This is a genomic window from Pyruvatibacter sp. HU-CL02332 (assembly GCF_040362765.1).
Classification (GTDB): Bacteria; Pseudomonadota; Alphaproteobacteria; order CGMCC-115125; family CGMCC-115125; genus Pyruvatibacter.
Window position 1 is genome coordinate 1,023,622 of sequence record NZ_BAABWK010000002.1, and the last position, 112,894, is coordinate 1,136,515.

General features: G+C 59.3%; 114 protein-coding genes and 2 riboswitches (2 of these 116 running past the window's edge). Of the genes, 55 read left to right on the forward strand and 59 right to left on the reverse strand.

Features of this window, described 5'->3' with window-relative positions:
• Positions 1-1,576, reverse strand: the 5' portion of a protein-coding gene (locus tag ABXH05_RS15450; RefSeq protein WP_353562073.1) for an acyl-CoA dehydrogenase C-terminal domain-containing protein. It extends 221 nt beyond the left edge of the window; only the first 1,576 of its 1,797 coding nucleotides appear in the window; the start codon lies at positions 1,574-1,576; its stop codon lies beyond the left edge, outside the window.
• A gap of 137 nt (positions 1,577-1,713) precedes the next feature.
• On the opposite strand from ABXH05_RS15450, the gene ABXH05_RS15455 reads away from it, so the two are divergent.
• A complete protein-coding gene (locus ABXH05_RS15455; RefSeq protein ID WP_353562075.1) occupies positions 1,714-2,679 on the forward strand; it encodes an L-threonylcarbamoyladenylate synthase in 966 nt (321 codons plus the stop codon).
• 54 nt (positions 2,680-2,733) lie between these two features.
• Complete coding sequence (locus ABXH05_RS15460) at positions 2,734-4,158, forward strand: FAD-binding oxidoreductase (protein WP_502947743.1); 1,425 nt, start codon at positions 2,734-2,736, stop codon at positions 4,156-4,158.
• Here the strand turns inward: ABXH05_RS15460 and ABXH05_RS15465 are convergent.
• On the reverse strand, positions 4,155-5,495 hold the full coding sequence (locus ABXH05_RS15465) for a hemolysin family protein (protein ID WP_353562079.1): 1,341 nt from the start codon (positions 5,493-5,495) through the stop codon (positions 4,155-4,157). The two genes, ABXH05_RS15460 and ABXH05_RS15465, sit on opposite strands and share 4 nt — an antisense overlap.
• A 103-nt stretch (positions 5,496-5,598) precedes the next feature.
• Between ABXH05_RS15465 and ABXH05_RS15470 the strand changes: the two genes are divergently transcribed.
• Positions 5,599-6,042, forward strand: coding sequence for a GNAT family acetyltransferase (locus ABXH05_RS15470; RefSeq protein WP_353562081.1), 444 nt, complete (start codon positions 5,599-5,601; stop codon positions 6,040-6,042).
• A gap of 13 nt (positions 6,043-6,055) precedes the next feature.
• Here ABXH05_RS15470 and ABXH05_RS15475 read toward each other — a convergent pair whose 3' ends face one another.
• Positions 6,056-6,793: an SOS response-associated peptidase gene (locus tag ABXH05_RS15475; protein WP_353562083.1), complete on the reverse strand. Its 738-nt coding sequence runs from the start codon at positions 6,791-6,793 to the stop codon at positions 6,056-6,058.
• An 87-nt stretch (positions 6,794-6,880) separates the two neighbouring features.
• On the opposite strand from ABXH05_RS15475, the gene ABXH05_RS15480 reads away from it, so the two are divergent.
• The 4 genes from ABXH05_RS15480 (at position 6,881) to ABXH05_RS15495 (ending at position 9,113) form a co-directional block, all read left to right on the forward strand.
• Positions 6,881-7,204: a hypothetical protein gene (locus tag ABXH05_RS15480; protein ID WP_353562084.1), complete on the forward strand. Its 324-nt coding sequence runs from the start codon at positions 6,881-6,883 to the stop codon at positions 7,202-7,204.
• Between the two features lie 151 nt (positions 7,205-7,355).
• Positions 7,356-7,841, forward strand: a complete 486-nt coding sequence (locus tag ABXH05_RS15485) for a hypothetical protein (protein WP_353562086.1) — start codon at positions 7,356-7,358, stop codon at positions 7,839-7,841.
• Positions 7,838-8,272 carry an NUDIX hydrolase gene (locus ABXH05_RS15490; protein ID WP_353562088.1) on the forward strand — a complete coding sequence of 145 codons (435 nt, stop codon included), beginning with the start codon at positions 7,838-7,840 and terminating at the stop codon, positions 8,270-8,272. The genes ABXH05_RS15485 and ABXH05_RS15490 overlap by 4 nt, the downstream gene beginning before the upstream one ends.
• 55 nt (positions 8,273-8,327) lie before the next feature.
• On the forward strand, positions 8,328-9,113 hold the full coding sequence (locus ABXH05_RS15495; RefSeq protein WP_353562090.1) for an SDR family NAD(P)-dependent oxidoreductase: 786 nt from the start codon (positions 8,328-8,330) through the stop codon (positions 9,111-9,113).
• 66 nt (positions 9,114-9,179) lie between these two features.
• Here ABXH05_RS15495 and ABXH05_RS15500 read toward each other — a convergent pair whose 3' ends face one another.
• From ABXH05_RS15500 to ABXH05_RS15510, 3 genes are all read right to left on the reverse strand, one after another.
• Complete coding sequence (locus ABXH05_RS15500) at positions 9,180-9,776, reverse strand: hypothetical protein (RefSeq protein WP_353562092.1); 597 nt, start codon at positions 9,774-9,776, stop codon at positions 9,180-9,182.
• 46 nt (positions 9,777-9,822) lie between these two features.
• Positions 9,823-10,224 (reverse strand): hypothetical protein, encoded by a 402-nt coding sequence (locus ABXH05_RS15505; protein ID WP_353562094.1) that lies wholly within the window; start codon positions 10,222-10,224, stop codon positions 9,823-9,825.
• A gap of 86 nt (positions 10,225-10,310) precedes the next feature.
• A complete protein-coding gene (locus tag ABXH05_RS15510; RefSeq protein WP_353562096.1) occupies positions 10,311-10,730 on the reverse strand; it encodes a VOC family protein in 420 nt (139 codons plus the stop codon).
• A 77-nt stretch (positions 10,731-10,807) separates the two neighbouring features.
• Here ABXH05_RS15510 and ABXH05_RS15515 point away from each other — a divergent pair, with 77 nt between their 5' ends.
• On the forward strand, positions 10,808-11,200 hold the full coding sequence (locus ABXH05_RS15515; protein ID WP_353562097.1) for a TIGR02301 family protein: 393 nt from the start codon (positions 10,808-10,810) through the stop codon (positions 11,198-11,200).
• 2 nt (positions 11,201-11,202) lie between these two features.
• Here ABXH05_RS15515 and ABXH05_RS15520 read toward each other — a convergent pair whose 3' ends face one another.
• From ABXH05_RS15520 to ABXH05_RS15555, 8 genes are all read right to left on the reverse strand, one after another.
• Positions 11,203-13,281 (reverse strand): GspE/PulE family protein, encoded by a 2,079-nt coding sequence (locus ABXH05_RS15520; RefSeq protein ID WP_353562099.1) that lies wholly within the window; start codon positions 13,279-13,281, stop codon positions 11,203-11,205.
• 299 nt (positions 13,282-13,580) lie between these two features.
• Positions 13,581-15,125: an acetolactate synthase large subunit gene (locus tag ABXH05_RS15525; protein WP_353562101.1), complete on the reverse strand. Its 1,545-nt coding sequence runs from the start codon at positions 15,123-15,125 to the stop codon at positions 13,581-13,583.
• Between the two features lie 57 nt (positions 15,126-15,182).
• A complete protein-coding gene (locus ABXH05_RS15530; RefSeq protein ID WP_353562103.1) occupies positions 15,183-15,824 on the reverse strand; it encodes a LysE family translocator in 642 nt (213 codons plus the stop codon).
• Between the two features lie 60 nt (positions 15,825-15,884).
• Entirely contained in the window at positions 15,885-17,750 is a 1,866-nt protein-coding gene (locus ABXH05_RS15535; protein ID WP_353562105.1) for an AMP-binding protein, read from the reverse strand.
• Positions 17,751-17,818: 68 nt separating this feature from the next.
• Positions 17,819-18,811, reverse strand: coding sequence for an acrylyl-CoA reductase (NADPH) (acuI, locus tag ABXH05_RS15540; RefSeq protein ID WP_353562107.1), 993 nt, complete (start codon positions 18,809-18,811; stop codon positions 17,819-17,821).
• A gap of 104 nt (positions 18,812-18,915) precedes the next feature.
• On the reverse strand, positions 18,916-20,685 hold the full coding sequence (gene asnB / locus ABXH05_RS15545; protein WP_353562109.1) for an asparagine synthase (glutamine-hydrolyzing): 1,770 nt from the start codon (positions 20,683-20,685) through the stop codon (positions 18,916-18,918).
• Between the two features lie 33 nt (positions 20,686-20,718).
• Positions 20,719-21,750 carry a glycosyltransferase gene (locus tag ABXH05_RS15550; protein ID WP_353562111.1) on the reverse strand — a complete coding sequence of 344 codons (1,032 nt, stop codon included), beginning with the start codon at positions 21,748-21,750 and terminating at the stop codon, positions 20,719-20,721.
• Positions 21,747-23,504, reverse strand: coding sequence for a glycosyltransferase family 9 protein (locus ABXH05_RS15555; RefSeq protein ID WP_353562113.1), 1,758 nt, complete (start codon positions 23,502-23,504; stop codon positions 21,747-21,749). The genes ABXH05_RS15550 and ABXH05_RS15555 overlap by 4 nt, the downstream gene beginning before the upstream one ends.
• 209 nt (positions 23,505-23,713) lie before the next feature.
• Here ABXH05_RS15555 and ygfZ point away from each other — a divergent pair, with 209 nt between their 5' ends.
• Positions 23,714-24,598 carry a CAF17-like 4Fe-4S cluster assembly/insertion protein YgfZ gene (gene ygfZ, locus ABXH05_RS15560; RefSeq protein ID WP_353562115.1) on the forward strand — a complete coding sequence of 295 codons (885 nt, stop codon included), beginning with the start codon at positions 23,714-23,716 and terminating at the stop codon, positions 24,596-24,598.
• Positions 24,595-25,194, forward strand: coding sequence for a DNA-3-methyladenine glycosylase I (locus ABXH05_RS15565; protein WP_353562117.1), 600 nt, complete (start codon positions 24,595-24,597; stop codon positions 25,192-25,194). The genes ygfZ and ABXH05_RS15565 overlap by 4 nt, the downstream gene beginning before the upstream one ends.
• A 45-nt stretch (positions 25,195-25,239) precedes the next feature.
• Here the strand turns inward: ABXH05_RS15565 and ABXH05_RS15570 are convergent, their stop codons facing one another.
• Positions 25,240-25,902 (reverse strand): pyridoxamine 5'-phosphate oxidase family protein, encoded by a 663-nt coding sequence (locus ABXH05_RS15570; RefSeq protein WP_353562119.1) that lies wholly within the window; start codon positions 25,900-25,902, stop codon positions 25,240-25,242.
• Between the two features lie 222 nt (positions 25,903-26,124).
• Here ABXH05_RS15570 and ABXH05_RS15575 point away from each other — a divergent pair, with 222 nt between their 5' ends.
• Positions 26,125-27,246: a beta-ketoacyl-ACP synthase III gene (locus ABXH05_RS15575; protein WP_353562121.1), complete on the forward strand. Its 1,122-nt coding sequence runs from the start codon at positions 26,125-26,127 to the stop codon at positions 27,244-27,246.
• A 79-nt stretch (positions 27,247-27,325) separates the two neighbouring features.
• On the opposite strand, the gene ABXH05_RS15580 is transcribed toward ABXH05_RS15575, so the two are convergent.
• On the reverse strand, positions 27,326-27,694 hold the full coding sequence (locus ABXH05_RS15580) for a sortase family protein (RefSeq protein WP_353562123.1): 369 nt from the start codon (positions 27,692-27,694) through the stop codon (positions 27,326-27,328).
• Positions 27,695-27,720: 26 nt separating this feature from the next.
• A complete protein-coding gene (locus ABXH05_RS15585) occupies positions 27,721-28,587 on the reverse strand; it encodes a universal stress protein (RefSeq protein WP_353562125.1) in 867 nt (288 codons plus the stop codon).
• Positions 28,588-28,850: 263 nt separating this feature from the next.
• Here ABXH05_RS15585 and ABXH05_RS15590 point away from each other — a divergent pair, with 263 nt between their 5' ends.
• Both ABXH05_RS15590 and ABXH05_RS15595 read left to right on the forward strand, forming a co-directional pair.
• Complete coding sequence (locus ABXH05_RS15590) at positions 28,851-29,423, forward strand: YfbR-like 5'-deoxynucleotidase (protein WP_353562127.1); 573 nt, start codon at positions 28,851-28,853, stop codon at positions 29,421-29,423.
• A 130-nt stretch (positions 29,424-29,553) separates the two neighbouring features.
• Positions 29,554-30,624: an NUDIX hydrolase gene (locus ABXH05_RS15595; RefSeq protein WP_353562129.1), complete on the forward strand. Its 1,071-nt coding sequence runs from the start codon at positions 29,554-29,556 to the stop codon at positions 30,622-30,624.
• 103 nt (positions 30,625-30,727) lie between these two features.
• On the opposite strand, the gene ABXH05_RS15600 is transcribed toward ABXH05_RS15595, so the two are convergent.
• Positions 30,728-31,345 carry a hypothetical protein gene (locus tag ABXH05_RS15600; protein WP_353562131.1) on the reverse strand — a complete coding sequence of 206 codons (618 nt, stop codon included), beginning with the start codon at positions 31,343-31,345 and terminating at the stop codon, positions 30,728-30,730.
• 281 nt (positions 31,346-31,626) lie between these two features.
• On the opposite strand from ABXH05_RS15600, the gene nadA reads away from it, so the two are divergent.
• From nadA to ABXH05_RS15620, 4 genes are read left to right on the forward strand one after another with little or no spacing between them, the layout of a single operon-like run.
• Positions 31,627-32,730, forward strand: coding sequence for a quinolinate synthase NadA (gene nadA / locus ABXH05_RS15605; RefSeq protein WP_353562133.1), 1,104 nt, complete (start codon positions 31,627-31,629; stop codon positions 32,728-32,730).
• 31 nt (positions 32,731-32,761) lie between these two features.
• Positions 32,762-34,378: an L-aspartate oxidase gene (locus ABXH05_RS15610; protein ID WP_353562135.1), complete on the forward strand. Its 1,617-nt coding sequence runs from the start codon at positions 32,762-32,764 to the stop codon at positions 34,376-34,378.
• Between the two features lie 3 nt (positions 34,379-34,381).
• Positions 34,382-35,248: a carboxylating nicotinate-nucleotide diphosphorylase gene (gene nadC / locus ABXH05_RS15615; RefSeq protein WP_353562137.1), complete on the forward strand. Its 867-nt coding sequence runs from the start codon at positions 34,382-34,384 to the stop codon at positions 35,246-35,248.
• A 46-nt stretch (positions 35,249-35,294) separates the two neighbouring features.
• On the forward strand, positions 35,295-36,128 hold the full coding sequence (locus tag ABXH05_RS15620) for an SDR family oxidoreductase (protein ID WP_353562139.1): 834 nt from the start codon (positions 35,295-35,297) through the stop codon (positions 36,126-36,128).
• 72 nt (positions 36,129-36,200) lie between these two features.
• Here the strand turns inward: ABXH05_RS15620 and ABXH05_RS15625 are convergent, their stop codons facing one another.
• The 9 genes from ABXH05_RS15625 to ABXH05_RS15665 all read right to left on the reverse strand — a co-directional run bounded on the left by ABXH05_RS15625 (position 36,201) and on the right by ABXH05_RS15665 (position 45,822).
• Complete coding sequence (locus ABXH05_RS15625) at positions 36,201-37,007, reverse strand: cell wall hydrolase (protein WP_353562141.1); 807 nt, start codon at positions 37,005-37,007, stop codon at positions 36,201-36,203.
• A 568-nt stretch (positions 37,008-37,575) separates the two neighbouring features.
• A complete protein-coding gene (gene ppdK, locus ABXH05_RS15630; RefSeq protein ID WP_353562143.1) occupies positions 37,576-40,242 on the reverse strand; it encodes a pyruvate, phosphate dikinase in 2,667 nt (888 codons plus the stop codon).
• A gap of 2 nt (positions 40,243-40,244) precedes the next feature.
• Positions 40,245-40,466: a hypothetical protein gene (locus tag ABXH05_RS15635; RefSeq protein ID WP_353562145.1), complete on the reverse strand. Its 222-nt coding sequence runs from the start codon at positions 40,464-40,466 to the stop codon at positions 40,245-40,247.
• 3 nt (positions 40,467-40,469) lie between these two features.
• The gene (glyS, locus tag ABXH05_RS15640) at positions 40,470-42,542 is read right to left on the reverse strand and encodes a glycine--tRNA ligase subunit beta (protein ID WP_353562146.1); all 2,073 of its coding nucleotides are present in this window, start codon (positions 42,540-42,542) and stop codon (positions 40,470-40,472) included.
• Positions 42,535-43,440: a glycine--tRNA ligase subunit alpha gene (locus ABXH05_RS15645; protein WP_348139177.1), complete on the reverse strand. Its 906-nt coding sequence runs from the start codon at positions 43,438-43,440 to the stop codon at positions 42,535-42,537. The genes glyS and ABXH05_RS15645 overlap by 8 nt, the downstream gene beginning before the upstream one ends.
• Positions 43,441-43,609: 169 nt before the next feature.
• On the reverse strand, positions 43,610-43,816 hold the full coding sequence (locus ABXH05_RS15650) for a hypothetical protein (RefSeq protein WP_348139175.1): 207 nt from the start codon (positions 43,814-43,816) through the stop codon (positions 43,610-43,612).
• A gap of 35 nt (positions 43,817-43,851) precedes the next feature.
• Positions 43,852-44,763 (reverse strand): S49 family peptidase, encoded by a 912-nt coding sequence (locus ABXH05_RS15655; protein WP_348139173.1) that lies wholly within the window; start codon positions 44,761-44,763, stop codon positions 43,852-43,854.
• Between the two features lie 37 nt (positions 44,764-44,800).
• A complete protein-coding gene (locus tag ABXH05_RS15660; RefSeq protein WP_353562149.1) occupies positions 44,801-45,592 on the reverse strand; it encodes a tRNA1(Val) (adenine(37)-N6)-methyltransferase in 792 nt (263 codons plus the stop codon).
• Positions 45,589-45,822: a putative signal transducing protein gene (locus tag ABXH05_RS15665; RefSeq protein WP_043948512.1), complete on the reverse strand. Its 234-nt coding sequence runs from the start codon at positions 45,820-45,822 to the stop codon at positions 45,589-45,591. Before ABXH05_RS15665 ends, ABXH05_RS15660 begins: the two co-directional genes overlap by 4 nt.
• 176 nt (positions 45,823-45,998) lie before the next feature.
• On the opposite strand from ABXH05_RS15665, the gene ABXH05_RS15670 reads away from it, so the two are divergent.
• The gene (locus ABXH05_RS15670; protein WP_348139168.1) at positions 45,999-47,018 is read left to right on the forward strand and encodes a polyprenyl synthetase family protein; all 1,020 of its coding nucleotides are present in this window, start codon (positions 45,999-46,001) and stop codon (positions 47,016-47,018) included.
• An 80-nt stretch (positions 47,019-47,098) separates the two neighbouring features.
• Here ABXH05_RS15670 and ABXH05_RS15675 read toward each other — a convergent pair whose 3' ends face one another.
• A complete protein-coding gene (locus ABXH05_RS15675; RefSeq protein WP_353562151.1) occupies positions 47,099-47,485 on the reverse strand; it encodes a hypothetical protein in 387 nt (128 codons plus the stop codon).
• Between the two features lie 50 nt (positions 47,486-47,535).
• Between ABXH05_RS15675 and ABXH05_RS15680 the strand changes: the two genes are divergently transcribed.
• On the forward strand, positions 47,536-48,048 hold the full coding sequence (locus tag ABXH05_RS15680) for a winged helix-turn-helix transcriptional regulator (protein ID WP_353562153.1): 513 nt from the start codon (positions 47,536-47,538) through the stop codon (positions 48,046-48,048).
• 6 nt (positions 48,049-48,054) lie between these two features.
• Here ABXH05_RS15680 and ABXH05_RS15685 read toward each other — a convergent pair whose 3' ends face one another.
• The 4 genes from ABXH05_RS15685 to ABXH05_RS15700 form a co-directional block, all read right to left on the reverse strand.
• Positions 48,055-48,921: a 4-(cytidine 5'-diphospho)-2-C-methyl-D-erythritol kinase gene (locus ABXH05_RS15685; protein ID WP_353562155.1), complete on the reverse strand. Its 867-nt coding sequence runs from the start codon at positions 48,919-48,921 to the stop codon at positions 48,055-48,057.
• The gene (locus ABXH05_RS15690) at positions 48,918-49,277 is read right to left on the reverse strand and encodes an MmcQ/YjbR family DNA-binding protein (RefSeq protein ID WP_353562159.1); all 360 of its coding nucleotides are present in this window, start codon (positions 49,275-49,277) and stop codon (positions 48,918-48,920) included. Before ABXH05_RS15690 ends, ABXH05_RS15685 begins: the two co-directional genes overlap by 4 nt.
• Positions 49,278-49,295: 18 nt before the next feature.
• On the reverse strand, positions 49,296-51,104 hold the full coding sequence (locus tag ABXH05_RS15695; protein WP_353562161.1) for a tetratricopeptide repeat protein: 1,809 nt from the start codon (positions 51,102-51,104) through the stop codon (positions 49,296-49,298).
• 103 nt (positions 51,105-51,207) lie between these two features.
• Positions 51,208-52,851 carry an electron transfer flavoprotein-ubiquinone oxidoreductase gene (locus tag ABXH05_RS15700; protein WP_353562437.1) on the reverse strand — a complete coding sequence of 548 codons (1,644 nt, stop codon included), beginning with the start codon at positions 52,849-52,851 and terminating at the stop codon, positions 51,208-51,210.
• A 374-nt stretch (positions 52,852-53,225) separates the two neighbouring features.
• Between ABXH05_RS15700 and ABXH05_RS15705 the strand changes: the two genes are divergently transcribed.
• Together ABXH05_RS15705 and ABXH05_RS15710 are read left to right on the forward strand one after the other, a co-directional pair.
• Positions 53,226-54,077: a uracil-DNA glycosylase gene (locus ABXH05_RS15705; protein ID WP_353562163.1), complete on the forward strand. Its 852-nt coding sequence runs from the start codon at positions 53,226-53,228 to the stop codon at positions 54,075-54,077.
• A 132-nt stretch (positions 54,078-54,209) separates the two neighbouring features.
• On the forward strand, positions 54,210-56,015 hold the full coding sequence (locus ABXH05_RS15710; RefSeq protein WP_353562164.1) for a lytic transglycosylase domain-containing protein: 1,806 nt from the start codon (positions 54,210-54,212) through the stop codon (positions 56,013-56,015).
• Positions 56,016-56,110: 95 nt separating this feature from the next.
• On the opposite strand, the gene ABXH05_RS15715 is transcribed toward ABXH05_RS15710, so the two are convergent.
• Positions 56,111-56,701 carry a TIGR04282 family arsenosugar biosynthesis glycosyltransferase gene (locus tag ABXH05_RS15715; protein ID WP_353562166.1) on the reverse strand — a complete coding sequence of 197 codons (591 nt, stop codon included), beginning with the start codon at positions 56,699-56,701 and terminating at the stop codon, positions 56,111-56,113.
• 180 nt (positions 56,702-56,881) lie between these two features.
• On the opposite strand from ABXH05_RS15715, the gene ABXH05_RS15720 reads away from it, so the two are divergent.
• Complete coding sequence (locus ABXH05_RS15720) at positions 56,882-57,196, forward strand: hypothetical protein (RefSeq protein WP_353562168.1); 315 nt, start codon at positions 56,882-56,884, stop codon at positions 57,194-57,196.
• Positions 57,197-57,203: 7 nt separating this feature from the next.
• On the opposite strand, the gene ABXH05_RS15725 is transcribed toward ABXH05_RS15720, so the two are convergent.
• Positions 57,204-57,950, reverse strand: coding sequence for a TIGR04283 family arsenosugar biosynthesis glycosyltransferase (locus ABXH05_RS15725; protein WP_353562170.1), 747 nt, complete (start codon positions 57,948-57,950; stop codon positions 57,204-57,206).
• 232 nt (positions 57,951-58,182) lie between these two features.
• Between ABXH05_RS15725 and ABXH05_RS15730 the strand changes: the two genes are divergently transcribed.
• The 4 genes from ABXH05_RS15730 to ABXH05_RS15745 all read left to right on the forward strand — a co-directional run bounded on the left by ABXH05_RS15730 (position 58,183) and on the right by ABXH05_RS15745 (position 62,189).
• Positions 58,183-59,346 (forward strand): PA0069 family radical SAM protein, encoded by a 1,164-nt coding sequence (locus ABXH05_RS15730; protein ID WP_502947751.1) that lies wholly within the window; start codon positions 58,183-58,185, stop codon positions 59,344-59,346.
• 94 nt (positions 59,347-59,440) lie between these two features.
• Positions 59,441-60,274 (forward strand): formylglycine-generating enzyme family protein, encoded by an 834-nt coding sequence (locus tag ABXH05_RS15735; protein WP_353562174.1) that lies wholly within the window; start codon positions 59,441-59,443, stop codon positions 60,272-60,274.
• Entirely contained in the window at positions 60,267-60,896 is a 630-nt protein-coding gene (rnhB, locus tag ABXH05_RS15740) for a ribonuclease HII (RefSeq protein WP_353562176.1), read from the forward strand. Before ABXH05_RS15735 ends, rnhB begins: the two co-directional genes overlap by 8 nt.
• 120 nt (positions 60,897-61,016) lie before the next feature.
• Positions 61,017-62,189, forward strand: coding sequence for a site-specific DNA-methyltransferase (locus ABXH05_RS15745; RefSeq protein WP_353562178.1), 1,173 nt, complete (start codon positions 61,017-61,019; stop codon positions 62,187-62,189).
• On the opposite strand, the gene mutY is transcribed toward ABXH05_RS15745, so the two are convergent.
• Positions 62,186-63,298 (reverse strand): A/G-specific adenine glycosylase, encoded by a 1,113-nt coding sequence (mutY, locus tag ABXH05_RS15750; protein WP_353562180.1) that lies wholly within the window; start codon positions 63,296-63,298, stop codon positions 62,186-62,188. The two genes, ABXH05_RS15745 and mutY, sit on opposite strands and share 4 nt — an antisense overlap.
• Positions 63,299-63,452: 154 nt before the next feature.
• Here mutY and ABXH05_RS15755 point away from each other — a divergent pair, with 154 nt between their 5' ends.
• The 9 genes from ABXH05_RS15755 (at position 63,453) to atpF (ending at position 71,863) form a co-directional block, all read left to right on the forward strand.
• Entirely contained in the window at positions 63,453-63,980 is a 528-nt protein-coding gene (locus ABXH05_RS15755) for a DUF721 domain-containing protein (RefSeq protein ID WP_353562182.1), read from the forward strand.
• Positions 63,981-64,027: 47 nt separating this feature from the next.
• Positions 64,028-64,729, forward strand: a complete 702-nt coding sequence (locus ABXH05_RS15760) for a DsbA family protein (protein WP_353562184.1) — start codon at positions 64,028-64,030, stop codon at positions 64,727-64,729.
• Between the two features lie 112 nt (positions 64,730-64,841).
• Positions 64,842-68,300, forward strand: coding sequence for a chromosome segregation protein SMC (smc, locus tag ABXH05_RS15765; RefSeq protein ID WP_353562186.1), 3,459 nt, complete (start codon positions 64,842-64,844; stop codon positions 68,298-68,300).
• Positions 68,301-68,396: 96 nt separating this feature from the next.
• The gene (locus tag ABXH05_RS15770; protein ID WP_353562188.1) at positions 68,397-68,849 is read left to right on the forward strand and encodes an SRPBCC family protein; all 453 of its coding nucleotides are present in this window, start codon (positions 68,397-68,399) and stop codon (positions 68,847-68,849) included.
• A 418-nt stretch (positions 68,850-69,267) separates the two neighbouring features.
• Complete coding sequence (locus ABXH05_RS15775) at positions 69,268-69,564, forward strand: AtpZ/AtpI family protein (RefSeq protein WP_353562190.1); 297 nt, start codon at positions 69,268-69,270, stop codon at positions 69,562-69,564.
• 41 nt (positions 69,565-69,605) lie between these two features.
• A complete protein-coding gene (locus tag ABXH05_RS15780; RefSeq protein ID WP_348139125.1) occupies positions 69,606-70,364 on the forward strand; it encodes a F0F1 ATP synthase subunit A in 759 nt (252 codons plus the stop codon).
• Positions 70,365-70,445: 81 nt separating this feature from the next.
• Positions 70,446-70,673, forward strand: a complete 228-nt coding sequence (locus tag ABXH05_RS15785) for a F0F1 ATP synthase subunit C (RefSeq protein WP_043948497.1) — start codon at positions 70,446-70,448, stop codon at positions 70,671-70,673.
• 68 nt (positions 70,674-70,741) lie between these two features.
• Positions 70,742-71,356 carry a F0F1 ATP synthase subunit B gene (locus ABXH05_RS15790; protein ID WP_353562192.1) on the forward strand — a complete coding sequence of 205 codons (615 nt, stop codon included), beginning with the start codon at positions 70,742-70,744 and terminating at the stop codon, positions 71,354-71,356.
• 12 nt (positions 71,357-71,368) lie between these two features.
• The gene (atpF, locus tag ABXH05_RS15795) at positions 71,369-71,863 is read left to right on the forward strand and encodes a F0F1 ATP synthase subunit B (RefSeq protein WP_348139120.1); all 495 of its coding nucleotides are present in this window, start codon (positions 71,369-71,371) and stop codon (positions 71,861-71,863) included.
• Between the two features lie 59 nt (positions 71,864-71,922).
• On the opposite strand, the gene ABXH05_RS15800 is transcribed toward atpF, so the two are convergent.
• The 6 genes from ABXH05_RS15800 to ABXH05_RS15825 all read right to left on the reverse strand — a co-directional run bounded on the left by ABXH05_RS15800 (position 71,923) and on the right by ABXH05_RS15825 (position 78,023).
• A complete protein-coding gene (locus ABXH05_RS15800; RefSeq protein ID WP_353562194.1) occupies positions 71,923-72,495 on the reverse strand; it encodes a nucleotidyltransferase family protein in 573 nt (190 codons plus the stop codon).
• Positions 72,496-72,560: 65 nt separating this feature from the next.
• Positions 72,561-74,078 (reverse strand): aminomethyl-transferring glycine dehydrogenase subunit GcvPB, encoded by a 1,518-nt coding sequence (gene gcvPB / locus ABXH05_RS15805; RefSeq protein WP_353562196.1) that lies wholly within the window; start codon positions 74,076-74,078, stop codon positions 72,561-72,563.
• Positions 74,075-75,421 (reverse strand): aminomethyl-transferring glycine dehydrogenase subunit GcvPA, encoded by a 1,347-nt coding sequence (gcvPA, locus tag ABXH05_RS15810; protein ID WP_353562198.1) that lies wholly within the window; start codon positions 75,419-75,421, stop codon positions 74,075-74,077. The genes gcvPB and gcvPA overlap by 4 nt, the downstream gene beginning before the upstream one ends.
• Positions 75,421-75,798 (reverse strand): glycine cleavage system protein GcvH, encoded by a 378-nt coding sequence (gene gcvH, locus ABXH05_RS15815; protein ID WP_348139112.1) that lies wholly within the window; start codon positions 75,796-75,798, stop codon positions 75,421-75,423. Before gcvH ends, gcvPA begins: the two co-directional genes overlap by 1 nt.
• A 30-nt stretch (positions 75,799-75,828) precedes the next feature.
• Positions 75,829-76,962, reverse strand: a complete 1,134-nt coding sequence (gene gcvT / locus ABXH05_RS15820; RefSeq protein ID WP_353562200.1) for a glycine cleavage system aminomethyltransferase GcvT — start codon at positions 76,960-76,962, stop codon at positions 75,829-75,831.
• Between the two features lie 74 nt (positions 76,963-77,036).
• Positions 77,037-77,166, reverse strand: a riboswitch (glycine riboswitch).
• A gap of 1 nt (position 77,167) precedes the next feature.
• Positions 77,168-77,283: riboswitch (glycine riboswitch) on the reverse strand.
• A 137-nt stretch (positions 77,284-77,420) separates the two neighbouring features.
• Positions 77,421-78,023, reverse strand: coding sequence for a hypothetical protein (locus tag ABXH05_RS15825; RefSeq protein WP_353562202.1), 603 nt, complete (start codon positions 78,021-78,023; stop codon positions 77,421-77,423).
• A gap of 146 nt (positions 78,024-78,169) precedes the next feature.
• Here ABXH05_RS15825 and ispH point away from each other — a divergent pair, with 146 nt between their 5' ends.
• Genes ispH through rnhA form a run of 3 tightly spaced genes read left to right on the forward strand, consistent with a single transcriptional unit; the run spans position 78,170 to position 80,603 of the window.
• Entirely contained in the window at positions 78,170-79,153 is a 984-nt protein-coding gene (ispH, locus tag ABXH05_RS15830) for a 4-hydroxy-3-methylbut-2-enyl diphosphate reductase (RefSeq protein ID WP_353562204.1), read from the forward strand.
• Positions 79,154-79,203: 50 nt separating this feature from the next.
• Positions 79,204-80,169, forward strand: coding sequence for a homoserine kinase (locus ABXH05_RS15835; RefSeq protein ID WP_353562206.1), 966 nt, complete (start codon positions 79,204-79,206; stop codon positions 80,167-80,169).
• Positions 80,169-80,603: a ribonuclease HI gene (gene rnhA / locus ABXH05_RS15840; RefSeq protein WP_353562208.1), complete on the forward strand. Its 435-nt coding sequence runs from the start codon at positions 80,169-80,171 to the stop codon at positions 80,601-80,603. The genes ABXH05_RS15835 and rnhA overlap by 1 nt, the downstream gene beginning before the upstream one ends.
• A 60-nt stretch (positions 80,604-80,663) precedes the next feature.
• Here the strand turns inward: rnhA and ABXH05_RS15845 are convergent, their stop codons facing one another.
• Both ABXH05_RS15845 and ABXH05_RS15850 read right to left on the reverse strand, forming a co-directional pair.
• Positions 80,664-81,149, reverse strand: a complete 486-nt coding sequence (locus ABXH05_RS15845; protein WP_348139101.1) for a peroxiredoxin — start codon at positions 81,147-81,149, stop codon at positions 80,664-80,666.
• A 100-nt stretch (positions 81,150-81,249) separates the two neighbouring features.
• Entirely contained in the window at positions 81,250-82,236 is a 987-nt protein-coding gene (locus tag ABXH05_RS15850) for a protein-disulfide reductase DsbD domain-containing protein (RefSeq protein WP_353562210.1), read from the reverse strand.
• Between the two features lie 164 nt (positions 82,237-82,400).
• Here ABXH05_RS15850 and ABXH05_RS15855 point away from each other — a divergent pair, with 164 nt between their 5' ends.
• A complete protein-coding gene (locus ABXH05_RS15855; RefSeq protein ID WP_353562212.1) occupies positions 82,401-83,012 on the forward strand; it encodes a YqgE/AlgH family protein in 612 nt (203 codons plus the stop codon).
• Positions 83,013-83,042: 30 nt separating this feature from the next.
• Here ABXH05_RS15855 and ABXH05_RS15860 read toward each other — a convergent pair whose 3' ends face one another.
• The 12 genes from ABXH05_RS15860 to coxB all read right to left on the reverse strand — a co-directional run bounded on the left by ABXH05_RS15860 (position 83,043) and on the right by coxB (position 96,192).
• Positions 83,043-86,219 carry an EAL domain-containing protein gene (locus ABXH05_RS15860; RefSeq protein ID WP_353562214.1) on the reverse strand — a complete coding sequence of 1,059 codons (3,177 nt, stop codon included), beginning with the start codon at positions 86,217-86,219 and terminating at the stop codon, positions 83,043-83,045.
• A 202-nt stretch (positions 86,220-86,421) separates the two neighbouring features.
• Complete coding sequence (locus ABXH05_RS15865) at positions 86,422-87,009, reverse strand: GNAT family N-acetyltransferase (RefSeq protein ID WP_043948485.1); 588 nt, start codon at positions 87,007-87,009, stop codon at positions 86,422-86,424.
• 36 nt (positions 87,010-87,045) lie between these two features.
• Positions 87,046-88,311 carry a M16 family metallopeptidase gene (locus ABXH05_RS15870; RefSeq protein WP_353562216.1) on the reverse strand — a complete coding sequence of 422 codons (1,266 nt, stop codon included), beginning with the start codon at positions 88,309-88,311 and terminating at the stop codon, positions 87,046-87,048.
• Positions 88,308-89,702, reverse strand: a complete 1,395-nt coding sequence (gene thrC, locus ABXH05_RS15875) for a threonine synthase (RefSeq protein ID WP_353562218.1) — start codon at positions 89,700-89,702, stop codon at positions 88,308-88,310. Before thrC ends, ABXH05_RS15870 begins: the two co-directional genes overlap by 4 nt.
• Before the next feature lie 99 nt (positions 89,703-89,801).
• Positions 89,802-90,527, reverse strand: coding sequence for an SURF1 family protein (locus tag ABXH05_RS15880; protein WP_353562220.1), 726 nt, complete (start codon positions 90,525-90,527; stop codon positions 89,802-89,804).
• Positions 90,524-90,877 (reverse strand): DUF983 domain-containing protein, encoded by a 354-nt coding sequence (locus ABXH05_RS15885; protein WP_353562222.1) that lies wholly within the window; start codon positions 90,875-90,877, stop codon positions 90,524-90,526. Before ABXH05_RS15885 ends, ABXH05_RS15880 begins: the two co-directional genes overlap by 4 nt.
• Before the next feature lie 76 nt (positions 90,878-90,953).
• A complete protein-coding gene (locus ABXH05_RS15890; RefSeq protein WP_348139085.1) occupies positions 90,954-91,808 on the reverse strand; it encodes a cytochrome c oxidase subunit 3 in 855 nt (284 codons plus the stop codon).
• A 76-nt stretch (positions 91,809-91,884) separates the two neighbouring features.
• On the reverse strand, positions 91,885-92,466 hold the full coding sequence (locus tag ABXH05_RS15895; protein WP_348139083.1) for a cytochrome c oxidase assembly protein: 582 nt from the start codon (positions 92,464-92,466) through the stop codon (positions 91,885-91,887).
• 16 nt (positions 92,467-92,482) lie between these two features.
• Positions 92,483-92,662 (reverse strand): cytochrome c oxidase system small membrane protein, encoded by a 180-nt coding sequence (locus ABXH05_RS15900; protein ID WP_348139081.1) that lies wholly within the window; start codon positions 92,660-92,662, stop codon positions 92,483-92,485.
• A gap of 12 nt (positions 92,663-92,674) precedes the next feature.
• Positions 92,675-93,571 (reverse strand): heme o synthase, encoded by an 897-nt coding sequence (locus tag ABXH05_RS15905; RefSeq protein WP_461495720.1) that lies wholly within the window; start codon positions 93,569-93,571, stop codon positions 92,675-92,677.
• 106 nt (positions 93,572-93,677) lie between these two features.
• Positions 93,678-95,282: a cytochrome c oxidase subunit I gene (gene ctaD, locus ABXH05_RS15910; RefSeq protein ID WP_353562226.1), complete on the reverse strand. Its 1,605-nt coding sequence runs from the start codon at positions 95,280-95,282 to the stop codon at positions 93,678-93,680.
• Between the two features lie 55 nt (positions 95,283-95,337).
• Entirely contained in the window at positions 95,338-96,192 is an 855-nt protein-coding gene (coxB, locus tag ABXH05_RS15915; protein WP_348139075.1) for a cytochrome c oxidase subunit II, read from the reverse strand.
• 411 nt (positions 96,193-96,603) lie between these two features.
• On the opposite strand from coxB, the gene ABXH05_RS15920 reads away from it, so the two are divergent.
• Positions 96,604-97,128, forward strand: a complete 525-nt coding sequence (locus ABXH05_RS15920) for a hypothetical protein (protein WP_353562228.1) — start codon at positions 96,604-96,606, stop codon at positions 97,126-97,128.
• 65 nt (positions 97,129-97,193) lie between these two features.
• Positions 97,194-98,618 carry a metalloprotease TldD gene (gene tldD, locus ABXH05_RS15925; protein ID WP_353562230.1) on the forward strand — a complete coding sequence of 475 codons (1,425 nt, stop codon included), beginning with the start codon at positions 97,194-97,196 and terminating at the stop codon, positions 98,616-98,618.
• Between the two features lie 24 nt (positions 98,619-98,642).
• Here tldD and ABXH05_RS15930 read toward each other — a convergent pair whose 3' ends face one another.
• Positions 98,643-99,143, reverse strand: coding sequence for a P-loop NTPase family protein (locus ABXH05_RS15930; RefSeq protein ID WP_353562232.1), 501 nt, complete (start codon positions 99,141-99,143; stop codon positions 98,643-98,645).
• 565 nt (positions 99,144-99,708) lie between these two features.
• On the opposite strand from ABXH05_RS15930, the gene ABXH05_RS15935 reads away from it, so the two are divergent.
• Entirely contained in the window at positions 99,709-100,401 is a 693-nt protein-coding gene (locus tag ABXH05_RS15935; RefSeq protein ID WP_353562234.1) for a DUF6969 family protein, read from the forward strand.
• A gap of 15 nt (positions 100,402-100,416) precedes the next feature.
• Here ABXH05_RS15935 and ABXH05_RS15940 read toward each other — a convergent pair whose 3' ends face one another.
• Positions 100,417-101,814: a glutamate--cysteine ligase gene (locus ABXH05_RS15940; RefSeq protein ID WP_353562236.1), complete on the reverse strand. Its 1,398-nt coding sequence runs from the start codon at positions 101,812-101,814 to the stop codon at positions 100,417-100,419.
• A 301-nt stretch (positions 101,815-102,115) separates the two neighbouring features.
• Between ABXH05_RS15940 and ABXH05_RS15945 the strand changes: the two genes are divergently transcribed.
• Positions 102,116-102,505 (forward strand): RidA family protein, encoded by a 390-nt coding sequence (locus ABXH05_RS15945; RefSeq protein ID WP_353562238.1) that lies wholly within the window; start codon positions 102,116-102,118, stop codon positions 102,503-102,505.
• 28 nt (positions 102,506-102,533) lie between these two features.
• On the opposite strand, the gene ABXH05_RS15950 is transcribed toward ABXH05_RS15945, so the two are convergent.
• Positions 102,534-103,295 carry a 16S rRNA (uracil(1498)-N(3))-methyltransferase gene (locus ABXH05_RS15950; protein ID WP_353562240.1) on the reverse strand — a complete coding sequence of 254 codons (762 nt, stop codon included), beginning with the start codon at positions 103,293-103,295 and terminating at the stop codon, positions 102,534-102,536.
• A gap of 25 nt (positions 103,296-103,320) precedes the next feature.
• On the opposite strand from ABXH05_RS15950, the gene ubiA reads away from it, so the two are divergent.
• The 7 genes from ubiA to ABXH05_RS15985 all read left to right on the forward strand — a co-directional run bounded on the left by ubiA (position 103,321) and on the right by ABXH05_RS15985 (position 108,497).
• Positions 103,321-104,289, forward strand: coding sequence for a 4-hydroxybenzoate octaprenyltransferase (gene ubiA, locus ABXH05_RS15955; RefSeq protein ID WP_353562242.1), 969 nt, complete (start codon positions 103,321-103,323; stop codon positions 104,287-104,289).
• 126 nt (positions 104,290-104,415) lie between these two features.
• On the forward strand, positions 104,416-104,538 hold the full coding sequence (locus ABXH05_RS15960) for a hypothetical protein (RefSeq protein ID WP_353562244.1): 123 nt from the start codon (positions 104,416-104,418) through the stop codon (positions 104,536-104,538).
• 216 nt (positions 104,539-104,754) lie between these two features.
• Complete coding sequence (locus tag ABXH05_RS15965; protein ID WP_353562246.1) at positions 104,755-104,955, forward strand: hypothetical protein; 201 nt, start codon at positions 104,755-104,757, stop codon at positions 104,953-104,955.
• Between the two features lie 763 nt (positions 104,956-105,718).
• Positions 105,719-106,372 carry a TetR/AcrR family transcriptional regulator gene (locus ABXH05_RS15970; RefSeq protein ID WP_353562247.1) on the forward strand — a complete coding sequence of 218 codons (654 nt, stop codon included), beginning with the start codon at positions 105,719-105,721 and terminating at the stop codon, positions 106,370-106,372.
• Positions 106,356-107,390, forward strand: coding sequence for a fatty acid desaturase family protein (locus ABXH05_RS15975; RefSeq protein WP_353562249.1), 1,035 nt, complete (start codon positions 106,356-106,358; stop codon positions 107,388-107,390). The genes ABXH05_RS15970 and ABXH05_RS15975 overlap by 17 nt, the downstream gene beginning before the upstream one ends.
• Positions 107,380-108,060, forward strand: coding sequence for a class I SAM-dependent methyltransferase (locus ABXH05_RS15980; protein WP_353562251.1), 681 nt, complete (start codon positions 107,380-107,382; stop codon positions 108,058-108,060). The genes ABXH05_RS15975 and ABXH05_RS15980 overlap by 11 nt, the downstream gene beginning before the upstream one ends.
• Before the next feature lie 44 nt (positions 108,061-108,104).
• Positions 108,105-108,497, forward strand: a complete 393-nt coding sequence (locus ABXH05_RS15985; RefSeq protein ID WP_353562252.1) for an MAPEG family protein — start codon at positions 108,105-108,107, stop codon at positions 108,495-108,497.
• A 41-nt stretch (positions 108,498-108,538) separates the two neighbouring features.
• Here ABXH05_RS15985 and ABXH05_RS15990 read toward each other — a convergent pair whose 3' ends face one another.
• Complete coding sequence (locus tag ABXH05_RS15990) at positions 108,539-109,207, reverse strand: hypothetical protein (RefSeq protein ID WP_353562254.1); 669 nt, start codon at positions 109,205-109,207, stop codon at positions 108,539-108,541.
• 221 nt (positions 109,208-109,428) lie between these two features.
• Between ABXH05_RS15990 and ABXH05_RS15995 the strand changes: the two genes are divergently transcribed.
• From ABXH05_RS15995 to ABXH05_RS16015, 5 genes are all read left to right on the forward strand, one after another.
• The gene (locus ABXH05_RS15995; RefSeq protein WP_353562256.1) at positions 109,429-110,790 is read left to right on the forward strand and encodes a TldD/PmbA family protein; all 1,362 of its coding nucleotides are present in this window, start codon (positions 109,429-109,431) and stop codon (positions 110,788-110,790) included.
• On the forward strand, positions 110,777-111,577 hold the full coding sequence (locus tag ABXH05_RS16000) for a 3'(2'),5'-bisphosphate nucleotidase CysQ (RefSeq protein WP_353562258.1): 801 nt from the start codon (positions 110,777-110,779) through the stop codon (positions 111,575-111,577). The genes ABXH05_RS15995 and ABXH05_RS16000 overlap by 14 nt, the downstream gene beginning before the upstream one ends.
• Before the next feature lie 35 nt (positions 111,578-111,612).
• Positions 111,613-111,891, forward strand: a complete 279-nt coding sequence (locus tag ABXH05_RS16005; protein ID WP_353562260.1) for a DUF4170 domain-containing protein — start codon at positions 111,613-111,615, stop codon at positions 111,889-111,891.
• 90 nt (positions 111,892-111,981) lie between these two features.
• Complete coding sequence (locus ABXH05_RS16010; RefSeq protein ID WP_353562262.1) at positions 111,982-112,611, forward strand: lysophospholipid acyltransferase family protein; 630 nt, start codon at positions 111,982-111,984, stop codon at positions 112,609-112,611.
• On the forward strand, positions 112,608-112,894 hold the start of the coding sequence (locus tag ABXH05_RS16015; RefSeq protein ID WP_353562264.1) for a 3-deoxy-D-manno-octulosonic acid transferase. 1,009 nt of this gene lie beyond the right edge of the window; 287 of the gene's 1,296 nt are visible here — the first part of the coding sequence; its start codon is at positions 112,608-112,610; its stop codon lies beyond the right edge, outside the window. The genes ABXH05_RS16010 and ABXH05_RS16015 overlap by 4 nt, the downstream gene beginning before the upstream one ends.

The following is a 112,894-nucleotide window of genomic DNA, read 5'->3' on the forward strand; positions in this document are numbered from 1 at the left end:
ACGGCGTTGCACCGCCCAGAGCGTCGGTTGCTTCTGATTTTAGAGCTTCCAACAGCCAGTCCGTGGTTTCGCGCAATGTGGCATTCGCTTGCGACAATTCACGACCAATCGTGACCAGTTTCTCATCATTGGAGGCAGAGCAGGACTTGGCTGTCTCATCGATCTCTTCGAGGAAATCAGCAATGACTTTGCCACCGTCCATGGTCAGCTTACGGCTGACAAGATCGATGGCCTGAATGCCATTGGTGCCCTCATAGATGGGCGCAATGCGGCTGTCGCGCAGATGCTGAGCAGCACCCGTTTCTTCAATGAAGCCCATGCCACCGTGGATCTGGATGCCGATGGAGGCAACATCTACACCGACATCAGTTGAAAAGCCTTTTGAAATTGGCGTGAGAAGAGCAGCACGTCCCTGCCCCCATTTTTGCTTGTCTTCGTCTTCACCATTGTGCTCGAGATCAAGCGCTACCGCGTTTGCATAACAGATGCCCCGCGTTGCTTCAGTCATCGCTTTCATGGTGAGGAGCATGCGACGTACATCAGGATGATCAATGATGGGAGACATGCCGTCCGGCTTGTCCGTATACGGTGTGAATGCTTTGCCCTGCTTGCGCTCCATCGCGTAGTCAAGCGCCTGCTGGTAGGCCCGCTCAGCGATACCGACGCCCTGCATGCCTACATTGAGGCGCGCATTGTTCATCATGGTGAACATGCAACGCATGCCCTTGTTTTCTTCGCCAATGAGCCAGCCGATGGCGCCTTCTTCCTCGCCATAGGCCATGACGCAGGTCGGGCTGGCATGAATGCCCAGCTTCTTTTCAAGGCCGATGCACTTTACGTCGTTGCGGTCACCCAGAGATCCGTCATCATTGACGAAAAACTTCGGTACGAGGAAAAGTGAAACGCCCTTGGTACCTTCGGGTGCGTCCGGCAAGCGGGCAAGAACCAGATGAATGATGTTCTCCGCCATGTCGTGGTCGCCCCACGTGATGTAGATCTTCGTGCCCTTGATCTTGTAGCTACCATCACCCACGGGCTCGGCTTTTGCCTTGAGCGCACCAACGTCGGAGCCAGCCTGCGGCTCCGTCAGGTTCATGGAGCCTGTCCACTCGCCGGACAGGAGTTTGGGCAAGTATTTGTCGCGCAGCTCGTCTGAGCCGTGCTGCGTCAGGCTCTCTACGGCACCCTGACTGAGCATGGGGCACAGGCCGAAAGCCATGTTGGCCTGATTGATGTATTCCTGCACGGCAACGGCCAGGGACAGAGGCAGGCCCTGTCCGCCATAGTTGACGTCGCCGGGAATGGAGCACCAGCCCGCTTCAAACCACTGTTTGTAGGCGTCGGCAAATCCATCCGGCGCCTTCACGCCTTCGGCACCCAGCTGAGAGCCCTGCTGATCGCCGGTCCAGTTGAGAGGGGCTAGCAGATCGCCCGCCATGCGGCCGGATTCCTCAAGCACCTGCTCAATCAGATCAGGCTCCAGATCGGGAAAAGCCTTGGAGCCGCAAAGCTCCTTGAGGCCTGCAATCTCATTGAGGGCAAAGGACATGTCACGAACGGGTGGGCGGTAGGTCATGCGGTTTCTCTCATCTCGGCAGTCGAGGAAGGATCGTTAGGCAAACAGATAGCAGAAATGGCGGGCATATCCAGCCGCAGGGTATTTATGCCTCTTTTGCACTTTTGAAGACGGGTCGGTCGTGGCAGGTTGCCGCCATGACACCCCCTGCCACCCTTACCCCGACAATAGCTGACAACGACGCGATCGACCGCGCGTCCCAATGCCTGCTTGTGGGCGGACTTGTCGCCTTTCCGACCGAGACGGTTTATGGACTTGGCGCTGACGCAACCAGTGACCAGGCGGTGGCTCGGATTTTTGAGGCCAAGGGGCGACCCCAGTTCAACCCGCTTATCAGCCATGTATCGGGCGTGGAGATGGCTGGGCAGCTGGGTGAGTTGAGCGGCCTGGCGCTAAAGCTCGCTCATGCCTTCTGGCCAGGGCCTTTGACGCTTGTGGTGCTCCGAGCTCCCAATTGTCCCGTATCGCTTCTGGCGTCCGCAGGGTTGGATACCATCGCCATACGCATGCCGAACCATCCGGTGGCACAAGCCCTGATCGGACGTGTTCAACGACCATTGGCTGCTCCAAGCGCTAATCCGTCCGGCCGGGTAAGCCCTACCACGGCACAACATGTAACTGAGGGCCTCGATGGCAGGATCGACATGGTCCTTGACGGAGGCCCGTGCACGGTTGGGCTTGAATCAACGGTTGTGTCAGTCGTGTCCGATCAGGTGCGCCTCCTTCGACCCGGGACCATCACCCGTGAGCAGTTGGAAGCCGTGTGCAGCGTAGTCGAGGATACAAATGGTGCGGCGATTGAGGCACCGGGGATGCTGGCAAGTCACTATGCGCCGAACGCATCGGTACGCCTCAATGTTTCAGCCCCTGCCGACAACGAAGCTCTTTTGGGGTTTGGGCCGGATCTGCCTCAACACGATGGCCCGGTTGCGAATCTGAGCCCCACGGCTGATCTGGTAGAAGCCGCCGCCAATCTCTTCGCCAAGCTGCGGCAGCTTGATGCCACAAGCCCGCACGGTATTGCGGTGATGCCCATTCCAACTGATGGAATTGGTGAAGCGATAAACGATCGGCTCAAAAGAGCGGCAGCGCCCAAAACCTGATGACATGACCAGTGGGCTTTGACGGGTGCGCCAATCGGCTCTACGTCAGTGGGTATGAATATGAGTAAACCATCAGCAGACACGCTTTCGAGGCTGGCAGATGCTGCCGGACCCGGCGGCGCCCTGCGGGCGGGTTCTGATGATCTTGCACGATACCTGGTGGAGTGGCGCGGTCTGTTTCATGGGGACACTCCCCTTGTGCTGCGGCCGGCAGGTGTTGACGCTGTTGCTGCGATTGTCCGCATTGCTCACGAAACCAATACAGGTCTTGTGCCGCAGGGCGGCAACACCGGGCTTGTCGGCGGGCAGATACCCGACATGTCCGGCAACCAGGTGATTGTTTCGCTCGAGCGCATGAATTCTGTGCGGGCTGTGGATCCGCTTAACAACACGATGATTGTGGATGCCGGGTGTACGTTGCAGTCCATCCAGGAGGCAGCTGCCAGCAATAACCGGCTTTTTCCTTTGAGCCTTGCATCGGAGGGGTCGTGCCAGATTGGCGGCGTCATATCCACGAATGCCGGGGGCACAGCAGTATTGCGCTATGGCTCCACGCGTGACCTGGTTCTGGGGCTGGAGGCGGTCCTGCCAAATGGCGAAATCTGGAATGGGCTCTCCGGACTTCGAAAGGACAATACAGGCTATGACCTGACCCGCCTTCTGGCCGGCGCCGAGGGGACCTTGGGCATCATTACCGGGGCGGTTCTGAAGCTGTTTCCGACACCCACGGCGACTGAAACCGCGTTTTCTGCCATACCAGACCCACAGGCTGCCGTTGAATTGCTTGCACGACTACAAGATGCCAGCGGCGGACTCGTCTCAACATTCGAGATCATCAGCCGCAGTGGTTTTGAACTCACACTCCGGCATTTTGAAGGTGCCAAAGACCCGCTGTCCCAACCTTCCAATTGGTATGTGCTCGCAGAAGTGACGGCTGGTACCGATGGCTGGCTGCGCGCCATGCTGGAGACAGCTCTTGGCAGTGCCATAGACGATGGCCTTGTACTGGACGCGACGCTTGCTGGGAGCGAGAGCCAACGAGATGCGCTGTGGGCGCTTCGGGAAAACATGTCTGAAGCTCAGAAGCTGGAAGGCGCAAGCATCAAGCACGATGTGTCAGTCCCCGTTTCCAGCGTTCCTGCGTTTCTTCAGCAGGCGACGGACGCGGTCATTGAGGCGATGCCTGGTGTTCGGCCTGTTCCGTTTGGCCATATTGGCGATGGCAATATCCACTTCAATCTCAGCCAGCCGATGTCCATGGACCCGCAAGCGTTTCTAAGTCAGTGGCAGGCCATGAATGACATTGTGCATGGGATCGTCGTATCGCTGGGCGGCTCGATCTCGGCTGAACATGGGATCGGCACGCTTAAGCGTGACGAGATCAAGACTTACAAATCCGACGTTGAGCTTAATGTGATGCGCGCGATAAAGGCCGCGCTGGATCCCAAGGGCATCATGAACCCCGGCAAGCTGCTCTAGCTGGCCTTGCTTGCGGTGCTCCGCAGACCTGCGATTGGAATGTTGCGAAGCGGGGCAATCACCACCTTGTCGATACGGGTCCCGTCAACATCGACGATCTCAAAACGATAGCCGTCCCACACAAACTCATCACCCTCGGTTGGCAGTCTGCCGAAGAAATGCAGCATGGCACCGGCAAGGGTATTGAAATCCTCGGAGTCTTCGCCCGGCAGGGACTGAAGGCCAAGCACCTCTTTGAGCTCATCCACAGCAGCACCGCCTTCAACAAGGAACGAGCCATCCTTGCGGCTGACAACGTTCATGCGTGGTGCGCTGCCGTCGCCGGTTACGTCTCCGACCATTGCCCGGAAAATTTCCGCCATGGTGATCGCGCCCTGCACTTCGCCAAATTCATCCACAACGAGCGCCATGAACTTGTTTTCCGACTGCATGGTGCCGAGCACCTGAAGCGCTTTCGCGGTCTCAGGCACATAGAGCGGTGCACTCATGCTGGCAAAAATATCAAACTCAAGATCAGTGGGAAGCGCAGCGAGCACGTCCTCAGCCCGTACAACACCTACGGGAACGCGCGTGGGACCCTGACCAACCACGTAGCGCATCGACTGAGCTTCGCGAATGATCTCTGCATTCACTTCAAGGGAGGCATCCAGATCAAGCCAGGGCACCTGACGTCGTGGTGTCATGATGTCGTAGGCCATCTTGTCACCGAGCCGGAACACGCGATGGACAATGTCGCGCTCGACATCTTCAATTGCCCCAGCTTCGGCACCCTCCACCACAAGCTGCCGGATCTCTTCCTCGGTTACATGGCTGACGTTTTCGGCTGATATGCCGAGCACCCGCAATGTCAGATCGCTGAGCACTGACAAAAGGTCAACAAGCGGCGAGAAGACCTTGGAGAGGCCCAGCATCGGTCTGGCAATGCCGCTGGCAATATATTCAGGATTGCCCAGCGCAATGCGCTTGGGGACCAACTCGCCGATAACAAGAGTGAGGATCGTGACGACAACAACGACCAGGCCAAGGGCCACGGGTTGTCCATAGCTACCAATCCACTCGACGGCGGACAGCATTTCTCCAAGCGGTTCGGAGACGGTGGCGGCACCAAAGGCCCCGGACAAAACACCGATCATGGTAATGCCGATTTGAACCGTCGACAGGAAGCGTTCGGGCTTCTCGCGCAGCTGTGCCGCCACCTTCGCACCATTGGCACGACGGTCTCCCTCCGCAAGTGATTGCAGACGAGCAGAGCGCGACGAGACGACTGCCATCTCCGACAAGGCGAAGAAGCCGTTTAATCCAACCAGCGCTAGTAGAATGAAGATGTCGAGTGCCATCAGGAATCCAAGCCGACCCTATTCAATTAATATAGGGCCTTGTAACGTGATTTGCTCGTTTTTGCGGGCGTTCCCGCCAAAACTTTAGCGGAAGGCGCGCAAAATGGCGGAAAATCACACACAAATTCCTATCCGGTTCGGTCCTGCAAAGCCAGAGGATCGCGCAAAAGTCACCGAATTGTGGGAGATATGCGGCCTCACGCGACCCTGGAATGACGCCAACGCGGACTTCGATTTCGCATTGGCCGGGCCTGCCTCCACCATTCTGGTCGGGTTGATCGATGGGGATATCGTTGCGAGTGCGATGGTGGGCCATGATGGGCACCGAGGGTGCGTCTACTATGTGAGTGTCCACCCATCTTTCCGCGACAAGGGTCTGGGCGCGCTAGTCATGAGAGAAGCAGAGCGTTGGCTTCAGGCACTCGGCGTGCCCAAGATGAACCTGATCGTGCGATCCGGGAACGACAAGGTCGTGGGCTTCTACGAGTCCATTGGCTATCAGGTGGAGCCAAATACGCAGATGGGCAAGAGGTTCGACGGGGATTGAATTTCCGCGACGCTCAAAAGAGCGTCATCTGGTCGTCAGGCTTTTTGTCCTGCTTCGCTTTTGCCTGCGGCTCCGCCTGAACGGGGTCGACTTCGTCCTGAAGAGCGGCATCGTCATTGGCGACCGCGTTGACGCGGGTGGAAACCGGAACGATATCCAGCAAGTCATCAGCAGACGGAACAAGCAGTTTCAATGCTGCCTTGCCCAAAGTCTCTGATGTGTCGGTCCATGTTTCCCAGTCTGCTTCATTCAGGATGACCGGCATTCGGTGATGGATGGGTGCCAGCGTAGCATTGGCTTGTGTCGTAATGATGCTGCAGCTTTCAAGCTCGGACCCTTCCGGAGACTGCCAATGTTCCCAAATGCCTGCGAATGCCATAGGCGCCCGGTCGCGCCTTCGGATCAGATAGGGTTGTTTTGGCTGAGCACTCCCTGGCTTCCACTCATAAAACCCATCCGCTGGAACAAGACATCTGCGGCGCTTGAATGCGGATCGGAAAGCGGGTTTCTCTGCGACCGTCTCACCGCGCGCGTTGAAGAGAGGTTTTGAGCCCACCTCGCGCGCCCAATCAGGCACCAGCCCCCACCGCACAAGCACGAAATGGCGTTGCCCGTCAGCTCCCTGCCGGATGATGGGAACCGGTTGGGTTGGGGCGATGTTCCATCGAGGCGGAAAGTTCGGCTGCTCTGGAAATTTGAACAGTGCCGCCATTGCCTGAGGGGGTGTCGTTATTGAATATCGTCCGCACATGGGACGCGATACTATGCATGGATCATTAACTGCTCCAGTGGCAAAACGCTGACTATCCAGCCGTTTGAGACTGTTCAGGAGACATCCATGCGCTTTGCTTGCCTATGCACCGCCACCCTCTCGCTTACTTTGGCTAGTCTCGGCTTTGGCACAGCGTTCGCTCAGAACGGCTCCGACATCCAAAGACATGGGCCTTTTGTCAAAACAGACGAGATGCTGGGCAGCCTGCTGGAACAGGGTTACGAGATCAAAGGCATTCTCGGGGGCGCTCTGATTTTGGTCCAGGACGCGAAAATGTATAGCTGCGCGCTCGTGCCGGACCATGAGGCGTTGAGCTACAAAACTCAGTTTGAATGCTCCGTTCTTGACGAAATCAGCTCGTCAAACTCTGCGAAAAGCTCTGAAAACTAGGCTTTTTTCGCAGTTTTGCTGGTAAGTCGCCAGTAAGGATCGCCTGTTAGTCTGCAACCCTAAGTGGCAACACTCAAGTTTATGCAGGCAGGATTCCTTGGCCCCGATTGATGCCCTCTGTGATGTGCAAACTGCGCAGAAGCCCAAGCAAATGGGCTGGCCGCGGACGCTCGGCTTGCTGGCAGGCGGCAAAAACATCAATCCTGAGACACTTCTAGCCACCGACTACCTCAACCACTTCAATGAAGTTGTCATGCTGATTGAAATGTCAGCGGACATGCCGGATTGCATTGAGGACATTGCTGAATGGGAGCCGCTTAGCTACCAGGAACACTTTTTGCGGTCAGCTTTCGCTGACAAGGACCTGGCCATTCTGGCTTACGAGAATGCTCCTGAAAAACACCGAGAGCCGTTTGACGCTATTGTGGAACAAGCCAACCGGCTGGCAGGCGAAGCCGCAGATGCTCTGACCAAGGCAATTGGCAACGGTGAAGATTTCGATGCGACTGTCGTTTCTGAAATGGCGACGAAGTATACCGGAACATTGCGCCGCCTCGTCGATATGGCCAGCGGCGTCATTAATGGACAGGGCCTGCGGATAGACCAATCGGAAATTGACGCCATACTGGCTGAATGACCGATCACTCATCTGTACCACCGCCCTCCACAGCATCTCGCACAACTTCATCTTCTGAAATCATCAATGCTGCAAGCGTTGCAGTGATGCACGGTGAGCTTGTGCTGCTCGTGCTCAGAAGTGCCGGTGAGAATGCAGGCGTCTGGGCATTTCCAGGTGGCAAGGTGGAGACAGATGAAACCTTCCAACAAGCCGCACACAGGGAGTTGCTGGAGGAAACTGGCGTCACTGCAACCATTGTAAGTGAGCTGGGCCGGTTTTCGATTGATGCCGACTCGAAGCGATATGCGCTCGTTGTTTTCAAGGGCCACTATGCACGAGGGGATGCCGTCGCTGCTGATGACGCGGCCGGCGTTCGCTGGATCACACCAAAGGACGCCTTGGATCTCCCCTTAGCGCAGCATATGGCGGAAGCGCTTGGCGCGTTATAGTGCAGGAGAAAACGCACTCAGCGTCAAAAGACAACAAGCATTTGAGGAAGCAATCATGGCTTACAATCCGTTTGATCTGACCGGCAAGGTTGCCTTGGTAACAGGTGGCAATGGCGGCATCGGTCTTGGCATGGCTGACGCCATGGCTCAGTCCGGTGCTGACATCATGATCTGGGGCACCAACGAAGAGAAAAACAAGAAAGCTGTCGCGCAGCTTGAGTCCCACGGCCGCGGCAAGATTGCTGCGATGCGTGTGGACGTATCTGACGAAGATGCGGTCGTGAGCTCAATGGTCAAGACCGTCGAGCAGATGGGTCGCATTGATGCGGTCTATGCGAACGCGGGCATCGGATTTGGTGCGAACTCGTTTTTGAACATCACGACCGAAATGTATCGCAAGGTTCTTTCGGTCAATCTGGACGGCGTATTCTGGACCTTCCGCGAGGCCTGCCGCCATATGGAAGAGCGCTCAAAAAACGGCGACCCAGGTGGCTCGATTGTGGGCATTGCAAGTCTTGCTGCCATCGAAGGTGCTGGACGCAATGAACACTATGCGGCCACCAAGGGTGCTGTGATTTCGATGATGAAAGCGGTGGCCGTCGAGTTTGCCAAACACGGCGTGCGTGCGAATGCCATTCTGCCCGGCTGGATTGCAACTGACATGACATCTGCAGCGCAAGACGCACCTGCCTTTGCCGAGAAAGTCATCCCACGTGTGCCCGCACGTCGTTGGGGCGAGCCTGAAGACTTTGGTGGCGTTGCCGTTTACCTGGCATCCGATGCGTCCACCTATCACTCCGGAGACACGTTTGTGATCGACGGCGGTTACGCGATCTTCTAGGAGCTTGATGCAACAAGGGCCGGAGCGTGTTGCCGCTCCGGCCCCTATTTTTGCTGACGGTCAGTCTTAGTTGATCGGTACGTTGCGGTTGGCATAGGCCAGTTCACACTGGGCATAAAGCTCGCTGCCAACAGCATAGCCTTCACCCTCATAGCAATGCTGCATGGCCTCCCAGAAGTGCCCCGGTCGAGCAAACTCTTTCAACTTCTGGTCGTGCGGCAGGCCGTCCCAGTATTCCTGCACTTCCTCACGCAGGTCTTCGTCGACACATACAAGCCGCCCGAATTCATCTGTTCGACCGCGTGCTTCACACTCCGCTGACGGCCCTCGGAAAGTACCGTCCGCATTCCACTGGCTGGCATTTTGCTGCCAGCTCTCGGTGCGCATGGCGACACATTTGTCGCTTTGAGCCGTGCCAGCGCGAAAGCCCAGAAAATCGCAATAGATAACGGCTCGCCATTCTTCAAATGGCGCATCATGAAGTGAGCTCTTAAAATAGCTGGGCATATCCCGCCACCATCGCTCAAAGCGCTCCTTCTCCACGTCGTTCATGGTGGTCATGAACGCGCGTAGCTCTGGTGTGTAATCGGCTGCGCTTGCAGAAGGCGTGGCAAACGCCATCATTGCTGCCAGAAGAGATAGAAAACCAAAACGCAATCGCATCAGATGTTCCTCCCAGAAAATTCAAGCCGCCGAGGCTAGTTTGATGCTAGCCGCAAATCAGGCGGCCCCATTTGTCGGTCTTGTTGCGGGCAAGACATTCTTCTGACGGGCCCTTGTAGGATCCATCAGCGTTCCATTGGTCCGATGTGGCCATACGTTCCTTGTATTTGGTCTCGCGGCATTCAGCGCCTTCTGCGGAACCAATACGAAAGCCAAGTACGTCACACACAACCGTGGGCCTCCATTTGCCCAGTGGTTGGCTGGATAGTTCGGACTTCATGGATGCTGGTGCCTGTGACCACCACCGCTCAAACCTCTCTTCCGTCATGCCCAATTCGGTGGCGATGTCAGAAAGGGGATGAGGGTAACTTTGAGCATTTGACGGTGTCGAAACCGCACCAACCAGCAGTACTGACGCCAAAAAAGCGGCTGTAAACAGATTACGCATACTTCCTCCCTTTAGGGCGTGCACGCCCACTTAGTAAGTTATCCTAACTAAATTTGCGGAGGGTGCAAACACTTAGTAAGTCCGTCTTACTGATTGAGATCAGGAGGCCCCTTGAGCTCCACCGTGTTGCCGTCCGGATCTGACAGATAGAGGGAGGGGCCAAAACCTCCCGCCCCGTAGCGCCGGGCTACATCACCCACTTCCACACCATTGGCCTTGAGCCAGTTGCGGATGTCCTGTTCGTCAAACTCAGCAAGCGCCAGGCAGAAATGGTCCATGTTGTTGCCGGATGATCCAGGAGCAGCACCGCCGGCGCGGCCAAGCTCGCTGTCCACATCGACCAGATCCACCAGACTTGCACCGGCGCGCAGCTGGACAAGGCCAATGTCCAAACGACGCTCGACTTGCATACCGAGCACACCCTCATAAAAGGCTATTGAGCGCTCCATATCCACAACGCGAAGAACGACATGATCAATGGCAACAAAATCCAGCATTTCGGGCATGGCAGACCTCATTTAATTGTCTGAGATGAGCGTATCAGGCTTTGGCAGACCTTCACGCTGAGGCATAATCGCTTGTGATGACAATTGTTGCACCAAGACGGTTTTTGCAATGCGTGTTGATCGCCCTGTCATTAATGACAGTGGCGGTTGCTAATCCTGCGCGGGCGAATCCGATACTGGAAGATGGCCTGTCGCGTCTGGCGGGAACTCTTGGGGCTGTTCACTATCTGCGTACACTTTGCCGACCCAGCGAGGGTCAACAATGGCGCAACAAGATGCTGGATATTCTGTCATCGAATGACATTGATCAGTCATCACGCAACGCCCTTATTGGCGCGTTCAATGCCGGCTACTCGCGACAGCAGTCAGCGCACAGCCGGTGCACTGCAGCAGCAGCAAATCTTGGAAACACTTATGCCCGCCAAGGGGCGCAGCAGGCGCGCCAGCTGGCAGGTCGGCTGGGCGGTTAAGTCTAAAGACGTGCGGCCAGATCCACCGCCCGAGCAAGCTCACCCGGGCTGACTTCACCGTGCAGTACTTTGCGCACACCATCATCAGCCAATGACTGGAAACCTTTGTCGGCGGCCGTTGTGCGAAGATCGGCAATGCTTGCACCTTCGGCAATCAGGTCATTCATTTCATCATCAATGATCAGAACTTCCGAAATCACCGTCCGCCCGCGGTAGCCGGTCGAGCGGCACGACGGGCACCCGTTGGGATGGTAGACGGTGGGTCGATCAGTTGGATCAAGCCCAAAGATAAAGCACTCATCTGCACTGGCGGTGCGTGATTGTTTGCACACGGAGCAAAGGCGGCGAACAAGGCGCTGCGCCATGACTGTCGTTATCCGTCCTGCTAGGTGACGCGGGTCATCGACCATACCGATGAGCTCGATCAACGCTGACAGGGAATCCGGAGCGTCCATGGATGTCAGAACCAGGCGCCCTGCCGATGCAGCATTTGCCAAAGACCGCGCAGCGGCTTTGCCGTCGATCTTATCGAACAACAAAACATCAGGATCCTGTGCAACAACATCCTCAATCAGTGTCTGCGGATTGTTTGCCTGCTGGGTGGTAACTTCAAGCTGGCTGACCAATGGCAGGCGATAGCCGATGCGGCGCTCCACGGTGAAAATGGAGCGCTCTGCCGCTTTCATTTCACCCAGCATGCCGTAGAGGCTGGTTGTGCGACCAGACGCGCGGCCACCAGCGACAACCACCATGCCCGATGGCCGAACCAGTGAGCGCAACACCAAAGCAGATGAATGGTCTGACAGTCCGATTTCACCAAGGGACATCGGGTCGCGCGCGATCTCGCCCATGCGGATCGTCATGCGTTCGCCATTCAAGGTGTCGAATGTCTTCAGCGAACAGACAAAAAAGCGATCACCGAGGCGCATGGTGAATTCGCCAGGCTCCGCACCCTCCTGACCCAATGCGCCATCCAGGCCTGCAAGATTGCGCATATGTGTCGCGATAGGCTGCCAGAAGCGCTTATCGATCGATGATGACTGCTGCATGGCACCGTCAACCCGGTAGCGAAGTCGGACATAGCCATCTACTGGCTCGAAGTGAGCATGACTGGCATCTGCCCGAATAGCATCAAGCAGGGCTGCATTGACGAGTCGGACGGCAGGATCAGCCCAAACAGTAGCATCCGCACCGCGTTCTTCGGTTCCGTGTGCGAGACCCTTGAGAATGCCCTCCGCAGACATTTCATGGTCGAGGACGGCCTCGATCGTTTCCTCCAAGGCGTCATTTGGCCAGAAGCATGGCTCGACACGCGTGCCTGCGGGAAGGTAGGGACGCAGGTCTTCGATGCGATCGATGTCTTTGGGGTGAGCAATCGCCACCATGATGGCGCCATTGCCACGGGACACCGGAAGTATCTGCGCTGAGCGGATCAGATCCTGCGGCGCAACCTGAATGGCTTCCGGGTCAATAAGGGTGTGCAGGGGATCATGGCCTGCGTTGTCAGATGCGTGTTCCTGCTCACCTTCAAACAGATCAAGATCAGACAGGATGCGGCCCAGCAGTTTGTGCGGGCTGCGTTCCTGTTCGGCAATGGCAGCATCAAGACCTGTACGGCTGACATAGCCCAGCTCTACCAAGCGCTCGCCAATGGGCCGCTGCATGTCACCAAGAGCAGCCTTTGAGCGAATCCTTGATGAGGCGTCCGCGATCTCCACCTGTTCGGCAATTTCGGGATCGGTGACCTTGATTGCCGGACTTGGCATTGCTGAGACGGCTTGTTCGGTAGATTGCCCATTGGCTGCTTCTGGCATTCCAGCCGCGCTGATGGGTGTGACACTAGCTGAAGGCGTTGCGCGTTTGGGTGGAGTAACGCCTGCAGAGCGGATCAGGCGCTCAATGCCACGATCCACGTCGTCGGGCGCGTCCAGTTCAACGAATTCCTCAGCAGCAACATCCACATCAATACCAAGGTCATGGATGTTCAACGAAGACGCATCGCGCGGCTTGGCCCGATCAGCAGGTGGCTGACCGCCTGTTTCAGAGTTACCGGTATTTTTCTTGTCGAAGGTCATGCTCATCGACGCCCCCAGAATCCTGCTGCAATTGCCGAGTTGTATATCCAACCGGCCACACAAACCTTGTGCCGGGCAGCAAGGCGCGTCTCAAAACCGGCCTTTGCCCGGACCATTCATGCACGAATATGCAAAGGCCGGGCCGATCCCCATCAAGGCAAGCACGCACCAGGCTACCCCTGCCCGACCCGCAGATCGTAACAGCAAAGATGCTTTTTGCACCAGTTACTTAGCTGGTTAATCCGTATCCGGCTCAGATGACCGACCCAAACCAAGCATTTGCCCCGGAGTGGCTGGATTTGACGCTAGATCATGGCCTCAATCAGGAATGGCCCTTTGCGGGACATTGAAGACTTGAAGGCGTCATTGAATTCCTCAGCGGTTTCACAGCGCACAGCTTCCACGCCCATACCATTGGCGAGCTGGGTCCAGTTCAGTTCCGGATTATGAAGATCCAGCATGGACAGCGCCTTGGGGCCGGGATTTTCAGCTCCCACACGCATCAGTTCGATGTTGAGGATGGCGTATGAGCGGTTGGACAAAATGACAGTCACCACATCCAGCTTTTCACGTGCCATGGTCCAAAGTGCCTGCAGCGTGTACATGGCGCCGCCGTCGCCATGGAAGCAGACTACTTTTTGATCCGGACAGGCAAGCGCCGCACCGGCAGCCAGCGGAAGTCCTTGACCGATGGCACCGCCAGTAAGGGTCATGTGGTCGTGCGGAGCTGCGGTCTCCGTATAGATGTTTGTAAAGAGGCCGGCTGTTGCTCCTTCGTCCGACACAACTGCGCCATCGGGAAGGAAATGAGCGATCGCTCGGCCTACCCCATCCGCATCAAGAGTACCGGACCCAAGGTCAGGCTTCGCGAGCGCAACATGCTCTGGTGCCTGCGCGGGTGCGCCAACGGCGTCTGCAAGAGCTTCAAGAGCTGCCAGGCTGTCCTCTTCCGGGCGCGCAAGAACAAGTGTTTCTGCGTCCGGTGGTGTCAGCCAGCTTTCCTTGCCGGGATAGGCGAAGAAGGCAACGGGGTTCTGTGAGCCACACAGGATCAGCTGTTCGACTTCAGCAATGTGCTCAACGGCCTGTTCTGCAAAATACGGAATGCGTTCGATCTTCACGCGGCCTGCACCACGCTGCATGCGTGGTGTGAAGGTGTCACACAGAATACGCGCCCCTGTTGCTGCCTGAATGCGTCCGGCAAGTTCAAGGCCGTCTGCCAGCAGCGTGCGACCGCGCAACAGGATCGCAGATTTCTTTCCATTCTTGAGTGCAGCGGCGACCTTGTCGATCGTGCCACCATCGACTTCGCTGAACCCGGCAATCTCAACCGGGTCTGCTGCGCCGTCAGCATCAAGCCAGGCGGTATCAGCGGGAAGGATAAGAGTGGCAATGCCGCCCGGGGCGCTCATGGACGCAGCGTAAGCCCGCGCACCAGCAGCAGCCACTTCAGTGGCCTCCTCCGGCGTTTCCATCCAGACAGAGTTCGGGCGGGCCACACTGGCGATATCAGACGCCAGCGGCGCATCATATTGCCGGTGGTATGTCGCGTGCTCACCCACAACGTTGATGATTGGCGTTGCCGCGCGGCGGGCGTTGTGCAGATTGGCAAAACCATTGCCGAGGCCGGCACCAAGATGGAGAAGAGTTGCTGCAGGTTTTCCGGCCATGCGGCCGTAGCCATCGGCGGCACCAGTCACAACGCCTTCAAACAGACCGAGCACCGGCCGGATGCCGTCTATCCGATCAAGAGCTGCCACGAAATGCATTTCGGATGTGCCAGGGTTCGAGAAGCAGACTTCCACGCCGCAATTGACGAAAGTCTGCACAAGGCTCTCTGCACCATTCATGTGCCCTACTCCCTTAGTTTGTTCTAGGGCGAAACGCCCGGATTTCTAGCCCTTGGCCTAGACCAGTGAATTGTAAATCAACCGTCCGATGACAAAGAGACCGAACGATACAATCAATACGCCAGATACGCGATTGATCAGAATCAGCGCCTGATCTGTCATGCGATGACGCAGCAACCCTACGGTCATGGTAACACCCAGCCACCACAATGCTGACCCGATGAATACCGCTGCCACGAGAAGTGTGGCAGTCAGTAGACTTGGCTCGGTTGTCACCAGGCCTCCAACGCCGCCGAAGATCGCGACAAAACCCAGCATGGTGGCCGGGTTGGTAATTGTGAGCACGAATGTTGCCAGAACTGCCGCCGCAAGCTTGCTGCTGGTATTGGTTGCTACAGTCTCGTTGTCAGCAGGCTTGCTCAAATAGGTGTGGATGCCCAGCGCAATGAGAAAAATCCCGCCAAAGGCCTGCAGCCAATCACCAACCGAGACCAGCATGGAAGCAGCAGCCGTCAGGCCAAACGCTGCAACGATTGCAAATACAGCATCCCCCACCGCAGCACCCAGACCGGATAGGAATCCGTTGAGACGTCCATAGGCCAGTGTGCGGCGAATACAGATCAGGTTCACCGGGCCGATGGGCGCCGCAACCACGATGCCGATAAGCACACCGTTCAATACTAGATACCAGTCGGGCATTCAGGGCCTTGTTCTAAGAGCAGCTGGATGTTGTCCACTCATGTGCCTGAACGTAGCTGCTTAGACAACCACCACGTCGTTGCCGGGGGGATCTGTAAACAGCTTGTCGACCATGTCTTTGCGCCGGGTCAATGACACGGACTGGTTGATGTATCCCTTGTCTGTGAGTTCCCCAGCATCAAGCGAAGGCGGTTCTGCCAGCAACAAAGCGCGGCGGATTTGCGTGGACGATCCGGGGTTTCGTGAATTGTGCTCCCTCAGACCTTCGGCAATCCGCTCAAGGACACCCGGCGCACGCACGACATCATCTGCCGGTGTATCATCCGCAAGCCCCGCAGCCTTGCGACATGCAGGCAGGTTGGGAAAACCAAGAACGCCCACATATGGCTCATCGAGTCCTGCCACGAGGCAATCATTGATGAGGCCGCCGCCTGCTTCCACAGCCTGGACACGCATGCGGCCAGCATTGACCCACGTCCCGCTGGAGAGTTTGAAATCCTCGACAACACGACCGTTGAAAACGATGCCCTGCTTGGGATCATTTTCGTCCACAAACTTGGCCGCATCGCCGAGCTTGTAGAAGCCTTCTTCATCGAAGGCGTCAGCTGTTTTTTCTGGGTTCTTGTAATAGCCCGGTGTGATGCAGTCGCCTTTAACGCGGACTTCCATCTTGAGGCCCGCTGGCACCAATTTGATCTGGACACCGGGAAGCGGCAGGCCAAGCAGGCCCATGCGCTCTGTTTCCCAATGGGTGTTCATGATCGTGGGCGCGGTTTCCGTCGCGCCATAGCCTGACGTAAACAAGATGCGCTCACCGGTGATGCGGATGGCAACAGCCTGCATGCGCTCAGCAAGATCCTGATTCAACGCCGCGCCGCCATAGCCCATGGAGCGAAGCTGGGAAAAGAAGTTCTTCGCCAGCACGTCATCGCGTTCCAGCTCTTCGATCAGCATCACATAAGCAGCGGGGACGTTGGTGTAGGTGGTTGGAGCCACCTCTCGCAGGTTCTGCACTGTCTCAGCGAACTGACCAGCCACGGGCCGACCGCCATCAATGTATAGCGTGCCACCTGCCGTCAGCAGATTGTTGAGCACCGCGTTGCCACCGAAGACGTGGTTCCAAGGCAGCCAATTGACGAGAGTTGGTGGCGGATCGTCGGGCCCTTCTTCAATGAGCTTGGTGCCCATAACGGCATTCACACACATCATGCGATGGGTGGTGATGACAGCTTTCGGCATTCCAGTGGAGCCGGACGTGAAGAGGTATTTTGCGACCGTGTCGTAGTCGAGCGCCTCATAGGCGGCATCTACGGCATCTGTGGGCTCGGTCTTCAGCACGTCGTCATAGGACGTCGACCCATGGAACGCCGGACCCGGGTTTTCCACGTGAATAAGACTGAGGTTCTCAACATCGAGAGCGCCCATGGCCTTCTCGAACATAACGCCGTCCTGCACGAAAATGGCCTGCGGCTCGATGAGCTCAAAGACATAACGCAGCTTGGCGTAGTCAGACGATATGAGGCTGTAGCTTGGTGAGACAGGAACCGCGGCGGCCCCTGTCGCCATGGCGCCGTAGGTCATCATGGCGTGCTCAAGGGAATTACCTGAGAGGATCATCAAAGGCTTGCCCGGCCCTACGCCGCGATCAATTAGCGCCTGAGCAATACGGCACACGCGATCATAGGCCTGTGCGTAGGTAATCGTCTCCCACTCACCGAACTCCTGGCCGGGTTCCGGCGTGCGGCGCTTGGCGAGCCAGACGCGATCAGGGGCTTCTGCCGCCCATTTTTTCAGTGGCTCAATAACGTTAGCTGCCGGGTCTCCCATGGGATGCGGGTTTTCCAGCACTATGGAACCATCGTCCCGACGCTCCACGTCCACACGGGTTTCAACGAAGTCGACTTTTCTGAATGGCGGCAATGACATGCACGCACCCTCCCCAGAGCAACCGGTCAGCCCTCTATGGTGGGGCCGATCCGGATCATGTTTGATTTCTAGGCGTTGACGTCCACGACGAGACGGCCACGCACTTTGCCTGCCATGATATCGGCCGCAGCGCCTTCAACACCAGACAGTCCGATGGTGTTTGTCATGGCGTTGAGCTTGTCGAGATCAAGATCACGGGCCAATCGGCTCCACGCTTCTTCCCGGATGCCACGTGGCGCCATTACGCTGTCGATGCCCGCCAGCGTGATGCCACGCAGAATAAAAGGATAGACGGAGGACGGCAGGTCCATACCGCCAGCAAGTCCGCATGCCGCAACGGTTCCGCCGTATTTCGTCTGCGAAATGACATTGGCCAGTGTCGTGCTGCCGACAGAATCAATCGCGCCAGCCCACCGTTCCTTGCCGAGCGGCCGTCCGGGTTCGGAGAATTCCTTGCGATCAATCACATCAACGGCGCCAAGGCTCTTGAGGTAGTCGGCTTCTTCCGGGCGACCAGTTGACGCGACAGGGCGATAGCCGAGCTTGGCAAGCAGGGCGATGGCTACGGAGCCCACACCACCGTTGGCGCCGGTTACCAGAATGTCCCCGTCCTTGGGACCAATGCCATGCTTCTCAAGCGCCAGAACGCAGAGCATAGATGTGTACCCTGCCGTACCGATGGCCATTGCGTCTGCGGCGGAAAAGGCGTCGGGGCGTTTCACAAGCCAGTCACCATTGACGCGGGCACGCTGCGCGTATCCGCCACTGTGGCCTTCGCCGACACCAAAGCCATTGAGAACGACCTGGTCGCCGGGCTTCCAGTCAGCGTGATCGGATGAAATGACCTCGCCGGAAAAATCGATGCCCGGAATGATAGGCGACGCGCGCAGAATTGGCGCTGAACCCGTGATAGCCAGGCCATCCTTGTAGTTCACAGTGGAGTGGCTAACGGCAACCGTCACGTCACCATCCATAAGCTCCGCGTCAGTAATGTCTTTTAATTCAACGGATTGGCCATCATCGGTCTTGGTGACCATGAGGGCGCGGAATGAGTCAGCCATAAAGTGAGTCTCCTGAAAGCGTACTACTGTTGTGGTGTTTTCGGGCGCAACGGGACCCTATCGCTGGCGGGGCGTCAAGTCTGGCGTAGGGGATACGGCTCATACTATGCAGAAAGCGCTTCTTCCACCGTGCCGTCGGATGGCAATCCGAGCACATGGTGTTGATGCCAGAGGGCGAAGAAAAGCAGTATCCAGGCAGCCTGACCGTCGCGCTTTGCTGGCGTTGAGCCCAATCCGGCAAACAGAGCTTTAACACGGTCGGGATTGCACATCTCTTGAATGCCAGGCTGCTCGGCGACCAGCGATGCAAGACGTGACCCACGCCCTGCGATCCACTCCCCGACCGGCACCGTAAAGCCCCGTTTGCGCGCAAAGGGCTCTGCCTCCGGCAGATGCTTGGCAAGCCACGCGCGAAGCATGTACTTGCCGACACGGCCTTTGAGCTTGAGCGAATCCGGCAGAAGGAACGCAGCCTGCGCAATCGCGGGGTCGAGGAGCGGTGTGCGGCCCTCCAAACTGTGCGCCATCAAGCAGCGGTCAAGCTTGATAAGCAGATCATTCGGCAGCCAGTCGGCGCAATCAACGGCCTGTGCGCGCTGGAGACGGGAGCGTTTGCCACCATCCTTCTTGTTCCAGGCCGCAGCGATCCCATCGCGCCAATCCGGCGTCTCATTGCGAAGTAGCTTCAGGCTATCAAGCGCGCCACGGGCCCGCATGGCGCGCCCGCCCAGCCATGTGGGACGGGTTACGGCACGGTACCGGCCATAGCCAGCGAAGAGCTCGTCTCCGCCCTCACCGCACAAAACGACCTTTACGTCCTGGGCGGCAACGGATGCCAGCTTGAAGGTGGGAATGATGGCATAGTCCGCCGTCGGATCATCCACAGCTGCTGTAATGGCGGGAAGCGTGGTCCAGAAGTCATCTTCGGTCACATCAATGCTCACATGGTCGGCGCCGGTTGCAGAGGCGACGTGGGCTGCATGCTCGCGCTCGTCCTTTACCTTCGTGCCGGAAAAGCCAGCGGTATAGCAGCGCACGGGTTGATCGTTCAGACGCGCCATGCAGGCAAGGATGACAGAACTGTCGATGCCGCCGGACAGAAACATGCCGTAGGGAACGTCGGAGCGCTGGTGCACACGCACGCTGTCGATCAATGCATCTTCCAGGGCGACAAGGGCGCGTTCCTCGCTGACCGCCACCGGAGCGCCAGACGGCAATGCGGCACGTCGAAGACGCTCAATGACGCGACCACGCTCAATGACGAGTGTCTCACCCGGCAGTACGCGCAGGATGCCTTTGAAAGCTGTGCGGCGTCCGGTTGTGAACTGTAGTTGCAGCAGTTCGCCTGCGGCAGAGGTGTCCATGTCCCGGCTAACCAGCGCGGTGGCCAGAAGAGCCTGCGGTTCGGAAGCAAATATCAGACCTTCAGATGTCTCAGCGTAGTAGAGGGGCTTGATGCCGAATGGGTCACGGGCCAGCAAAAGCCGTTCGCCGTCGGGATCGTACATCGCGATGGCATACATGCCGCGCAAGGCGTCAGCAAAGTGATTGCCATCACGGCGATACAGCTTCAGCGGCGTTTCGCAGTCGGAGTTGGTGGTGAAAGTGTGCTCACCGAACTCGGAACGCAGCTCCAGATAATTGTAAATCTCGCCATTTGCCACGAGGGCGAGACCTTCGTCATCAAATAGCGGCTGATCACCTGTTTCCAGATCGATGATGGCGAGGCGTGTCTGGACGAGGCCGGTGGCGCCGGAAACGAAATTGCCTTCGCCGTCTGGCCCGCGATGTGTCAGTGCATCCGACATGACATCAAGCACGGACGAGGACGGCGCCTGCCCGCTTGTTGTCTGCATACCCGCAATTCCGCACATGCCGTCGCTAAGTCCTAGTTGTCCGCGCCAAAATCAGGCACGCGCTTCTTGTACCTGTCTGAAGACGGAAAGGTAACGCTCAAGGCAGGCTGATTGTGAAAATTCCGCTTTCGCGCGTTTGGCCCCTGCCGCCACAAGTCTGTCTACCAAAGCTCTGTCAGATGTGAGCTGCGAGATGGCCGCTGCCACAGCGGGCGCGTTGTCGCGGGGCACGAGCAATGCATCCTCACCCGGACGCACCAGCCACTCAGGACCCGTTGCATTCGCTGTAATCACAGGCGTCCCATGGGCCCATGCGGCAATAATGACGTTGCCGAACGGCTCAACCCGAGACGGGAAGACGCAGATGTCTGCCGTGCGCAGGAGACGGCCGGGATCATCCCGCCAGCCAAGCCAGCGCACACGGGAGCCAAGCCCCAGTTCCCGTGCCTGGTTCTTGAGGTCGGCCTCAAGCGGGCCCGCGCCAGCAATCCATAGATAAGCGCCCGGCGTTGCCGCAAGCGCGTCCAACGTCACGTCAAAGGCTTTGGCGTCATGCAACCGACCCATGGCCAGCAGCAGCGTTGCATCTTCAGGTGTGTCGAAATCGCTTCGCGACAGGGCGGGACGCGGGTCAACCGGCGTGAAGTTTGGGATGAAATGCACTGTTGATGGATCAAATCCACCATCGGTGAGATAGCGGACAAGGTCAGGTGTGTTGCAAATCTGCGCGTCAAACCCGCGGAACGATTTGTAGTTGTAGTAGCCACCGTGACGCGCCACCCGGCCATAGGGTCCTTCAGGGGTCGCGCGTGAGGCTCGGCCCATCCATGACATGACGATGTCCGCATTCATGTTGCGGGCAGTCGAGCCAATTGTGCGGGACGTCTTGAAGTCCAACCAACGCCCGAACGGGACATCCACGTGAGGTACGCCGGCTTCGTCCAGCAAACGACCACGCGCCTCATTCGGACGCATGACGGCTCGCGACCCGTGTCCTTCATTCTTGAATGCAATTGCAAGATCAACGAAGAACCGCTCGGCACCACCAACGGGGCCACCAGCTATGGTGTGAAGAATGTTCACTTCCGGTCGCTCTCATTGCCGTCCGTATAGTGCTCAGGCTCTAGCGTGGCCTTGAGGTAGGACACCACCGGGTAGAGACCAGCAAGAATCCCGACAAGGAAACCATAGCCACCTTCGCGATACCCTTTGCGGCGGACATAGGCCTTGTAGAAGCGAGAGGGGATGCGGCGAATGTTGCGCCGTAGTGTTTCTTTTTCGACCTTGCCTGATGAGATCAGGTCGCGCGCATTGCCTGTGGTGTAGCGATCAAAGCGCGCCAGCATGTCGGTAATGTTGTCATCTACCAGGTGGTCAACACGGGTTTCCAGCATGCCAAGGCGCGGGCCCAGTTCAAGCGCCGGGTGCACGCGCTGGCGGCCCCATTTTTTGGTGCCGCGCGCAAAAAGGCGCGGTGCTGCGCTCGCGCCAATATACGCACCCCAGCCGTAGCGCACCCGGGTCTTGCCCACATAATTGTCGAACTGGATAAGGTAGTAGCCTGATGGTGACGCAAGCGTGACAGCATCAATCTCACGGGCAAGGTCAGCCGGCACGCGCTCATCGGCGTCGACTTCCAGCACCCACTCACCTTTGCAAGCCTCGATACCTGCATTGCGGCGGTCGCCTTCAATGGGCCACGCGCCTTCGATAATGGTGTCAGCCCCAGCTGCCAGCGCGACGTCCTTCGAGCGATCCGTACACCGATCAAGCACCACGACACGTTCATCGGCAAAGGACAGCGCCTCAAGACAGGCCTTGAGATTATGTTCTTCGTTGTGAGCAACGGTGAGGGTAGAGAGCTTTGGGCTTTTGTTCATCGCCTGCGCATCAATTTTTGCCTTCAGCGCGCGCGCTGCCTCATAAGCATCATGCACGCTAAGGCCGGTCATTTCACTTTTTGTGGACCGGAAATCATATGTGGGGTCAGAAATGATGTCTTCAAAACTGCGCGCCCCACGAATGCTTGCGCATTTGGGTCCCCACGGGCCGTAGCGCGCCTCCGGGCTGGGACCGAACAATCCAAGCGTCGGCAGGCCCACGGCGGCGGCCATGTGCATGGGGCCCGAGTCGTTGCCGACATAGAAATCTGCGCGTTCCAAACATGCAGCCGTCTGGGGCAGATCCGTCTTGCCGACAAGGTCAATCACACGATCGGGCGCAAATGCATTGATGACCGGCAGCGCCGCGTCTCGCTCCGCTGCGGCTCCAATAATCATAATGCACGCATTAGGCAGAACACCATCAGCGGCTGTCAGGCGTTCGACCAGTTCTATGAACCTTTCAGCCGGCCATGCCTTACCGGCCCAATTTGCTGTCGGTCCAACGGCAAGAACTGGGGTGCCATCGGGAACCAGGCCAGTCGCTGTCTCTCGGGATTTCGCGCCGGTTGCCAGTCGCGGCGTTGGCGGCGGTGTGAGACCCAAAACAGTTGCGATGTGGGGAACCCGATGCAGCGACGTATCCTGTCTCAAGACATGACGGGACTTGGCACGCAGCAAGTAGGAAATGAGGGACGCGCGGAGGTCCACCACCATGTCCCAATTCGTGCCGACGGTCTGTTTCCACAAAGAAAACCAATGACCAGACCGCTTCTTTTTTGCCATCTCGATGATGCGCACGACACCGGGTTGGTCGCGAAAGAGTGTGGCTGTTGCAGGCCCGCAGGCCACTGTGATTTCTGCGTCCGGATACCGGTCGGCCAGCCAGGACAGCACACCGCTCGACAGCACGGCGTCGCCGATACGGTTGTAGGTGACGAAGAGGATCTGCTTCATCTGAGGCGGCTGGCTCGCAAGAAGTTGGTGGCAGGCAGTAAATCAGGTCTCTGCCTTATAGGTTGGCATGAGGGGGAAAGCCAATATGGCCTCGCTCCACGGCACCAAGACAGGTACAAAGGGTAAACATTCCTCTTGAAGCATGATAGCGAAGACACCACCCTCGAGGGGTGTCCCTTCTTGTCATGACTGAAATGCGAGCCCACGTAATGAGTAGTCCCCACCGTGCCCTGCTGGATGACCGTGCCGTTCTTCGTGCTTCCGGGGCCGACATGTATGAGCTTCTGCAACGCCTGGTGACCGGCAATCTGGACCAGGTGACGCCAGGCAACGGTGTGTACTCGCTGCTTTTGACACCCCAGGGCAAATTTCTGTTTGATTTCTTCATGGTCGGTGACCCTGCGGATGAAGGCGCAATGCTGATTGATTGCGCCAAGACACGCGTCGCCGACCTTCAAAAACGCCTGACCATGTACAAGCTGCGCGCGGACGCAGCCTTTGATGATGTGAGCACCGAGTTTCGGGTGATCGCGCACTGGGGCGATGGGGCATCTGTCCTTGATGGAGCGCCATGCTATCCGGACCCGCGCGATGCGCGTCTGGGCTATCGCTGCATTGTTCCTGCCTCAGATGCTTCTGTGGTGATGGATAATTCGCAAAGCGCGGCGGCTTCGGCTGAAGACTACCGGGCGTTTTGTGTGAGCCTGGGTGTTCCCGACGGGTCACTTGATATTGGAGCCGACAAGGATTTCCCGATTGAGAGCAATCTGGACCTGCTGAATGGCATTGATTTCCACAAGGGGTGCTTTGTGGGGCAGGAAGTCGCGTCGCGGACACATCGCAAAGGCAAGGCACGCAAGCGACTGGTTGTTGCTGCGTTGGACGGAGACGCACCGGAGCCAGGGTCGGATGTCCTCATTGGCAATGCCAAAGTTGGCAGCATTGCCGGCAGTGCCGGTGGCAATGCGCTCGCCCTAGTGTTCACCGACAGGGTCGCAAAAGCCCAGAGCCTCGAGGCACAGGCAGGCGATAGCAAACTGACCTTAAGTGTGCCGCCTTATGCCTCGTTCTCCCTTGAAGGAGATAGCGCGTGAGTAAGCAGCCCCGCAAGAAAGAAGACCGCTGCGGCTGGTGCGGCGATGACCCGTTTTATGTCGCCTATCATGACGACGAGTGGGGCGTGCCGGAATATGATGACCGCGCGCTGTTTGAGAAACTGATCCTCGACGGGTTTCAGGCTGGCCTTGCCTGGATCACGATCCTGCGCAAGCGCGACAACTTCCGCAAAGCGTTTCACGGTTTCAAGCCGGAAAAGATTGCGCGGTATACGGACAAAGACGTGGAGCGCCTTCTTGGCAATGAAGGCATTATCCGTCATCGCGGCAAAATCGAAGCGACGATTGGCAATGCCAAGGCATATCTTGAAATCATGGACAAAGAGCCTGACGGCTTTGCCGGATATCTGTGGGACTATGTGGATGGTAAGCCACTGGTTTCCAAGTCAAAGAACTGGAAAGACATGCCCGCTGCCACGCCCATGAGCGAAGCGCTGTCGAAGGATTTGAAAAAGCGTGGCTTCAAATTCTGTGGACCCACCATCGTCTACGCCTTTGCCCAGGCGGTGGGTATGGTGAATGACCACCAAACCTCCTGCCCACGCCATAAGGCGTGCCAAGAACTCGCTCGCTGACCTTGAATGCTGCCTGGGCCTGCTGAGTGAGCCCGCTAGAATTGCCTACGGAATGACCCAGCTCTTTGTCTTGGCAACATAGTCAAACTGGGCGCGTCGATGCCCGTTGCTATCGAGATAAAGCCAGTCAATCGCCTCGACACTGAAGCGGATGACGGCGAAGTTCTTCATTCCTGCTTCCAGTTTGTCAGGGGCCACGCGCTGTCCCAGGTCGGCGTAGTCTGGGAGACCCGATGTCGGCGCATCCTGATCCGTGCCCGGTGCGCCTTGGGCCAGATAACAGACTTTGCTGCCGGGCATGGACGTTGCCCATGCTTCCGTTCGCGTTGGCCCATCTGTGATCAGTTCCGCGTTGGCTGTCACGCGGATCTGCACCTTGGCGGAGACATCATAAAACAATAGCTGAACGCGCGAATCGTTGGCCATTTGATGGGCCTTTGGCGCGCGTTGATCTGTGTTTCCGCGCAACATGCGCGCGCCTCGGTCAGCTTCGCGCATAACAATTGTGCGCGCCTGAGGGGCACCGTCTGCTGCAACCGTTGCCAAAACGGGGGTGTGAAATGGCAGCTTTGCCGAACCAGCACCCTTCTCCAGCATGTCCCAGGCCATGTTTTCCGCTGCGTCAAGCTGGGAATAATAGTCAGGCAGACCAGTAGTTATGTCTGGTTCAGACCCGTTCTGACTGTCGGAAATGGTGGTATCGGTCACTTTGGATCCTTTGTGGGGCGGTGCGGCATTGCTGGATGTTCACCAATTCGCGCGGGTTACGCTGGCATGGCGTGCCGCGTTCCCCTAAATTATCTCATTAATCAGCGCTGGCTACCGTCCTTGAGGGGCGAAAAGCTGGTGTTAGAGGGAATGAAACACGTCACTTCCACGCCATTGTGCCCGCAAACGGTCAGGCGTGCGTGACAAACTCAGGTGGTACGGTTGACCAAAGTTGTCATCAGCGGAACCGGCGTTTTTACGCCCGAAGACACAATCACCAACGAAGAGCTGGTTGAAGCGTTCAACGCGTATGTCGCCAAATTCAATGCCGACAACAAGGACGCGATTGAGCGGGGGGAAGTTGAAGCGCTTACGGACTCCAGTGTGCCGTTCATTGAAAAAGCGTCCGGTATTCACCGCCGCCACGTCATGAACAAGTCCGGCATTCTCGACCCGAACATTATGGCTCCGCGACTGCCGGAACGCCCAAACGAAGAGCCCTCCATCCTTGCTGAAATGGCAGTTAAAGCCGCCAAGGATGCCATGAAGCAGGCAGGCAAGACGGCAGCAGACATTGATGCAGTTGTAGTGGCCTGTTCAAACCTTGAGCGCGCCTACCCGGCTATCGCGATTGAAGTGCAGGACCTGCTTGGCATTGACGGCTTCGCGTTCGACATGAATGTCGCCTGTTCGTCGGCCACCTTCGGCATCCAGCAAGGCTATGACATGGTGCGGTCTGGCTCTGCCAAATGCGTACTTGTGACAGATCCTGAAATCTGTACCGGCCATCTCAACTTCCGCGATCGCGATAGCCATTTTATTTTCGGGGATGTGGCAACGGCTATCATTCTTGAAGCCAAGGACACTGCGACAGCTGAGCATCCGTTTGAAATCATCGGCACACGCCTCAAGACACAGTTCTCAAACAACATCCGCAACAATTTTGGGTTCTTGAACCGCACAGCGCCGGAAGGCATTGGTGCCAAGGACAAGCTGTTTGTTCAGGAAGGCCGAAAGGTCTTCAAGGAAGTGGTGCCGATGGTATCCGCCATGATCCTTGAACATCTTGCTGAAGAGAATATTGGCAACAACAATCTGAAGCGCATGTGGCTGCATCAGGCGAATGCCAGCATGAACGACCTCATCGGCAAGAAGGTGATGGGTCGTCCGCCATCTGAAGAAGAACAGCCGAATATTCTCAAGGAATATGCGAACACAAGTTCGGCCGGGTCGATCATCGCTTTCAATCAGTACAGCGAAGACCTCGAGCCAGGCGATGTTGGTGTCATCTGCTCGTTCGGCGCAGGGTACTCGGCAGGCAGTGTGCTTGTGCGCCGGGTCTGATGAACCTCCGACATCATTGAAAAGCAAAAGGCCCCGGCGGTACTGCCGGGGCCTTTTTTGTTTCGTGCGCGGCTGCGACCTACGGATAAGGACGTACCGCCACCACCTTGAAGGTATGCATCTCGCCGTCGCTTTCAGTGATAGAGACGTATTCGCCTTCGGCCAGTTTGTGGCGATCCAGCTTGAATAGCAGCTCGTCATCCTCGTCGTCGGACTTGTCGTAGTCGAATTTCCAGCCTTTTCCCACATGACGCAGGTGACCGCGCAAGTCTGCTTCATCTTCCCAGAAGCGATGCACCGTGCAGTCTTCCTTGTGGTTCTTCCATGCTTCAGGATCAAGCTGCATTTGCCCGTCCAGGGGCACGATGAACTCATATCCGCATTCAGACGAACCCGACGGGTATTGCTCGGATCGAGCGACATTGAGATGCACGCGATAAAGCGCCATGGAAGTACTCCTTTTCAGTTGGCTCCCTAGTGAGCCATCAAGACTGGAATTGTTGCATGGGAGCGAATATGCCGGGTGACACCTCCCAGTACGAGTTCGCGCAGACGCGAGTGGCTGTAGCCGCCCATCACAAGCAAATCGGCCTTGAGATTGCCTGCCTCTTCCAGCAGGACCTCACCAGTGTTGCGGCTGTCTTCAGGCACGAGGTGGATTTCGGCTTTGACACCATGAAGCGTCAGATACTCAGCCAGCGCGCGGGCACCGGGCGCATCGGTGATGCCGTCCTCGTCAACGCAGACGATTGTGACTTTGGCCGCTGACGTGAGAAACGGCATGGCCGCTGTCACTGCATTGGCAGCTTCGCCACTTTCGTCCCAGCCGATGGCAACACTGGTGCCGACCGTTGTGGTTTCCTGCGCCGGGGCCAGAAGCACCGGGCGGCCTTCAGCCAGCATGCATGTTTCAAGTGCATTGGGGCCAGACGTCTGATCCCTTGCCGACGCGTCCGCAACGATGACCAAATCTGCCAGGCGGCTTTCGGCTGCAATGACTTCAGCCGCACGACCTGCCTTGACCCGGATGCGGGCGGAGGCAGTGCCGGGCTGCGTGTCATCGGACAAAACCAGGCCGGCGTCCTCGGCGGCCTTGGATGCTGATGCGCGGCACTGCTCTTCTGCGGAATCAGCCGCTTTTCGAGCCGTGTCGATGATGTCCTCAACGATAGGTCCGGATATGCCTTCCCCTAGATAGGGCAATGCATCTGTCGGATTGGGCCGCACAAAAATAATGTCTGCCTGCGCCTCAAACCGCTTGGTAAGGGCAAGTCCGGTATTGAGAGCGCCCATGTCGGAGGCGGAACCGTAGAGGGGACATAAAATGCGTTTGATGGACATGAGATTGTTCCGTTCGATGCTCGTGGAAATGGCTAGATCAAATTTGAAAACAGTCTAACCGATGCCACCCCTACAATGTGAAGCCCAGTGGGTTTTCCTGCCATGATTTGGGTCAAGCCGGGCTATTTGCGCAGACTCACTTCAGCATCTGCAATCGACAAGCGGTTGCGAATTATCTACTCAGGTCCCTTGAACCATCGCCCACTGGGAGACCCGCCCTGCCCCCTCGCAAAAAGACCGAAGCCCCGCGCGCCTGGCAGCGAATGCTGAGCGGGCGACGGCTCGACCTCATCGACCCGTCTCCACTGGATGTGGAAATCGAAGACATTGCCCACGGTCTTGCCCGCGTTGCGCGATGGAATGGCCAGACAACCGGTGATCACGCCTATAGCGTTGCCCAACACTCGCTGCTGGTCACAGACCTTGCGCAAGCATTTGCGCCGGACTGGGACCAGACAAAGCTTCTGGCCGCTTTGCTTCACGACGCCCCTGAATATGTAATTGGCGACATGATCAGCCCCTTCAAGGCGGCACTGGGCGTTGACTACAAGGACTTTGAAGGGCGACTGGAGGCGGCGATTCACGTGCGGTTTGGCATTCCAGTTCAAACGCCCAAGCATGTAGAACGGACGATCAAGCGGGCGGACATTGTGTCCGCATATCTGGAAGCCGTTGAGCTTGCCGGATTTGAGCCTGATGAAGCTTCAAAGATTTTTGGCCGTCCAAGGCTGACATCGGCACAGTCCCGAGCCGCACGGCGGTGGATCAAACCGATGCCTGCGAGCGACGCGCAAGCGGCCTACCTCAAGCGATTTGCGACCCTGGCGGCAAAATAGCGGCACAAAATTGCCTTTCAGAATCAATGCCTTCATAATGCTGAAAGTGAGCAAAAGGTGTCGCGCGCGTGTTACGAAAACCCGCAATAGTGAGACCGGCTGGCTCTATATCAACTGAAAGGGTGGCTGCATGGCGGCGGCATCAGATGCACTGGCACCAAGTGGGCCAGCGTCGTTTGGAGATACATCGACCGCAGTGGTCGTTGGGTTGAATGCTGCCATTGTCACCGTCGCGGAGCAGGAACCGCGCACGCTTATTGTCCGCTCACCTGACGAGGGATCGCCCTACAGCTCCGACAGGTGGGACGCCCTTCCCTTCGGACCGTTCGATCCGCTGGTCCACCGGACAATGGCGACAGGACTGCATGCGTGGGTGCAGGAACAGACCGGACTTGATCTTGGATATGTCGAGCAGCTCTACACCTTTGGTGACCGGGGCCGGAACCGATTGCCTGACGATATCGGCCCGCACATCATTTCGGTTGGATATCTCGCGCTGGTCAGCGCCGATGATCTTGGAGAAGATGCGTCCGCACCTGAAAGCGGATGGCGCGGCTGGTACAGCTATTTCCCGTGGGAAGACTGGCGGCAAGCCCGGCCGCGGATCATTGATGAGGCAATTGCGCCACTTGTGAGTGCATGGGCGCAGAGTGCCGACACGCCAGCAGTGAAGTCAGAGCGCACTCAGCGTCTGAACCTGTGCTTTGGGCTTGGCGGCATCTCGTGGGATGAGGAAAAAGTTCTGGAGCGGTTTGAACTGCTCTATGAAGCCGGACTTGTGGATGAAGCTGCCCGAGACGGACGCCGCAATGCACAGCGCAAACTGAATACGCCCGAAGGTGAGCAGGATGTGCCACCGCTTGGCGACCCGATGCAGCATGACCACCGGCGCATTCTCGCCACAGCCATGGGCAGACTGCGCGCCAAGCTCAAGTACCGCCCGGTTGTCTTTGAACTGATCATGGAAGAGTTCACGCTGACGGAATTGCAGCGCACCGTTGAAGCCGTGATGGGCGTGAAACTGCACAAGCAGAATTTCCGACGTCTTGTTGAGAAAGCTGGCCTGGTAGAACGCACCGGACACATGACCACTAACACGGGCGGCCGACCGGCTGAACAATTCAGGTTCCGTCGCGAAGTCGTCACCGAGCGCGCGGCGCCGGGCATGCGGGTGGGTGTGCCACGTCGCAGCACATCATGACGACATGCAGCGGGGGCAGCTGGCCTGTCTGGAGACACACACGTTCTGGCAGACACGTCTTCCATGCCTGAACCAAGTGGACCTCAGTGGCCCAAGTCGGTGCCTATTCGGTTTGAGATGGACTGAGAGATCTTGTCAGAGTTGTTCGCCGCAGCAGTAAGATCGCAACGAACATCACGCATGCAGTGCCTACGGCCGCTGGGAACAGAACCGTTGTCCACGAATAGTTTTCTAGAGCGGCCACCACAAAGCCATTGCGTAGAGCACCAAGGGCGAAGAAAAGCGCGTTCTCTTCATAAGGCGAGGCGTAGGCTTTTCTGACGGAGGGGCCAAAGCCCAGAAGGTCAACAATTGTCAGAATAAGGACGGCGAGAAACGGGTTTGCCGTTGCAAACCAAAGCGGCAGCGCGCTGAGGGCCAACGCAAGAAAGACCCAGTCGATGGGGATAATGCTCCTGTCGGCGGACTTGGCGAGCGCGAGCACAGCAACAAAGAACGTGATGACACCGGAGATGCCGATGGGCCAGGCACCAATCCCTGCACCATCAGCAAGCTGCGCAAAAAAGACGATGACAGTCCCCGCGGCCCAGATCATCCACGAAAACACATGCGGCTTCGTCTCCTCGCGCAAGATGGAGCGGATGTAGGGATAAAAGGCCACAAAGGTCAGAAGCAGGGCGAGCGCGCTAAGGATGGCTTTTGCTGTGGGAATGTCTTCCATGCGGGGAGCAAAGCATAGCTGTTGGACCTGATTGCATGGCCAAAAACAGATATCGCCATTGCGCCGCAAGATGCGCCCCGGGTTTCACGGGATAAATCGCAACGAAGGTCGCCCTTGACGGCGACCTATTTCAGGCCATTTACTCTACTTGACAGGAGTAATGCTCATATGTAGCATTACTCAAGAAATTTACAGAGCGGAGTTGTGTCCGCCTTTTTTGCGGCCCCCTTTATGCTCTAAATGAGCATAAACCGCATACCAGCCCCAAGGGAGGCCTGGCTATGACGATTGTGTATGAACGCAGCGCGTATGATGTCAGTGCAAATGACGGCATAAAGAGCGCCAAGGCCAAAAAGCCTGTGGCGAAGAAGCCTGTTCCGGACTTTGACGTGCCGGAATACACGCCTGGTCTGGCCAAGGAGATGGCGCCGATGTACGCGCGCCTTTCCAAGGTAATTCCGTCTGTGGAGTGGCCGTTCTTCGCGCCATACATTCACGAGATCAACCGGATCAAGAAGCAGAAGAACGCTGTGATCCTGGCGCACAACTACATGACACCGGAAATTTTCCATGGTGTTGCGGATATTGCCGGTGACAGCCTGCAGTTGGCCATTGAGGCCACCAAGGTTGAAGAACAGGTGATTGTTCAGTGCGGTGTGCACTTCATGGCGGAAACGTCAAAGCTGCTGAACCCGGAAAAGACCGTCATCATTCCTGATGAGATGGCTGGCTGTTCGCTGGCGTCTTCCATTACAGGTGCTGATGTCCGCGCCATGCGTGAGGCCTATCCCGGCGTGCCGGTTGTCACCTACGTCAATACGTCCGCCGATGTTAAGGCGGAGACGGACATCTGCTGCACGTCTTCCAATGCGCTGAAGGTTGTTGAGAGTCTCAACGCCCCGCGCGTGATGTGCATTCCCGACGAGTATCTCGCACGCAACGTGCAGAAGGATACCGATGTCGAGATCATCACCTACAAGGGATCCTGCGAAGTGCATGAGCGCTTTACGCCGGAAGAGCTGCGCGAGTACCGGGAGAACGACCCCGGCATCAAGATCATCGCGCACCCTGAGTGCCCACCCAATGTGCTGGATGAAGCCGACTTCTCAGGCTCTACATCAGCCATGATCAACTGGGTGAAGGACAATCAGCCATCCAAGGTGATGATGGTGACCGAGTGCTCCATGTCGGACAATGTGGCTGTTGAAAATCCCAATGTGGATTTCATTCGCCCGTGCAATCTGTGCCCGCACATGAAGCGGATCACACTGCCGAAGATCCTGGCCTCGCTGCACAGCATGCAGGACGAAGTGCTTGTTGACCCGGCGATTGCAGAGCGCGCGCGGCTTCCGATTGAACGTATGATTGCGCTCAACAACAACTAGCTCGCGCCAGATCGCAGAAGGCCGAAAGCCAATGGCACAGGCCACGTCCAATTCCAGAACTGTTGACCAGCAGGCCGGCGACGCCATCGTGGCGGGCGCCGGTCTTGCTGGCCTGTTCACGGCATTGAAACTTGCCGACGCGGGTCGTCAGGTCACGGTGCTTGCGGGCGTTCCGCGCAAGGGCGGCGCAACATCAACCTGGGCCCAGGGTGGCATCGCGGCGGCCCTTGGGGCGGACGATTCACCCGACCTGCATGTGGCCGATACACTTGCCGCCGGTGACGGGCTTGTGGACGAAGCCGCCGCACGGGCATTGGCGGACGACGCAGCAGTACGGATCGCTGACCTTGAAGCGCTCGGCGTTACCTTCGACAAAAAGCCGGATGGATCATTTTCTCTTGGCCGTGAAGGTGCGCATTCACGCAATCGCATTGCCCATGTGGGTGGGGACGGCGCCGGAGCGGCGATCATGGCAGCGCTGGGCAAAGCGGCCCTTGCCCATGACAACATCCATATCGTGCCGGGCTGGCATGCAGCTGATCTCATTGTTGAGGGGGGCACTGTCACCGGCCTGATCACGCGTGGTGGCGTTGAACCTGACGCGCCTACCCTGGCGTTCCGGGCGGATGCAACAGTCCTTGCGACAGGCGGTGTTGGCGCTCTTTATGGGGTGACGACAAATCCTGCAGGCTCCCGGGGCCATGGTATTGGTCTTGCCGCACGCGCCGGCGCGCTGGTGAGCGATGTAGAGTTTGTTCAGTTCCACCCAACCGCTATTGCGTGCGCCGAGGATCCTGCCCCGCTGGCAACGGAAGCGTTGCGGGGTGAAGGGGCGACACTGCTCCGCGCAGACATGTCACGTTTGATGGAAGGCGTGCACGATGATCTGGAGCTCGCGCCACGCGACATTGTTGCGCGCGAGATTGCCAAAGAGATCGGTCGGGGCGGCACAGTTCTTCTGGATTGCCGCGACGCGGTGGGCACGCGGTTTGCCGATCGTTTTCCGTCCGTGTTTGCCGCCTGCCAGCGCAATGGAATCGACCCCCTTACTGAGGCCATACCGGTGGCGCCAGCTGCGCATTACCATATGGGTGGTGTCGTGACGGACCTTGCAGGTGCTGCAAGTCTGCCCGGTCTTTATGCCTGCGGCGAGGTCTCACGCACAGGTGCCCACGGGGCGAACCGGCTAGCGTCAAATTCCCTCTTGGAATCCATCGTATTTGGTGCACGCATTGCGGATAGCATTGCCCAGACCACCGGCGGTGCATCACGACCCAAGACAGCACCCGCTGGCGGCTCCGCGCCAACCGGCGAAGACCCGCACGCGTCACACATCAAAACACTGCGCCAAAGCATGGCACGCAATGTGGGTGTCGCCCGCGACGCCACCTCGCTTGAGGAAACGCTCTCGATTATTCGCGACCTTGAAGATCAGGCGCTGCCGGAAGCAAGCGGCTACCGCAATATGCTGGCCGCAGCACATCTCATCGTTGCCGCAGCTCATCGCCGACATGAAAGCCGGGGCGGCCATAGTCGGCTGGACTTCCCGCAGACAGAAGAAGCATTGAAGCGGCATTTGCCCCTCACTCTGGACGAGGCGCGTGCAACAGCACTGACGCCACCACCACAAACCGCAAAGACGGCCTGACCCATGACCGCAAACAATCTCCCTCCCATGCCGCGTCTGATTGTCGAGCCTGCTGTGCGCAATGCACTGGAAGAAGATCTCGGTCGCGCTGGTGACATCACGTCTGACTATGTCGTACCGGAAAATACACGAGCACAGGCGCGGATTGCGGCCAGAGCCACAGGCGTTGTGTCGGGCCTTGATGCCGCGCGCGCGGCTTTTCGGATGGTGGATCCGGATCTTCTGATCGGCATTGAGAAGCGCGACGGAGACCTGATCGAACCCGGTGACGCCATCTGCCACCTTGATGGCAAGGCGCGGTCCATTCTGACGGGCGAGCGGGTTGCTTTGAACTTTCTGGGACATATGTCGGGCATCGCCAGTGCTGCAAAGAGCATGTCTGACCTGATTTCTCACACCAAAGCCAAGGTGACCTGCACCCGCAAGACGACACCGGGACTGCGTGCATTTGAGAAGCACGCAGTGCGCAGCGGCGGTGGCGCGAACCATAGATTTGGCCTCGATGATGGATTGCTTATCAAGGACAACCACATCGCTGTCGCTGGCGGTGTCACTGCGGCCATAACAGCCGCGCGCTCACAAGCAGGCCACATGGTGAAGATCGAGTGCGAGGTCGATACCCTGGATCAGCTCCGCGAAGCACTGGAAGCAGGCGCTGAAGCAATTCTGCTCGACAACATGTCACCCGACATTCTTGCCGAGGCGGTGACCATCAATGCTGGCCGCGCAACGCTTGAAGCATCGGGCGGCATTACCAGCGATACCATCAAGGCTGTGGCCGAAAGCGGCGTGGATCTGATCTCAGTCGGGTGGCTGACCCACTCAGCGCCGTCGCTTGATTTGGGCCTGGATATCGATTTCGGCGATTGACCGCCCTACACTCCTCCCTAGAAAAAGAAATTCAGGGAGAGTGACCATGTCCAAATCAGGGGACCGCAAGTCCATATTCATCACCGGTGCCGCCAGCGGCATGGGCAAAGCGACAGCTGACCTGTTTGCTGAAAAAGGCTGGTTTGTGGGTGCGACAGACGTCAATGAGGCCGGACTGAGGGCCCTTGAAAGCGAGATCGGCACAGACAACTGCTTCATCTCAACACTGGATGTGACAGACGGCGATGCGTTTACCACGGTCCTCGAGACATTTGCCAAGGATACAAACGGCACGCTTGACCTGCTTTTCAATAATGCAGGCATTGGCGCGGGCGGATTTTTTGACGAGATGACATTTGATGAAGTGATGGCGGTCGTGAACGTCAACTTCGTCGGCGTGATGCGCGGCATCCACCTTGCCTACCCGCTGTTGAAAGCCACGCCCAACTCGCTGTGCTTCACCACATCTTCTTCGTCAGCAACCTATGGCATGCCAGGCATCGCGGTTTATTCGGCGACCAAGCATGCGGTGAAAGGTTTGACGGAGGCTCTGTCCATTGAATTTGCCCGACATGGGGTTCGTGCAGCAGATGTTCTGCCCGGCCTGATTGACACGCCCATTCTTCCGGATGGAACGCAGGACGGCGCACCGACCGAAGGCATGTTCCGGCTGATGCCGGCGTCATCTGTTGCGGACAGCGTCTGGGACGCATATCACACGCCCGAGAAACTGCACTGGTATGTGCCTGAGGAAATTGGTGATCTGGACAAAGCTGCCGGCAACACGCCGGAACTGGTGCGCGAGCAGATCAAGAGCACCGGCCCACTGGCTATGGTTATCAAGGAAATGGAAGAGCAGGCTGCTGCATCACGCAAGTAGCCGGATCTGCAAAGCATATTGGAGAGTTGGGCCTCACCTAGCTTTGGTGGGGCCTGATTGCCTTTTTAAGGCCTAGCTCTCCTGAGGCGCGTGGCGGTTCACCCAGCGATAGAAGATGTGCTTACCAACCGTCGTCGTCTCGCGCAGGCTTGGTGCCCAATAGGGTGACACATAGTCAGCATGGTAGTGCGTAGCTTTGCCAGTCACTTCTTCCCACTGAACGTCGAGCATGACGTAGCTTGCCAGGTTCTGTGATTTCTTCCAGGCGGTCTTTTCCGCGGCGACATCACGGAGCCCATCGCATGTCCAGGAAAACTGGCAACCGGTTGCCCGATGCGAGCCCTGATAAACAACACCGCAAATCGTACCGGGGTAGCGCTTGTCGTCGACACGGGTCAGTACGACTTCAGCAACAGCGAGTTTGCCCTTGGCGCCCTCGCTGCGGGCTTCAAAGTAAATTGCTTCGGCAAGGCAAAGGTGTTCGCGCTGCAACTGGGCAGGTGAGAGCTTTGCAAAACGCTCTGCCAAACGGCCTTTGCCGGCAATCTGTACGGCGTTTTCAACAACCGCGTAGAACGTGCGATCGCTCATGGCCTTGGTCACAGCAGGAAGTGTTGAGATGGGCGCGCTGAGACGACCGCCGGCGACCCGTGACCGGGCCTTGGCGGATACTGCGCGTACCTGTGGTGCTTCACTGATGCTTGATGTTTCGCTGGCGGTTGAAAACGCGCCCTGAACGCCAGGTACTGCACCAACGGCTACAGCGCCCAGTGCAATAAACAGCGCAGCGGCGCCAGACGCGGCTGCCAAGCGGCGCGTGCTGTGCTTGGCAGCAAGCTCGCGGATATTCGTCAAAACGGTGTCGAAGCTCTTAAGCATCGTCCTGTCTCCAACTTTCCAAATCCTGCCAGGCATTGTGCCGGGCAAGTGGCGCGAAGGGTCCGGGCGCGCACTATCTGCGCAACCGTCTCAAACCGTCTTCACGCCCCCAAAAACAAACGGATCTACGTATCCGCTATCTCACTTCGGCACGTCATCTTCTGACCTGTGCCGCTTTGGGTCTGGAAATCGGAGAAAATCGGCGGAAAGCTTCCCTAGCCTCGCCCTATCCATCCAGCCCGCTCTCATGACAGGCAATCTGCGTGCCACCACTCTTCTGGGTGACGATTACCTGACCGGAATCTCGTGCCGCGATCTGCCGTTACAAGAATGTCAACAAGATCGCTGTGATGGGGGAGATAGCATTTACATTTGGGGGGTTCAAGACGGCATTGGTCACGCCCACGTGAGAAGGCATAACTCTTTGTAATCAAATAGGTTTTTAGATGCATTGCCGCCATGCACGAGACGCAAATCGGTTAATATATGTTGCACTGCACACGAATATTTCGGCGGTTTTCAGCCATATATTGTGCATTGCAGCATCAATTGCCGGAAAAGTCCCGAATCAGGCCTGAAGTGCAGACTGTGCGGCTGCGAGACGGGCTATCGGCACCCGATAGGGTGAGCACGACACATAGTCGAGGCCGACGGATTCGCAGAACCGGACAGATTCCGGGTCACCACCATGCTCGCCACAGATACCCAACTTGATGTCCGGACGGGTCGCCCGCCCGCGCTCGGCGCCAATTTTCACAAGCTCGCCTACGCCATCGGGGTCAAGCGACACGAACGGGTCCTGCTCGATGAGACCCTGATCCTGATAGTTCTTCAGGAACATGGCCGCGTCGTCACGGGAGATGCCGTAAGTGGTCTGGGTCAGGTCATTGGTGCCGAAAGAGAAGAACTCGGCCGTTTCGGCGATGTGGTTGGCCTGAAGGGCCGCGCGCGGCAACTCGATCATGGTGCCGACCAGATAGTCGAGCTTCTTGCCGGTTTCTTTTTCGACTTCGCCGGCAATGGCCACGATGCGCGCCTTGAGCACATCGAGTTCCTGCTTCATGGCCACGAGCGGGATCATGATTTCTGGGGTGACCGGCGCGCCGGTCTTTTCAGCTGCAGCGATGGACGCTTCAAAAATCGCACGGGCCTGCATCTCATAGATTTCCGGGTAGGAAATACCCAGGCGGCAGCCACGATGGCCCAGCATGGGATTGAACTCATGCAGTTCGTGCGCCCGTTGCTTGAGCTTGGCCGCATCAATGCCGGAGGCAGCAGCCACCTCGTCCATTTCTGCATCGGTCTGCGGCAGGAATTCATGCAGCGGCGGATCAAGCAGACGGATCGTCACCGGCAGGCCGGACATGATCTCGAACAGGTCGGCAAAGTCCTTGCGCTGCATGGGAAGGATCTTGTCCAGCGCCACCTTGCGGCTGGCCTTGTCGTGTTCGTCCGCCAAAATCATCTCGCGCACAGCGACAATGCGTTCTGCTTCAAAGAACATGTGCTCAGTGCGGCACAGGCCGATGCCTTCCGCGCCGAACTTGCGGGCGGTCTCCGCGTCTGCAGGTGTTTCAGCGTTGGTGCGCACTTTCATGCGGCGGGCTTCATCGGCCCAGACCATCAGCTTGGCGAAGTCACCGGAGAGTTCAGGCTGCAATGTCGGCACTTCACCGAGGATCACCTGGCCCTTGGAGCCATCAATGGTGATGACGTCGCCCTCTTTGACGGTCTCACCGCCAACGGTGAATGTCTTGCCCTCATAGTCAACGCGGACCGTGCCCGCGCCAGACACACAGGGGCGCCCCATGCCCCGCGCCACAACCGCGGCGTGACTGGTCATCCCACCGCGTGTCGTCAGGATGCCTTCAGCGGCGTGCATGCCGTGAATGTCTTCAGGGCTTGTTTCAATCCGCACAAGGATGACGCGCTTGCCTTCCTGCATGCATTCCACAGCGTGCTCCGCGGTGAACACGACCGCGCCGGATGCAGCACCAGGTGATGCGGGCAGGCCTGTTGCTATCACATTGCGGGGCGCATCCGGGTCAAGGGTCGGGTGCAGCAACTGGTCAAGCGAGCCCGGCTCGACGCGCAGCACCGCTTCATTGGAGGTGATGAGACCTTCATCCACCATGTCACACGCAATCTTCAGCGCGGCCTTGGCCGTGCGCTTGCCGTTGCGGGTCTGCAGCATCCAAAGCTTGCCCTGCTGGACGGTAAACTCGATGTCCTGCATGTCGCGGTAGTGGCCTTCGAGCTTCTTGTAGATGTCCACAAGCTGGCCGAACACTTCCGGCATGGCTTCTTCCATGCTGGGATCATTGGAGCCTGCTTCAATGCGCGACTGTTTGGTGAGGTTCTGCGGTGTGCGAATGCCCGCCACAACGTCCTCGCCCTGGGCATTGATCAGGAACTCGCCGTAAAACTCTTTTGCGCCGGTGGATGGGTCGCGCGTAAACGCAACGCCGGTGGCCGACGTGTCGCCCATATTGCCGAACACCATGGCCTGGACGTTGACGGCGGTACCCCAGCTTTCAGGAATGTTGTGCAAGCGGCGATAGGTGTCGGCGCGGTCATTGCGCCAGGAACCGAACACAGCCGAGATCGCGCCCCAAAGCTGGTCACGCACATCCTGCGGGAAGGGCTGACCCAGTTCGCGCTCAACAGCCGCCTTGTAGTGGCTGATGATTTCTTTCCAGTTGTCGGCGGTCAGCTCGGTGTCCAGCGTCAGTTCGTTGTCTTCCTTGAAGGTCTCAAGGATTTCTTCGAAGTGATAGTGGTCCACACCCAGCACCACATCCGAATACATCTGGATGAAGCGGCGGTAGCTATCGAGTGCAAAGCGTTCGTCGCCGGACAGTTTGGCCAGTGCGCCAATGGTTTCGTCGTTGAGACCAAGGTTCAAGACCGTATCCATCATGCCGGGCATTGAGGCACGGGCACCCGAGCGCACGGAGACGAGAAGCGGATTGGCTGTGTCGCCGAATGTGGCGCCGACGAGCGAACCCACATGCTCAAGAGCTGCATCCACTTCGCCGGAGAGTTCTGACGGGTACTGACGATCATTGTCGTAATATGCCGTGCATAGCTCCGTGGTGATGGTAAAGCCCGGTGGCACCGGCAGACCCAGATTGGACATTTCAGCAAGGTTTGCACCCTTGCCGCCCAGAAGGTTGCGGTCGCTGGCGGACCCTTCCGCCTTGCCGTCGCCGAAGCTGTACACCCACTTGTTCATGGTTACTCGCCTGTCTTGCGGTGTGATTTGAGATTGTGAATGAAGAGGAGCGGTTTGCGCGGCTGCGCTGCCTTTGCATTTCGTGGCGCTGCCGTTGTCTGGATTGTCCGGTTAAACCGGACAATGGCGGCAGGTGTTTGATGGTGGACCCATTTTATCACGCCATCCTCCGGCTTGACCGGTGGATCCACGGGCGACGCGCCAAACTCTATGATCTGCGCCATGGTCTAGCCCTCTACCTTGGAAAAGTCTGCGACCGTGTGCAGCGCATCACGGATTTGCGCGAGCAGCTTCAAACGGTTTTCACGCAGTGCGGCTTCATCTGCATTGACGGTGACATCATCAAAGAACAGGTCCACCGGTCCGCGCAGCTTTGCCAGCGCCGCCATGGCGCCTGCAAAGTCTTCCTTTGCCACCGCCTCGCGAGCGATGCCGGTCGCAGCATCAATGGCTGCATAAAGATCGCTTTCGGCTTTTTCAGCAAACAACTCGATGTTGGCCGCGCCGGAAACCGCGCCGGTTTTCTTTTCTTCGATGCGCAGAATATTGGCCGCGCGCTTGTAGCCAGCCAACAGGTTGGCGCCATCATCGGTCGCGAGGAAGTCTGATAGCGCATTTACGCGCTGAACGATCAACCAGAGGTCATCCTGACCTTCCATGGCGAAGACCGCATCCACCAGGTCATGACGCGTACCGCGGTCGCGGAGATAGACCTTCAGGCGATCTGCGAAGAACTCGAGCAGGCTATTTGCGTTGCCAGTCGCGCCTTCACCGAAACTCTGCCCGGCTGCAGCAAACTCAGTTGCGAGATTGAGCCGAAGAGAATTCTCGAGGATCACGCGAATTGTGCCCAGGGCTGCGCGACGCAGCGCAAACGGGTCCTTGGAACCTGTCGGCTTTTCATCAATCGCCCAGAAGCCGGCCAAAATGTCGAGCTTGTCAGCAAGTGCCACCGCAACGGAGACAGCGGCTGTCGGGGCGTCGTCATCGGGTCCCTGCGGCGCGTAATGATCGCGCACGGCATCAGCGGCTTCTTTGTCTTCGCCATCTTCAAGGGCGTAGTAGCGGCCCATGATGCCTTGCAGGTCCGGGAACTCATAAACCATGCCGGTGCTGAGATCAGCTTTTGACAGGCGTGCAGCGCGTGCGGCCTTGTCGCCGTCAGCCCCAACCTTTGTGGCCAGTTCTGTCGCGAGTTTCGCTACACGTTCGGACTTTTCGTGCACCGTGCCGAGCTTCTTATGAAAGACGATCTTTTTGAGGTCGTCGACGCGGCTCTCAAGTGTGCGCTTCTTGTCTTCGTCCCAGAAGAAGCGGGCGTCGGAGAAGCGAGCGCGCAGGACGCGGCCATTGCCGTCGGCGATGGCCTTACCGCCGTCTTCAGCTTCCACATTGGCAACGCAGACAAACTTGGCGGCCATCTTGCCGGTGGCAGCATCCCGCACAGCGAAATACTTCTGGTTGGTGCGCATGGTGCTGGTGAGCACTTCCGGCGGCACGTCGAGGAAGCTTTCGTCAAACTCGCCAAGCAACGGCACGGGCCACTCAACAAGGCCTGCAACTTCCGCCAGCAGGGCTTCGTCTTCGACCAGTTCAAGGCCCTGCGCCTGACACAAGGTTTTGGCATCGGCCAGAATGCTCTGCATACGGACTTCTGCGTCCACCATCACCTTGGCGCGTTCGAGGCTGACTTCATAGTCTTCCAGCCGGTGCACGGTGATGGCGTCCGGTGCCATGAAGCGATGACCGTAAGTGGCGTTGCCTGACTTGAGGACTTTCTTGTCGCCCAAGGCAATTTCAAACGGCACCACTTCGCCATCAAACGTGCAGACGATGGAATGCAGCGGGCGCACCCAGCGTAATGTGCCACTGCCCCAGCGCATGGATTTGGGCCAGGGGAACTTGCGGATGGTGTCGGGAATGATGTCTGCCAACAGGTCCGGCACCGGGCGGCCCGGCTTTTCAATCACGGCGACGTAGAACGCGCCTTTCTTGTCTTCCTGCTGTTCGCACTCATCAACGCTCGCAAGCCCGGCAGACTTCAAAAAGCCTTCCAGCGCCTTTTCTGGCGCACCGACGCGGGGGCCTTTGCGCTCTTCCTTGCGGTCAGGGGCCGCGCCGGGCAAGCCACCAAGCGCCAGCATCAGGCGGCGGGGCCCGTAGTGGATGCGTGCCCACTCATAGGTGACGCCAGCCTCCACAAGATCACCGGTAATCATGCGCTGCAAATCTTCCGCTGCACGCTTTTGCATGCGGGCGGGAATTTCTTCGCAGAAGATTTCAATGAGTGCTTCAGGCATCAGAGGCCTCAAGCTGGGTCTTCAGATAGGCTTCGCTGCAACCCTTAGCCAGATTGCGGACGCGACCGATATAGGCCTGCCGCTCGGTCACCGAAATGACGCCGCGGGCATCCAGCAGGTTGAAGCGGTGCGAGGCTTTCAAAACCTGATCATAGGCGGGCAGCGGCAGAGCAGGCTCATGGTTGAGCAGGTTCTGGCACTCGCGCTCGGCCTGATCGAACTGGGCAAACAGTGTTTCGGTGTCGGCTGCGTTGAAGTTGTGGTGTGAGTATTCAACTTCCGCCTGATGGAACACGTCGCCATAGGTGACTTTCTTGTCGCCTTCAGCGCCGTTGAAATCCAATTCAAAGCCGTTGTCGACGCCCTGTACATACATGGCGAGACGCTCAAGCCCATAGGTCAGCTCACCGGACACCATGTCGACTTCAATGCCGCCGACCTGCTGGAAATACGTGAACTGCGACACTTCCATGCCGTCACACCAGACTTCCCAGCCAAGTCCCCAGGCGCCCACGGTGGGGTTCTCCCAGTCGTCTTCCACAAAGCGGATGTCGTGCAGCTTGGGGTCGATACCCAGCGCGTACAGGCTTTGCAGATACAGCTCCTGAATGTTGTCAGGGCTGGGCTTCAGGATCACTTGAAACTGATAGTAGTGCTGAAAGCGGTTCGGGTTCTCGCCATAGCGGCCGTCCGTCGGGCGGCGCGAGGGCTGAACGTAGGCGGCATTCCATGGCTTGGGGCCAAGGGCGCGCAGGATGGTCGCCGGGTGCAATGTGCCCGCGCCCATCTCCATGTCATAGGGTTGCAGCAGCACGCAGCCCTGGTCCGCCCAGAAGCGCTGGAGGGTCAGGATCAAGCCCTGAAAAGATGTATCGGCCTTGGGCCGTGACGCGGTCATGGAGGCGGGTGTGCTTTACCGGAATGGGTTCAAAACGCGGCCAAAACGCGAGCGGGACGACATACACAGAATCGACAATGAAACTGCCATTCATCCCAGGCGCGCCGGAACCTAGCCGCGTGTGTCCGGTGGGGTCAAGGAGAGCCTCGCGGGAGGCTGTTGCCCGGATTTAACGGGCCGTTTTGTCCTTTGGGCGATAGACGCCGTCCCGGCCCGGTTCAAGGGTCTGAGCATCTGATTTTCCGGCCATATGCTCGGTGGCTTTGCGGGCGGCTTCCTCCACGGATGAGCGGCGGCCAAGGCCCTTGTCCCGCAGGGTCTTCCAGGCCGCATAGGCTGCGACCACCAACAGGGCGGTGAGAATCATATTCCCCATGAGATTGTCCCTCTCATTACGTCTTTATGGCTTGTTCAAAGTCCAAACCGAGACCACAAAGCGCGGGTTTCCAGCGCGCTCAGGCTATTTTCGACCAGATTTGTATCCAGTGAGAGCGGCGAAGATGAGGCATCGTGAGAGACGCCTGCCGCATTCTTGTTGCGCCGGAACAGGCCACCGGAGGTGTGCACCAGTTTCAGCTTGGTCTTTTCACCGAACTTGTCCTTCAGGATGGCCCGCATGTCGCCCAGGCCATCAATCAGGCCCAGCGTCTGCGCCTTGGCACCGGTCCAGAACGAGCCGGTGAAGAGATCACTTTCAGGTTGGCTCAGTTTGCCCTCGCGACGATCGCGAACCATCTGCTTGAAGCTTTCATGCACTTCCGCCTGCAGGCTCTTGAGGTGCTCCACGTCCTTGGGGTCTTCCGCCTGGAACGGGTCAAGCATCGCTTTGCTCTCGCCGGCCGTGTAAACGCGGCGTTCGACGCCAACGCGGTCAATCAGCTGTTTGAAGCCGAAACCAGCTGACACAACGCCGATGGAGCCAACCACGGAGTTTTCGTCCGCGTAAATCTCGTCGCCTGCGAGCGCCAGCATATAGCCGCCGGACGCGCCCACATCTTCGATGAAGGCAAAGACGGGAATTTCCTTTTCAGCGGAGAGCGCCCGGATGCGCTTCATGATAAGCGCCGACTGGACCGGTGAGCCGCCGGGCGAGTTGATGGCAAGCGCCACCGCCTTCACGGATTTGTCCGCAAAGGCTGCCTCAAGGTCGGCTGCAACAGAAGTCAGCGACAGGCTTGGATTGAACGGGCTCGACTGGCCGCCGATGACGCCATTGAGGCGCACCACATGGACCAGGGGCTCGGGTTCACTGAAGAGCTTTTTTGCCAGCGGGCCGATAAGGGGCTGGTCGCGCAAGCCGCGCAGATTGTCTTTAATTCCCATGGGGTGAGACATAGGCATTCCGGCGGGGCTGCACAAGCTAGCCGGAGATGTTGATTTCCCTGCCTTTTCTGAGGATATCCCACGCTTTATCAGCGATCAGGCCACCGCGCCCATGCAGTTCTAGGCCCGGGAGGATTTCCAGCGGGGCGCGGCTGCCTTTGGTTGCCTGCACGAGGACGCGGGTGGCCGCCTTGCCTGTGCTGCGCGGCGCGGGCCATAGGGGGAAAATCTTGGCGCCCCCTGCCCGGCCTTCAAGGGCTGCCAGCAAGTCCGCCAGCTTGTCCGCCCTATGGACAAAAGTGAGCGTGCCGCCGGGTTTGACCATGCGGGTGGCGCATTTCACCCAGGCGGCCAGCAGGTCCGCAGGGCCGGAAAATGCCCGCGCCCGGACGTCGCCGGGGGGCGGCGTTGCTTCGCCTTCGGTGAGAAAGGGCGGGTTGGCGATGGCGTGGTCGCAGCTTTCAGGCTCAAGGCCCAATGCCTCCAGCGCACTGCCTTTGGCTGTGACGTCTGCGCGGATGAATTTGACGACGTCTGAGAGATCGTTGCGCTCCGCGTTGCGGCGGGCCAGATCGAGGGCCTCATCTTCAATCTCGACGCCCAGCACATGGGCGCCGGTGCGTGATGTGAGGCAGAGGGCTGCCACGCCGGGACCGCAGCCAAGCTCCAGAACGCGCTCGCCTTCCGTGGCCGGACAGGCGGCGGCGAGCATGACGGTGTCGACACCGGCTCTAAAGCCATTGCGCGGCTGCAGGCATTTGATCTGGCCGCTGAGGAAGTCATCGTCAGATGTTTCAAGTTCGGCTTTTGTAACGTCAGCATCCGTCACCAACGGCTCTCCCCAACCGGCGGCACGTCGATGCCGGCATCCACAAGAAGGCTGCGCGCGGCCGCCACATCGTCCTCATGGACGGCCAGGCGGCGCGGCAAAATGCCCAGTGAGCCTTCAATAATGCTCATATGAACGTCAAGAACGCTGAACCGAAGGCCCGCGTCCCGCATCAAAGCCTCAGCAAAAGAGACAAGAACCGGGTCATTTGTGCGCAAAAGCTCAATCATGACGTGTGAATCAATGTCCCAATTGCAGATGTGGAATGCGCGGCAGCGGGCCGCACGGGAGTTGACTTGACCGTTTGTGCACCGCACTTAGACTTCGGATTGACGGGCTGGGTCATGACTTTACCTTGCCTACCTTATCACGCGAAGGAGCGTCCTTCAGTAAGGGCGTTGAAGGCATGGGCGTAGTTGTTCCTCTTGAAAGTGACCGTGGCGAAGGCAGCGATGCTGTTGAACGCCTGACAGAGCTTGTCGGCGCTGACATGGATCGGGTGACAGACCTCATCCTGTCGCGGCTCGCGTCTCAGGTCGAGATGGTTCCAGAGCTTGCCGGTCACATTGTGGAGAGCGGCGGCAAGCGCCTGCGCCCGATGATGACACTCGCTGCCGCCAGCATTGTTGGCTATCAGGGTACGGACCATGTGAAGCTGGCCGCTGCGGTTGAGCTGATGCACACGGCAACGCTCCTGCATGACGACGTTGTGGATGAAAGCGATCTGCGGCGCGGCAAGGAAGCGGCCCGCAAGATTTGGGGCAATCAGGCCAGCGTTCTTGTTGGCGACTTCCTGCTTGGACGCGCGTTCAAGATGATGGTGGAAGTCGGCTCTCTCAAGGCGCTGGATATTCTCTCCACGTCTGCTTGCGTCATTGCAGAAGGCGAAGTGCTGCAGCTGGCCACGACGAAAGACACCCGCACCACGGAAGACGCCTATCTGCAGGTGGTGAATGCCAAAACAGCGGCGCTGTTTGCAGCAGCGACCGAAGTGGGCGCGGTGATTGCTGACCGTCCGGATTCCGAACAGGCAGCACTTTCTTCATACGGCCGCAATCTCGGCATTGCCTTCCAGCTTGTGGATGATGCGCTGGATTATTCTGGCCGTCAGGCAACGCTGGGCAAGACGGTTGGTGATGATTTCCGCGAAGGCAAGCTGACGCTGCCGGTTGTTCTGGCCTATCGCCGGGGCACTGCGGATGAACGCCAGTTCTGGGAACGCACACTGCGCGACGGGGACCAGAACGACGGCGACATGGAACAGGCCATTGCCATCATGGAAGCCCATGGCTGCCTGGATGACACCATTGGCCGGGCGCGCCACTACGGTGCCATTGCCTGCGACGCGCTGGCGATCTTCCCTGAGAGCGATATGCGCGATGTGCTGATCAGCCTTGTGCATTTCTGCGTCAACCGTAGTTATTAAGGCGCAGCTACTAGCCACAACAGCCAGAGCCAGAGCCGAGCTTCACAGCACATCGCGCATGTCAGGTGCGGATGCGTGCGCTACCAAAGTGGCGTCACGGCCATGTCAGGCGCGAGGGCTGCCACGGCCAGAGCGACCGCTACTGCTGTGATGAAACAGGCAATCAGCTTGCTGCGACGCCATGCGCCCGTAGCAAACAGCACGGCTGCGCCACCGCCGTTTGAGAGCAGCCCCATGGCTATGATGCCCCAGGGGAAGGTGCCCTGACCCAGCAGCCAGTAGCCATACCCATAGCCAATCAGCAGCGCAAAAATCGCAACACCGTAAAGCCTGAAGAGCGGCGCCGCGGCTTCGCCATAGCCCGTGGACGCGCTTACGCGGCTTGCAGGCAGAAACAGGAACGGCACACCCACCAGCAGGCCGGTTACGAGAATTTTGAAGATGAAAACAAGTGCGAGAAAGCTCATATCTGAATTCCTTTTTTGAACTCAGCTCGAGATAGGGTATCTAAGTTCATATGTCAAACTCAGACACCACACCCGATTCTCCACCCGACGCGCCACCTCGCCCCCGTGTCGTCCAGACACCGGTCGCCATGGATGATTGCGGCATGGCGCGTGCCACCGACCTGTTTGGGGATCGGTGGACACTGCTCATTCTGCGTGAGGCCTTGTATGGGGTGACCCGGTTTGAGGATCTGCGGGCAGACCTTGGCATTCCTCGCGCTGCCCTGAGCCAGCGTCTGGACCGGATGGTGGCTGCGGGGCTTCTATCGCGGCACCCTTACCGCGAGGGCGCGAGCCGGACGCGCCATGAGTACCGGATGACGGATCAGGGCATGGAAGCCGTCATTGTGCTGGTGGCTCTGATGGACTGGGGGGACCGATTTCTGCGTGACGACACGCCGCCGATTGACGTCGTAGAATCCGCAACGGGCGAAAAGCTGTCCATTGCTCTTACGACGCAAGATGGCCGCGTGGTACCGCTGAAGGACGCCAAAATGAACATCTTGCGTCGCCGCAAGACATAATCCACGTCAGCTCAAAATATGAGCCGCCTCAACCCACCATTCGTTGCGCGCGAGCGCTGCAGCGGCATGTGTTGCCGCCTCTTCATCCGCATACAAACCAAAACAGGTTGCGCCTGAGCCTGACATGCGTGCCATGAGACAACCCTTTGTTGCCGCAATCGCACGGACGGTTTCGCCAACCTCTGACACCAGATTGCGGGCGGGTGGCTCCAGATCGTTGCGGCAGGTCGTCATGAAGCGCGCAGCGGCCTTGGCGTCAGAAAACCCACCTGGCCAGAACGTGTCATTTTCAGCTGTGGTCGACTGTGCATTCAAGGCTTTGAAAACAGGGCCTGTTGCCACCGGCACACCGGGATTGACGAGCACACACCACAAATCCGGCATGGAGGGTGCGCGGGCAATCTTTTCGCCAATGCCGGACATCACACACGGGCTTGGTGCCTGAACACATACGGGCACGTCGGCGCCTAGCTCCAACCCGAGTGCGCCAAGCGTGGCCGCATCATGACCAAGGCCCCACAGGGTATTGAGCGCCCGCATCGCAGCGGCGCAATCCGCTGATCCACCGCCAATACCGGCAGCGACAGGCAGGCGCTTTTCGAGCGTTATCCGCGCGCCGCGACCACCGCCTGCATTCAGCAAGCGGGCAGCCTTCAACACCAGATTGTCCGCATCCGGCGTGTCTGCAAGGGCGGCTGCGTTAGGTCCTGTGACGTGAAACGAGAGATCTTCTGCAGGGTCAACAGTCAGGGTGTCCCCGGCACTTGCGAAGACGACCAGGCTTTCAAGCAGGTGATACCCGTCCGGGCGTTTGCCCAGCACATGAAGTGTGAGATTGATCTTTGCGGGTGCGAATTCGGTGATGGTGGTCACGGAAGCAGGCCCAGCTCTTTTTGTTTCTTCTTGGAAAGGGCAGCCGCAATCATATCGTAGGATTGCTTGATGTAGCCCTTGAGCTCATCGTCGCTCAGCCCCGGACTTTCATAGTGCTGCACCCATTTGAGGCCACGGGACGCCATGTAGGGGGCGGGCCTGATGCCGGGCTGCTGCGGCAGAACTTCAAAGCCAATGTCTGTCACCTTGAAGGTGAAGGCGGGTTCCTTGTCTTGCCATCCACCGATGGCAAACACTTTGCCGCCCACCTTCCACACATGAGCATTGCCCCATTGCACAACGTGAGTGGTGGCTTTCAGGCTCTTGCAATAGGCGTTGAATTCGTTGCCGGTCATCGCAATGCCGATGCCGCGTCAGGAGCCCGCAGCAGGTGTTGCAGCCTCTGCTGCTTCAACCGCTTCGAGACCTTTTTCGAGCTTGCGTGCAATGCGCAGGGCGACATCCTCTTCAGGATCGTTTTCCAGCGCGTGCTGCCATTGAAAGCGTGCTTCAGTGCGCCGTCCCACCTTCCAGAAGGCGTCGCCCAGATGGTCGTTGATGGTCGCGTCATTGGGATCAAGTTCGACGGCGCGCTCGAGCTGCTCAACAGCTTCCTCGTAGCGGCCCATCTGGTAGAAGGCCCAGCCAAGGCTATCCACGATGAAGCCATCATTGGGCCGCTGGTCGACGGCCTTTTGAATCATCTCCAGCGCTTCTTCGAGATTGATGTCCTGCTCAAGCCATGAATAGGCAAGATAATTGAGGACGTAGGGCTGGTCCGGTTCAAGCTCCAGCGCCTTCATGAAGTCAGCTTCGGCGCCATCCCACTTCCCCTGACGCTCGCGAGCAACGCCGCGCGCGTAGTACAGCGTCCAAAGTCGGCTGGATTGAGACTGCAACAGGTTCAGCGCGCGGGTGTAGCCAGCCTCCGCCCTGTCGAATCGTTCCGTTGACCGGTAAAGGTCGGCCAAAGCAATGGCGACGTCCGCATTTGCAGCGTCTGTTGACCTGTCACCAAGGGACGACAGCGCATCAATGGCATCATCTGTGCGGCCGATCCGGTCGAGCAGCAATGCACGTTCAATACGGGCCGTGGTGGCGAGCGAAGAACTTGACGAGACATCGTCATACGTCTCGGCGGCGGCCGAGAGATCACCTGAGTTGGACAGCAGCTCGGCCAGCAACACCTGAGCCACGTCCAGATTATCGTACATGTACAAGGCAAGCTGCAGGTAGAGGATGGAAACATCCACGCCCTGATCACGCGACAGAGCACTGCCAATGCCATAGAGCGCTTCAGCTGTGCCTGCGCGGGTTGATGTCACCAGCAGGCCTGGCTCATCTCCGCTGCGTGCCCGCGCCAGAGCGTCGCTGATGATCGGGTGAGACGGCGACAGAGCCAGATAGCCTGAATAGATCACGACGGCATCGTCAGCCTGGCCGTTGCGCTCAAGAAAACGCCCATAGGCGTCAACGATGCGTACGGACCCGCCTCCGGACGACGACATCGCCGTCTCATAGGCTTCGCGGGCACGAACCTTGTCGCCGGCGAGATCAGCAATGAGGGCCGTGTGATAGGCGCTGAATAGCGTGTGGCCGGGGCCGTCGTCTTCCAGAGACAGGCTTTCAAATGCTTTGGGATAGTTGCCTTCTCCCACATAGGTCCACGCGGTTAGCAGTCCCGAGACCAAGCGGGTGAAAGGGCCTGCGGCGGCGCTGTCAAAATTTCCCCGCGCACCGGCAAACCGGCCGGCTTTGATGTCCTGAACGCCGAGCACCAGTCGCGCCGTGCGGTCGCCGGGGTCCTGAGCGATGACTTTTTCAGCGAGTGTGCCCGCGCGGGAAATGTTGCCCGCAGTCAGCTGCAGCAAAAAGGCACGGTCCAGAATTACATCGTTGGATGGATCTTCGGAGAGCACCTGATCGTAGAAAACGGCTGCTGCATCACGATCCCGCAGATTGGTCGCGTGGCGTGCCGCGAGATAGTTGCCCAGCTTGGTTTCGACATTGCGGCCCGCGCCATCAACCCGAAGATTTTTGCCGACTGTGCTGCTGTCAAAATCACGGGCGTCGAGGCCGCCAAATCCGGCACAGCCAGCGAGCAGGCTTGCGGCAAGACCAATGGCGGCAATACGCACCATGCCTGGCCGCACTACTCCGGGACGATTCAGAACCAACTGCACGATAAAACGCTCCACCTGCCTAGCCACATGCGAATACGCACCATAGCTGAGCGGGCGTAAATACGCCCATCAAATCCACATGAGGGGTTTGAAGCCCATTTATCTACATGTTGACGTAGATCGGCCCCCCGCCACCTTCCGGCACCACCCAGTTGATGTTCTGGCTGGGGTCTTTGATGTCGCAGGTTTTGCAGTGAACGCAGTTCTGGGCGTTGATCTGGAATTTCGGATCGCTGCCATCGTCATTGCTCACCACTTCATACACACCGGCCGGACAGAAACGCTGGGCGGGCTCCGCCCATGTGGGCAGATTGGTCTGGATGGGGATGTTGGGATCGCCAAGGGTCAGGTGAGCCGGCTGATCTTCCTCGTGGTTGGTGGAAGACAGGAACACTGAAGAGAGCTTGTCGAAGGAGATTTCGCCGTCCGGCTTTGGATAATCGATTGGCTTGAACTTTGCCGCAGGCTTCAAAGACGCAGCGTCTGTCTTGCCATGCTTGAGGGTGAACGGCAGGCCGATCCCCAGATTGTTCATCCACATATCAATGCCGCCAAGACCGATGCCGATCAGCGTGCCGAACTTGGACCACAGCGGCTTCACGTTGCGCACGCGCTTAAGATCCTTGGCCACGTGGCTTGTTTCGTAAGCGGCCTGATAGGTGGTGAGTTCATCGGCTGCGCGGCCATCACGGATCGCTTCAAAGGCGCTGTCTGCGGCCATCATGCCGGTGGCCATGGCGTTGTGGCTGCCTTTGATGCGCGGCACGTTGACGAAACCAGCTGAACAACCCACCAGCACGCCACCGGGGAAGGACAGCTTGGGTACAGACTGGAAACCACCTTCGGTGATGGCACGCGCGCCATAGCTCAGGCGCTTGCCGCCTTCAAAGGTCGGACGGACCGTCGGGTGCGTCTTGAACCGCTGGAACTCGTCGAACGGTGAGAGGTATGGGTTGGAGTAGTTCAGGTGAACCACAAAGCCGACCGCCACCAGGTTTTCGTCGAAGTGATAAAGGAAGGACCCACCGCCGGTCTTGATGCCGAGAGGCCAGCCAAAGGAGTGCTGCACAAGACCCTTCTTGTGCTTGGCAGGATCAATTTCCCACACTTCCTTGATGCCGATGCCGAATTTCTGCGGCTCGCTGTCTGCGTCCAGATCAAAGTTGCGGATCACATGCTTGGACAAGGAGCCGCGCACGCCTTCTGCAAAGAAGGTGTATTTGCCGAGCAGTTCCATGCCGGGCATGTAACCGTCTTTCGGTTCACCGTTCTTGCCAACGCCCATATCGCCGGTGGCCACGCCTTTGACGGAGCCGTCTTCGTTGTAGAGGACTTCAGCCGCGGCGAAGCCCGGATAGATTTCGACGCCCAGCGCTTCCGCCTTTTCAGCCAGCCACTTACATGTGTTGCCGAGGCTCGCAATGTAGTTGCCGTGATTGTTCATCAGTGGCGGCATCATGAAGTTTGGCAGGCGGATGGAGCCGGACGGCCCGAGCACCATGAAATGGTCTGCTTTTACTTCCGTTTTCACCGGGCAAGTCTCGTCGTCGCGCCAGTCTGGAATGAGGTCATCAAGGCCGACGGGATCAATCACCGCGCCGGAGAGGATGTGCGCGCCAACTTCTGCGCCCTTTTCCAGCACGCAGACGGAGATTTCAAAATCGTGTTCAGCTGCCTGCTGCTTGAGGCGGATCGCGGCGGACAGACCGGCGGGGCCTGCTCCGACAATCACCACGTCATATTCCATCGCTTCGCGCTGCTCGGGGTGCAAAATGAACCCCTGCGTCGCGTTGACTTCGCTGGCCTTCTTGAGGGCGTCTGACACAAGAACCTCCTAGGTCGAATTTCGTGTCCGGTCTTGGCCCGATCTTCACATGGCCGCAACGGAAACCAGATGCCGGGTGGCTGGCATAAATTGTTCTATTCAATCGCAGAATTCCGCCATACCCGGCATGACGGACCGCGTTTATGGGGCCAAGCCCCTTTTGCGGTCAAGCGGCGCAAATCCGGCCGCAGAAAACGACCCTGTTGCGCACCAGCACACAAATGATGCGCCCCATTAAGACGAAATAGCGAATGCAGGTGTGACTCGCGCCGCCTGCCCCCTTAAAACTAGCGCCCATGCATGATCTTTCCACATCCGCTGATGAGCACACCCAGCTGGCCGACCTGCTGCGCTGGTTTGTGGAAGCCGGTGCGGATGAGGCCATTGGGGACGAGCCCATCGACCGGCTGGCAGCTGTGCCAGAGCCGGAGCCCAGGGCTTCGACCGGCGCAAAACCGCCGCTTCCCGGGGCCAGACAACCTCTCAGGCCACAGGCACCTCAAGCGGAACTCGCCGATGACAAGGCCGCCATTGATGACGCGCGGGCCCTTGCCGCCGCTGCGTCAAATCTGGACGAACTGCGTGCGGCCATGGCGGGCTTTACCGGCTGCCCGCTGAAAGCCACCGCCAAGAATCTGGTTTTTGCGGACGGCAATCCGCAGGCAAAGATCATGCTGGTGGGCGAAGCGCCGGGGCGCGACGAGGACATTCAGGGACTGCCCTTCGTGGGTCGCTCGGGACAGCTTTTGGACCGGATGCTCGCGTCAATCGGTCTCAGCCGCGAAACCGTCTACATCTCCAACGTGCTGCCGTGGCGGCCGCCGGGGAATCGCACACCCACCCCCGCAGAGACGGCCATGTGTCTGCCGTTCATCCTGCGGCATATCGAGCTGGTGGGACCAAAAGTGCTGGTGTGTATAGGTGGTGTGTCCGCAAAAGAGCTTTTCGGCACCAAAACGGGAATTACCCGCCTGCGTGGCCAGTGGAAGGATTTTGATCCCGAAGCCATTGGGGGACCGGCCGGACAAACCATGCCCGCCATTGCCATGCTACATCCTGCCTATCTGCTGCGCCAACCTGCACAAAAGCGCCTCGCGTGGCGGGATCTGCTCAGTCTCAAGGACAAGATGGCCGAGCTTGGCCTCTAGCGTCGCATTAACTGTCACGATGGCACGGGACTCGCATCCTTTGGGGCTGACCGCTAGATTAATCCTGAACTGATACAGGGCGCCTGCGTTCAAGGGCGTCACTGAAGATCGGGCAACGTGCCGGGGGGCCGCATGCCAAGCCGAAAATCTCAGACTGCTGTGGCCATCCAGGCTGACCGCGAGGCGGATGCCCGCGCGCGTTTCTGGATGCTGTCCGGTGTCTTGCTGCTTGCCGTTACGCTTTTCGTGACGACAATGGCCAGCCGTGTTCATGCAGGTGAACCGGTTGCGGTTCTCTCCGAAGAAGATCGCGTCCGCTATATCCAGATTTTTCAGGTTCAGGAGCGTGGCGACCTCAAGCAGGCTGACGTCCTGATTGGCCAGCTCACCGACAAAGTCCTGATGGGCCACGTGCTGCATCAACGCTACATGCACCCGACGGCCTATCGCTCCAAATATTCCGAGCTGCGGTCCTGGCTCGCCAAATATGCAGATCATCCCGGCGCCAGCAAAATCCACAAACTCGCCATGAAGCGGCGCGGTGGTGCCAGTGTGCCGGTCAAGCCGGTGCGGCGGGCCTTCCGGCCAACGGCGTATCACTCGGTCTATGCAGTGTCCGGCTCCAGCGCTGAAGGCCGCACTGGATATGGACGCACGATCTCAAGAAAAGTGCGCTCGCTGATTTCCCGCGAACGGCCAACGCAGGCACTGCAGCTTCTCGACTCGTCAAAAGTCCGCAACCGTCTGGGTGCGGATGAACGCGCAGCCATCAAGGCACGCATCGCCTGGTCCTATTATGTTGAAGGCAAGATCGCCAAAGCCTTCGATCTTTCATCAGCCATTGCCGCCTCGCACCGCGAAGACGCGCCGCTCGCGGACTGGTATGCGGGGCTTGCCGCTTGGCGCATGGACAAGCCGGATATTGCAGCAGGGCATTTTGAAGCGCTGGCAAGCAATATCAGCGTCTCGGACTGGACGCGGTCTGCCGCCGCCTTTTGGGCTGCGCGCTCCTACTTTGCCATTCGCGAGCCGGCCAAGGCAGTAACACAGCTTGAGATTGCCGCGAGCACGGGCATGACGTTTTACGGGCTGCTTGCCCAGCGGCAGCTTGGCCGCGAACCACGGGTGACGTGGTCTGACCCGGTGTCTGATGCAACGAGCCGCACGGCATTGTTGGCAATTGAACAGGTGCGTCGCGGTGCGGCCCTCGTGCAGGTCGGCAAACTGGACATGGCGGAAGCAGAATTGCGCCGCGCCCATGGGCGCCTCGACCCGTCGCTTGATATCGCGCTGGCATCCCTTGCCCGCGACCTCAACCTTCCCGCCACGCAACTTGCGGTTGCTCTTGCAAGCCCGCAGCCCATTGGTGCGGCACTGTTCCCTGTCCCTGACATCACGCCTGAGGGCGGCTATGAAGTGGATCGCGCCCTGCTGCTCGCTGTTGCGCGGCAGGAGAGCCGTTTCATTACCGGCGCCAGCAGCCATGCGGGCGCTGCGGGTCTGATGCAGATCATGCCGGGCACGGCATATCACATCACCAAGGACTCGACCTACAAACGCGGCAACCGCGATCGCCTGAATGATCCCGAACACAATCTGGCGCTGGGCCAGACTTATCTGCAGGAGCTGATGGGCTACAGCGAGCCCTACGGAAACCTGTTCCAGATGGCGGTCGCGTACAATGCCGGGCCGGGCAATCTGATCCGTTGGACCAAACAGATCGGCGAAGACGCGCAGGACCCGCTGACCTTCATTGAAAGCATCCCAGCCGCTGAAACCCGCGGCTACGTGGAACGCATCATGACCAATCTCTGGCTCTACCGCCTACGGTTGGGCCAGCCCTCCCCGTCCCTCGATCAGGCCGCCGCTGGCGGATGGCCGGTCTACGCGCCGATCGAGCGTGCGGGCGCCACGGTGCGGAATGCGTCGAGGCTCTAACCCATGGACCCTCCGGTCAAGCCGGAGGGAAAGCGGGGGGAAGAGGAAACCAGCACGCACCACAATTCGCTGTCCCTCCGGCTCGACCGGAGGGCCTATCTGAAGCCGGGGACGCCCTCGGCCTTTCGCCATCCTGCGTGGTCCGCACCGCTGTCTACATCCGACAATTCACTGAGCATACCAACACGGACTGATCCAAAATTAGCGAGCGTCTGGTCGCGTTCGCGACCGCTTGACCATTCCACCCCCTCAAATGGCATGAGCACTTTCGGCATGCGTTTTTGGCCAATGAGCCAATATCCTCCGTCTACGGATGGGCCCATGACGGCATCGTTGGTGCCCAGCGCCTTGAACGCCTGGGCGATGTGACGGGCGGAGATGTCGGGGATATCGCTGCCGATGATCACCACAGGCCCTTTGGGAGCCGTATCAAAGACGCGCTGCATACGGGCTCCAAGATCCCCTTCGCCTTGAGGCACGACTGCATCTGCGTCTTGCAGCCAGCGTTGATCTGGAAGCGCCTGCACATCAGGGCTTGCTGCCACGACCGTTTGCCAGCGCGGGTCGGCTGCAAGCCTACGGATCAGACGGGCCAGCGCCACACGGTAGAAGCGCGTGGCTTCAACCAGGCCAACATCTTTCGCCAGCCGTGTTTTTACGCGGCCCATGGCTGGGGCTTTGGCCATGATAGCGAGGGTATTTTGCATGAATAGACCAACCAGACCTGCTTTTTTGATGCTTCTTGCAATACCGTACCAATACACAGTCAACACGCATCCATGCTTGGGATCACAAACCGGAAAATTAGCGAGATGAACAATCCGGACCGCGCAAAATCATATCGAGTCTTGGACGGAGACGGGGACATGTCTTTTCTGCGCGATGGTGTCGTGCTGAGGCCAATTGAGACAGATTGGTTTCCGGGCTACGTGGCGCAGATATTTCCCGATAGAGTCGAGCAAAAACCCGCAATGCTGCTCCAGATCGAAGGTGGGCCGCGGTCCGGGCACTTCGTAGCTCTGACTTCCCGAATCAACATAAGCCTTGCGACGCAATTCGCGGAGAATGGGCTCGCGAGTTCGATCGTGCATTTTGTGCGCAACACAACTGAATCCTACACCGGAAATGATCAAGACTTGCTGCCGATTGCAATGGCGGTTGTAGAAGTCAACAACACGTGAGAGATGACTACCGCTTCATATAAACGCGGGCGATGCGGTCCGGGTTTACACCAAGATAATAGAGCATCAGGCACAGGGCGTTTCTGGATGAGCGGGCGATGTAGCCGTCATTCAAATAGCGTTCCGGGCTGGTGACGGCAGGGGCCCGCAAAAAGACGAGCCGTCGGCGACCGATGCGTCGAACGAAATCCACGTCTTCCATGATCTGCAACGGGCGATAGCCGCCGAGCTTGTCATACAGGCGGCGCGAGACCAGCAGGCCCTGATCGCCATAGGGCAGACCAAAGAGCCAGCAGCGCCATGACACGATGCCCTCCAGCATGCGCGCCCAGAACGAAAAGTCATCCAGCGCGAATTTGAAAACGGCTGCGAAATCGAGGCCTTTTTCGCCACGCTTCTCCAGCCGCTCAAGCAGTGTTTCCACTTCCTCTTCCCAGCCGGGTTGCAGCACCGTGTCGGCGTGCAGGAACAACAGCCACTCACCACGCGCGGCCTGCGCGCCGGCAGCCAGCTGTGTGCCCCGGCCTTTAGGTGCGCTCACAAATTTTGCGCCGGATGTTTCCGCAATGCGTTCCGTGCCGTCGGTTGAGCCGCCGTCAACGATGACGACGTCCTTGATCAGCCCGCGGACGGTCGGGCGGATCAGCGCCGCCAACACCCGGGTGAGGGACTTTTCAGCGTTCAAAGTTGGAATCACGACGCTCAGCATGCGGCGGACTTTAGCGCGTAATTGCTGCAACTGCGAAGGGAGCATGGCGTTAACCTAAATGTTCTTGTCTTGTTCTTTTTAATGTGATTATATTCCTCTCATGAACAGAACAGCGCACAGAAAGATTGTTGAGATTGGCTCGGGACTTGGCTCGGGACAGGGGGCCAGGGCGGCAGACCCGGCTCCAAATCCAGCCAACGAGACAGCGCGCGCTGCGACCATGCCCGTGTTTCCCCTGACCGCCCCCCAATCCGGTCAGCCACAGACACGCGCTTTGATGCCCGGTGATGCGGACGGGGAGATACGCCCTGCCCCAGGCCCCGTCTCGCGCCCCGATTTCGGGCCGGGCAGCAGTCTTCCTTCCCCCAAAACGGGACGGCTGCATGAAGCACGCAAAGGTCGCGGCGCGCGTTCCAATCGCTCTGGACGCTATGAGCACCGGGCCGCGGAGGCATTTGACGATGGATGGGACATCGCAGAGGACGAAAAGCCTTTGCGGACTCACGTCAGCGACGAAGCGGCCCGGACCATCATCACGCGCAACCAGTCGCCGGACATTTCCTTCGACCGCTCGATCAACCCCTATCGGGGGTGTGAGCATGGCTGTGTCTACTGCTTTGCCCGGCCGACCCACGCCTATATGGGGCTGTCGGCGGGCCTCGACTTTGAAAGCAAGCTGTTTGCCAAGCCAAATGCCGCCAAGCTGCTGCGGCGTGAATTGTCCAAACCCGGCTACGAGCCGCGGACGATTGCCATCGGCACCAATACGGATCCCTATCAGCCGATTGAGCGCGAGCGCCGGATCACGCGGCAGGTTCTTGAAGTGTTGGCCGAGCACAAGCATCCGGTGGGCATCGTCACCAAGTCCGCCATGGTCACGCGCGATATCGATATATTGAGTGAGATGGCACGGGACGGGCTTGTGAAGGTCGCGCTCTCGGTCACGACGCTGGACGGCAAGCTGGCGCGGGCGATGGAGCCGCGTGCTTCTACGCCGGGGCGGCGGCTTGATGCCATTCGTCAACTATCCGAAGCGGGAATTCCAACGGGCGTCATGGTTGCGCCGGTCATTCCGGCCCTCAACGACCACGAGATTGAGGCCATTCTCAAGGCTGTCGCCCGCATGGGCGCGCGGGAGGCGGGCTATGTGATGTTGCGGCTGCCGCTGGAGATCAAGGATCTGTTTGCCGAGTGGCTGGATGATGTCACCCCCGATCGTGCCAAGCGGGTGATGAAGATCGTCCGTGATATGCGCGGCGGCAAGGACTATGACGCGGAGTGGGGCAAGCGCATGACCGGTGGTGGTCCGTACGCCTGGACCATTTCACGCCGCTTTGCGCTCGCAATGGAACGCCACGGCCTATCACGGCAGCGTCTGCCGCTGCGCACGGATCTGTTTGAGGCCCCCAATGCAGGGCCCAAGCAGCTGGCGCTTCTCTAGGTTACATCTCCTCGTGGTTTGACACAGGGCGGCTTCCGCAGGCTTTGTGGTGCACATGATTTGCCGACTGACATTTTCCGCATTGATTTTGCTCTTGTCCGGCTGGAGCGCATTCGCCTCCGGCATGGGTGATGACTGGCCTACGACACGAATTGTGCCTGCGGGCTCTGTGGTTATGGGCGCGGACAATCAGGATGTCGCGGCAAGCAGTGATGAATTCCCCTCGCGCCAGGTTGATATCAACTCCGACCTCGCCTTTGGCACAACGCCGGTTACGCGTGGACAGTTTGCCGCCTTCCTCCGCGCGACAGATCACGAAAGTTCTGGTGGCTGCTGGACCCTGACGCCTGATGGCTGGGCCATGGACAACACAGCCAACTGGCAAGCGCCGGGATTTCCGCAAACCGACCAACATCCGGTGACATGCGTGTCACGGGACGACGCCATTGCCTATCTGGCGTGGCTGACGGCGACTACGGGCCAAGTTTATCGGTTGCCAACGGAGGCAGAGTGGGTTCGTGCGGCAGGGCCGTCCGCTCTCAACCGGCCATCTGAAGCTCTGTGCGCGCATGGCAACGTCAACGACCTGACTGCCAAGAACAAGGTCGCGAAAGTCGCGGAGCATTGTGACGACGGTTTTTTGCACACGTCGCCGGTGGCAAGCTTTGCCGCGAACGAGTTCGGCCTTTTCGACATGGTCGGCAATGTATGGGAGTGGGTGGCTGACTGTCACAATGGTGGCTACGCGGATTTGCCGATGGACGGCGCAGCACAGACAGACGAGACCTGCGAGGCCCACGCCCTGCGCGGCCATTCATGGACTGACCCACCGGGTCCCGTCCGTCTTGGGACCCGCTACGCTCTGCCGCCGGACGCGCGACAATCCATAGTGGGATTCAGGGTGGTGCGGGAAGTGCCTCATGACTAAGAGCGTCACCGGACCTGATTTCTCTCTTGAAGATGCGTGCGGCATATCTCCCGTGTGCGGCATTGATGAAGCAGGACGCGGCCCATGGGCGGGGCCGGTGGTTGCATCTGCCGTCATCCTTCCCACATCTGGTGTTCCGGAGGGATTGAATGACTCAAAGAAACTCACTGCTCAAAGACGCAATGACCTTGCTGGCCACATACGCGCTTCATCCCTCGTGGGAGTGGGCGTTGCGGATCCGCAGGAAATTGATGAGCTGAACATTCGCCAGGCCACATTTCTGGCAATGGCACGGGCGGTTGCAGACCTCCCATCCCCACCCTCATTTGCGCTGATTGACGGGCGCGATGCGCCCGACATTGGATGCCCGGCTCAGGCTGTCATCAAGGGAGACGCGCGATCACTGTCCATTGCGGCCGCCTCCATCATCGCAAAGACGTTTCGGGACGCCATTATGGTGGCAGCTGAGGCGGAATTTCCCGGCTACGGCTTTGCCCGCCACAAGGGATATGGCACCGCGGCCCACCAGACGGCGCTTAACAAGCTGGGGATAACCCCACTTCACAGAAAAAGTTTTGCCCCGGTTCGCGCCCGCATGGCGCTAGATGTTGAGTCCCCTTGACACTGAGGGACTCGATCTTGTGGCGTTAACCTTCGTTAACCCTTTGTTTCCAAAACAGAATCTTGACGGTGATTCGCTCCTGACTCAAAATCCCGCCTCAACAGTTTCCCTGGGGGGCGTATGCGTACCAACAAGAGCCGCGTGAACACACGCGCGGCAACAAAAAAATCTGCTTCGAAGCCGGCAGCACCGAAGCGGAAACAGGCCAGACTTTCGGGCAAACTTCCGGTCAATACGATCATCAACGGCGACAGTATCGAGGCGCTTTCCAAGCTGCCGGATGCGTCCGTTGATCTGGTTTTTGCTGACCCGCCCTACAATCTGCAGCTCGAAGGCGAGCTCCTGCGGCCCAACAACACGCGCGTAGATGGCGTCGATCAGGAATGGGACCAGTTCGCGTCCTTTGCCGAGTACGACAAATTCACCAATGCGTGGCTGGTGGAAGCACATCGTGTGCTCAAGCCGACGGGCACGCTGTGGGTCATCGGCTCCTACCACAACATTTTCCGCGTCGGCGTGTCGCTTCAGGACATCGGCTTTTGGGTGCTGAACGACATTGTGTGGCGCAAGTCCAATCCGATGCCGAACTTCCGAGGTCGCCGGTTCACCAATGCCCATGAGACGATGATCTGGGCCTCCAAGGATCGAAACGCCAAGGGCTACACCTTCAACTACGACGCCATGAAGGCGCTGAATGATGACCTGCAGATGCGTTCTGACTGGGTGCTGCCGATCTGCTCAGGCGGTGAACGCCTGAAAGATGATCAAGGCCAAAAGGCTCATCCAACGCAGAAACCTGAAAGCCTTCTGCATCGGGTGATCCTTGCGTCATCCAATCCTGGCGACGTGGTGCTTGATCCGTTCTTCGGTACCGGCACAACCGGTGCTGTGGCCAAGAAGCTGGGCCGCAAATATATCGGCATCGAGCGCGATGCTCAGTATGCGGAGATTGCGCAGCAGCGCATTGACCGGGTGCAGCATGCTGACCCTGAGTCTCTTCAGGTTACGGAATCCAAGCGTGCGCAGCCCCGCGTGCCCTTCGGCACCTTGATCGAACGCGGCATGATTGAGCCGGGCACGGTGCTGTATGGTCCAGGCAAGCGGCACAAGGCGCGGGTTCGCGCTGACGGGTCACTGGCTGTCACAGGGGCCACGGGGTCGATCCACAAGATCGGCGCCCATGTGCAGGGCCAGGAAGCGTGCAACGGATGGACGTTCTGGCATCTCAAGAGCGATGCGGGTCTGACGTCGATTGACGTGCTGCGCCAGAAAATCCGCGCGGAAGCCAGCTAGGCTTTTTTCCTGAACTGCTTCGCAGCTTCCGGGTCGGCATGGGCAACGATCTTGCGCATGACGGTTGGCAATGCGCGTTGTGCCAAGGCATCGAGCGGCACCCAGTCGCCCTTGACCTTGCCGCGTGTCGCAGCCTGGGCGGTGTAGACCGTCAGCTCCAGGGCAAAATGCGTGAAGACGTGGGTCACGGTGCCCGGCAGCTGCTGCCAGCTTGCGCTGGTTGGTGCGGCGTCGGTGGTCGGGTCGGCGTCGTGCTCACTCCACTCACTTCCGGGCACTTCGTCCATGCCACCGAGCAGGCCTTTTGGGGGACGGGTGCGCAGCAGCACATGACCTTTGGCATCCGTCAGCCAGTAGGCTGATCCATAGCGTGTGGGCTTGGCTTTCTTTGGCGGCTTTACCGGCAGTGTTTCTGCAATGCCCTTCGCATTCGCTTCACATTCCTCCGCCCACGGACAAAGCGAGCAGGCAGGTTTCTTGGGTGAACACAGCGTGGCCCCCAGATCCATTGTTGCCTGCGCGAAGTCGCCGGGGCGTTTTTGCGGCACAAGTTCTTTGAGGCGCTCTTTGATCTCCACCTTGGCGGCAGGAAGCGGCGTGTCGATGGCAAAAAGACGTGAGACAACGCGTTCCACATTTCCGTCCATGACCTCAGCAGGTTCATCGAAGGCGATCGACGCCACGGCGGCAGCGGTATAGGGGCCGATGCCGGGAAGGGCCAGGAGACCTTCTTCGGTTTGCGGGAATTTGCCGCCATGTCGTTCGGCGACAACCTTGGCGCAGGCGTGCAGGTTGCGGGCGCGGCTGTAGTAGCCAAGGCCCGCCCATGCGCTCATTACTTCAGCTGACGACGCGGCGGCGAGGTCTTCGACCCGTGGCCACAACTCAACGAACTTCAGAAAATACGGCCCCACGGTTTTGACCGTTGTCTGCTGCAGCATTATTTCAGAGAGCCAGACCTTGTAGGGGTCAGCTTTTGCGCCCTTTTTTCGCGCCTTGGGCGAGATGCGCCAGGGCAGGTCGCGGGCGTGGCGGTCATACCAGTCCAGAAGCTGGTGCGCTGCCGGACTGACTTTCGACGAGCCTGTTTTTCTGGGTCTGGGTGCCATTACGTGCCACTGGGATGCCTGAATTGCGCGCCAAGCTGGCGCACAGCGTCGGAATGACCCACGCATTTGTGATCGCCAGCTTCACGTTGGACACTTAGCATGGGCGATCACGGCGTCTAGCCTGTGCTCTCATATTGTTGAATATCTGTGTGTCATGTCCCCATCGACTTACAAGTCCCGGCCAATCCCCCGGTCCATTCCGCGCCAAAGGCTCACTTTTGAGCGGCTGGGCACGCGGCTGGACGGGCTGACGCGCAAGGCTTTCACCAAATTCGGCTTTGCGGATGACCATGTGCTGACGCGCTGGCAGGAGATTGTCGGCCCGCAGATGGCGCGACTGACTTCGCCTGAGCGCCTGTCGCCGCCGCAAAAAGGCGCATCCGGCGGCAGCACCCTGACCGTGCGCGTTGCAGGAGCCGCTGCCCTTGAGATGCAGCATCTAGCCCCGCAGATCATCGACAAGATCAACGGATTTTATGGTCGCCCCATGGTGGCCCGGCTGAAGCTGGTGCAAGGGCCGTTGCCTAAGCCTGCCAGCAAACCCAAACCGCAAGCAGCCACGGGTGGCCTGTTTGGGTCATCCACCCCTGCATCCAAGCCGGACATCGCGCCGCATTACGACATTGAAGACCCGGACCTTGCTCAGGCACTGGCCCGCCTTGAACAGGCAGTTGCTGAGTAGCCGGACCGCACACACCCATTAGACGTCCCATGATTGGAGAGACCCGCATGTCCCTGCCCACTTCCACATCTTTCAAGATGCCCGCCCTTACCCGGCGTGGCTTTGGTGCCAAGATTGCTAAGGCAACGGTGCTGGCAGCAGCCCTTGGCCTTGCAGCGTGCGGCGACGCGGGCGATGGATCAGCAGCGGGTGGCAGCAGTGTCGTTAATCCGGCGCTGGCCTATGAGCATCCACTGGGCGAAATCACTCTGGGCGACCCGGATGCACCCCTGACGCTGGTTGAGTATGCGTCCTACACCTGCGGCCACTGTGCAGCCTTCCACGCTGTAAACCTGCCCCCCCTCAAAGAGCAGTACATCGAGACCGGCAAGGTCTTTTACATTTTCCGCGAATACCCGCTGGATCCGGTGGCCACGGCGGCCTCCATGCTGACGCGCTGCGTGGCAACGGACAAGGCGCTGCAGTTTGCAGAGGTCCTGTTTGCCCGGCAGCAGCAGTGGGCCTTTGTGCAGGACCCCCGCTCTGCCCTTGCGGCGATTGCGCGCCAGGGCGGTATTTCGGCGTCTCAGTTTGAAGCCTGCATGACCGATCAGGAGGTTCTTGATGGCCTGCGTGAGGTCCAGAAGCATGCGCAGGAGACCCTGCAAGTGCAGGCCACACCTACGATTTTCGTCGGTGACGAGAAGATCAACGGCAATCTGCCCTGGGCCCAGCTGGAAGAGATCATCACAAACCAGTTGCCGGGGTAAGCCGAATCGGCGGATCAAAAGGGTTAGCAAACCTTTAATAGGCAGGTGTGTTCGCTATCAGCGACATTCCTGCCGGTCCGGGGACGCCCCTTTGCTGGGGTGAGACAGTCAATTGAAGCTTAGCCGCCTCCGCCTAACCGGCTTTAAATCTTTTGTTGAACCCACCGAGCTCGTGATCGAGCAAGGGCTGACCGGCGTTGTCGGTCCCAATGGGTGCGGCAAGTCCAATCTGCTGGAAGCTCTGCGCTGGGTGATGGGTGAAAGCTCATACAAATCCATGCGCGCAACCGGCATGGACGACGTGATCTTCTCCGGCACGTCAGGCCGACCGGCCCGCAACATGGCGGAAGTAGTTCTGTCCATCGACAATGCGGAGCGCACGGCCCCCGCCGCCTACAACGAAGCCGACGAGATCGAAATCTCGCGCCGCATTGAGCGTGAGATGGGGTCCGCCTATCGCATCAACGGGTCTGACTCGCGCGCTCGCGATGTGCAGACCTTCTTTGCTGATGCGTCAACCGGCGCGCACTCCCCAGCCCTCGTGCAACAGGGCCAGATCGGCAAGCTGATCGGCGCCAAGCCAACAGCGCGGCGTCAGATCCTTGAAGAAGCGGCCGGCATTTCGGGTCTTCATTCGCGCCGCCATGAGGCTGAGCTGCGTCTGCGTCAGGCTGAGACCAATCTTGAGCGGCTTGATGATGTCACCGCACAGATTGAAACCCAGCTGCAGAGCCTGAAGCGTCAGGCCCGGCAGGCAACCCGCTTCCGCAATGTCTCCAAGGACATTCGCCGGGCGGAAGCCATGTCACTGCATCTGCGCCATCACGCGGCATCCGAAATCGAAAAGACCCATGAGCTGGGCCTGCAGGAAGCTGATCGCGCCGTTGCGGCTGCGACCGAAGAAACCGCCCGCACCTCACGTCTTCAGTTTGAAGCCGGTGAAAAGCTGCCAGACCTTCGCGACACCGAAGCCCGCGCGGCAGCGGCCTATCATCGGCTGACGGTCGAGCGCGATCAGCTTGCGAATGAAGCACGTCAGGCGGAGCAGGCCATTGAACGGCTGGACGCCCAGCTGCGCCAGATCGAGGCTGACCTTGTACGTGAGCGCGATGGCATCACCGACACCAATGAAAGCCTGACGACCCTCAATGCTGAAGAAGCCGAGCTGAAACAAGCGGACGAAGGGTCCGATGAAGCCCGCGAGACTGCGCAGGCAAAAGTCACGCAGCTCTCTGAAGCTTTGTCTGAAAAAGAAACCGGCGTTGAAACCCTGTCGCGTGAACTGGCTGATCTTGCGGCCCGCCGCCAGGGTCTGACGCGGCGCATCAATGAAACCCGTGCACGACTTGAAAAACTCAATGCGACACGCAGCACGCTGGCCGCCGAACGCGAAGAGATTGCACGGTCCTCGGACGTGCAGGCCGCCATGGCGGGACGCCGTGCAGGCGTTGACCATTCACGCGAAGCAGTCGCGACCGCTGAAGCTGCGGCGCAGGAAGCTGAGCGCGCTCGCGCTGAAGCAACCGCGGCTGAAGAACAGGCGCGCGCGCCACTTTCTGGTGCGCAGCAGCGCCTTGGCAAACTGGAAGCAGAAGCATCAGCACTGGCAGACCTGCTTCGGGTCGCCGATGGCGATCTGTGGCCACCTCTGATCGACAGTGTCTCTGTCCGTCCCGGGTTTGAGGCAGCCCTTGGGTCAGCACTGGGCGAAGACATTGAACAGCCTGCGGACGAAGCAGCGCCTGTGCACTGGCACACCCTGCCCGCCATCGACCAACCGCATTCGCTGCCGGATGGCGCCGAACCGCTCTCTACCTATGTGGACGGACCGGCTGCGCTGCAGCGGCGTCTGTCCCACGTAGGTCTGGTGGATCAGGCGCTTGGCCGTCGTCTGCAGGGTCAGCTGTCACCGGGTCAGCGTCTTGTGTCCAAGGAAGGCGATCTGTGGCGCTGGGACGGGTACACGGCAGCAGCCGATGCCCCGACGGCAGCAGCGCAGCGACTGGCACAGCGCAATCGTCTCGCGGACCTGGATGCCGAGCTTGAAGCAGCGCGGGCAGAAACCAAGCGGCTTTCCGAGGCGCATGACGCAACCAAGCAGGCGGTCAGCAACGCAGCCACGCGTGAGAGCGCTGTACGCACTGAATGGAAAGCGGCACAGGGAGCCTTGACGGCAGCGCAGGACGCGCTGGCGGCTGCAGAGAAAGCTGCTTCCGCTCAGATTACCCGTCTTGCGGCAGTTGATGATGGTCTTGCGCGCACAGCTGCAGACATTGAAGAAACACGCACGGCCCTTGAAGCTGTGAATGCGGAAGCAGCTGAACTTCCCGCCGAAGATGAAAAGCGTGCGGCATTTGAAGCATTGCGTGCTGAAGTTCAAACGCTGCGTCAGGAAACAAGTCTGGCGCGGGCTGCCTTTGACGGTCTTGCCCGAGAAGCCCAGGCGCGCACGCAGCGGCTTGGTGCCATTGGGCACGAGCGCAACCGCTGGCAGAGCCGCCTTGAAACGGCAAACGCCCAGATCAAGACCCTGGAAGAACGCCAGACATCCACAAAAGCTGAACGCGCTGACCTGGAGCAGGTGCCTGCTCAGGTTGAAGAAAAAGCCAAGGCGCTGATGGATCGCCTGTCAGAGTCAGAAAAGACCCGTCAGGAAGCAGCCGACGCGCTTGCTGTTGCTGAGAAGGAACTGTCAGACGCTGACAAGGCCAATAAAGAAGCAACTGACACCCTGAGCGAAGCGCGCGAAACCCGTGCCCGTATTGACGCGATGCTGGAAGGTGCGCGCAATCAGGTGGCGGAAGCTGCCCGGCTTATCCACGATGCATTTGAGTGCGCACCCGCGCAGGTACTGGCAGCCGGCGAGATCAAGGACGACGAAGCGCTGCCGCCGCTTGAAGACGTTGAGCGCAAGCTCGAACGCTACAAGCGCGAGCGGGAAAACATGGGCGCCGTCAATCTGCGCGCCGAAGAAGAATCCCGTGAAGCACAGGAGCAACTCGACTCCATGCTGACCGAACGCGGTGATCTGGAGCAGGCGATTGCGAAGCTGCGTCAGGGCATCGGCAGCCTCAACAAGGAAGGCCGCCAGCGGCTTCTGGATGCATTCGGCACGGTGAATGAGAACTTCACCCGCCTGTTCACCCGCCTGTTTGGTGGCGGCACAGCGCATCTGGAACTCGTTGAGTCCGATGACCCGCTTGAGGCTGGTCTTGAAATCTTTGCCCGTCCACCCGGCAAGCGCCTGACCACGCTGTCGCTTCTCTCAGGTGGTGAGCAGGCGCTGACGGCGATGTCGCTTATCTTTGCGGTGTTCTTGACGAACCCCTCACCGATCTGCGTGCTCGACGAAGTGGACGCGCCGCTTGACGATGCAAATGTCGAGCGGTTCTGCAAATTGCTGAACGACATGCGCGGCGAGACAGACACGCGTTTCCTTGTCATCACCCACCACCCCTTCACCATGTCGCATATGGACCGCCTGTTCGGCGTCACCATGGCGGAGCCGGGTGTGAGCCAGCTGGTGTCTGTTGACCTTGCAGGTGCGGAAGCCATACGCGACGCGGTCTGATTTGACGCGGGCCTGATAGGCGCCTGCCCCAGACAAAATCACACTGGACGAGGCCTTTGAAAGCCTGCCACGCTCGTGAAAACGAGGGAGAGCGACATGCCATCCATTGAAATGACCAAGGCCATCAAGAGCCCAGCGCAGCGCGTGTTTGAGACGGTGGCGCATCTGGGTGAATTTGCAGAAGCCATTCCCACCATTACGGCTGCTGAGTGTCTGACAGACAATGAGACCGGTCCTGGAAGTCAGTGGCGTATCTTCCGCGATATTGGCGGCAAGGAACGCTCCACTGTCTTTGAAGTGCTGGAATATGAACCCGCAGAATGGGTACGGATTGTGTCCGAGGCCGGGGGTGCCACGTGGGATGCAGGCTTTGAGATTGCGGCCAAGGGAAAAGGCAAAAGCGGCGGGTCGGAGTTGATCTGGACCCTCGATGCCACCCCAAATTCCATTAAGGCACGCCTCGGTTTGCCGCTGCTTATGGGGGCGATCGAAAAAGCGCTGGCGCCAGATCTGGACGCGGTGAAACGGTACTGCGAATCCGTGTCCTGAGAGACTCAATCGGGGCCAAATCGGCCCTCGTTGCTGCATCGCGAAAGAAATGCCCGAGATACCGGCCTGCGACTCTTTGGCGAGGCCTTTTTTTCTATTTAAAAACAACAACTTAAACCCCTCCCAGCCTTGCTTGACAGAGGTTAAGGGCGAAACTATGGTGCGCCCGACTTCAAGCCCGATTGCGGTGTGTTTTACCGTTAGCGGCGGGAAATCCCTTTTGCTCATTCGAGTGGTTTCGGGGCGCCTTTGGCTCCTCACAACGGTCAAGGCAGGTCATCAAGGCATTTTTCTCAAGGAATTGAGCGGCTTAGGCACTTTGCCAGGGCAGCTACATACCTTGCGGGGAATTGGCACGGCAGCGTGAAGCGACCATTTTGGTCGTAAGACGCGCGGCCCTTGCAGGACAGGCAGACCGATGACTGACCCAGATGAGAGCCGAGAGGATTTCGATCGCCGCCTTTTACAAGCGCGCAAGCGTCGGGAAAAGACTGAGCCGCAGAACCGGCAGTCTGCCTTTGGTCAGGCCTTTCGCCTCTCCTCGGAGATGGTTGTAGGGGTTGTGGTCGGTGGCTTTATCGGTTGGTGGTTGGACTATTGGCTGGGGACTGAGCCCTGGTTTTTGTTGTTGTTTTTCTTTCTGGGCGTTGCTGCGGGCATTTTGAACGCGGTCAGGGCGGCCACCGAGATGAACAAACAGGCGAATGAAGATTAAGCCGCGATACGTCGTGGGCAATGTGGGTTTAAGAGGCAAAAATGGCTGCTCCAGCTGAACCGGGTGCGTTTCCAGTAGATCCCATGCACCAGTATGAGATCGTCCGGCTGCTGCCGATCGAATTCTTCGGATTTGATGCGTCTTTCACCAACTCGGCCATGTGGATGGTGCTGTCTGTTGCGGCCATCTCAATTTTCATGATCATGTCCGTCTCCTCCCGCGCGCTGGTTCCCGGCCGCTGGCAGTCGATGGCGGAACTCTCCTACGAATTCGTGGCGAACATGCTGCGGCAGAACACCGGAAACGAAGGCCAGCCCTTCTTCCCGTTCATTTTCTCGCTCTTCATGTTCATCCTGTTTGCCAACATGTTTGGCCTGCTGCCCTACTCCTTCACGGTGACGAGCCACATCGCAGTGACCTTTGCCATGGCGCTTGTGGTTATCGGTGGCATTACGCTGCTGGGCCTGTTCAAGCACGGTCTTGGCTGGTTCAAGCTTTTTGTGCCCTCCGGTGTGCCGATTGTGCTGCTGCCGCTGATCACCGTCATTGAAATGATTTCCTATCTCACCCGGCCCCTGAGCCTTTCGGTGCGTCTGTTCGCCAACATGCTGGCGGGTCACACCATGCTCAAAGTGTTTGCCGGGTTTGCCATCATGCTCGGCGCCTGGGGCGGCTGGGCACCCTTCGCCTTTATGGTGGCGTTCACTGGTCTGGAAGTGCTGGTTGCTTTCCTGCAGGCCTATGTGTTCGCCATCCTTACCTGCATCTATCTCAACGATGCCCTCCACGTTCATCACTGATCGGTGGGCATCACTCATTCTGGTTTGACTTTACCGATAGCCACTCAAGGCAATCGGCAACACTTCTAAGGAGACTTCGACATGGAAGCTGAAGCAGCGAAATACATTGGTGCCGGCATTGCCTGCATCGCCCTTGCTGGTGCCGGCCTTGGTATCGGTAACATCTTCGGTAACTACCTTGCCGGCGCTCTGCGCAACCCGGCTGCAGCTCAGGGCCAGTTCCCTAACCTGCTGCTCGGCTTTGCTCTTGCAGAAGCAACGGGCCTCTTCGGCCTCGTCGTCGCCATGATGCTGCTCTTCGTTGTTTAAGTCTGTCTAACCACAGACTTTCAGAAGATCAGTAGACGGAAAGGTCAAAGAGCATGGCGGATACGTCCATGACCGATAGCTATCACACGCCCATCATTGTCGCGCAGGCCGCGACGGATGACACGAGTGTGCTTGTGATCGGCGAACAGGCAGAAGCTGAACTGGGCATTGCGCAGGATGACGCGCAATCCGGCGGCATGCCGCAGCTCGACTTTTCGACCTACGCGCCGCAGCTCATCTGGCTGGCGATCACGTTTGGTGTTCTCTATCTCCTGATGTCCCGCGTGGCCCTGCCACGTGTGGCGCAGGCGCTGGAGGCGCGGCGTGACCGCATCGCCAATGATCTGGACCAGGCGGCTCAGCTCAAATCGGAAACAGACGCAGCCATTGAGGGCTATGAGACGGCGCTGGCGGATGCCCGCGCCAAGGCTCATCAGATTGCGTCTGAAACCCGTGATGATCTGGGTAAAGAGACCGACGCCCTGCGTGACAAGCTGGAAGCGGAACTGGACCAAAAGCTGGCAGCAGCCGAGGAACGGATCACCGCAACCAAGACGGAAGCCATGGGGAACGTTCGCGGCATTGCTGCTGATGTTGCTCAGGCGGTTGTTGCGCAGCTGGGTGTCTCCGGTGTTGATGCTGCAAAGGTCGCGCAAGCGGTTGATGCAGAACTGAACCGATAGGGAGCGAGCAATATGTTTTCACTTTTGACTGACAGCACATTCCTCACAGCGCTCTCTTTTGTGTGCTTTGTCGGCATGCTGCTGTATTTCGGCGTATGGGGTCAGATCACCAAGGCCCTTGATGCCCGCGCGGACGGCATCAAGACCGAGCTGGAAGAAGCCCGCAAGCTGCGCGAAGAAGCACAGGCCCTGCTGGCCCAGTACCAGCGCAAGCAGCGTGATGCGGAAGAAGAGGCTCAGGAAATCGTTTCCCAGGCCCGTCATGAAGCGGAGCGTCTGGCCGCTGAAACCAAGCAAAAGCTGGATGAGCAGGTTGAGCGTCGCACAGCCCTTGCCGAGCAGAAGATTGCCATGGCCGAAGCTCAGGCGTCCAAGGAAGTGCGTGACGCGGCAACGGAAGTTGCGGTTGCTGCTGCTGCCAAGGTGCTGGCAGACACAAGCGACGATGCCCGTCAGGATGCTTTGATCAATCAGAGCCTTGATCAGGTGCGCCAGCGCCTCGTCTAAGCGTCTGGTAGATCATTCGAAAAAGCCCTGCCCTCACCGGCGGGGCTTTTTTGTGCCTGTTAGACCAGCACAGCCGGGTCAACGGTAAGTTCCGGCCAGTTTTCCAGCCACCGGGCCGTCTTGGTGGCGTAGTGCTCTGCTGAAAAATTGGCGCAGGGGTTCGGCCGCAAGTGCAGATTGTAGATGTCTTCAAGGCCATCAGGCGCGTAGATACGCTCCTGCTCATCCAGCGACACACCTACTTTGCAGGCGATGGCCAGGAAGCGGTCTATGCCCTCGCAGGATGTCATCAGCGGTGGATAGTCGATGTCGCCGAAATGGTTGCCATACCAAAGGTGGACACGGGCCTGATTTCGTAGCTCGACATCTACCCCAAGATCAGCAAACACCTTGCCGACACGCTTTATCTGTGCGTCTTCCGCCTTATAGGAGGTGTCAGGGTCGAAATAGAAGACGTCGTAGTCCTTTACCCCGTGATCCAGCGAACGGCCTGTAAGGCTGTTCCACACCGCCTGAAAGAGACTGCCGGAGACAAGCCATGCGTCGGGCAACCCAAGCGCCGGCGCGCGGTCCAGAATTGCGGCGTTGGTGGCGTTTTGTCGGATGAGAGACAGAAAATCGGCGTGGGTCATTTTCAGACCCTACGCCGATTCTCATATCGTGTGCCTCGCCAGGCTGCGCCGTCTGGCTGCTTTACTTATTCAGCAGCCTGAGCCGGAGCCGGAGGTGTCCAGCGGAGGACAGGCTTGCGAGCAGCCGTCGTTTCGTCCAGACGACGACGAGGCGTGAGTTCCGGCGCGTTTTCAAAGCGCGCCTTGTCTCCCGCCTTCGCTGACCTGGCCAGATCCGCCATGCAGCCGATGAACTCGTCCAGTGTTTCCTTGGACTCGGTTTCCGTTGGCTCGATGAGCATCGCGCCATGAACCACGAGCGGGAAGTAGACCGTCATGGGGTGGTAGCCCTCGTCGATCATTGCCTTGGCAAAGTCGAGTGTCTCGACACCGGTCCCCTTGAGGAAGCGATCATCGAACAGGGCTTCGTGCATGCACGGGCCTTCGAAACTCGCGGTCATGACGTCCTTGAGGGACGCCAGCACGTAGTTGGCGTTGAGAACGGCATCTTCCGCTACCTGCCGCAAACCATCCGAGCCGTGGCTCATCATGTAGGACAGGGCACGCACGAACATGCCCATCTGGCCATGGAAGGCGACCATGCGGCCGAAGGGATCCGCATCCGACGACTGTTCGTCTTCCACCAGCTTCAGCTCGCCACCGGTGCTGGTGACGTACGGAAGCGGTGCAAAGGGGGCCAGGGCATCTGAGAGCACAACGGGGCCCGCACCGGGACCGCCACCGCCGTGGGGCGTTGAGAACGTCTTGTGCAGGTTGATGTGCATGGCATCGACGCCAAGGTCACCAGGTTTCACCCGGCCAACGATGGCGTTGAAGTTGGCGCCGTCACAATAGAAGTAGCCACCGTGCTCATGCACAGCATCAGCAATCTTGCGGATGTCGCGCTCGAACAGGCCACAGGTATTGGGATTGGTGAGCATGATGCCCGCCACGTCATCACCGAGCTTGGCTTCAAACGCTGCAAGGTCAACGCGACCATCTTGCGTTGCGGGAATGGCATCCACAGTGAAGCCACAGGCGGCAGCCGTGGCCGGGTTGGTGCCATGAGCACTTTCAGGCACCAGCACACGGGTACGGGTCCCCGCTTCGCCGCGCGCCTCAAGGGCTGCACGGATGGCCATGAGGCCGCACAGTTCGCCATGGGCACCTGCTTTTGGCGACATGGCAACCGCAGGCATGCCGGTCAGTTCCATAAGCCATCGAGCCAGTTCGCTCATCAGCTCTAGGGCACCGGGCACCGTGGAGGTGGGCTGCAGCGGATGCACATCCGAGAAGCCCGGCAGTCGTGCCATTTTTTCGTTGAGTCGCGGATTGTGCTTCATGGTGCACGAACCCAGCGGATAGAAGCCCGCATCAATGGCGTAGTTCTTCTGGGACAGACGCACGAAGTGGCGCACGACTTCGGGCTCGGAGAGACCGGGCAGTCCCACGCCTCCCTTGCGCTCCATGCCGCCAAGGCGCGTTGCCACGCCCTCAGGTGCCGGCAGATCAACGCCACAGGCTGCATCACGGCCGCGTTCAAAAATCAGCTGTTCTTCGTGGTCGAGACCGCGATGACCGGTGAAAGTTGTTTTCTCGCTCATGACAGCACCTCCGTCAGCGCTGCCGCGTAGGCGGCACGATCCTGATCTGTGTTCACTTCTGTTGCAGCCACAATGATGAGATCGCTGACAGCGTCATTGCCCGGCATAAGGCGCGAAGCAGGCACGCCACCAAGGATGCCCTTGTCTGCCAGCGCTTCGATAACGTCAGCGGCAGGCTTTGAGGTGCGGATGGTGAACTCATTGAAGAAAGCAGGCGTCAAAAGCTCGACGCCGGACACTTTTTCCAAAGCACCTGCCAGCTTGCAGGCGCTCTCATGGTTGAGGGCTGCAAGGCGTGTGAAGCCTTTTTCGCCCAGCAGGGCCAGGTGAATGGTGAACGCAAGGCAGCACAGGCCTGAGTTTGTGCAGATGTTGCTGGTGGCTTTTTCGCGGCGGATATGCTGCTCGCGGGTGGAAAGCGTCAGCACATAGCCACGCTTGCCATCGACATCTTCCGTCTCACCACACAGGCGGCCAGGCATCTGGCGCACATATTTCTGACGGGTGGCAAAGAGGCCCACATAGGGTCCGCCATAGTTGAGGGCATTGCCAATGGACTGGCCTTCGGCCACCACAATGTCAGCGCCCATCTCGCCGGGCGTACGCAGCGCGCCCATGGAAACGATTTCGGGAATTGCGACAATCAGCAAGGCGCCTTCCGCGTGCGCTGCCGCAGCAATGTCAGCCAGATCACCAACATGACCGAAGAAATCCGGATACTGAATGACGACGCAGGAGGTATCGCCGTCTATCTGCGAGGCGATGTCTTCTCGGCCAGACACATCAGCCTCAAGCGCCACAACAGCGTCGCCCGCAAACTTGGATGTGGTTTCAATCACCGCCCGGTAGTGCGGGTGCAGATTTCCCGACAGCACCGCCTTGTTGCGACGGGTGACGCGGTGCGCCATCTGCACGGCTTCGCTGCACGCGGTCGAGCCGTCATACATGGAGGCATTGGCCACATCCATGCCTGTGAGAAGCGCAACCTGCGTCTGAAACTCGAACAGATATTGGAGCGTGCCCTGAGAGATTTCCGGCTGGTACGGCGTGTACGATGTCAGGAACTCGGAACGCTGGATCAGATGATCCACGGATGACGGGACGTGGTGCTTGTAGGCCCCTGCCCCGACAAAGAACGGGACGCTGCCAGCGGCAGTGTTTTTCTCCGCCATGGCCGATAGCGCACGGTCGACTTCCAACTCACCTTGATGGGGCGGCAGATCGAATGCGTGTTCGATACGCGCTGCTTCGGGCACGTCCACAAACAGGTCATCCATGGACTTGGCACCAATGACACCAAGCATCTGCTGGCGATCATCGGGCGTTAGGGGCAAATAGCGCATCAGTCGAGCTCCGCCAGGTAGGTTTTGTATTCGTCTTCAGACATCAGCTTTTCAAGCTCAGAGGTGTCTGAAAGTTTGAGCTTCACGAACCAGCCGGCGCCCGCTGCGTCTTCGTTGACGCCGTTGGGAGCATCCGCAAGGGCTTCGTTCACCTCAACGACCTCGCCGGAAATCGGGGCGTATACTTCGGAAGCTGCTTTCACCGATTCAACGACGGCGGCTTCATCGCCAACGCCAACGCTCTTGCCGACGTCGGGCAGTTCCACATAAACCACGTCGCCCAGCTGTTCCTGCGCATAGTCGGTGATGCCAACGGTTGCGGTGTCGCCTTCTACGCGCACCCATTCGTGGTCTTTGGTGTATTTCGTGTCAGCCATTGAAGAAGTCCTCGCGATCAATCCGTGTGATTATTTTGCGTAGCGATGGGGGGCGAAAGGCAGCTTGGCTACCTTTGCAGCGCGCGGTTTCCCGCGCACGATGAGGTCGAGTTCAGTGCCAGCCTTGGCGTGCTCGCGGGCCACATAGCCCATGGCCACGGGTCCATCAGCCGTTGGGCCAAAGCCGCCGGAGGTGATTTCGCCGGTGGTCGTCCCATTTACCTGAATTTCCGTGTGACCACGGGCAGGCGCCTTGCCATCAGGCAAAATGCCGACCCGCTTGCGGGCCGTGCCATCGGCGAGCTCCTTGAGGATGCGCGCTGCACCGGGAAAGTCCCCCGCCTCGCGGCGGTGTTTGGGAATGGTCCAGGCGATGCTGGCTTCAATGGGAGACGTTGTTTCGTCGATGTCGTTGCCATAAAGGCAAAGGCCGGCCTCCAGACGCAGGCTATCGCGTGCCCCAAGACCAATAGGCTCGACCTCGTCATGGGCCAGGAGGGCGCGTGCGAACTTTTCCGCGTCCTCTGGTGCAACCGACGCTTCAACACCGTCTTCGCCTGTGTAGCCGGAGCGACTGACATGGACATCCATGCCGTCAAACGTGGCATGGGTCGCCGTCATGAACACCAGATCAGCGGCCGCAGGGCAGTGCTTGGCGAACACTTCGACGGCTCCGGGCCCCTGAAGCGCCACGAGGGCGCGGGTGTCGAGGGTTTCCAGCTTCACATTTTCGGGCAGTGCGGCGCGGATGTGCGGAAAATCAATCGCCTTGCGTGAGGCGTTCACAACGATGAACAGATGTCCTGCGCGCGCCGGGTCCAGTGGGCGCGTGACCATCAGGTCATCAATGATGCCGCCATCGGCATTGAGCAAAATGGTGTAGCGCTGCTGACCGGGGGCCAGCCCCACGATGTCGCCGGGAACAAGTGTCTCAAACGCTTTGGCCGTGGTCTCATGGTCCGGGCCGATGAGATAGGCCTGCCCCATGTGGGATACATCAAACAGCCCGGCCTTGGTGCGGGTATGCAAGTGCTCGCCGAGCACGCCAAGCGGGTATTGCACCGGCATGTCGTAACCAGCGAAGGGCACCATTTTGGCCCCAAGTTCCACATGCAACGCATGCAGGGCGGTTGTTTCGAGTGTTTCGTGTGAGCTGTCAGCCACGTGGGTTTTGCTTTCGCCAGAGTCGGAGGTCCGCCTCCCGCCTGCGCTGATTCCCAGCCCGTGCGGCAAGCGCCCCCTCTGTCGAAAACCTGAGAGATTCACCCTGCCCGAAGCAATGTCCCCGATGGTCTGGGGGGCCTCAGTGGCGGGCTTACTCCTTCGGTGAGCAGATGGGATCAATCCCGCCTGCTGCTTTCCAGAGTGTCATCCCCACGCGGTCCCTGGTGCCTGAGAGTTTCCGGGGCGGTTGCTCCTTCGGCGCCGATGGCCTGCCAGTCCCTCAAGGGCCCGCATGCCGTCAGACTCTCCCGCGCAGGTTCGGCTGACAGGCGCGATGATAGGTGGGGCGGGTCAAGAGTCAATCGACGCGGGTCCGCAGGGGCCATTCCCCTGCAGATCAGCCTGATTGTGTGACTTTAACGTCTCTGAATGGAGACAGATGCCGCCGGGAATCGTGGCTAATATCGGGCCCGTGCGCGATTTTCATCAACCTGAGCCGGCGTGAGCTGGAATCCGAGCACAATGTCGTACAGCGCACCATTGTCTTCGCCGACTTCAAATTCGAGGCCCTTGAAGGTTCGCGTGTAAACGGCTGTCCGCTGACCGGGCTCGAACTCTACTTCCGCATCAAAGGTGGTTTTCTGCAGCACCGATTCGCCCGCGCGCGTCACCGCGACAAAAATCGGCGCAGATACAACGCTTCTGGTTGCTGCGGGGCCAACGCTGACACTCATGCTCAGGGCATAATCCACATCAATTGTGGTGCCGCTATAGCTGCAATCGGCAACAGCATCGAGCAACTCCCAGGTGTAGGCGACATCGGTAATATCGCGGCCGGAGCCTTCGCGATATTCCGTCAACCGCTCGGCATCGGTCAGAATGCCCGCATTGGGGCAGCCCCGGAGCCGTTCTTCCTTGCGTGCTTCGCCGCTCCACCAGCCGCAGCCAGCCACGATCAAAGCCAATGCAGTGACCAATCCAGCGCGCGCATTGCTGCGTATAAAGGGCGAACGAATAGAAGATAAGCCCATGTTCTTCTTGGGGTTTCGTGTGTCGGCCATGCGTCGATTCGATACCTTGACTTGGGGACCCGGGTGCCTCACTTACGCCTCAGGACACGCGGATGGTTTCCATCAACATGTCCCACACGGCGGCGGGAGGCGAACAGTAGCCAAGCGCCCGTTAACCGGCAATAGAAAGACGTTGCGTGACAGACCCAGCACCTCAGGCTCCCCTGCTGTCGATCCGCCTTGCGGCCCCTCGTGGCTTTTGTGCAGGCGTTGATCGCGCCATCCTCATGGTTGAGCGCGCGATCGAAAAATACGGCGCGCCGGTCTATGTGCGCCACGAGATCGTCCACAACCGTCACGTGGTTGAGGGACTGGAAGCAAAAGGCGCTGTGTTTGTCGAAGAATTGAGCGAGATCGAAGATTCGACCCGTCCGGTGATTTTCTCCGCCCACGGTGTGCCCAAGGCAGTGCCTGCGGATGCAGAGTCCCGCGGCATGTTCTATCTCGACGCCACCTGCCCGCTCGTGTCCAAAGTCCATGTGGAGGCCAACCGCCACCACGACGAAGGCCGCCACATTCTGATGATCGGCCATGAAGGCCATCCGGAAGTGGAAGGCACGCTTGGACAGTTGCCCGATGGCGCCATCACCCTGGTGGAAACCGTGGAAGACGCCGACAAGGTGGACGCGCCGGACCCAGCCAAGCTTGCCTATGTGACGCAGACGACGCTGTCGCTGGATGACACGGTTGAGATCGTCAACGCACTGACGCGCCGATTCCCAGCTATTCGCGGGCCGCACAAGAATGACATCTGCTACGCCACCACAAACCGGCAGGCGGCAGTCAAAGCTATCGCGGAAGGGTGCGACATGATGTTTGTTGTGGGCGCGCCCAACTCCTCAAACTCCGTACGCCTCGTGGAAGTTGCTGAAAAGGCCGGGTGCCCTAAGGCGCAACTGGTGCAGAAGTCCGGCGAAGTGGACTGGCCTGCGCTTGAGGCCGCTGTGGCCAACAAGGGCGATGACTTCTGCATCGGACTGACTGCTGGCGCGTCTGCGCCGGAATCACTTGTTCAGGGTGTCATTGATGAAGCCGCCAAGCGCTTCACGGTGCAGGTTGAAGAAGTCACGGTGTCGTCCGAGGACGTGATCTTCAAATTGCCTCGGGCACTGATCGCCTAACCTGCACAACACCTGTTGCTTCCGGGCCGGTCGGGCTGATACCAAGGCCCATGGCGGTTTACACAGAGATTTCTGACGAAGAGTTGACTGATTTCGTGGCGCGCTACGACATCGGCACGCTGCAGTCTGCCAAGGGCATCGCGGAAGGTGTGGAGAACTCCAACTTCCTGCTGCACACGACCCAGTCACCATTCATTCTGACGCTGTATGAAAAGCGCACGTCGGAAAGCGACCTCCCCTTCTTTCTTGGGTTGATGGAGCATCTGGCAGCCCATGGCCTGTCCTGCCCTGTCCCTGTCCACGCCCGTGACGGCTCCGTCCTGCACCGGCTGGCGGACCGGCCGGCCGCCATGGTGACATTCCTTGAAGGCATGGATGTAAAACGGCCGCAGGCTTCCCATTGCGGACAGGTGGGCGTGGCGTTAGCGCAGATGCATGAGGCCGGCGCGGACTTCGCCATGACGCGGCCCAATGCGCTTTCAGTAGACGGATGGCCTGCACTCGCAGAGCAAGCTGGTGGGCGTGCGGACACGGTCAGCGAAGGACTGGGCAATCTCATCGCGGATGAGCTCGACCTCATGGCGTCACGCTGGCCCCAGGATCTACCGCGCGGTGTCATCCATGCGGATCTGTTTCCGGACAATGTGTTCTTCATGGGCGGGGAGTTGTCCGGCCTTATCGACTTCTATTTCGCGTGTACGGATGCCTACGCCTACGACATTGCGATCTGTCTCAATGCCTGGTGCTTTGAGGCCGACGACAGCTTCAACGTCACCAAGGGGCGGGCGCTCTTATCCGGATACAACAAGGTGCGCAGCCTTGAGGAAGAGGAAGCTCAGGCGCTGCCACTGCTGGCGCGCGGGGCGTCCCTGCGGTTCCTGCTAACGCGTCTGGTGGACTGGCTCGACGGGCCGCAGGACGCGCTGGTGAAACCAAAGGACCCGCGTGAATACTTGAAGCGCCTGCGCTTTCATCAACACGCGGTGAGTGCCGCAGATTATGGATATGGTGGCTGATGACGCGCGTTGATGTGTACACGGATGGTGCGTGCTCGGGGAATCCGGGGCCCGGCGGCTGGGGTGCCATTTTGACCTCCGGCGACAATGAGCGGGAAATCTCAGGTGGCGAGGCCGATACGACCAATAACCGCATGGAGCTGATGGCGGCGATCATGGCGCTTGAGACCATGAAACGGCCGGTCGAAGTGCATCTGCACACAGACTCCACCTATGTGCGCGACGGCATCACCAAGTGGATTCACGGCTGGAAGAAGAACGGCTGGCGCACGGCAGCCAAGAAACCCGTCAAGAATGCGGACCTGTGGCAGCGGCTGGAAGAAGCGGCGTCACGCCACACGGTTGAGTGGCATTGGGTCAAGGGCCATGCAGGACACCCGCAAAACGAACGTGCCGATGAACTGGCCCGCGGCGGGCTTGAGGCCTATCGGTAAACAAGCAAGTGGCGGAGCGCCGAAGCGCCCCGCCGAAATTTGTACAGTCAAAAACCCAGACTAGAGCTGACCCATCATGGTTTCAGCGCCGGATGCCTTGGCCTCACCTGGATTTGCTTCCTGATTGAGCGTCTTCACGACGCCGTCTTCCACGAGCATGGAATAGCGCAGGGAGCGGGTGCCCATGCCAAAGCCGGAGCCGTCGAAATCAAGGCCCATGGCTTTTGTCAGATCGCCATTGCCGTCGCCGACCATGGTGATCTTGCCGTCAGCGGATTGCTGTTTACCCCAGGCGTCCATGACGAACGCGTCGTTGACGGACAGGCAGATGATGTCATCGACGCCCTTTGCCTTGATGTCGTCCGCATGCTGAACGAAGCCAGGCAGATGCTGGTTGGAGCATGTCGGTGTGAATGCACCTGGAAGAGCAAAAACCACAACCTTCTTGCCGCCGAAGATGTCACTGGTTGTCAGCGGCGTTGGGCCGTTTTCTGACATGACGGTGAGAGTTGCGTCTGGAATACGATCGCCAACACTGATGGCCATTTGAGGGCTCCCTTGAACTGCGCACCCACGGCGCGCCTGCTGGAAAATGAGATCTGATATCGAGCGGCATTAAAGCCCACAGGCGACCAGAAAGGCCAGCCTAATATGCGGAAGTATCGGTATCTGCATCCGCGTCATGGGATTTGGCAGGCGGCAGGGAATACTCAAACTGCTGTGCCCATTGAGTGCCATTTGCGGTTTCATCACCAAGGGTGATGGTGAACGCCACACCGGCTTCAAGCCCTGCATGTTTACGCCGGGTTTTGACCGGGAAAACAAAGCTGGCTTGCCCTTCATTGAGAGCGCGCGTCGGGCTGCCCAGATAGACACGGCCCTCACCGCCGTTGGGTTCTGCGATCAGGACAGGGTCCGTGAAGTCTGACGGCGCCGTCACCATGATTTCCAGAAAACTTGCCTGGTCTTTCAACGTCGCGGACACAGACGTGAGCTCAGCGTCATGTTCAGCCGGGACGCGGCTGCGCCAGTCTGCAAGCAAGCCGGCAAACGGGCTGGCGGCTCCTGTACCTTCACCCAATATTGCTGGAAGTAAGAGCGTCGCCTGCGCCTCTACCGGAATGCATAGCTCCTCGCACGCGCCATACATGACGTCGGCCACCAGCTCGACGGGCTGAGAGGGATCCACCGGGGTTACGGTCAGGGGAAAGACGACCTGCGTTTCGTACCCAAAGCTGATGTCGCCGGGGTAATCAAACCGCTCCGGCATGGGATAGGCCACATCGACAGACGCAACATTGACCGAGCGATCAAAGCTGAACATGGGCGCGATGCCGGTGTCGCCGGGGCTGCTCCAATAGGTTTTCCAATTGGGGTCCAGGGTTATTTCAACCCCGGCCACCAGGGCTTCCTCGTCCGGCAACATTGTTGCACTGGTTCGGGCGGCGATCAGTCTCAGACGGGATGTGAGCGCCTTGTCCCACGCACTTGCGCCGGGTTCCGCCCGGCTGGAGGCAAACCTCTCGCCGAACAGGCTGGATTGAGCGGACGCAGCACTATCCGGCGCGGCAATGGCAAGGATGCCAAGGGCCGCGGCGGCTGGAAGCGCAATACTGAAAACACCGATCTGCATAATGACGCCATATTAGCGCGGAAACCTGAACACCAACCCAATTGGCCGTGATGCCGCGGTCACCCTTGCGTGAACACCAAAGCACGCCAACATCCGTCATGCTGTGTTAACGCCAAAATGACAGATGTTTTTGCAGCTTGAGCCCCAGCAGGTAGTGTAATGGCATGAGTTTCAGCGACGATCCATTCGTTCCCCAGCCGGACGAGGCTGGCCTGACAGGCTCCCTGCAGGGCCGGTTTCTCATCGCCATGCCCTCCATGGAGGATAGCCGCTTTGCCCGCACGGTGATTTACATGTGCTCGCACAGTGCAGAAGGCGCCATGGGGCTGGTCATCAACAAGCCATCTGACCAGATCACGTTTGTTGATTTGATGGAGCAGCTCTCCATAGAGACCGAAGCGCGGACCATTCCATCGGTCCCTATTCTGGCCGGCGGGCCGGTGGATGGCGGGCGCGGGTTTGTGCTGCATTCACCTGAATATGACGGTGCAAATTCCACCATTCAGGTGGGCAACGGCGTGCGACTGACGGCCACGACCGATGTGATCCGGGCCATTGCGGATGGCGACGGACCGCACGACAAGCTGGTGGCGCTTGGCTACGCCGGCTGGGAAGCCGGACAACTTGAAGCCGAAATAAAGGCCAATGGCTGGCTGGTGAGCGACGCAGAGCCGGACATCATTTTTGCACCGGACATCGAATCCAAATGGACGCAGGCGCTGGCGACCCTGGGCGTCGACCCGTCCCTGCTGTCAGGTGAAACGGGACATGCCTGACCTATATGGGCTGACTAGCTGGCTGGCTGACTAGTCCGTATGCCGCGCAATGAAATCGTGGGCGTCACCGGCTTCCATAGGCTGGCCGAAATAGAACCCCTGGCCATACGTGCAGCCCAGAGCCTGAAGGCTTGCGCGGGCGGCATCGTCCTCGACGCCTTCGGCCACCACATCCAGTTTCAGGTCTTCGGCAAGCGTCAGGACGGAGCGGACGATGGCGTCCTGATCTGCGTCCGTGCCCATGGCCTGAACAAAGCTCTTATCGATCTTGACGACATCAAACGGGAAGCGCTGCAGATAACTCAGCGATGAATAGCCGGTGCCGAAATCATCAAGCGCCAGCTTCACGCCGGTCTGCTTGAGCGCAGCAAGGATCTCTGCGGCCTGATCCGGGTCATCCATCACCAGAGACTCAGTCACTTCAAGGCGCAGGGACGATGGCGGGAGCGCCGTTTGACCAAGCAGCTTCGAGACAGCACCGGGCAGATCGTCAAGCAACTGGCGGCTCGACACATTGACACTTGAGAAGATCGGCGGGTCCTGGGGGAAGTCCTTTTGCCAGACGGCCAGATCGTTTGCGGCGCGATCAAGGACGAAAGCGCCCAGATCAATGATAAGACCTGTGCGCTCTGCAAGCGGCACAAATTCATCCGGCGAGATCAGACCCCGCTCTGGATGCTGCCAGCGGATCAGTGCTTCAAAGCCTGCAAGACGTCCGGATGCCAGATCGACAATGGGTTGGTAGACGAGATGTATCTCGCCACGCTCCAGCGCCCGACGCAGGCCACTCTCGGTGGCCAGTTCGTCATCTGCCGGACGCATATTGGGGTGGAACGGCTGCACGGCATTGCCCTGCCGCTTGGCCAGGCGCAAAGCGAGGTCTGCTTCGCCGAGAAGCACTTCGCCGCTGTCGTGATGTGGTTCGCGGATTGTGAAGCCGACACTGGCTGTTGGGAAAATTTCCCGCCCGGACACTTCAAGTGGCTGCGAAACAGTTTCGCGCACAAGCTGGGCAATTTCGGTGGGTCCGGTTTCGTCAGACCATCCGGCCACCAGCATGGCAAACGTATCCCCGTCGATGCGCGCCAATGTGTCTTCAGGTGCAATCAATGCCTTGAGGCGCTGCGCCAGTGCCGAGAGCACGGTGTCTGCCGCGGCGTGGCCGAGACTTTCATTGATGGATTTGAACCGATCCAGATCCGCCAGAATAAGCGCGATACGCTCGTGACTTCCCTGGGCGCGCAGGCAGGCGCGGTGCAGCCGGTCTGTGAAGAGCGGACGATTGGCGAGGCCGGTCAACGGGTCGTGCAGGGTTTCGCGCACCAAACCCGCCTGCTCTTCGCGGCGCTGGGTGACGTCCTTTACGGTGCCGATGCATCGACGCGCGGCGCCATTGTCGCCTGCAAAGCAGGTGGCACAGAGTTCCAGCCATCGGCTGCCCTGGGTCGGGTCCGCATGGGTGAGGCGCATCTCCAGGGTGAACGTCGCATTGCCACGCTCGACATTTTCATCGAGCACCTGAGAGACATTGCGGCGGTCATCGCGGTCAACGCGGGCCATCCAGGTTTCAAGGCGACCGCACAGGGACCCGGGCACGAGGCCCAGATGTGCCTCAAGGGACGGGTCCACATAGAGCGTGCCGGTGGTGACATCAAGGTCCCACACAGCTTCGCTCGACCCTGCCAACGCCAGCGCGTTGCGCTGCTCGGCACGGATCGCATTGATGTCAGGCAGCTGAGGGTCCGTGTCCCGGCCAATGGCCAGACTGTCCGCGCGCCGATCTGCATTGCTTGCTGTCTGGCCAAGTGCCATGGACCGACGGGCTGCTGTTCGCGCAGCGCCCATGGTGGCAGGTCCTGCCAGCGTGTACGCCACAATCATGATGCCGAGCACGGCGAGTGCGTGGATGATCATTTCCACTGCCGGGCTGCGCGGCAGGAAGCCTTGCGTTGCCAGTGCCGCGAGCACCGCGGCCAGCGCCATGAGGGCCCAGCCCGCGCGTAACTCACCTGCCGCCGGTGTGATACGTGGCGCCCCACTCTCTCCATTGCTTGTCCCTGCGGTCAGGGCTGCGACACCGCCCAGCGCTACGGCAAAGGCCATAAGCCGCACGAAGGGCAGCCCAACAGAAGGCGCTACCAACGCAAGAAGCGCTGCGCCAAGGGCCACCCACCCGGCCAACCGTGCCAGTCGTTCGCGGTCAGCCGACAGGGCGCGAATGCGTTCAGCCGCCAGGACGTGCGCCGCAGCACCTGTTGCCAGCGCCAGAGTGACACCGGCCATGCGGGCGTCCCAACCGGCAGACCAGCCAAAGGCTGCGGCGAGGAACCCCTGCGCGGACAGTTCATACAAAAGCGCACCACCGGTCAGAAGGGTTGCGAGTTTGATCGCGCCATACGCAGGTGTCGCAGCGCCGGTTCTGGCGCCTTTGAACTCATTGGATAGTTGCTGACCCCATTGGGCTGCAAAGAAAGCAAAGGCGATGGCCAGGACACCGAGGATCAACCCCGAAAACGCAGCTTGCGCTGCATCTGCTGCTGCCAGTTCCTGGGGCTGCCAGATATGCAGAGGCGTCGCCGCCGAGGCCCCTACGGGAAGTGCAAAGCTTGTGGTGGAAGCTGGGGGAAGCGACACGAGATACCGTGCCTGCGCCGGGCCTGCCTGACTGCCTGAAATGATCTGCGTTGGCGTGACTGACTCAAGCGGCATGATGCGCCATGCGCCAAGTTCAGTAAGACCGCTGCGCACCGGCGCAATGCCGGATGACCACAGGGCGGATCTGTCGATGGCAATGATGCGTTGCTGCGGCTCGTCCAGTGGGTTTTGCAGGGCGAAAACGGACCATACGCGCGCGAAATCTACCTCTTCGTCGCTCAGCACCAGGGGAATGGGCCCCGGGAATGCCGCCTCACGGTCCGCGGGCAAGTGCAGGACCACCGGCGTGATGTCTACATGGGGCTGTGCCGGATCAATCACCACGACCGGAAGACTGCGTGGTGCGCCATCAGGCAACTCATCGGCGAGGGTCTGGCTTGTGCCTTGTGTTGGCGCTGCTGCCGCGTCAGTCGCAGAGGGGTCCTGCGAAGTTGGAATGGTCGGGATAGGCACCGCAGGCGGGGTATCCGGACTTTGGGCCAGAGTGGACGACGTCCATCCCGCAATGCCGACAGACAACACAAGTGCTGCAACCGCTGCATGCCGCCGCACATGGCGCCATGAAGCGCCTGTGCGCTCGCATGTGTGCCTGCCTGTCTGGTCGCGGTTGAAGATGGATCAGGCCTCGCGGTTGGCGGTGTGTCTCGTCCCGGGCGCTGGCAGGCGAATCACTCTTGCAACGCCCATCTCCCGATCCACCTTGGTAGCCCCCTGCCCGGCCTTCTGACAAGAACTCACCCGCGTGCTGAGGGTCTTAAGTCCGTGGATCGGTTGAGAGAATCGCAAACAGCAGATGATCGCGCCAGGCGCCGTCTATGCGCAGGTAGTTGCGGGCAAAACCCTCCTGGGTGAAGCCGCAGGATTTGAGCAACGCGCTTGATGGTTCGTTGGTCGGCAGGCAGGCCGCTTCCAGCCGATGCAGCTTGAGCTGGTCAAAGACAAAGGGAATGAGCGCCTTGACGGCAGCGCTCGTGTAGCCCTGCTGCTTATGAGGTTCGCCAATCCAGTAGCCAAGGGAACAGGTTTGCGCCACGCCCCTGCGGACGTTCGACAGGGTGCAGCCGCCGACAAGTTTTCCCGTGCGCGACGAGAAAATGAAGAATGGATAGGCCTCATCATCGCGCACATCGCGCTGGTATCGCTTGAGGCGTCTGCGAAATGCCGTGCGGGTCAGATCATCTGCCGGCCAGGTTGGTTCCCATGGCGTCAGGAACGCCCGACTGCGGGCGCGCAGTTCCGCCCATTCCACATAGTCTGCATTGCGTGGCAGGCGCAGCACCACGCCGTCACCCTCTACGACATAGGCATCGTCACTTGCAGAATTGTTGCGGAGAAGAGCCATCGGAACTATCGAGCGGTCTTGTTCGTTTGGTGGAAATTACGATTGAAAGTGTGCCGCGAACCCATTGGCACTGGCAAGAGATGCGTTTGGCCCCACGATCGAGACTGTGGGGGAGACCGTGGGTGCTGCAAGCCGTCCCATGAACTGGCGCACATCATCGGTTGTCACGGCATCGAGCCGCGCCACCAGATCGTCCGCAGACAGAACCTTGCCGAAAACCACCAGATGCCGCGCAACCTGTTCAGCGCGGGAGGCGCAGTTCTCAAGGCTCATCAATAGACCGGCCTTTGACTGAGCCCGTGCAGCGGCGATCTCATCCTCATTGGCACTTGCCGCCATGTCAGCAACTTCGCCATGAATGACGCGGGCCAGCTCCTCCACATCAGTGGGAGCAGCGCCTGCATAAACGCCAAACAGGCCGGTATCAGCAAAACCCCAGCTATAGGCATAGATGGAGTAGCACAGGCCGCGTTTTTCACGGGCTTCCTGAAACAATCGCGAGGACATGCCGCCACCAAGGACGGTTGACGCAATGTCTGCGGTAAAGAAGTCATCGCTGCCGGTTGCCGCGCCTTCAAAGCCAAGCACCAGATGGGTTTGGTCGAGATCACGGGCCCGGGCCGTTGTGCCGCCTGCATAGGCCGCTTTGCCGAATTCGCTTGCCGGGGCTGCACCCTTTGCCTGAAAAGCGTCTTCGGCGAGTGCCACAATGGTTCTGTGATCTACAGCGCCCGCTGCACTCAGGATCATGGCGCCCGGACGGTAGTGGGAGGCTAGATATCCACGAATGCTGTCCGCCGTCATGGCGCGCACGCTGTCACGGGTGCCAAGGATCGGTCGGCCCAGAGGCTGATCCGGGAAGGCTGCTTCGGACATCATTTCAAAGACGAGATCGTCCGGTGTGTCTTCTGCTTCGCCAATTTCAGACAGGACAACGCCCTGTTCGCGGGCCAGTTCATCTGCCTCTAGGCGGGAGTTTTCCAGAATGTCCGCAATGAGCGTGATCGCCAGCGGTACGTCTTCGGCCAAAATGCGCGCAGCATAGACCGTGTTTTCATGGGACGTGGCTGCATTGAGCGACCCGCCGACACGTTCTATCGCGCCAACAATTTCAGCAGCCGAGCGCGTGGCCGTTCCCTTGAACGCCATGTGCTCCAGCATGTGCGCGATGCCGTGTTGCTCGGGTGTTTCGTGGCGTGCACCGGCATTCACTGTCAGGGCAACGGCTGCCGTCTTGATGTGCGGCATCTCATCGGTGACGATGGTCAGCCCGTTGTCGAGATGCGAGACGGTCACCGTCATGAGGCGGCGATCTTTTCTTCAACAAATCGCTGCATATCGCCCAGATCGTTCGGCATAGCGGTCATGTGTTCCTCGCGGTCGAACAGATCGTTCAAGTGTGGCGGCAGGCTTGGGTGTTGGCCGGTGGCCTTCTCAACCGCTGCCGGGAACTTGGCCGGGTGTGCTGTGGCCAGTGTGACCATGGGCGCGCCCGTCGGGTCCAGAGTGTCCCGTGCGGCAGCAAGGCCGACTGCCGTATGCGGATCAATCTGCATGCCCAAGGTCGCAAAGACCTGCTGCATGGTCGCGTGCATGGCATCATTGCTCACCCGCGCGGACCCGAAGTCGCTGCGGATCGCTGAGATCGCCGGGTCATCAATGGTGAAGCTGCCGGATTGGGTGAGCGCACCCATCGCCGCACGCACCTTGGACGCGTCGCGGCCATAGGCTTCAAACAGGAGCCGCTCGAAATTGCTAGAGACCTGAATGTCCATGGACGGCGCGTCCGTTGGTGTGACGCCTTCGACGGTGTAACTGCCCGTCTTGAGGGTGCGGTCCAGAATGTCGTTGATGTTGGTCGCAACGATCAGTTTGTCGATCGGCAGCCCCATGCGCTTGGCGACGTAGCCTGCAAAGATATCACCAAAATTTCCGGTCGGCACCGAGAACGATACTTTGCGGTGAGGCGCGCCCAGCGTTGTGGCAGCGGTCACGTAGTATACGACCTGCGCCAGAATGCGCGACCAGTTGATGGAGTTCACGGCCGCAAGCTTCACCCGGTCGCGGAAATCCAGATCATTGAACATGGCTTTGACGATGGCCTGACAATCATCAAAGTTCCCGTCCAGCGCGACGTTGTGCACGTTGGATGCCTTGACCGTCGTCATCTGACGGCGCTGGACATCAGAGACACGGCCCTTGGGATGCAGGACAACGATGTTGACCGCTTCAAGACCTGCAAAGGCTTCAATGGCGGCTCCGCCCGTATCACCGGATGTCGCAGCAACAATGGTCACCTTCTCACCGCGCTTGGTCAGCACATGGGAGAAGAGCTGACCGAGCAGCTGCATCGCCAGATCCTTGAAGGCCAGCGTTGGCCCGTGGAACAGTTCCAGCAGAAATTCGTTGGCATCCAGCTGGGCCAGTGGCGCAACGGCAGGGTGCGAGAATGTGCTGTAAGCGGCATCCACCATGGACGCGATATCGTCCTGCGCAATGGAAGGTGCGAACGGCGTCACGATGCGGGTGGCGACGTCTGTGTACGGACGGCCAGCCATGTCGGCAAAGTCCGCGGCACTGAAGGTGGGCCATGATTCAGGCACATACAGACCGCCATCACGGGCAAGGCCCGAGAGGAGCACATCCTCAAAATCAAGGATGGGCGCGTCGCCTCTGGTGGATACGTAACGCATGTGTTTGTCGTGTTCCGCGGTTTGTCGTGTGCCTGAGTGGAAAGCGGCGCACCATAGGCCGCAGGGGTTTATCGGGGCAAGGGCCGGGTCAGCAAGCTGCTATGCATCTGCCCCCGCCCGGCCGCGTGCAAAAAAGAAGGCCAGCCACACCCCGATCAGGGTCACAGCGAGGCCATACCAGGTGAGGGCATAGCCCAGATGCGGGTTTTTGAGCTCAAGGCGAGTCTGACCACCCACCGGCAGGCCGCCTGGATTGGGCACAGGGCCCGCATCCATCAGCATTGGAAAGACCAGAGAGATGCCCGCCTTGTCGGCAAGAAGGTCAATGGGGCGGTGATACCAGACATTTTTGACGAGATCGGGATCCGGGGTGAAGGCATTGGCTTCATCGGGGACCACCAGCACGCCCTGCACGGTCACTTCGCCACTCACCTGGCCGGCGGGCCGTGAATCTGCCGCCTTTTTTGAAATAGGCACGAAACCGCGGTCCACCAGGAGCCATCCGCCCTGCGATAGCTGCAAAGGCGTAATGACGTGATATCCCGGCTCGCCGCTCAGGGACGAAATGTAAGCATGCGCTTCATTGGCATGATCGAAAACGCCTGTGGCAGAGGCCGACGTATAGCGCTGGATGGACGAGTCAATTGATGCCCATGTGTCGCTGGCCGGCAGGGGCACCGGGTCCGCTGACATGCCCTGCGCTATCTGGGTAAGAAGATCTTCCTTCCACGCAAGGCGCTCCATCTGCCAGTTGCCAAGCAGGATCAGGACAATGAGGGCGGGAACAGCAAACACTGTGGGCCACAGCATGGGACGTAAACTCATGACGGGTCGTCTCCCATATCCTGTCGCCCTTCGCGGGCTCGATTATGAAACTGCAGGGCAATAAGGGTGGCCTTGAAAGGACGCAACAACCCAAGCGGCACACCCAGAGCCAATGGCAGAAAGATGATGGCATGCACCCAATAGGACGGCTGGTATGAGACTTCCACAATCAGCGCCAGGCCGACAATGAAGAAGCCAGCCACGAGAATAATGAAAACTGCCGGGCCGTCGCCAGTATCAACCTTGGCATAGTCGAGGTCGCAATCCGGACAGCGATCAGCGACGTTCAGGAAACCCTTGAAGAGGTTTCCCCTGCCACAACGAGGACAGCGCCCCAGCAGTCCCGCCACCCAAGGTGATACTGGGGGGGAGACGGCTGGAGCGCTGTTGTCGCGTTCGAAATTATTCAAGCCTTGTCGAGGCCCGCTAGTGAGCGGCAGGTGTCCCCGCGCCCCACACATAGATGGCAGCGAAGAGGAACAGCCAAACCACATCCACGAAGTGCCAGTACCAAGCCGCGGCTTCAAAGCCGAAGTGGTGCTGGGGTGTGAAGTGGCCCGCATAGGCACGGAACAGGCACACAGCCAGGAAGATGGTGCCAATGATCACATGGAAACCGTGGAAGCCGGTGGCCATGTAGAATGTTGCGCCGTAGATGCTGCCGGAGAAGCCGAAGGCAGCGTGGCTGTATTCATACGCCTGAAGGGCTGAGAAGAGCACACCAAGAACAACGGTGCAGATCAGGCCCCATTTCAGGCCTTCACGGTCGCCGTTCTGCAGGGCGTGGTGGGCCCAGGTTACTGTCGTGCCCGATGTGAGCAGGATCAGCGTGTTCATCAGCGGCAGATGGAAGGGATCAAATGTTTCAATGCCAACAGGCGGCCAGACACCGCCGGTCGCTTCAACGCGGGCATACTGTGCCACTTCGCCCGTAAACAGGCTGGCGTCAAAATAAGCCCAGAACCAGGCCACGAAGAACATCACTTCTGATGCAATGAACAACACCATGCCGTAGCGGTGATGGAGCTGCACAACAGGTGTGTGGTGACCCTGATGCTCAGCTTCCTTTGTGACGTCACGCCACCAACCAACCATGGTGTAGAGCACCATGGCGAGGCCAATGTAGAAGACCCATGGGCCGGACATGCCCAGAACCGGGTCTGGCTTCATGTAGACGACACCGCCCACCATCATGATGAAGGCGCCGATTGAGCCGACAAACGGCCACGGGCTGGGATCTACCAGATGATAATCATGCTCTTTGGCGTGTGAGTCGGCCATATCGTTCCCCGGATGCTCTTAAAGTCGTGTCCACCCGCAGCCTACATGACTGCGGGTAGGTGTTCCAATTACCCCGCTAGTTAGCGGAGGCCGTGATTTGTGTCGTCGGATTCGCTTTTTCGTAGAAAGTGTATGACAGCGTGATGGTCGATACGTCGTCCATATTCGGATCATCGGCGATGGCCGGATCAACGAAGAATGTAACGGGCATGTCGATGCTTTCGCCCGGCATCAGCAGCTGTTCAGTGAAGCAGAAGCACTCCACCTTGGCGAAATACACGCCGGCCTTTTGTGGCGTAACATTGTATGTCGCGGTGCCAACGATCGGGCGGTTGGAGCGGTTTTCAGCGGTGTAGAATGCCAAACCGTCTGCGCCCACATTGATGTCGGTCGCGGTTTGCTGTGGCTTGAAGCCCCAGTCGAGGTCGCGGTTGGTGTTGGCATCAAAGCGCACAGTCACCACGCGATCAAGAATCACATCAGAAAATTCAGAGGTTGCCTGAGTGGTGCCGCCATATCCGGTCACACGGCAGAACAGGTCATACAAAGGCACGGCCGCGTAGGCCATACCGACCATACCGCCAACCACAATGGCGCAGGCCATGACAATCTGCTTTTCGCGCTTGGCGAGCCGGTTGTTTGCAACTGTTGCCGTCATCTTTGTCACCTCTTCACTAATAGGTGCGGTCTGCGACGTTACCGCCGAGCCGGACCAAAGTCATTGCGAAGAATAGTCCCACCATGGCCACCAGACCCAAGGCGACAGCGATGTTGCGGCGGCGCAGGCGAGCCTGCTGCTCCGGGGTGAGCGTCACCGTCGCTGTCTCTGTCGTTTTGTCCTCGTGTTCAGTCATTCTTCGCGTGCCCTATATCCATGGCGCAAAGGCGGCAAGACCCGCCATGCGCTCGATCAAAAGGGACGCGAAAAGCGCGAAAAGATAGAAGATTGAAAAGCCAAATAGCCGCATCGCTGACTTGTTCGCGATGTCGCCTGCGCGATGCCGCCATACATTGACGGCCAGCACCAGGAAGCCGGCCCCAAGACCAAGGGACGCAACGGCATACACGAGGCCGCCAAAGCCCAGCGCCAGAGGGGCAGCGCCGAGCGGCACCAGCACCAGCGAGTACAGCAAAATCTGTGTGCGTGTCGCATCGGGGCCCGCCACTACCGGCAGCATGGGCACGCCTGCGCGCGTGTAGTCGTCATTGCGCACGAGGGCCAGTGCCCAGAAGTGCGGCGGCGTCCACATGAAGATGATGGCCACAAGAACCAATGGCTCGACAGCAAGACTGCCGGTCACGGACGCCCAGCCAATGGCAGGCGGAAGCGCTCCGGCCAGACCACCGATAACGATGTTCTGCGATGTCGCGCGCTTGAGCCACATCGTGTAGACGACGACATAAAAGATGATGGTGAAGGCGAGCAGTGCCGCGGGCAGATAGCCCACAAGAGCCGCCATCACGAAGACCGATGCCGCTGAGAGGGTCGCGCCAAAGGCTGCTGCAGATTGCGCGGACACAACGCCCTTTGGAATCGGGCGATTGACGGTGCGTTCCATGACCGCATCAATATCTGCGTCCCACCACATATTGAGTGCGCCGGATGCGCCCGCGCCAACGGCAATGCACAGCAGGGCTGTGAATGCTGTGAGCGGGTGAATGCTTCCAGGCGCAATCATCATGCCGACGAGGCCTGTGAAGATGACAAGCGACATCACGCGCGGCTTCAGCAGCGCGAAATAGTCCGCAATGTCAGCTTCCATATAGCCGGGCGTTGCCGGGGAAGCAGAAACGGAGGCCCCGTTGGAGCCTCCGCTTTGCGTATAGGTGATGTCGCTCATACTAGCGCTTCATCCTTGATTGCGTGCCTTACTTGATGCGCGGCAGCGTTGAGAACTGGTGGAACGGCGGAGGTGACGACAGGGTCCACTCCAGTGTTGTTGCGCCTTCGCCCCAGTAGTTGTTGGCGACCTTGCGCTTCGCCATGAAGGCTTCGATGACGCCCCACAGGAAGATCAGGACAGCAAACGCTGAGATGTATGAGCCGATGGACGACACATAGTTCCAGCCGGCATAGGCATCGGGATAGTCCGCGTAACGGCGCGGCATACCGGCAAGGCCGAGGAAGTGCTGCGGGAAGAAGATGAGGTTCACACCGATGAACGTCACCCAGAAGTGCAGCTTGCCGATGAACTCCGAGCAGGAGTAGCCGAACATTTTGCCAAACCAGTAGTACCAGCCTGCAAAGATGGCGAACACGGCACCCAGCGACAGCACGTAATGGAAGTGAGCCACCACATAGTAGGTGTCATGCAGCGACCGGTCGACGCCGGCATTGGCCAGCACCACGCCTGTTACGCCACCAAGCGTAAACAGGAAGATGAAGCCGACAGCCCACAGCATGGGTGTTTTGAACTCGATGGAGCCGCCCCACATGGTGGCAATCCACGAGAAGATTTTCACGCCGGTCGGCACCGCAATCACCATGGTGGCGAAGACGAAGTAGGCCTGCGTGTCCACATCAAGACCCACCGTATACATGTGGTGCGCCCACACGATGAAGCCGACGGCGCCAATCGCGACCATGGCGTAGGCCATGCCGAGATAGCCGAACACGGGCTTGCGTGAGAACGTGGAAATGATGTGCGAGACCATGCCAAAGCCCGGCAGGATCAGGATGTACACTTCAGGGTGACCGAAGAACCAGAACAGGTGCTGGAACAGGATCGGGTCACCGCCACCGGCAGGATCAAAGAAGGTGGTGCCGAAGTTACGGTCTGTCAGCAGCATGGTGATGGCGCCAGCGAGAACCGGAAGCGACAGCAGCAGCAGGAAGGCTGTGACCAGTACCGACCATACGAACAGCGGCATCTTGTGCAGGGTCATGCCCGGTGCGCGCATGTTGAAGATGGTTGTGATGAAGTTGATGGCACCCAGAATGGATGAGGCACCTGCGATATGCAGCGCCAGGATGGCGAAGTCCATCGCTGGTCCGGGCTGTCCGGACGTTGAAAGCGGCGGATAAATCGTCCAGCCACCGCCAACGCCATTGGCGCCCGGCGGTCCGGGAACAAACAGCGAGATGACGAGCAGGCCAAGAGCAGCCGGCAGAAGCCAGAACGAAATGTTGTTCATGCGCGGGAACGCCATGTCCGGCGCGCCAATCATCAGCGGTACAAACCAGTTGCCGAAGCCGCCGATCATTGCCGGCATCACCATGAAGAAGATCATGATCAGGCCGTGAGCCGTCACCAGCACATTGTAGAAGTGGTAGTCACCGCCCAGGATCTGGTCGCCCGGTGCCTGAAGTTCGGCACGGATCAGAACCGACATCAGGCCGCCAATGACGCCTGACATGATGGCGAAGATCAAATACATCGTACCGATGTCTTTGTGGTTGGTTGAGTAGGCATATCGCCGCCAACCGGTCGGGTGATCTTCGTGATGATCTGCGTGTGTAGCGTCGCTCGCCATCGGTTTAGTCCTTTAAGTGAGCAGGTGGTGTTTCGATAGTCAGATTGGCGCCGCGCTAGTTGCGCGCGTCAGCCAGAAGTGTCTGTTGGTCCAGCGGTGAGTCAGGAATGGTGCCGTTGAGGGCGTATTCCTCTTCAGCACTGGCAACCCATGCGTTGAAGTCGTCCTTCTCCACCACATGCACTTCGATAGGCATGAAGGCGTGACGGACGCCGCATAGCTCTGAGCACTGGCCATAGTAGATGCCGGTTTCAGACGCGTTGAACCATGTTTCGTTCAGGCGACCGGGAACAGCGTCCATCTTCACGCCAAAGGCAGGCATTGCCCAGTTGTGGATCACGTCTGCTGCAGTGACGATCACGCGGACGTTGGTATCCACAGGCACAACGACCTTTGTGTCCGTTGCCAGCAAGCGTGGCTGACCAGGTGCCAGGTCAGGCTCTTCAATCATGTTGGCGAAATATTCAAAGTCGCCATTGTCCGGGTACGAATACCCCCAATACCACTGGTAGCCCGTGGCCTTGATGGTGAGTTCGCTCTCCGGCACCACCGCTTCGAGATACAGCAGGCGGAAGGAGGGAATGGCGATCGCAACCAGAAGAAGCACCGGCGCAACGGTCCAGATCACTTCGATCATGGTGTTGTGCGATGTCTTGGAAGGATTGGGGTTGGACTTCGCGTTGAAGCGCACCATGCAGTAGAGCAGCAGCGCCAACACAAACAGCGTGATCGCTGTGATGATCCAGAGCAGGAAATTGTGGAAAGAGTTGATGCTTTCCATCACGGGGGTCACTGCAGGCTGGAAGCCCATCTGCCAGGGCTCAGGCTGAGCCGCGCCTGCGGTCCCCGCGACAATCATCGCGGCCAGAAAGGCAAGGCCCATAAAAATCTTCGGCAAGTAAGTCGCCATGCTCGACATCCCCAGTCGTAATCCGAGTCGTAATTCTTGATGCGAGACCCCATTTAAACGTCGCAAGCGGGGTCAATGCGTCCAAAAGGTGCGTACAGAAACGGACGATTAGCACGTCAGGCCGGTAACGCAAACGAAAGCTTGCGCGCAGCACGACAGGCGAATCCCACCCCCGTAGGCTAGCGATAAGTATAGCGTGGCTTACGCCGGTAGCGAGTACGCGCCTTCTTTTTGCGACACTTTGACCCAAAATTGCTGCGCGGCTTTGTTTTTGGCTTGAATGCGGGGTTTTCCAGCCTGCCCGATTGCCTTCAAACCGAGCAGCAAATGTGTCCCGGATTTGCCAGTGGCAACAGCATGTTAGGCGGCATGACCATGCAGACTCGCCTGCAGGTTTTGGCGGTCTAGTTGATGTCAGGTATAGTTGCAAAGCATTCGCAGCAAGCACCAGCCGACGGGGCGACCCGCCAGAAAGACGATCCTATGCGGGACGAAGCACTCATCCATTTTCATTACGGGCGGAAAATTTCCGCGGGGCTTCACATCGCTGAAGATGGCGGCTCAGCCCCTGCCCTGATTGAAATGGCAGCGCCCTATCTGGACCCGCGCGACCCTGGACGGTCAGCTGTCGGCTTTTGCGCTGCCCACCCGCAATCGGTTGCAGATATCAAAGCACCGCCACCCGCAGGATGGCAGACATGGCGCTTCAGCGACTGGGACAACTGGTTCGGGCGGATCAACGGCGTTTTCCTCGTGGATCTCGAAACCCTGCGGATTACCCAGTGGCCGATGTATCGAACATCTAAAGTGCATGTGCCCTGTGACCTGTCAGGCATGCCCGGCCGCCTCGTCCCCATTGAAGACCTTGTCGCCAATGATCCGGGATCACGTCACCCGAATGTTCAGGCACTGCTGGATGATATTCCCGGTAGCTAGGTGCCCGCGCCATGCTTAAGTGATACAGACGAGATAACTCGACATTCCGCCAAGAAAGAAGCTCCATGCCCACTCCTGACGAACTCTTCTTCACCCGCGCTGGTCTTGATCCTGACCGCCTGACGCGGATCGTCTCTGACACGCTAACAGGCGCAGACGATGGGGAGCTGTTTCTGGAATACACCCAGTCAGAGGCCCTGGCCTTTGATGACGGTCGCCTGAAGACGGCAAGCTTTGATACGGGCCAGGGTTTCGGCCTGCGCTGCGTCGCCGGGGAAGCAACAGGCTATGCCCATGCGTCTGATCTGTCGGAAGCCGCCGTCAAGCGCGCGGCGGATGCCGTGCAGGCCGTGAAGGCCGGACACTCAGGCTCCATGGCAGCCGGCCCGCAGGCAACGAACGCGCATCTGTATGGCGACGACAATCCGCTGGGCGGCCCGTCCTTTGAAGAGAAGGTCAAGCTGCTGCAGGAAATCGACGCTTATGCCCGCGCCAAGGATTCGCGCGTGCGGCAGGTGTCTGCGTCACTCTCTGGTGAATGGCAGGCGGTGATGATCATGCGTGCCGACGGACAGATCGTGCGCGATGTGCGTCCGCTGGTTCGCTTCAATGTCAGCGTTGTGGTGGGTGAAGGCGACCGTCAGGAGTCAGGCTCGTTCGGCACCGGCGGCCGGGAAAACTACACCCGCTTTATTGAAACACAGAGCTGGCAGGCAGGTGCTGACGAAGCGCTGCGGCAGGCATTGGTGAACCTGGAAGCCGTTCCCGCCCCTGCCGGCGAAATGGATGTGGTGCTTGGGCCGGGGTGGCCGGGCATCCTGCTGCATGAAGCCATCGGCCATGGCCTTGAAGGTGATTTCAACCGCAAGGGCCAGTCCGCGTTTGCCGGGTTGATGGGTGAGCGCGTGGCGTCACCGGGCGTCACGGTTGTTGACGACGGCACGCTGGATGACCGGCGTGGGTCGCTTACCGTGGACGATGAAGGCACGCCGACATCACGCACGGTGCTGATCGAAGACGGCATCCTCAAGGGCTACATGCAGGACCGCCTCAATGCGCGCCTCATGGGCGTTGCGGCCACCGGCAATGGTCGTCGCGAAAGCTTTGCCCATCAGCCCATGCCACGCATGACCAACACCTACATGACCGAAGGTGACCGCGACCCGGGCGAAATTCTCGCCGGCGTCAAGAAAGGCATCTACGCCACGAACTTTGGCGGCGGTCAGGTGGACATTACCAATGGCAAGTTCGTGTTCTCGTGCACGGAGGCCTACATGATCGAGGACGGCAAAGTCACAGCACCGATCAAGGGCGCAACCCTCATCGGCAACGGAGCTGATGCCCTGACGCGCATCAAGGCCATCGGCAACGACATGAAGCTCGACACCGGAATCGGCACCTGCGGCAAGGCCGGACAAGGTGTGCCCGTCGGCGTCGGCCAGCCGACCCTGCACATGGAAGCCCTCACGGTGGGTGGGACGGCTGCCTAACTGGCTACAGCACCGCGACTGGCACTAAAGGGTGTCCAGCCAATGCCGGATTGCCCGACGGGACGACAGCCGTACAACTGGCGTTTGAGGGTGCCGCGCAAGGGCCTCTTCAAGGATCGGCCTGGTGTCGCGGGGGAAATTCCACAGCCAGATGAAGAACTCGGCGTCGAAGCGCTCAGGGCATCCCGGTGCCATGTCGCTGCGGACCTGGCCTGACTGTTTGAGCACCCGCGTGAATGCGCCCCACAGGCTTTGCCATCGGCCAACGTCCAGAAACACCGTGAGGTCAGCCCGGGGCAGACGCAGGTCCAGCGTTCCCCCAAAATTGCCGTCCATGACCCAGCGATCGTCGGCGGTCAGGTCAGCCACCACATTTGGCCACCGGCTTTCATCCATCGGCGTCCAGTCCGGCTGCCAATAGTGCTGGTCGAGATGGATCAGCGGCAGGTCAAGTTTTGCAGCCAACTTCTTGGCGAGCGTCGACTTGCCGGCGCCACCGGGGCCGAGGATCAAAATGCGTTTCATCTGCGTCTCGTTAAGCTTCCTCACGCGCCCTCACGCGTTTGCGAGGAAGCTACCCGTTTTGTGTGCAGGCGTTAATTGCGGAGCGGCGCATGGCCGATCAACATTTTACGCAAGGCCGCCCACCCACATCATCGGTTTCGGCGTGGTCTTCACATTGTTCAATCGAAGGAAACTACCCATGTCGAAATCCTCCATGCCTAAATCTCGGCGTCTCTCACGCGCATCTGTTGTTCTTGGTTCTGCTGCCATGATGGCTGCGGCCGTTGCGGTTGCGCAGCCTGCGTCTGCTGCCTGTGGCGCCTATGGCTGTGGTGCAAAGCGCACGTCTGCCTGCAGCCCCTGCGCTGGTGCCAAGGCCAATCCCTGCAGCCCATGCGGTGCCGCAAAATGCAGCCCTTGCGGTGCAGCCAAAGCCAACCCGTGCAGCCCCTGCGGTGCGGCTAAGGCCAATCCTTGCAGCCCATGCGGTGCAGCACACTAACCAACTGACTGACTGACTGGGATGTCCGGGCTGCTGACAAAGGCAGTCCGGACATTTTCATCTTCTCGAGTTACGCTGCTGACCATGGCCGCTCCCATTCTTGATACTCCCGATGACACGCGTGCTGATGCACTTGCAGACGCTGCCTTCGGGCTTGTGGACGCCGGCGCGGAGATGGCCGCACAAGGTCTCAACCCCGTCACACTCACCATCGGCACGTTTGAGGACGATGCGCCGTTCGAAAGCTGGACGCACTACCCACCAGGCGACGCTCGCGACAGCCAAAGCGGCATTCAGATTTACTACCACGCCCACCGCGCGGGACATGAGCACGGCCATTTTCACATCTTCCTGAAGGCCGGGGATACAGCGACGCAATTAAATCTGATGTCTCCCGCCGATGAAGATCCCGCGCCCCTGGAATCCGATGATCTGTTCCACGTCATCGCCATCACCATGGATGCGACGGGTCTGCCGATTGACCTGTTCACCACCAATCGCTGGGTGACCGGCGAAACCATGGTGAGCGCCCAAAGCATCCTGCCGCAGCTCGACCGGCTCGCCTGCACGGACGCGTTTAACACGCCGCTTGCCAATCAGTGGTTCAGCGATCTGTTTCGACTTTTCAAAGATGATATTGCGCAGTTGCTGCTTGAGCGGGACGAAGCGCTCACCACAATCAACTTTGCGCTGGACGACGAAGCTCATGAGGTCCTGAGCGCAAAGCCCATTTCCATTCTCGCCCGGATGGATGAGTTGGGTCTGTTTGAGGACTAGGCTCGCGACCTGCGCCTAATAGGAAAATTCCGCAAACAGGTTGTCGAGATTGCCCTGCCACTTGCCGTTGTAGAGGTCCAGCATCTCTTCTGCCGGGGTGCGGCCGCTATCAAGGGTTGTTTCAACGGCGGCAAGAAAGCCGCGTTCATCGCCATCAAAGCCATCGCTGCGGGCGCGGGCCTTGAGGCCATCCTTGGCGATAGCCAGCGCGTCGCGGGCAATGTCCAGTACTGTGTGATCGCGGAATTTTGCGTTGAGCGCATGCACCGGCACATCGCGGTGCAGCTGTTCGCGCTCTTCTACGGTCCAGTCCTTGACCAGATCCCAGGCGGCTGCCTGCGAGGCCTTGTCGTAGAACAGGCCCACCCAGAAGGCAGGCAGGGCACATAGCCGCCGCCAGGGCCCACCATCCGCGCCGCGCATTTCAATGAAGCGCTTAAGGCGGGCTTCCGGGAAGATTGTCGTCAGGTGATTTTCCCAGTCGTCCAGCGACGGGCGGTCGCCTTCAAGACCCTTGAGCTTGCCCTGCATGAAGTCCCGGAAGGACTGGCCGGATACATCCACATAGGTGCCCTTGCGATGGACGAAATACATCGGCACATCGAGGGCATAGTCCACATATTGCTCAAAGCCAAAGCCGTCCTCGAACACGAACGGCAACATGCCGGTGCGGTCCGCGTCCGTATCAAGCCATACATGCGCCCGGTTGGAGAGCACGCCGTTGGGCTTGCCGTCCACAAAGGGCGAATTGGCAAAGATAGCGGTCACGATCGGCTGCAGCGCCAGCGAGATGCGGTACATCTGCACCATGTCGGCTTCTGAGGAAAAATCGAGGTTCACTTGCACGGTCGCTGTGCGGAACATCATGTCCAGCCCGCGGCTGCCAACCTTGGGCATGTAGTTGCGCATGATCCCGTAGCGGCCCTTGGGCATGACCGGCGTGTCCGCCAGCGAACGTCGCGGCGCAAAGCCAAGGCCGATGAAGCCCGCGTCAATTTCACCGGCAACCGTTGCCACCTGATCAAGATGGGTGTGCACCTCGTCGCAGGTGTCGTGCAGGGTTTCCAGGGGTGCGCCGGACAACTCAAACTGCCCGCCCGGCTCCAGGGTAATGGACCCGCCGCCGGTCTTGTCATTACCCATAAGCGCAATGACATTGTCGCCTTCAAATGCAGGTTCCCAGCCAAAGCGCTGCATGCCTTCCAGCATGGCCTTCACGGTCGCGCCGGTTTCGCCGGGTGCGTTGTCGTAGGGCATGGGAGAATAGTCGCCGATGCGGTAGCCGAATTTCTCGTGCTCGGTGCCGATACGCCAGTCGGTCTGCGGCTTTGAGCCGGATGCCAGATAGGCCACGAGTTCATCGCGTGTTTCCACGGGAGGTGACGTCTCACGCGTTGTGGGAGGTGCCGACATACCGAACGTTCCTTCACGGCCTCTGCGGGCCATTCTTGTGGGCCTCTAAGGGCCGGGTCCCCATCTGGGAGTTTTTGGCCGTTATCCGGCCTTCCCTGTGCTGCCCGCCGACAGCATAGCGCCGAATTTGGACTGTTGGTCATGTAAGGGCTTGGGCAATTCCGCACAAGTCACAAGGTTGAGCCAATCATTTGGCCAAACCACGCAGGATGATTGGCTGAATAGTGGGTAGGCTGCCACCGCCGATCGGGACAGACTGGCGCAAACCCAAGATTACGCACCCCAAATTGAGGACATATCCATGGCTGGCGATCTCATTCTTCCAGAGGCCCTGAAACCCACCTACGAGAATTTCAAATTCGCCCCGGGCGTGCGTGCCGGTGGATTGCTGCATATGTCCGGCATTCTGGGCACGGGCGCGGACGGCAAGGTCCCTGCCGACCCGGCTGAGGAATTTGAAGCCGCGTTTCAGCAGGCCAAGATGGTGCTGGGCGAAGCCGGGTTGGATTTCTCGGACATCGTGGAAATGACGACCTTCCATATCGGTCTGCAGGAGCACATCGGCACGTTCATGGCCGTCAAGGACAAGTACATCACCGAGCCCTACCCCGCATGGACGGCGGTCGGCACCACCGAGCTGGCCTTTCCCGGTGCGCGGATGGAACTCAAGATCACGGCACTTGCCCGTTAGGAGACAGGCTCGCCAAGCGACGGGTTCGCTAGCGCCAGTCCCCAAGCACCGACTGCCACAGTGCCATGGCGGCCACCACCGCTGTATCGGCTCGCATGATCCGCGGTCCGAGCGCGACGGCGTGCGCATTGGACATGGCTTCAAGCATCTTGCGCTCTGCCGGGTCGAAGCCGCCTTCCGGGCCAATGAGAATGGCCCAGGGAGCCTGCTTCACGCCGTCGGGCAGGCCGCGCAAATAATCGCCGGGCGGTGGCACGTCGGCACCGGGCAGCGCTTCATCGCAAAACAATATCTGCCGCTCGCGGGACCAGCGCGTCAGCACGGTCTCGAGCTTTGAGGGTTCTTCCACCGTGGGCACAAACAGCAGATTGCACTGCTCTGCAGCTTCAACAGCGTTGGCGAGCAGTCGGGAGGTTTTGACCCGCTCTGCCTGGGTGCGCCGGGTCACCACCGGCTGCAGCAGGGCGGCCCCCATCTCGGTTGCCTTTTGCGCCAGATAATCAATGCGGGCGCGCTTGAGGGGGGCAAACAGCAAATGCAGGTCGGGGCCTGCGGTCTGCTTGCGGGTGCGTTCAACAGGGGTTGCCTGGGCACGCTTCTTGCCGATCTCGTCCAGCCGGATCAGCCATTCGCCGTCCTCCCCATTGAAGGCCAGCGCCTGTTCGCCCGCCTTCTTGCGCATGACATTGGCAAGGTAATGGGCCTGCTCGGCGGGCAGATCAAAGGGCACATCCGCTTCCAGCGGTGCAGCGACAAAAAGGCGAATCAGATTTGTTCGGTTGCTCGACATGATGTCCCCAAGTATCACGGGTTGCATGACAGTTCCTCAAGATAACGAGCCTGAGCCTTCCGGCAGCGTTGCAGACGCTGCGCCGGACAATTGGGTGGACAAGTGGGCACCGGCGAGCACGCGGCCCTATCTGCGGCTGATGCGGGCGGACCGGCCCATTGGTACGTGGCTGCTGTTCTGGCCCGGCGCGTGGGCGATCACGCTTGCGGCGCCGCAGGCCGGCAAATATGTGCTCTATCCTGAAATCCTTTATCTGATCGGCCTGTTTCTGGTGGGCGCGTTCGTGATGCGCGGCGCCGGGTGCGTCTGGAACGACTACACGGACCGGGAGATTGACGCCCAGGTGGCACGCACCGCGAGCCGTCCCATTCCATCGGGTCAGGTCAGCGGGTCATCCGCGCTGATCTTTCTTGGGGTGCTGCTGCTCATCGGCTTCCTCATTCTCATTCAGCTAAGCTGGGCCGCCATCGGGCTCGGCGTGGCATCGCTGGTGCTGATTGCCATCTATCCCTTCGCCAAGCGGTTTACCTGGTGGCCGCAGGTGTTTTTGGGCCTCGCCATCAACTGGGGCGCGCTCATGGGATGGGCTGCCGTCACCGGATCGCTCTCGGCAGCGCCCGTGTTCCTCTATCTGGCCGGCATCTGCTGGACCCTGGGGTACGACACGATTTATGCCCACCAGGACAAGGAAGACGACGCGCTGATCGGGGTGAAATCGACAGCACTTTGGCTGGAGGCCAACACCAAGACGTGGCTGTGGGGCTTTTATGGGCTGACGCTTGTCTTCCTTGCGCTGGCAGGCGTCTTTGCGGGCATTGGCTGGGTCTATTTTGCCGGTCTGTTCATGGGTGGCTTTCACCTGATGCGGCAGGTGCGTGATACAGATCTTGACCGTCCTGAGGAGTGCCTTGCGACTTTCAAGTCCAACCGCGATTTCGGGATCATTATCATTGCCTGCCTTTTTGCCGGAACACCGGGCACGATGATCTCCTAGACCGTCAGCCCGCCTGGACATCACAGAGTCTGTGTCACAGCTGATCCAGCTGCCCCGTCTTGTCGTACTACTCATCAAACCGGGTCACATGGTTGCCCCGGCATTCGACAGATGGAGGTTGTCCTCATGTCCCTCAAATCCGTTGCGACTGCTGTTCGCAAGATCAATGAATTCGTTGCTCAGATGTTTGCCTTTGAAGGCATGTATGAGCGCAAGGCCGTATATGTTCGGCGCCGCCTTCCCCACTAGGTCTTGCCGCCGCCGCTGCCATGCAACGCTGCATGGCAGACGGTCAGGCTACGGACAAATCGTAAATGCCCCCGCAAAACTGCGACTTTTGAGGCCAGCCATGCGGGCGACGCAGCCCTGATGAGCGGGGCCATGCATTGCTCTTTCAGGCCCGCGGACCGATTTTCACCGCACAAGGAATTGTCCTTGCTCGACTTGAAAACCGGGAGCCTAAAGATGACTGACTTTCTGAAGATTTGGCTCAACGCCGTTGCTGCCTCCATAAGCGCCTTTGCAGGTCTGCCTTATGAGCCTGTGCGCCTTACGGACACCCGATTTGCGTCGACCAAAGACCATTCCCGACAAATGTCACTCCCCCTCGACGACGAAGACGAAGGGTTTATCGGGGGCTATTCAGGGCACGCCCACGCAGCCTAAGACGCCCCCCATAACACGTGACGATAGGTGACGACTGACATCGAACAGCGCCTGCGGGAAACCGTGGGCGCTGTTTTCGTTTGTGCACACCAAAAGCTCCGTAGACGGATCGCCTGCGAAGGTGTGATGCGGTCTTTCCCTCATGAATGAGGGAGAACGGGAGCGCTGCCGTGGCAGCCCGGCCGTTGTGATCAAAAATTGTATCGAGTGCCGCTCTTAAGCAGCGCTCCCGTTACGGATGGTCTTCGGCTTGTGCACAAGCGATGGGGCGAGGCGTTACCTCACAGTGTTCCACCGCAGCCCTGCTACCGGTCACACATGCATTCCGACACCGGTCTGGCCATGTGTCGCGTCCGCATGCACGTCCACCGGGGCGATCTTACTTTACGCGCCGGGCCGAGCCTTCGCCGCCTTGCAGTCACTCGCGTTCGTTACCCGCAAGCACCCCACAAGGCCATCCGCCCCCGCGCCCAAGCCCGGACGGTCCGGGATGCCCTCAAGCACGAGGCCTACCCAGTATGAGGCCCCCAAAAGGACCGGGGATAGAGAACACAAAAAATTCCGTCGCCCCGGACTTGATCCGGGGCCTACTCGCAACCGATCAACTGCACAGCCACCGAGAGTGGACCCCGGATCAAGTCCGGGGATGCGGTGGTGGAAGTGTGGTCGGACAACACACGCTCCCCGGCGCACTCCCAAAATCATTGACTCCAAGCCCTGAACCATGGTTCATTTCATAAAGACCTGAATGGAGTTTCATTTCTTGGCCTATCGCAAGACCGGCAAAGTCGTGGCCCAGCTGGAGGCCAACCGTGCCCGTATCCTTGATGCGGCGCGGGCGCTTGTGTTCTCGGGCGGGTTTCAGGCGGCCAGCATGGCAGCCGTTGCCCGTGACGCGGGCGTGGCAACGGGGACGCTGTATCGCTATTTCGCCTCCCGCGAAGCGATGCTGCTGGACGTGTTCCGGGCCGTGTCGGATGCGGAGATGTCGCGGCTTGAAGACATTGCCGCCGGCCCCGGCCTGCCCGCTGCTCGGCTGCGCGATGTGGTGCATGCCTTTACGACACGCGCGGTGCGTGGTGCCAAGCAGGCCCATGCCCTGCTCGCAGAACCCGTGGATGGTGCGCTGGCCGATGAACGTCTGGCCTATCGTCGGCGCCATGCGGCCATTTTTGAACGGCTGATGCGCGAGGCGCAGGCGGCACGAGAAATTCCGGCCCTTGATGCGCATGTGACGGCTGCCGCCATCGCCGGTGCCATTCCCTCAGCCCTCACCCTGCACGGGCCGGACAATGTGCCGGATGCTGATGCCCTGATTGATACCGTTTTGCGCATGGCGGGACTTGATCCCCACGCAACCAAAAACACATCGAACACAGACCGCAACGAGGACATGTCCCATGATCAATCCGCTTGATCTTCTGACCGAACAACAGCTCGCCGAAGTGAAAGAACGATCCGATGCCAAAGGCATCTGGGTCGTGGCCTTCAGCTGGATGCTCATTTTCGGTGCCATGGCGATGTTTGCCATCTGGCCCAACCCGCTCACCTTCATTGCCGCCGTCATCATCGTCGGCACGCGGCAACTGGGGCTGGCAATCGGCATGCATGACGGGGCGCACGGGGTGCTGACCAAGAGCCCGTCACTCAACATGTTTTTGTCGCAGTGGCTGTGCGCCTATCCGATGCTGGCAGAAACCATGTCCTATCGCCGCTATCACCTCACCCATCACAGGAACACGCAGCAGGAAAACGATCCCGACCTGATCCTCTCCAAGCCGTTCCCGATCACGCGCAAGAGTTTCCGCCGCAAGTTCATCCGCGACATCACCGGGCAGACCGGTTACCAGCAGCGCAAGGCGCAGATCCTCAACGCATTGGGCGATCCCTCTTTGCCGTGGGACAAGCGCATTGACCGGTTTGCTGCCAAGCTTGGACCTGCGGTCTTCACCAATCTGGTACTGTTCTCGATCCTGGCGCTGGCAGGCCAGTGGTATCTTTATTTTCTGCTTTGGGTGCTGCCCATGCTCACCTGGCATCAGGCGGTAACGCGCATTCGCAATATTGCCGAGCACGCCATGGTGCCTGACGACAGCGACCCATTCCGAAATGCGCGGACCACAAAGGCTGGCTGGTTCATGCGGTTGGTGATGGCACCGGGCTACGTGAACTATCACGTGGAGCATCACCTGTTCATGTGGGTGCCCTGCTACAACCTGCCCAAGCTGCACACATACCTGCTGGCGAATGGCCACGGCGAAAAGATGGAAATCAAGGACAGCTATTTCGACGTCATCAAGATGGCAACGTCGCGTCCGGATGACGAGGACCGGCCCGGCGAAATGGTGCACAACGCCCGCACCCGGCGTGTCTCCGGCATCATTTCTGAAGGCTTTGATGAAGTGGATACGTCGGCCAAACCAAATGCCGCCTGACATTGAGCCCCGTCCGGCGGAGACAGACCCGCAGGCCTATGTGGCGGGCAATTCTGTTGTTCAAACAGCGCCTCTTGTGCCGGAGATAAAACTTCATCTGGCTGATGAGCGCGCGCCCCTGTGGAACAAGACACAGCGTGATCTGTGGGACGATGGCATCGTCCTGCCCTATTGGGCGTTTGCCTGGGCGGGCGGGCAGGCACTTGCACGCCTGCTGCTGGATGAACCGGAGCGGGTTCGCGGCAAGCGCGTGCTGGATTTTGCGTCCGGTAGTGCCATCAGCGGCATTGCCGCCAAGCTCTGCGGCGCCACCCATGTGCTTGCGGCTGACATTGATCCCTTGGCCGCCGTCGCCGCGCAGATGAATGCGGACGCCAACGCCATTACTCTCGATACGTCCACCGATGATCTGGTGGGGCAAAGCCTTGCCGACTTCGACGTCATCATCGCCGGCGACATTTGCTACGAGCAATCCGTTGCCGAGCGCGTGCGGGACTGGCTTGGAGAAGAAGCCCATGCAGGCCGCGAGGTGCTGATCGGCGACCCCGGCCGCACGTTCCTGCCCCGCAAGGATCTGGAGCCGGTGATCGGGTATGGCGTCAAATCCGCCCGCGATCTGGACGACACCGACGTGCGCAATGCACGGGTCTGGCGATTTGCCGCCGATTGACCAATACTCCGCCTCCATCACACAAATAAAAAACGGGGGATCACATGGTTGGAACACAAGCCGAAGCCGTCGGACTCTATATCGGGCTCAATCTCATCCTGACGCTGATACTGGCCATTCTGGTGGTACGCCAACGGGCCAAGCACGAGATCAGCCTGGGCACTGGCGGCAATGACGACATGGAGCGCGCCATACGCGCCCACGGTAACAATGTGGAATATGTTGCCATTGCGCTGCCAGGTCTGATTGCCCTGGCGCTGCTGGGGGCCTCCACCACGCTCATCCACATCGCCGGTCTGCTGGTAACGGTCGGCCGGGTGGGCCACGCCATCGGCATTACCAACGGCATTTCCCTCTTCCGCCAGATTGGCACCCTGTCCACCTGGATTGGCGTGCTGGCGCTGGGCGTTGGATGTCTTTGGATCGTATTCGGCTAAGGGATCGACTTCGCCTAGCGGTTTTCTGCGGCTAACGGGGCCTAGGGGCGCGCCGGTTTTCCGGTGGAGCCCCAGGTCGCGTAATCCGTACGCCAAAGAGCTGCCGTGGTAATTTCCGGCGGCTCGCCATGGTCCAGATACCAGCTGTCCACGACCCACTGCGTACCGGTTTCCTGGTCAATGATGGTGGGTGCCATGTGCGGCAGGTAATCGATGATGTCACCCTTGTGGAGCCGCCCGCCAAGCCGGTGCTTGGTAATCAGGCCGTCAGCGACCAGCAGTTTGAGATAGGTGGTGGTGTTGACGGTTTCGTCGGCACAGTCGAGCTGGTTGGCGAGCCAGAAGTTTGAGTAGGTGCCGCCCAGATCCGCATCAGTGCCGGTTTGCGCCCCTGCCAGCTTTTCAAGTTTTGACACGGCAAGGCCAATCAGCTTGCGCTCTTCCTCGGCATTGGCTGGCGCCTGCGCAAAAACAGAACGCACGCCTTCCCACTGACCTTCGGAGAGATGCACGTCATGGCGCTCATAGCAGCCATGGCCCGAGCAGATGACGAAATGCTCCGGAGAAGGCTGGCCACCGGGGTGCAATTCATAGATTCGCTTGGCGATGGGCTGATCCCGCCCCCCGGCACAGGCGGCCAGAAGGGTCGCAAGAACGCCCGCTATAAGGCCAGCGCGCAGAATACGCCGGTTTGCCGCACTCACTCTCATGTCAGCCCCTCCACTTCAGCCCCGCCACATCTGCTCATATGCCAGTTCAGGGAAAAAATCGGCAATTTTGTGCCCTGAGGGGCGCATGGCCCCCGCTTTCAGGCTATATGAGGACTTATAGCCCATTCACGCGCTATATCAGCCTCACGCCCGCGTGAGTCCATAGCATTTGCGCGCATTTCCTCGTCTTTTCAGGCGTCTTTTTCAGGCCGATTGCCCCGATGACCATTCCGTCCAAGACCGATCTTGAGCTTGCCTCCACCGCCGTCAAAAAACTCATGGCCGCAGGCGCCGATGCGGCGGACGCCATTGCCGCGGCAGGCACCTCGCTGGGCGTCTCCTTCCGCATGGGCAAACTTGAAGATGTGGAACGGTCCGAAGGCACGGACCTTGGTATTCGCGCCATGGTGAAGGGTGACGACGGGGCCATGCGGCAGGCGGTCGTCTCGCTGACGGACACAAGCGGCCCGGCGCTGGACGAAGCGGTTGAGCGCGTCATCGCCATGGCGCGCATCGCGCCGGATGATCCCTATTGCGGTCTGGCTGACAAAGCCCGCCTCGCCACAGACATTGCCGACCTTGATCTGGATGATGGTCAGGAGCCGGACGCGGACACTTTGGCATCACGTGCCGAGGCGGCTGAAAAAGCTGCCCTTGATGTTGCAGGCGTGACCAACTCCATGGGGGCCGGGGCCGGCTGGAGCCGCTCACAGGTGGCGCTTGTCACCAGCGACGGGTTTGAAGGCACGTATTCCGGCAGCTCTCACTCCATCTCATGCTCCGTCCTTGCAGGCGAAGGCACCGGAATGGAGCGTGATTATGATTACACGTCATCGCGGCATCTGTCTGAGCTGGATGCGCCCGAAACAGTCGGCAAGAGCGCGGCCGACAAAGCCGTCAAGCGCCTCAACCCGCGCAAGATGAAAAGCCAGGCGGTGCCGGTCATCTATGATCCGCGCGTCTCCGGAGGCCTTGTCGGTCATCTGGCGGGTGCAGTGTCCGGCTCATCTGTTGCCCGCGGCACAAGTTTCCTGAAGGACCGCATGGGTGAGCAGGTAATGGCGTCAGGCCTTGCCATCATTGACGACCCCCGCATCATTCGTGGTCGCTCCTCAAAACCGTTTGATGGCGAAGGCGTTGCGGCAGAAAAGCTGGCACTGGTTGAAGACGGCGTTCTTCAAAGCTGGATCATGGATTCATCTTCCGCCCGCCAGCTGGGTCTTGAAACATCCGGCCGCGCCGCGCGCGGCACCGGGGGCCCTCCGGGTCCCTCCACCACCAATCTTTACATGGAAGCAGGCAAGCTCAGTGTGGAAGAGCTGATGGCGGACATCACAGAAGGCTTCTACATCACCGAACTGATCGGCATGGGCGTCAACGGCATTACCGGTGACTATTCACGCGGCGCTGCGGGCTACTGGATCGAGAATGGAGAGCTGACATTCCCGGTCACTGAAATCACCGTTGCGGGCAACCTCAAGGACATGTTCATGGCCATGACACCGGCCAGCGATCTTGTGTTCCGCTACGGCACGAATGCGCCCACCATGCGTGTTGAAGGCATGACCATTGCCGGAGCTTGATGTCGCCTCAGACCACGCCATTCTGCTGGACGCCGTGCGTGAAGGCGGCGCGCTGGCGCTTGCGCATTTCAAGGCCGGGGTCACGTCCCAGGACAAGAAGGACGGCACACCTGTCACAGAGGCAGACCTCGCAGTCGATGCCCTGCTGAAGCAGCGGCTGCGCGCGGCACAACCGGACTATGGCTGGCTGTCGGAAGAAACCGAAGACGATGCGGCGCGTTTGGAAACCACGCGCCAGTGGATGGTGGACCCGATCGACGGCACCCGCGCCTTCATCAAGGGCCGTCCGCACTTCGCCGTTGTGGCGGCGTTGATCGACAATGGCCGTCCGGTGGCCGGTGCCATCTACAACCCGGCGACGGATGAATTGTTTGAAGCGCAGGCAGGCAAGGGTGCGCTCCTCAACGGCAAGCCGATTTCGGTCACCGATGTGCCTGACGTGGAAGGTTGCCGCATGCTGGGGGCCGCTGACATGTTCCAGCACCCGGCCTGGCCGCAAAAATGGCCGCCCATGGATATCGCCCAGCGCAACTCCATCGCCTATCGCGGTGCCCTCGTCGCATCCGGCGATTTTGACGCCATGCTGGTGATGAACTGGAAAAACGACTGGGACCTGGCAGCCGCTGACCTCATCGTGCATGAGGCCGGTGGTCATATGACCAGCCACACAGGCAACGGTCTGACCTATAATGCCAAAGACCCGCGCCACCGCACGGTGGTTGCGGCAGGGCCTGCTTTGCACCGCGCCCTTCATGATCGTATTGGTGCGATCGTGCTGCCGGGCTGAGACCGGGAGCGTGTTTTGTGGGGAGACATGACATCATGAGCGACGACGTAACGAGCGAAGATACAGTTGGCGACGACAAACCCGAGCAGTTGCTGCATCTGGTCATGGGCGGTCGGCTGACGGATCTGGCGGACACCGAATTTGAGGATGTCTCCAAGCTCGACATTGTGGGTGTCTATCCCAACTACGCCAAGGCGCATGAAGCCTGGAAGTCGGCAGCCCAGCGCACGGTGGATGACGCGCAGATGCGCTACTTCATCGTGCATCTGCACAAACTGCTTGATCCTGACAACGACGCCGACTGCCCGGACTAAAGGCGGAGCAAACCCCTGTTCAAGAAGATTGCCAGATCAGCGTTTGTTGCGGGCCTCATCTCCACTGTGGCGGCGTGGTACATCCGCTTCATGCTGTGGACCAGCCGCATCGAGGTTGAGAACCAGCACATTCCAGAGCAGTTCTGGAAAGCGGACAAGCCATTCATTGTGGCGTTCTGGCACGGGCAGATGCTCATCATTGTTGATTGCTGGCGCTGTGAAAAACCCATCAGCATGCTGATCTCTCAGAATCTCGACGGTGAGATGATTGCGCAGGCGCTGGCCAAACTGAACATCGGCGCCGTGCGCGGCTCCTCTGACAAGAACGGCAAGGACAAAGGCGGACGCGCTGCGTTGCGCGGCATGCTCAAGATGCTCAAAGACGGCGACAGCATCGGCATCACGCCGGACGGCCCCAAAGGCCCGGGCATGCAATCCAAGGAAGGGTTGATTGTCCTGGCGCGCCTGTCAGGCGTGCCGATCCTGCCCATCGCCGGCGCATCCAACCGCGCGAAAATCATGAACAGCTGGGACCGCTTTGCCCTGCACCGCCCGTTCTCCCGCGGCCTCATCAAATGGGGGGAGCCGATCCATGTCCCCCGCGAAGCAGATGCAGAGGCGATGGAAGCCACCCGCGCCCATCTCGATACGGTGCTGCAAGCCCTCAGTGCTGAAACGCGCGCCCATATGGGTCACCCACCGCTGGAGCCGCTCACATGAGTGGCCTTGGGATCTATCGCGGTCTGACACGTCTGCTTGCGCCGCTGATCCCGGCCTATCTGCGGCGGCGCATGACGCGCGGCAAGGAAGATCCGGTGCGTATGGGCGAGCGTCTGGGCACACCCGGTCTGGCGCGCCCTGCCGGATATCTGGTGTGGCTGCATGCCGCCAGCGTCGGTGAATCCCTGTCGATCCTCACGCTCATTGATCGCATTCTCGCGGCACGCCCCGACCTCACCTTGCTGGTGACATCGGGCACCGTCACTTCGGCGCAGCTGCTTGG

Coding starts and splice junctions, on each gene's coding strand:
- ABXH05_RS15455 (WP_353562075.1), top strand. CDS start 1,714: ATGACACCCCCTGCCACCCTTACCCCGACAATAGCTGACAACGACGCG.
- ABXH05_RS15460 (WP_502947743.1), top strand. CDS start 2,734: ATGAATATGAGTAAACCATCAGCAGACACGCTTTCGAGGCTGGCAGAT.
- ABXH05_RS15465 (WP_353562079.1), bottom strand. CDS start 5,495: ATGGCACTCGACATCTTCATTCTACTAGCGCTGGTTGGATTAAACGGC.
- ABXH05_RS15470 (WP_353562081.1), top strand. CDS start 5,599: ATGGCGGAAAATCACACACAAATTCCTATCCGGTTCGGTCCTGCAAAG.
- ABXH05_RS15475 (WP_353562083.1), bottom strand. CDS start 6,793: ATGTGCGGACGATATTCAATAACGACACCCCCTCAGGCAATGGCGGCA.
- ABXH05_RS15480 (WP_353562084.1), top strand. CDS start 6,881: ATGCGCTTTGCTTGCCTATGCACCGCCACCCTCTCGCTTACTTTGGCT.
- ABXH05_RS15485 (WP_353562086.1), top strand. CDS start 7,356: ATGGGCTGGCCGCGGACGCTCGGCTTGCTGGCAGGCGGCAAAAACATC.
- ABXH05_RS15490 (WP_353562088.1), top strand. CDS start 7,838: ATGACCGATCACTCATCTGTACCACCGCCCTCCACAGCATCTCGCACA.
- ABXH05_RS15495 (WP_353562090.1), top strand. CDS start 8,328: ATGGCTTACAATCCGTTTGATCTGACCGGCAAGGTTGCCTTGGTAACA.
- ABXH05_RS15500 (WP_353562092.1), bottom strand. CDS start 9,776: ATGCGATTGCGTTTTGGTTTTCTATCTCTTCTGGCAGCAATGATGGCG.
- ABXH05_RS15505 (WP_353562094.1), bottom strand. CDS start 10,224: ATGCGTAATCTGTTTACAGCCGCTTTTTTGGCGTCAGTACTGCTGGTT.
- ABXH05_RS15510 (WP_353562096.1), bottom strand. CDS start 10,730: ATGCCCGAAATGCTGGATTTTGTTGCCATTGATCATGTCGTTCTTCGC.
- ABXH05_RS15515 (WP_353562097.1), top strand. CDS start 10,808: ATGACAATTGTTGCACCAAGACGGTTTTTGCAATGCGTGTTGATCGCC.
- ABXH05_RS15520 (WP_353562099.1), bottom strand. CDS start 13,281: ATGAGCATGACCTTCGACAAGAAAAATACCGGTAACTCTGAAACAGGC.
- ABXH05_RS15525 (WP_353562101.1), bottom strand. CDS start 15,125: ATGAATGGTGCAGAGAGCCTTGTGCAGACTTTCGTCAATTGCGGCGTG.
- ABXH05_RS15530 (WP_353562103.1), bottom strand. CDS start 15,824: ATGCCCGACTGGTATCTAGTATTGAACGGTGTGCTTATCGGCATCGTG.
- ABXH05_RS15535 (WP_353562105.1), bottom strand. CDS start 17,750: ATGTCATTGCCGCCATTCAGAAAAGTCGACTTCGTTGAAACCCGTGTG.
- acuI (WP_353562107.1), bottom strand. CDS start 18,811: ATGGCTGACTCATTCCGCGCCCTCATGGTCACCAAGACCGATGATGGC.
- asnB (WP_353562109.1), bottom strand. CDS start 20,685: ATGTGCGGAATTGCGGGTATGCAGACAACAAGCGGGCAGGCGCCGTCC.
- ABXH05_RS15555 (WP_353562113.1), bottom strand. CDS start 23,504: ATGAAGCAGATCCTCTTCGTCACCTACAACCGTATCGGCGACGCCGTG.
- ygfZ (WP_353562115.1), top strand. CDS start 23,714: ATGAGTAGTCCCCACCGTGCCCTGCTGGATGACCGTGCCGTTCTTCGT.
- ABXH05_RS15580 (WP_353562123.1), bottom strand. CDS start 27,694: ATGGCGCTTTATCGCGTGCATCTCAATGTCGCTCGATCCGAGCAATAC.
- ABXH05_RS15585 (WP_353562125.1), bottom strand. CDS start 28,587: ATGTCCATCAAACGCATTTTATGTCCCCTCTACGGTTCCGCCTCCGAC.
- ABXH05_RS15590 (WP_353562127.1), top strand. CDS start 28,851: ATGCTGAGCGGGCGACGGCTCGACCTCATCGACCCGTCTCCACTGGAT.
- ABXH05_RS15595 (WP_353562129.1), top strand. CDS start 29,554: ATGGCGGCGGCATCAGATGCACTGGCACCAAGTGGGCCAGCGTCGTTT.
- ABXH05_RS15600 (WP_353562131.1), bottom strand. CDS start 31,345: ATGGAAGACATTCCCACAGCAAAAGCCATCCTTAGCGCGCTCGCCCTG.
- nadA (WP_353562133.1), top strand. CDS start 31,627: ATGACGATTGTGTATGAACGCAGCGCGTATGATGTCAGTGCAAATGAC.
- ABXH05_RS15610 (WP_353562135.1), top strand. CDS start 32,762: ATGGCACAGGCCACGTCCAATTCCAGAACTGTTGACCAGCAGGCCGGC.
- nadC (WP_353562137.1), top strand. CDS start 34,382: ATGACCGCAAACAATCTCCCTCCCATGCCGCGTCTGATTGTCGAGCCT.
- ABXH05_RS15620 (WP_353562139.1), top strand. CDS start 35,295: ATGTCCAAATCAGGGGACCGCAAGTCCATATTCATCACCGGTGCCGCC.
- ABXH05_RS15625 (WP_353562141.1), bottom strand. CDS start 37,007: ATGCTTAAGAGCTTCGACACCGTTTTGACGAATATCCGCGAGCTTGCT.
- ppdK (WP_353562143.1), bottom strand. CDS start 40,242: ATGAACAAGTGGGTGTACAGCTTCGGCGACGGCAAGGCGGAAGGGTCC.
- ABXH05_RS15635 (WP_353562145.1), bottom strand. CDS start 40,466: ATGGCGCAGATCATAGAGTTTGGCGCGTCGCCCGTGGATCCACCGGTC.
- glyS (WP_353562146.1), bottom strand. CDS start 42,542: ATGCCTGAAGCACTCATTGAAATCTTCTGCGAAGAAATTCCCGCCCGC.
- ABXH05_RS15645 (WP_348139177.1), bottom strand. CDS start 43,440: ATGACCGCGTCACGGCCCAAGGCCGATACATCTTTTCAGGGCTTGATC.
- ABXH05_RS15650 (WP_348139175.1), bottom strand. CDS start 43,816: ATGGGGAATATGATTCTCACCGCCCTGTTGGTGGTCGCAGCCTATGCG.
- ABXH05_RS15655 (WP_348139173.1), bottom strand. CDS start 44,763: ATGGGAATTAAAGACAATCTGCGCGGCTTGCGCGACCAGCCCCTTATC.
- ABXH05_RS15665 (WP_043948512.1), bottom strand. CDS start 45,822: ATGATTGAGCTTTTGCGCACAAATGACCCGGTTCTTGTCTCTTTTGCT.
- ABXH05_RS15670 (WP_348139168.1), top strand. CDS start 45,999: ATGGGCGTAGTTGTTCCTCTTGAAAGTGACCGTGGCGAAGGCAGCGAT.
- ABXH05_RS15675 (WP_353562151.1), bottom strand. CDS start 47,485: ATGAGCTTTCTCGCACTTGTTTTCATCTTCAAAATTCTCGTAACCGGC.
- ABXH05_RS15680 (WP_353562153.1), top strand. CDS start 47,536: ATGTCAAACTCAGACACCACACCCGATTCTCCACCCGACGCGCCACCT.
- ABXH05_RS15690 (WP_353562159.1), bottom strand. CDS start 49,277: ATGACCGGCAACGAATTCAACGCCTATTGCAAGAGCCTGAAAGCCACC.
- ABXH05_RS15700 (WP_353562437.1), bottom strand. CDS start 52,851: ATGGAATATGACGTGGTGATTGTCGGAGCAGGCCCCGCCGGTCTGTCC.
- ABXH05_RS15705 (WP_353562163.1), top strand. CDS start 53,226: ATGCATGATCTTTCCACATCCGCTGATGAGCACACCCAGCTGGCCGAC.
- ABXH05_RS15710 (WP_353562164.1), top strand. CDS start 54,210: ATGCCAAGCCGAAAATCTCAGACTGCTGTGGCCATCCAGGCTGACCGC.
- ABXH05_RS15715 (WP_353562166.1), bottom strand. CDS start 56,701: ATGGCCAAAGCCCCAGCCATGGGCCGCGTAAAAACACGGCTGGCGAAA.
- ABXH05_RS15720 (WP_353562168.1), top strand. CDS start 56,882: ATGTCTTTTCTGCGCGATGGTGTCGTGCTGAGGCCAATTGAGACAGAT.
- ABXH05_RS15725 (WP_353562170.1), bottom strand. CDS start 57,950: ATGCTCCCTTCGCAGTTGCAGCAATTACGCGCTAAAGTCCGCCGCATG.
- ABXH05_RS15730 (WP_502947751.1), top strand. CDS start 58,183: ATGCCCGGTGATGCGGACGGGGAGATACGCCCTGCCCCAGGCCCCGTC.
- rnhB (WP_353562176.1), top strand. CDS start 60,267: ATGACTAAGAGCGTCACCGGACCTGATTTCTCTCTTGAAGATGCGTGC.
- ABXH05_RS15745 (WP_353562178.1), top strand. CDS start 61,017: ATGCGTACCAACAAGAGCCGCGTGAACACACGCGCGGCAACAAAAAAA.
- mutY (WP_353562180.1), bottom strand. CDS start 63,298: ATGGCACCCAGACCCAGAAAAACAGGCTCGTCGAAAGTCAGTCCGGCA.
- ABXH05_RS15755 (WP_353562182.1), top strand. CDS start 63,453: ATGTCCCCATCGACTTACAAGTCCCGGCCAATCCCCCGGTCCATTCCG.
- ABXH05_RS15760 (WP_353562184.1), top strand. CDS start 64,028: ATGTCCCTGCCCACTTCCACATCTTTCAAGATGCCCGCCCTTACCCGG.
- ABXH05_RS15770 (WP_353562188.1), top strand. CDS start 68,397: ATGCCATCCATTGAAATGACCAAGGCCATCAAGAGCCCAGCGCAGCGC.
- ABXH05_RS15775 (WP_353562190.1), top strand. CDS start 69,268: ATGACTGACCCAGATGAGAGCCGAGAGGATTTCGATCGCCGCCTTTTA.
- ABXH05_RS15780 (WP_348139125.1), top strand. CDS start 69,606: ATGGCTGCTCCAGCTGAACCGGGTGCGTTTCCAGTAGATCCCATGCAC.
- ABXH05_RS15785 (WP_043948497.1), top strand. CDS start 70,446: ATGGAAGCTGAAGCAGCGAAATACATTGGTGCCGGCATTGCCTGCATC.
- ABXH05_RS15790 (WP_353562192.1), top strand. CDS start 70,742: ATGACCGATAGCTATCACACGCCCATCATTGTCGCGCAGGCCGCGACG.
- atpF (WP_348139120.1), top strand. CDS start 71,369: ATGTTTTCACTTTTGACTGACAGCACATTCCTCACAGCGCTCTCTTTT.
- ABXH05_RS15800 (WP_353562194.1), bottom strand. CDS start 72,495: ATGACCCACGCCGATTTTCTGTCTCTCATCCGACAAAACGCCACCAAC.
- gcvPB (WP_353562196.1), bottom strand. CDS start 74,078: ATGAGCGAGAAAACAACTTTCACCGGTCATCGCGGTCTCGACCACGAA.
- gcvPA (WP_353562198.1), bottom strand. CDS start 75,421: ATGCGCTATTTGCCCCTAACGCCCGATGATCGCCAGCAGATGCTTGGT.
- gcvH (WP_348139112.1), bottom strand. CDS start 75,798: ATGGCTGACACGAAATACACCAAAGACCACGAATGGGTGCGCGTAGAA.
- ABXH05_RS15825 (WP_353562202.1), bottom strand. CDS start 78,023: ATGGCCGACACACGAAACCCCAAGAAGAACATGGGCTTATCTTCTATT.
- ABXH05_RS15835 (WP_353562206.1), top strand. CDS start 79,204: ATGGCGGTTTACACAGAGATTTCTGACGAAGAGTTGACTGATTTCGTG.
- rnhA (WP_353562208.1), top strand. CDS start 80,169: ATGACGCGCGTTGATGTGTACACGGATGGTGCGTGCTCGGGGAATCCG.
- ABXH05_RS15845 (WP_348139101.1), bottom strand. CDS start 81,149: ATGGCCATCAGTGTTGGCGATCGTATTCCAGACGCAACTCTCACCGTC.
- ABXH05_RS15850 (WP_353562210.1), bottom strand. CDS start 82,236: ATGCAGATCGGTGTTTTCAGTATTGCGCTTCCAGCCGCCGCGGCCCTT.
- ABXH05_RS15855 (WP_353562212.1), top strand. CDS start 82,401: ATGAGTTTCAGCGACGATCCATTCGTTCCCCAGCCGGACGAGGCTGGC.
- ABXH05_RS15865 (WP_043948485.1), bottom strand. CDS start 87,009: ATGGCTCTTCTCCGCAACAATTCTGCAAGTGACGATGCCTATGTCGTA.
- ABXH05_RS15870 (WP_353562216.1), bottom strand. CDS start 88,311: ATGACGGTGACCGTCTCGCATCTCGACAACGGGCTGACCATCGTCACC.
- thrC (WP_353562218.1), bottom strand. CDS start 89,702: ATGCGTTACGTATCCACCAGAGGCGACGCGCCCATCCTTGATTTTGAG.
- ABXH05_RS15880 (WP_353562220.1), bottom strand. CDS start 90,527: ATGAGTTTACGTCCCATGCTGTGGCCCACAGTGTTTGCTGTTCCCGCC.
- ABXH05_RS15890 (WP_348139085.1), bottom strand. CDS start 91,808: ATGGCCGACTCACACGCCAAAGAGCATGATTATCATCTGGTAGATCCC.
- ABXH05_RS15895 (WP_348139083.1), bottom strand. CDS start 92,466: ATGACGGCAACAGTTGCAAACAACCGGCTCGCCAAGCGCGAAAAGCAG.
- ABXH05_RS15900 (WP_348139081.1), bottom strand. CDS start 92,662: ATGACTGAACACGAGGACAAAACGACAGAGACAGCGACGGTGACGCTC.
- ABXH05_RS15905 (WP_461495720.1), bottom strand. CDS start 93,571: ATGGAAGCTGACATTGCGGACTATTTCGCGCTGCTGAAGCCGCGCGTG.
- ctaD (WP_353562226.1), bottom strand. CDS start 95,282: ATGGCGAGCGACGCTACACACGCAGATCATCACGAAGATCACCCGACC.
- coxB (WP_348139075.1), bottom strand. CDS start 96,192: ATGGCGACTTACTTGCCGAAGATTTTTATGGGCCTTGCCTTTCTGGCC.
- ABXH05_RS15920 (WP_353562228.1), top strand. CDS start 96,604: ATGTCAGGTATAGTTGCAAAGCATTCGCAGCAAGCACCAGCCGACGGG.
- tldD (WP_353562230.1), top strand. CDS start 97,194: ATGCCCACTCCTGACGAACTCTTCTTCACCCGCGCTGGTCTTGATCCT.
- ABXH05_RS15930 (WP_353562232.1), bottom strand. CDS start 99,143: ATGAAACGCATTTTGATCCTCGGCCCCGGTGGCGCCGGCAAGTCGACG.
- ABXH05_RS15935 (WP_353562234.1), top strand. CDS start 99,709: ATGGCCGCTCCCATTCTTGATACTCCCGATGACACGCGTGCTGATGCA.
- ABXH05_RS15940 (WP_353562236.1), bottom strand. CDS start 101,814: ATGTCGGCACCTCCCACAACGCGTGAGACGTCACCTCCCGTGGAAACA.
- ABXH05_RS15945 (WP_353562238.1), top strand. CDS start 102,116: ATGGCTGGCGATCTCATTCTTCCAGAGGCCCTGAAACCCACCTACGAG.
- ABXH05_RS15950 (WP_353562240.1), bottom strand. CDS start 103,295: ATGTCGAGCAACCGAACAAATCTGATTCGCCTTTTTGTCGCTGCACCG.
- ubiA (WP_353562242.1), top strand. CDS start 103,321: ATGACAGTTCCTCAAGATAACGAGCCTGAGCCTTCCGGCAGCGTTGCA.
- ABXH05_RS15960 (WP_353562244.1), top strand. CDS start 104,416: ATGTCCCTCAAATCCGTTGCGACTGCTGTTCGCAAGATCAATGAATTC.
- ABXH05_RS15965 (WP_353562246.1), top strand. CDS start 104,755: ATGACTGACTTTCTGAAGATTTGGCTCAACGCCGTTGCTGCCTCCATA.
- ABXH05_RS15975 (WP_353562249.1), top strand. CDS start 106,356: ATGATCAATCCGCTTGATCTTCTGACCGAACAACAGCTCGCCGAAGTG.
- ABXH05_RS15980 (WP_353562251.1), top strand. CDS start 107,380: ATGCCGCCTGACATTGAGCCCCGTCCGGCGGAGACAGACCCGCAGGCC.
- ABXH05_RS15985 (WP_353562252.1), top strand. CDS start 108,105: ATGGTTGGAACACAAGCCGAAGCCGTCGGACTCTATATCGGGCTCAAT.
- ABXH05_RS15990 (WP_353562254.1), bottom strand. CDS start 109,207: ATGAGAGTGAGTGCGGCAAACCGGCGTATTCTGCGCGCTGGCCTTATA.
- ABXH05_RS15995 (WP_353562256.1), top strand. CDS start 109,429: ATGACCATTCCGTCCAAGACCGATCTTGAGCTTGCCTCCACCGCCGTC.
- ABXH05_RS16005 (WP_353562260.1), top strand. CDS start 111,613: ATGAGCGACGACGTAACGAGCGAAGATACAGTTGGCGACGACAAACCC.
- ABXH05_RS16010 (WP_353562262.1), top strand. CDS start 111,982: ATGCTGTGGACCAGCCGCATCGAGGTTGAGAACCAGCACATTCCAGAG.